108 protein-coding genes, 3 tRNA genes and 1 riboswitch (2 of these 112 running past the window's edge) are annotated in these 111,873 nt (G+C 69.2%); of the genes, 53 read left to right on the top strand and 58 right to left on the bottom strand.

Annotation, left to right across the window (positions count from 1 at the left end; genetic code table 11):
• A protein-coding gene (locus AB0M01_RS11220; protein WP_363668013.1) for an ABC transporter ATP-binding protein crosses the window boundary here: on the bottom strand, window positions 1–592 show its 5' portion. 296 nt of this gene lie to the left of the window's left edge; only the first 592 of its 888 coding nucleotides appear in the window; it begins with the start codon at window positions 590–592; the stop codon falls past the left edge of the window.
• A gap of 143 nt (window positions 593–735) precedes the next feature.
• Here AB0M01_RS11220 and AB0M01_RS11215 point away from each other — a divergent pair, with 143 nt between their 5' ends.
• Both AB0M01_RS11215 and AB0M01_RS11210 read left to right on the top strand, forming a co-directional pair.
• A complete protein-coding gene (locus AB0M01_RS11215; protein ID WP_363668010.1) occupies window positions 736–1,938 on the top strand; it encodes a histidine kinase in 1,203 nt (400 codons plus the stop codon).
• A complete protein-coding gene (locus tag AB0M01_RS11210) occupies window positions 1,935–2,591 on the top strand; it encodes a response regulator transcription factor (protein WP_363668008.1) in 657 nt (218 codons plus the stop codon). The genes AB0M01_RS11215 and AB0M01_RS11210 overlap by 4 nt, the downstream gene beginning before the upstream one ends.
• A 125-nt stretch (window positions 2,592–2,716) precedes the next feature.
• Here AB0M01_RS11210 and AB0M01_RS11205 read toward each other — a convergent pair whose 3' ends face one another.
• The 3 genes from AB0M01_RS11205 to AB0M01_RS11195 all read right to left on the bottom strand — a co-directional run bounded on the left by AB0M01_RS11205 (window position 2,717) and on the right by AB0M01_RS11195 (window position 6,792).
• On the bottom strand, window positions 2,717–3,571 hold the full coding sequence (locus tag AB0M01_RS11205; RefSeq protein ID WP_363668006.1) for a C40 family peptidase: 855 nt from the start codon (window positions 3,569–3,571) through the stop codon (window positions 2,717–2,719).
• Window positions 3,571–3,763, bottom strand: a riboswitch (cyclic di-AMP (ydaO/yuaA leader). (Overlaps the previous gene by 1 nt.)
• 237 nt (window positions 3,764–4,000) lie before the next feature.
• Window positions 4,001–4,969, bottom strand: a complete 969-nt coding sequence (locus tag AB0M01_RS11200) for a pyridoxal-phosphate dependent enzyme (RefSeq protein ID WP_363668004.1) — start codon at window positions 4,967–4,969, stop codon at window positions 4,001–4,003.
• A gap of 8 nt (window positions 4,970–4,977) precedes the next feature.
• Window positions 4,978–6,792, bottom strand: a complete 1,815-nt coding sequence (locus AB0M01_RS11195; protein WP_363668002.1) for a right-handed parallel beta-helix repeat-containing protein — start codon at window positions 6,790–6,792, stop codon at window positions 4,978–4,980.
• A gap of 176 nt (window positions 6,793–6,968) precedes the next feature.
• Here AB0M01_RS11195 and AB0M01_RS11190 point away from each other — a divergent pair, with 176 nt between their 5' ends.
• Complete coding sequence (locus AB0M01_RS11190; protein WP_363668000.1) at window positions 6,969–7,331, top strand: YciI family protein; 363 nt, start codon at window positions 6,969–6,971, stop codon at window positions 7,329–7,331.
• 45 nt (window positions 7,332–7,376) lie between these two features.
• Here the strand turns inward: AB0M01_RS11190 and AB0M01_RS11185 are convergent, their stop codons facing one another.
• The 3 genes from AB0M01_RS11185 to AB0M01_RS11175 form a co-directional block, all read right to left on the bottom strand.
• Window positions 7,377–7,562, bottom strand: coding sequence for a YegP family protein (locus AB0M01_RS11185; RefSeq protein ID WP_363667998.1), 186 nt, complete (start codon window positions 7,560–7,562; stop codon window positions 7,377–7,379).
• A 99-nt stretch (window positions 7,563–7,661) separates the two neighbouring features.
• Window positions 7,662–8,231, bottom strand: a complete 570-nt coding sequence (locus tag AB0M01_RS11180) for a GNAT family N-acetyltransferase (protein ID WP_363667996.1) — start codon at window positions 8,229–8,231, stop codon at window positions 7,662–7,664.
• Window positions 8,228–8,887, bottom strand: a complete 660-nt coding sequence (locus AB0M01_RS11175; protein WP_363667994.1) for a TetR/AcrR family transcriptional regulator C-terminal domain-containing protein — start codon at window positions 8,885–8,887, stop codon at window positions 8,228–8,230. The genes AB0M01_RS11180 and AB0M01_RS11175 overlap by 4 nt, the downstream gene beginning before the upstream one ends.
• A gap of 83 nt (window positions 8,888–8,970) precedes the next feature.
• Here AB0M01_RS11175 and AB0M01_RS11170 point away from each other — a divergent pair, with 83 nt between their 5' ends.
• Window positions 8,971–10,401 (top strand): MFS transporter, encoded by a 1,431-nt coding sequence (locus AB0M01_RS11170; protein WP_363667993.1) that lies wholly within the window; start codon window positions 8,971–8,973, stop codon window positions 10,399–10,401.
• A gap of 93 nt (window positions 10,402–10,494) precedes the next feature.
• On the top strand, window positions 10,495–11,373 hold the full coding sequence (locus tag AB0M01_RS11165) for an aminoglycoside phosphotransferase family protein (RefSeq protein WP_363667991.1): 879 nt from the start codon (window positions 10,495–10,497) through the stop codon (window positions 11,371–11,373).
• Between the two features lie 2 nt (window positions 11,374–11,375).
• Here AB0M01_RS11165 and AB0M01_RS11160 read toward each other — a convergent pair whose 3' ends face one another.
• The 4 genes from AB0M01_RS11160 to AB0M01_RS11145 are packed head-to-tail and all read right to left on the bottom strand — an operon-like array spanning window position 11,376 to window position 13,318.
• Entirely contained in the window at window positions 11,376–11,609 is a 234-nt protein-coding gene (locus tag AB0M01_RS11160; protein ID WP_363667989.1) for a hypothetical protein, read from the bottom strand.
• An 8-nt stretch (window positions 11,610–11,617) separates the two neighbouring features.
• Complete coding sequence (locus tag AB0M01_RS11155; RefSeq protein WP_363667987.1) at window positions 11,618–11,908, bottom strand: DUF6247 family protein; 291 nt, start codon at window positions 11,906–11,908, stop codon at window positions 11,618–11,620.
• A 9-nt stretch (window positions 11,909–11,917) separates the two neighbouring features.
• Complete coding sequence (locus tag AB0M01_RS11150; protein ID WP_363667985.1) at window positions 11,918–12,418, bottom strand: GNAT family N-acetyltransferase; 501 nt, start codon at window positions 12,416–12,418, stop codon at window positions 11,918–11,920.
• A gap of 57 nt (window positions 12,419–12,475) precedes the next feature.
• Window positions 12,476–13,318, bottom strand: coding sequence for a biopolymer transporter Tol (locus AB0M01_RS11145; RefSeq protein ID WP_363667983.1), 843 nt, complete (start codon window positions 13,316–13,318; stop codon window positions 12,476–12,478).
• Window positions 13,319–13,526: 208 nt separating this feature from the next.
• Between AB0M01_RS11145 and AB0M01_RS11140 the strand changes: the two genes are divergently transcribed.
• Window positions 13,527–13,811: a hypothetical protein gene (locus tag AB0M01_RS11140; protein ID WP_363667981.1), complete on the top strand. Its 285-nt coding sequence runs from the start codon at window positions 13,527–13,529 to the stop codon at window positions 13,809–13,811.
• 1 nt (window position 13,812) lies between these two features.
• On the opposite strand, the gene AB0M01_RS11135 is transcribed toward AB0M01_RS11140, so the two are convergent.
• Both AB0M01_RS11135 and AB0M01_RS11130 read right to left on the bottom strand, forming a co-directional pair.
• Entirely contained in the window at window positions 13,813–14,637 is an 825-nt protein-coding gene (locus AB0M01_RS11135) for a nucleotide excision repair endonuclease (protein ID WP_363667979.1), read from the bottom strand.
• Window positions 14,634–15,158 (bottom strand): hypothetical protein, encoded by a 525-nt coding sequence (locus AB0M01_RS11130; protein ID WP_363667977.1) that lies wholly within the window; start codon window positions 15,156–15,158, stop codon window positions 14,634–14,636. Before AB0M01_RS11130 ends, AB0M01_RS11135 begins: the two co-directional genes overlap by 4 nt.
• A gap of 338 nt (window positions 15,159–15,496) precedes the next feature.
• On the opposite strand from AB0M01_RS11130, the gene AB0M01_RS11125 reads away from it, so the two are divergent.
• Window positions 15,497–16,381 (top strand): carbon-nitrogen hydrolase family protein, encoded by an 885-nt coding sequence (locus tag AB0M01_RS11125; RefSeq protein ID WP_363667975.1) that lies wholly within the window; start codon window positions 15,497–15,499, stop codon window positions 16,379–16,381.
• 181 nt (window positions 16,382–16,562) lie between these two features.
• Complete coding sequence (locus AB0M01_RS11120; RefSeq protein WP_363667973.1) at window positions 16,563–17,042, top strand: GNAT family N-acetyltransferase; 480 nt, start codon at window positions 16,563–16,565, stop codon at window positions 17,040–17,042.
• On the opposite strand, the gene AB0M01_RS11115 is transcribed toward AB0M01_RS11120, so the two are convergent.
• The 4 genes from AB0M01_RS11115 to AB0M01_RS11100 form a co-directional block, all read right to left on the bottom strand.
• Window positions 16,976–18,178 carry a hypothetical protein gene (locus tag AB0M01_RS11115; protein WP_363667970.1) on the bottom strand — a complete coding sequence of 401 codons (1,203 nt, stop codon included), beginning with the start codon at window positions 18,176–18,178 and terminating at the stop codon, window positions 16,976–16,978. The genes AB0M01_RS11120 and AB0M01_RS11115 overlap by 67 nt on opposite strands.
• Window positions 18,175–19,257 (bottom strand): helix-turn-helix transcriptional regulator, encoded by a 1,083-nt coding sequence (locus tag AB0M01_RS11110; protein ID WP_363667968.1) that lies wholly within the window; start codon window positions 19,255–19,257, stop codon window positions 18,175–18,177. The genes AB0M01_RS11115 and AB0M01_RS11110 overlap by 4 nt, the downstream gene beginning before the upstream one ends.
• Window positions 19,258–19,307: 50 nt before the next feature.
• Window positions 19,308–19,856 (bottom strand): GNAT family N-acetyltransferase, encoded by a 549-nt coding sequence (locus AB0M01_RS11105; RefSeq protein WP_363667966.1) that lies wholly within the window; start codon window positions 19,854–19,856, stop codon window positions 19,308–19,310.
• Between the two features lie 135 nt (window positions 19,857–19,991).
• On the bottom strand, window positions 19,992–21,026 hold the full coding sequence (locus AB0M01_RS11100; protein WP_363667964.1) for a hypothetical protein: 1,035 nt from the start codon (window positions 21,024–21,026) through the stop codon (window positions 19,992–19,994).
• Between the two features lie 673 nt (window positions 21,027–21,699).
• On the opposite strand from AB0M01_RS11100, the gene AB0M01_RS11095 reads away from it, so the two are divergent.
• Entirely contained in the window at window positions 21,700–22,008 is a 309-nt protein-coding gene (locus AB0M01_RS11095) for a hypothetical protein (protein ID WP_363667962.1), read from the top strand.
• Window positions 22,009–22,052: 44 nt separating this feature from the next.
• Here AB0M01_RS11095 and AB0M01_RS11090 read toward each other — a convergent pair whose 3' ends face one another.
• Entirely contained in the window at window positions 22,053–23,684 is a 1,632-nt protein-coding gene (locus AB0M01_RS11090) for an esterase-like activity of phytase family protein (protein WP_363667960.1), read from the bottom strand.
• 132 nt (window positions 23,685–23,816) lie between these two features.
• Here AB0M01_RS11090 and AB0M01_RS11085 point away from each other — a divergent pair, with 132 nt between their 5' ends.
• The 4 genes from AB0M01_RS11085 to AB0M01_RS11070 all read left to right on the top strand — a co-directional run bounded on the left by AB0M01_RS11085 (window position 23,817) and on the right by AB0M01_RS11070 (window position 28,712).
• Window positions 23,817–24,323 (top strand): DinB family protein, encoded by a 507-nt coding sequence (locus AB0M01_RS11085; protein WP_363667958.1) that lies wholly within the window; start codon window positions 23,817–23,819, stop codon window positions 24,321–24,323.
• 77 nt (window positions 24,324–24,400) lie between these two features.
• Window positions 24,401–25,840: a hypothetical protein gene (locus AB0M01_RS11080; protein ID WP_363667956.1), complete on the top strand. Its 1,440-nt coding sequence runs from the start codon at window positions 24,401–24,403 to the stop codon at window positions 25,838–25,840.
• Between the two features lie 962 nt (window positions 25,841–26,802).
• Window positions 26,803–27,867 (top strand): DNA adenine methylase, encoded by a 1,065-nt coding sequence (locus AB0M01_RS11075; protein WP_363667954.1) that lies wholly within the window; start codon window positions 26,803–26,805, stop codon window positions 27,865–27,867.
• Window positions 27,867–28,712 (top strand): hypothetical protein, encoded by an 846-nt coding sequence (locus tag AB0M01_RS11070; RefSeq protein ID WP_363667952.1) that lies wholly within the window; start codon window positions 27,867–27,869, stop codon window positions 28,710–28,712. The genes AB0M01_RS11075 and AB0M01_RS11070 overlap by 1 nt, the downstream gene beginning before the upstream one ends.
• 873 nt (window positions 28,713–29,585) lie before the next feature.
• Here the strand turns inward: AB0M01_RS11070 and AB0M01_RS11065 are convergent.
• From AB0M01_RS11065 to AB0M01_RS11050, 4 genes are all read right to left on the bottom strand, one after another.
• A tRNA-Phe gene (locus AB0M01_RS11065) sits at window positions 29,586–29,658 on the bottom strand.
• Window positions 29,659–29,706: 48 nt separating this feature from the next.
• Window positions 29,707–29,783, bottom strand: a tRNA-Asp gene (locus AB0M01_RS11060).
• A 59-nt stretch (window positions 29,784–29,842) separates the two neighbouring features.
• Window positions 29,843–29,915: transfer RNA gene (locus AB0M01_RS11055), tRNA-Glu, on the bottom strand.
• Window positions 29,916–30,078: 163 nt separating this feature from the next.
• Window positions 30,079–31,317 (bottom strand): hypothetical protein, encoded by a 1,239-nt coding sequence (locus tag AB0M01_RS11050; protein ID WP_363667950.1) that lies wholly within the window; start codon window positions 31,315–31,317, stop codon window positions 30,079–30,081.
• Window positions 31,318–31,486: 169 nt separating this feature from the next.
• On the opposite strand from AB0M01_RS11050, the gene AB0M01_RS11045 reads away from it, so the two are divergent.
• A complete protein-coding gene (locus tag AB0M01_RS11045; RefSeq protein ID WP_363667947.1) occupies window positions 31,487–31,837 on the top strand; it encodes a metallopeptidase family protein in 351 nt (116 codons plus the stop codon).
• Window positions 31,838–31,883: 46 nt separating this feature from the next.
• On the opposite strand, the gene AB0M01_RS11040 is transcribed toward AB0M01_RS11045, so the two are convergent.
• On the bottom strand, window positions 31,884–32,609 hold the full coding sequence (locus tag AB0M01_RS11040; protein WP_363667945.1) for a polyprenol monophosphomannose synthase: 726 nt from the start codon (window positions 32,607–32,609) through the stop codon (window positions 31,884–31,886).
• Window positions 32,610–32,673: 64 nt separating this feature from the next.
• On the opposite strand from AB0M01_RS11040, the gene AB0M01_RS11035 reads away from it, so the two are divergent.
• The 3 genes from AB0M01_RS11035 to AB0M01_RS11025 are packed head-to-tail and all read left to right on the top strand — an operon-like array spanning window position 32,674 to window position 34,864.
• Window positions 32,674–32,895 (top strand): hypothetical protein, encoded by a 222-nt coding sequence (locus AB0M01_RS11035; protein ID WP_363667943.1) that lies wholly within the window; start codon window positions 32,674–32,676, stop codon window positions 32,893–32,895.
• Window positions 32,892–34,019, top strand: coding sequence for an FGGY family carbohydrate kinase (locus AB0M01_RS11030; protein WP_363668104.1), 1,128 nt, complete (start codon window positions 32,892–32,894; stop codon window positions 34,017–34,019). The genes AB0M01_RS11035 and AB0M01_RS11030 overlap by 4 nt, the downstream gene beginning before the upstream one ends.
• Window positions 34,016–34,864 (top strand): hypothetical protein, encoded by an 849-nt coding sequence (locus AB0M01_RS11025; protein ID WP_363667941.1) that lies wholly within the window; start codon window positions 34,016–34,018, stop codon window positions 34,862–34,864. Before AB0M01_RS11030 ends, AB0M01_RS11025 begins: the two co-directional genes overlap by 4 nt.
• Before the next feature lie 10 nt (window positions 34,865–34,874).
• On the opposite strand, the gene AB0M01_RS11020 is transcribed toward AB0M01_RS11025, so the two are convergent.
• From AB0M01_RS11020 to AB0M01_RS10950, 15 genes are all read right to left on the bottom strand, one after another.
• Window positions 34,875–37,346 (bottom strand): glycoside hydrolase family 38 C-terminal domain-containing protein, encoded by a 2,472-nt coding sequence (locus AB0M01_RS11020; RefSeq protein ID WP_363667939.1) that lies wholly within the window; start codon window positions 37,344–37,346, stop codon window positions 34,875–34,877.
• Entirely contained in the window at window positions 37,343–37,951 is a 609-nt protein-coding gene (locus tag AB0M01_RS11015) for an SIS domain-containing protein (protein ID WP_363667937.1), read from the bottom strand. Before AB0M01_RS11015 ends, AB0M01_RS11020 begins: the two co-directional genes overlap by 4 nt.
• The gene (locus tag AB0M01_RS11010; RefSeq protein ID WP_363667935.1) at window positions 37,948–39,213 is read right to left on the bottom strand and encodes an ROK family protein; all 1,266 of its coding nucleotides are present in this window, start codon (window positions 39,211–39,213) and stop codon (window positions 37,948–37,950) included. The genes AB0M01_RS11015 and AB0M01_RS11010 overlap by 4 nt, the downstream gene beginning before the upstream one ends.
• A gap of 9 nt (window positions 39,214–39,222) precedes the next feature.
• The gene (locus tag AB0M01_RS11005) at window positions 39,223–40,053 is read right to left on the bottom strand and encodes a carbohydrate ABC transporter permease (protein ID WP_363667932.1); all 831 of its coding nucleotides are present in this window, start codon (window positions 40,051–40,053) and stop codon (window positions 39,223–39,225) included.
• A complete protein-coding gene (locus AB0M01_RS11000) occupies window positions 40,053–41,024 on the bottom strand; it encodes a sugar ABC transporter permease (RefSeq protein ID WP_363667930.1) in 972 nt (323 codons plus the stop codon). The genes AB0M01_RS11005 and AB0M01_RS11000 overlap by 1 nt, the downstream gene beginning before the upstream one ends.
• 4 nt (window positions 41,025–41,028) lie before the next feature.
• Window positions 41,029–42,396, bottom strand: a complete 1,368-nt coding sequence (locus AB0M01_RS10995; RefSeq protein WP_363667928.1) for a hypothetical protein — start codon at window positions 42,394–42,396, stop codon at window positions 41,029–41,031.
• Between the two features lie 135 nt (window positions 42,397–42,531).
• On the bottom strand, window positions 42,532–43,584 hold the full coding sequence (locus AB0M01_RS10990) for a LacI family DNA-binding transcriptional regulator (RefSeq protein ID WP_363667926.1): 1,053 nt from the start codon (window positions 43,582–43,584) through the stop codon (window positions 42,532–42,534).
• A gap of 10 nt (window positions 43,585–43,594) precedes the next feature.
• A complete protein-coding gene (locus AB0M01_RS10985) occupies window positions 43,595–45,319 on the bottom strand; it encodes a hypothetical protein (RefSeq protein ID WP_363667924.1) in 1,725 nt (574 codons plus the stop codon).
• An 11-nt stretch (window positions 45,320–45,330) separates the two neighbouring features.
• Complete coding sequence (locus AB0M01_RS10980) at window positions 45,331–47,082, bottom strand: MBL fold metallo-hydrolase (protein ID WP_363667922.1); 1,752 nt, start codon at window positions 47,080–47,082, stop codon at window positions 45,331–45,333.
• Between the two features lie 67 nt (window positions 47,083–47,149).
• Window positions 47,150–48,991, bottom strand: coding sequence for a CheR family methyltransferase (locus AB0M01_RS10975; RefSeq protein WP_363667920.1), 1,842 nt, complete (start codon window positions 48,989–48,991; stop codon window positions 47,150–47,152).
• A 9-nt stretch (window positions 48,992–49,000) separates the two neighbouring features.
• Window positions 49,001–49,708 carry a hypothetical protein gene (locus tag AB0M01_RS10970; protein WP_363667918.1) on the bottom strand — a complete coding sequence of 236 codons (708 nt, stop codon included), beginning with the start codon at window positions 49,706–49,708 and terminating at the stop codon, window positions 49,001–49,003.
• Window positions 49,705–50,004 (bottom strand): hypothetical protein, encoded by a 300-nt coding sequence (locus AB0M01_RS10965; RefSeq protein WP_363667916.1) that lies wholly within the window; start codon window positions 50,002–50,004, stop codon window positions 49,705–49,707. The genes AB0M01_RS10970 and AB0M01_RS10965 overlap by 4 nt, the downstream gene beginning before the upstream one ends.
• Window positions 50,001–50,729, bottom strand: coding sequence for a chemotaxis protein CheB (locus AB0M01_RS10960; protein ID WP_363667914.1), 729 nt, complete (start codon window positions 50,727–50,729; stop codon window positions 50,001–50,003). Before AB0M01_RS10960 ends, AB0M01_RS10965 begins: the two co-directional genes overlap by 4 nt.
• A gap of 96 nt (window positions 50,730–50,825) precedes the next feature.
• Window positions 50,826–51,218, bottom strand: a complete 393-nt coding sequence (locus tag AB0M01_RS10955) for an STAS domain-containing protein (protein WP_363667912.1) — start codon at window positions 51,216–51,218, stop codon at window positions 50,826–50,828.
• 142 nt (window positions 51,219–51,360) lie between these two features.
• Entirely contained in the window at window positions 51,361–52,734 is a 1,374-nt protein-coding gene (locus AB0M01_RS10950) for a hypothetical protein (protein WP_363667910.1), read from the bottom strand.
• A gap of 97 nt (window positions 52,735–52,831) precedes the next feature.
• On the opposite strand from AB0M01_RS10950, the gene AB0M01_RS10945 reads away from it, so the two are divergent.
• From AB0M01_RS10945 to AB0M01_RS10935, 3 genes are read left to right on the top strand one after another with little or no spacing between them, the layout of a single operon-like run.
• Window positions 52,832–53,470: a DUF305 domain-containing protein gene (locus AB0M01_RS10945; RefSeq protein ID WP_363667908.1), complete on the top strand. Its 639-nt coding sequence runs from the start codon at window positions 52,832–52,834 to the stop codon at window positions 53,468–53,470.
• Window positions 53,470–54,213 (top strand): SDR family oxidoreductase, encoded by a 744-nt coding sequence (locus AB0M01_RS10940; RefSeq protein WP_363667905.1) that lies wholly within the window; start codon window positions 53,470–53,472, stop codon window positions 54,211–54,213. The genes AB0M01_RS10945 and AB0M01_RS10940 overlap by 1 nt, the downstream gene beginning before the upstream one ends.
• A complete protein-coding gene (locus AB0M01_RS10935; RefSeq protein WP_363667903.1) occupies window positions 54,213–54,941 on the top strand; it encodes a DNA alkylation repair protein in 729 nt (242 codons plus the stop codon). Before AB0M01_RS10940 ends, AB0M01_RS10935 begins: the two co-directional genes overlap by 1 nt.
• Before the next feature lie 51 nt (window positions 54,942–54,992).
• Here AB0M01_RS10935 and AB0M01_RS10930 read toward each other — a convergent pair whose 3' ends face one another.
• Window positions 54,993–56,963 carry a tachylectin-related carbohydrate-binding protein gene (locus AB0M01_RS10930; RefSeq protein WP_363667901.1) on the bottom strand — a complete coding sequence of 657 codons (1,971 nt, stop codon included), beginning with the start codon at window positions 56,961–56,963 and terminating at the stop codon, window positions 54,993–54,995.
• A gap of 251 nt (window positions 56,964–57,214) precedes the next feature.
• On the opposite strand from AB0M01_RS10930, the gene AB0M01_RS10925 reads away from it, so the two are divergent.
• Both AB0M01_RS10925 and AB0M01_RS10920 read left to right on the top strand, forming a co-directional pair.
• Window positions 57,215–66,862, top strand: coding sequence for a polymorphic toxin-type HINT domain-containing protein (locus AB0M01_RS10925; RefSeq protein ID WP_363667899.1), 9,648 nt, complete (start codon window positions 57,215–57,217; stop codon window positions 66,860–66,862).
• A gap of 112 nt (window positions 66,863–66,974) precedes the next feature.
• Complete coding sequence (locus tag AB0M01_RS10920; protein ID WP_363667897.1) at window positions 66,975–67,592, top strand: hypothetical protein; 618 nt, start codon at window positions 66,975–66,977, stop codon at window positions 67,590–67,592.
• Between the two features lie 172 nt (window positions 67,593–67,764).
• Here AB0M01_RS10920 and AB0M01_RS10915 read toward each other — a convergent pair whose 3' ends face one another.
• Window positions 67,765–69,753, bottom strand: coding sequence for a tachylectin-related carbohydrate-binding protein (locus AB0M01_RS10915; RefSeq protein WP_363667895.1), 1,989 nt, complete (start codon window positions 69,751–69,753; stop codon window positions 67,765–67,767).
• Between the two features lie 89 nt (window positions 69,754–69,842).
• The gene (locus tag AB0M01_RS10910; RefSeq protein WP_363667893.1) at window positions 69,843–70,640 is read right to left on the bottom strand and encodes a CPBP family glutamic-type intramembrane protease; all 798 of its coding nucleotides are present in this window, start codon (window positions 70,638–70,640) and stop codon (window positions 69,843–69,845) included.
• A gap of 118 nt (window positions 70,641–70,758) precedes the next feature.
• Between AB0M01_RS10910 and AB0M01_RS10905 the strand changes: the two genes are divergently transcribed.
• The gene (locus tag AB0M01_RS10905; protein WP_363667891.1) at window positions 70,759–72,753 is read left to right on the top strand and encodes a neutral/alkaline ceramidase; all 1,995 of its coding nucleotides are present in this window, start codon (window positions 70,759–70,761) and stop codon (window positions 72,751–72,753) included.
• Here AB0M01_RS10905 and AB0M01_RS10900 read toward each other — a convergent pair.
• Complete coding sequence (locus AB0M01_RS10900; protein ID WP_363667889.1) at window positions 72,740–74,242, bottom strand: DHA2 family efflux MFS transporter permease subunit; 1,503 nt, start codon at window positions 74,240–74,242, stop codon at window positions 72,740–72,742. The genes AB0M01_RS10905 and AB0M01_RS10900 overlap by 14 nt on opposite strands.
• 22 nt (window positions 74,243–74,264) lie before the next feature.
• Window positions 74,265–74,975: a hypothetical protein gene (locus AB0M01_RS10895; protein WP_363667887.1), complete on the bottom strand. Its 711-nt coding sequence runs from the start codon at window positions 74,973–74,975 to the stop codon at window positions 74,265–74,267.
• A 223-nt stretch (window positions 74,976–75,198) separates the two neighbouring features.
• Here AB0M01_RS10895 and AB0M01_RS10890 point away from each other — a divergent pair, with 223 nt between their 5' ends.
• The 3 genes from AB0M01_RS10890 to AB0M01_RS10880 all read left to right on the top strand — a co-directional run bounded on the left by AB0M01_RS10890 (window position 75,199) and on the right by AB0M01_RS10880 (window position 76,833).
• Entirely contained in the window at window positions 75,199–76,005 is an 807-nt protein-coding gene (locus AB0M01_RS10890; RefSeq protein ID WP_363667885.1) for a DUF4397 domain-containing protein, read from the top strand.
• Window positions 75,963–76,634, top strand: coding sequence for a class F sortase (locus tag AB0M01_RS10885; protein WP_363667883.1), 672 nt, complete (start codon window positions 75,963–75,965; stop codon window positions 76,632–76,634). Before AB0M01_RS10890 ends, AB0M01_RS10885 begins: the two co-directional genes overlap by 43 nt.
• A 73-nt stretch (window positions 76,635–76,707) precedes the next feature.
• Window positions 76,708–76,833 (top strand): hypothetical protein, encoded by a 126-nt coding sequence (locus AB0M01_RS10880; RefSeq protein ID WP_363667881.1) that lies wholly within the window; start codon window positions 76,708–76,710, stop codon window positions 76,831–76,833.
• 4 nt (window positions 76,834–76,837) lie between these two features.
• Here the strand turns inward: AB0M01_RS10880 and AB0M01_RS10875 are convergent, their stop codons facing one another.
• Window positions 76,838–77,458 carry an L-threonylcarbamoyladenylate synthase gene (locus tag AB0M01_RS10875; protein WP_363667879.1) on the bottom strand — a complete coding sequence of 207 codons (621 nt, stop codon included), beginning with the start codon at window positions 77,456–77,458 and terminating at the stop codon, window positions 76,838–76,840.
• 86 nt (window positions 77,459–77,544) lie between these two features.
• On the opposite strand from AB0M01_RS10875, the gene AB0M01_RS10870 reads away from it, so the two are divergent.
• The 4 genes from AB0M01_RS10870 to AB0M01_RS10855 are packed head-to-tail and all read left to right on the top strand — an operon-like array spanning window position 77,545 to window position 79,952.
• Window positions 77,545–78,324 carry a penicillin-insensitive murein endopeptidase gene (locus AB0M01_RS10870; protein WP_363668102.1) on the top strand — a complete coding sequence of 260 codons (780 nt, stop codon included), beginning with the start codon at window positions 77,545–77,547 and terminating at the stop codon, window positions 78,322–78,324.
• A 10-nt stretch (window positions 78,325–78,334) separates the two neighbouring features.
• Window positions 78,335–78,979, top strand: coding sequence for a nitroreductase family protein (locus tag AB0M01_RS10865; protein WP_363667877.1), 645 nt, complete (start codon window positions 78,335–78,337; stop codon window positions 78,977–78,979).
• Window positions 78,976–79,659: an AzlC family ABC transporter permease gene (locus AB0M01_RS10860; RefSeq protein ID WP_363667875.1), complete on the top strand. Its 684-nt coding sequence runs from the start codon at window positions 78,976–78,978 to the stop codon at window positions 79,657–79,659. Before AB0M01_RS10865 ends, AB0M01_RS10860 begins: the two co-directional genes overlap by 4 nt.
• On the top strand, window positions 79,656–79,952 hold the full coding sequence (locus AB0M01_RS10855; protein WP_363667873.1) for an AzlD domain-containing protein: 297 nt from the start codon (window positions 79,656–79,658) through the stop codon (window positions 79,950–79,952). Before AB0M01_RS10860 ends, AB0M01_RS10855 begins: the two co-directional genes overlap by 4 nt.
• On the opposite strand, the gene AB0M01_RS10850 is transcribed toward AB0M01_RS10855, so the two are convergent.
• From AB0M01_RS10850 to AB0M01_RS10840, 3 genes are all read right to left on the bottom strand, one after another.
• Window positions 79,939–80,439 (bottom strand): DNA polymerase ligase N-terminal domain-containing protein, encoded by a 501-nt coding sequence (locus tag AB0M01_RS10850; protein WP_363667871.1) that lies wholly within the window; start codon window positions 80,437–80,439, stop codon window positions 79,939–79,941. The two genes, AB0M01_RS10855 and AB0M01_RS10850, sit on opposite strands and share 14 nt — an antisense overlap.
• 62 nt (window positions 80,440–80,501) lie before the next feature.
• On the bottom strand, window positions 80,502–81,326 hold the full coding sequence (locus AB0M01_RS10845) for a SigB/SigF/SigG family RNA polymerase sigma factor (protein ID WP_363667869.1): 825 nt from the start codon (window positions 81,324–81,326) through the stop codon (window positions 80,502–80,504).
• Between the two features lie 133 nt (window positions 81,327–81,459).
• Window positions 81,460–82,332 carry a LysR substrate-binding domain-containing protein gene (locus AB0M01_RS10840; protein WP_363667867.1) on the bottom strand — a complete coding sequence of 291 codons (873 nt, stop codon included), beginning with the start codon at window positions 82,330–82,332 and terminating at the stop codon, window positions 81,460–81,462.
• A gap of 169 nt (window positions 82,333–82,501) precedes the next feature.
• Between AB0M01_RS10840 and AB0M01_RS10835 the strand changes: the two genes are divergently transcribed.
• Window positions 82,502–82,636, top strand: coding sequence for a hypothetical protein (locus AB0M01_RS10835; protein ID WP_363667864.1), 135 nt, complete (start codon window positions 82,502–82,504; stop codon window positions 82,634–82,636).
• A gap of 118 nt (window positions 82,637–82,754) precedes the next feature.
• On the opposite strand, the gene AB0M01_RS10830 is transcribed toward AB0M01_RS10835, so the two are convergent.
• The 3 genes from AB0M01_RS10830 to AB0M01_RS10820 are packed head-to-tail and all read right to left on the bottom strand — an operon-like array spanning window position 82,755 to window position 83,919.
• Complete coding sequence (locus AB0M01_RS10830; protein ID WP_363667862.1) at window positions 82,755–83,030, bottom strand: DUF4235 domain-containing protein; 276 nt, start codon at window positions 83,028–83,030, stop codon at window positions 82,755–82,757.
• On the bottom strand, window positions 83,027–83,479 hold the full coding sequence (locus AB0M01_RS10825; protein WP_363667859.1) for a DUF3618 domain-containing protein: 453 nt from the start codon (window positions 83,477–83,479) through the stop codon (window positions 83,027–83,029). Before AB0M01_RS10825 ends, AB0M01_RS10830 begins: the two co-directional genes overlap by 4 nt.
• Window positions 83,479–83,919, bottom strand: coding sequence for a phage holin family protein (locus AB0M01_RS10820; RefSeq protein ID WP_363667857.1), 441 nt, complete (start codon window positions 83,917–83,919; stop codon window positions 83,479–83,481). Before AB0M01_RS10820 ends, AB0M01_RS10825 begins: the two co-directional genes overlap by 1 nt.
• A gap of 128 nt (window positions 83,920–84,047) precedes the next feature.
• Here AB0M01_RS10820 and AB0M01_RS10815 point away from each other — a divergent pair, with 128 nt between their 5' ends.
• On the top strand, window positions 84,048–84,419 hold the full coding sequence (locus AB0M01_RS10815) for a VOC family protein (RefSeq protein WP_363667855.1): 372 nt from the start codon (window positions 84,048–84,050) through the stop codon (window positions 84,417–84,419).
• A 55-nt stretch (window positions 84,420–84,474) separates the two neighbouring features.
• On the opposite strand, the gene AB0M01_RS10810 is transcribed toward AB0M01_RS10815, so the two are convergent.
• On the bottom strand, window positions 84,475–84,624 hold the full coding sequence (locus tag AB0M01_RS10810; protein ID WP_363667853.1) for a hypothetical protein: 150 nt from the start codon (window positions 84,622–84,624) through the stop codon (window positions 84,475–84,477).
• Window positions 84,625–84,889: 265 nt separating this feature from the next.
• Between AB0M01_RS10810 and AB0M01_RS10805 the strand changes: the two genes are divergently transcribed.
• Window positions 84,890–85,063, top strand: a complete 174-nt coding sequence (locus AB0M01_RS10805; protein WP_363667851.1) for a hypothetical protein — start codon at window positions 84,890–84,892, stop codon at window positions 85,061–85,063.
• A gap of 1 nt (window position 85,064) precedes the next feature.
• Here AB0M01_RS10805 and AB0M01_RS10800 read toward each other — a convergent pair whose 3' ends face one another.
• The gene (locus AB0M01_RS10800) at window positions 85,065–86,162 is read right to left on the bottom strand and encodes a serine hydrolase domain-containing protein (RefSeq protein WP_363667849.1); all 1,098 of its coding nucleotides are present in this window, start codon (window positions 86,160–86,162) and stop codon (window positions 85,065–85,067) included.
• Window positions 86,163–86,220: 58 nt separating this feature from the next.
• On the opposite strand from AB0M01_RS10800, the gene AB0M01_RS10795 reads away from it, so the two are divergent.
• The 12 genes from AB0M01_RS10795 to AB0M01_RS10740 all read left to right on the top strand — a co-directional run bounded on the left by AB0M01_RS10795 (window position 86,221) and on the right by AB0M01_RS10740 (window position 100,261).
• Window positions 86,221–87,156 carry a LysR family transcriptional regulator gene (locus tag AB0M01_RS10795; protein ID WP_363667847.1) on the top strand — a complete coding sequence of 312 codons (936 nt, stop codon included), beginning with the start codon at window positions 86,221–86,223 and terminating at the stop codon, window positions 87,154–87,156.
• A 97-nt stretch (window positions 87,157–87,253) separates the two neighbouring features.
• A complete protein-coding gene (locus AB0M01_RS10790; protein WP_363667845.1) occupies window positions 87,254–87,994 on the top strand; it encodes an SDR family oxidoreductase in 741 nt (246 codons plus the stop codon).
• Between the two features lie 110 nt (window positions 87,995–88,104).
• Complete coding sequence (locus AB0M01_RS10785) at window positions 88,105–88,998, top strand: SDR family oxidoreductase (RefSeq protein ID WP_363667843.1); 894 nt, start codon at window positions 88,105–88,107, stop codon at window positions 88,996–88,998.
• Window positions 88,999–89,074: 76 nt separating this feature from the next.
• The gene (locus AB0M01_RS10780; protein WP_363667841.1) at window positions 89,075–90,013 is read left to right on the top strand and encodes an amidohydrolase family protein; all 939 of its coding nucleotides are present in this window, start codon (window positions 89,075–89,077) and stop codon (window positions 90,011–90,013) included.
• Window positions 90,014–90,084: 71 nt separating this feature from the next.
• Window positions 90,085–90,291 (top strand): DUF3072 domain-containing protein, encoded by a 207-nt coding sequence (locus AB0M01_RS10775; RefSeq protein ID WP_363667838.1) that lies wholly within the window; start codon window positions 90,085–90,087, stop codon window positions 90,289–90,291.
• Window positions 90,292–90,569: 278 nt separating this feature from the next.
• Window positions 90,570–92,768, top strand: coding sequence for an MDR family MFS transporter (locus AB0M01_RS10770; protein WP_363667836.1), 2,199 nt, complete (start codon window positions 90,570–90,572; stop codon window positions 92,766–92,768).
• Between the two features lie 72 nt (window positions 92,769–92,840).
• On the top strand, window positions 92,841–94,133 hold the full coding sequence (locus AB0M01_RS10765) for an SWIM zinc finger family protein (RefSeq protein ID WP_363667834.1): 1,293 nt from the start codon (window positions 92,841–92,843) through the stop codon (window positions 94,131–94,133).
• Between the two features lie 25 nt (window positions 94,134–94,158).
• Window positions 94,159–95,550 (top strand): DUF5691 domain-containing protein, encoded by a 1,392-nt coding sequence (locus AB0M01_RS10760; protein ID WP_363667832.1) that lies wholly within the window; start codon window positions 94,159–94,161, stop codon window positions 95,548–95,550.
• Window positions 95,547–96,626, top strand: a complete 1,080-nt coding sequence (locus tag AB0M01_RS10755; protein ID WP_363667830.1) for an AAA family ATPase — start codon at window positions 95,547–95,549, stop codon at window positions 96,624–96,626. The genes AB0M01_RS10760 and AB0M01_RS10755 overlap by 4 nt, the downstream gene beginning before the upstream one ends.
• Window positions 96,608–98,794, top strand: a complete 2,187-nt coding sequence (locus tag AB0M01_RS10750; protein WP_363667829.1) for a DUF5682 family protein — start codon at window positions 96,608–96,610, stop codon at window positions 98,792–98,794. Before AB0M01_RS10755 ends, AB0M01_RS10750 begins: the two co-directional genes overlap by 19 nt.
• On the top strand, window positions 98,794–99,942 hold the full coding sequence (locus AB0M01_RS10745) for a VWA domain-containing protein (RefSeq protein WP_363667827.1): 1,149 nt from the start codon (window positions 98,794–98,796) through the stop codon (window positions 99,940–99,942). Before AB0M01_RS10750 ends, AB0M01_RS10745 begins: the two co-directional genes overlap by 1 nt.
• Window positions 99,943–99,973: 31 nt before the next feature.
• Window positions 99,974–100,261, top strand: coding sequence for a hypothetical protein (locus tag AB0M01_RS10740; RefSeq protein ID WP_363667825.1), 288 nt, complete (start codon window positions 99,974–99,976; stop codon window positions 100,259–100,261).
• A 4-nt stretch (window positions 100,262–100,265) separates the two neighbouring features.
• On the opposite strand, the gene AB0M01_RS10735 is transcribed toward AB0M01_RS10740, so the two are convergent.
• The 3 genes from AB0M01_RS10735 to AB0M01_RS10725 are packed head-to-tail and all read right to left on the bottom strand — an operon-like array spanning window position 100,266 to window position 102,085.
• Window positions 100,266–100,607: a YciI family protein gene (locus AB0M01_RS10735; protein WP_363667823.1), complete on the bottom strand. Its 342-nt coding sequence runs from the start codon at window positions 100,605–100,607 to the stop codon at window positions 100,266–100,268.
• 10 nt (window positions 100,608–100,617) lie between these two features.
• The gene (locus tag AB0M01_RS10730; protein ID WP_363667822.1) at window positions 100,618–101,592 is read right to left on the bottom strand and encodes an aldo/keto reductase; all 975 of its coding nucleotides are present in this window, start codon (window positions 101,590–101,592) and stop codon (window positions 100,618–100,620) included.
• Between the two features lie 40 nt (window positions 101,593–101,632).
• On the bottom strand, window positions 101,633–102,085 hold the full coding sequence (locus AB0M01_RS10725; RefSeq protein ID WP_363667820.1) for an SRPBCC family protein: 453 nt from the start codon (window positions 102,083–102,085) through the stop codon (window positions 101,633–101,635).
• A 96-nt stretch (window positions 102,086–102,181) separates the two neighbouring features.
• On the opposite strand from AB0M01_RS10725, the gene AB0M01_RS10720 reads away from it, so the two are divergent.
• Window positions 102,182–102,763: a TIGR03086 family metal-binding protein gene (locus tag AB0M01_RS10720; RefSeq protein ID WP_363667818.1), complete on the top strand. Its 582-nt coding sequence runs from the start codon at window positions 102,182–102,184 to the stop codon at window positions 102,761–102,763.
• On the opposite strand, the gene AB0M01_RS10715 is transcribed toward AB0M01_RS10720, so the two are convergent.
• Window positions 102,732–103,940, bottom strand: coding sequence for a hypothetical protein (locus AB0M01_RS10715; RefSeq protein WP_363668100.1), 1,209 nt, complete (start codon window positions 103,938–103,940; stop codon window positions 102,732–102,734). The genes AB0M01_RS10720 and AB0M01_RS10715 overlap by 32 nt on opposite strands.
• Window positions 103,924–104,967 (bottom strand): glycosyltransferase, encoded by a 1,044-nt coding sequence (locus tag AB0M01_RS10710; RefSeq protein ID WP_363667816.1) that lies wholly within the window; start codon window positions 104,965–104,967, stop codon window positions 103,924–103,926. The genes AB0M01_RS10715 and AB0M01_RS10710 overlap by 17 nt, the downstream gene beginning before the upstream one ends.
• A gap of 70 nt (window positions 104,968–105,037) precedes the next feature.
• Between AB0M01_RS10710 and AB0M01_RS10705 the strand changes: the two genes are divergently transcribed.
• From AB0M01_RS10705 to AB0M01_RS10695, 3 genes are read left to right on the top strand one after another with little or no spacing between them, the layout of a single operon-like run.
• Window positions 105,038–105,601, top strand: coding sequence for a TetR/AcrR family transcriptional regulator (locus AB0M01_RS10705; protein WP_363667814.1), 564 nt, complete (start codon window positions 105,038–105,040; stop codon window positions 105,599–105,601).
• A complete protein-coding gene (locus AB0M01_RS10700; protein WP_363667812.1) occupies window positions 105,598–106,455 on the top strand; it encodes an LLM class F420-dependent oxidoreductase in 858 nt (285 codons plus the stop codon). The genes AB0M01_RS10705 and AB0M01_RS10700 overlap by 4 nt, the downstream gene beginning before the upstream one ends.
• A gap of 55 nt (window positions 106,456–106,510) precedes the next feature.
• The gene (locus tag AB0M01_RS10695) at window positions 106,511–107,575 is read left to right on the top strand and encodes a hypothetical protein (protein ID WP_363667810.1); all 1,065 of its coding nucleotides are present in this window, start codon (window positions 106,511–106,513) and stop codon (window positions 107,573–107,575) included.
• On the opposite strand, the gene AB0M01_RS10690 is transcribed toward AB0M01_RS10695, so the two are convergent.
• On the bottom strand, window positions 107,561–108,577 hold the full coding sequence (locus tag AB0M01_RS10690) for a LacI family DNA-binding transcriptional regulator (RefSeq protein WP_363667808.1): 1,017 nt from the start codon (window positions 108,575–108,577) through the stop codon (window positions 107,561–107,563). The genes AB0M01_RS10695 and AB0M01_RS10690 overlap by 15 nt on opposite strands.
• Window positions 108,578–108,708: 131 nt before the next feature.
• On the opposite strand from AB0M01_RS10690, the gene AB0M01_RS10685 reads away from it, so the two are divergent.
• The 4 genes in view from AB0M01_RS10685 to AB0M01_RS10670 are tightly spaced (at most 6 nt apart) and all read left to right on the top strand, a layout consistent with a single transcriptional unit that may run on beyond the window.
• On the top strand, window positions 108,709–110,007 hold the full coding sequence (locus AB0M01_RS10685; protein ID WP_363667807.1) for an extracellular solute-binding protein: 1,299 nt from the start codon (window positions 108,709–108,711) through the stop codon (window positions 110,005–110,007).
• A gap of 6 nt (window positions 110,008–110,013) precedes the next feature.
• The gene (locus AB0M01_RS10680; protein WP_363667805.1) at window positions 110,014–110,943 is read left to right on the top strand and encodes a sugar ABC transporter permease; all 930 of its coding nucleotides are present in this window, start codon (window positions 110,014–110,016) and stop codon (window positions 110,941–110,943) included.
• A complete protein-coding gene (locus AB0M01_RS10675; protein WP_363667803.1) occupies window positions 110,940–111,755 on the top strand; it encodes a carbohydrate ABC transporter permease in 816 nt (271 codons plus the stop codon). Before AB0M01_RS10680 ends, AB0M01_RS10675 begins: the two co-directional genes overlap by 4 nt.
• Window positions 111,752–111,873: the start of a hypothetical protein gene (locus AB0M01_RS10670; protein WP_363667801.1), read on the top strand. 1,345 nt of this gene lie beyond the right edge of the window; 122 of the gene's 1,467 nt are visible here — the first part of the coding sequence; it begins with the start codon at window positions 111,752–111,754; the stop codon falls past the right edge of the window. The genes AB0M01_RS10675 and AB0M01_RS10670 overlap by 4 nt, the downstream gene beginning before the upstream one ends.

The raw sequence follows: 111,873 nt of genomic DNA, 5'->3' as shown, positions 1-111,873 counted from the left end.
CCAGCCGGTCGACGGTGGCCTGCACCTCGCCCAGCAGGTGGCTGGACAGGATCACGGTGCCGCCGCGGGCGGCGAAGTCCTGGAGCAGCCCACGCATCCAGCGGATGCCCTCGGGGTCCATACCGTTGGCCGGCTCGTCCAGGATCAGCGCCGCCGGGTCACCGAGCAGCGCGCTGGCGATGCCGAGCCGCTGCCGCATGCCGAGCGAGTACTGGCCGACGCGGCGCTTCGCGGCGCCGGTCAGGCCGACCGCCTCGAGCATCTCGTCGGCCCGGGACTTCGGTACGCCCAGCACGCTCGCGTTCAGCGCCAGCGTCTCGCGGCCGGTCCGGCCCGGGTGCTGGGCGGCGGCGTCGAGCATGACGCCGACGACGCGGCCGGGGTTCGGCAGGTCGGCGTACCGCTGGCCGGCGATGGTGGCGGTGCCCGCGCTCGGCGGGGTCAGGCCGGTCAGCATCCGCAGCGTGGTGGACTTGCCGGCACCGTTCGGCCCGAGGAAGCCGGTGATGCTGCCGGGCTGGACGGTGAAGGAGACATCGCTGACAGCCGTGGTGCTGCCGTACCGCTTGCTCAGGTTCTCGACGGTGATCATGGGCCCTACTCTTCCGCCGCGGACCCCCGCGCCACATCGACCGACCGTCTCGACCGGCCCCCTACGAAAGTCGCCACAACTGTGACTCCAGGACCCCCACAAGGGGGACGAAAGACATGACACAGCGCGACTAGGCTGACGGAATGCATTGGTCGTACGCCTGGCTGCGCCGGCCGTACCGCCGGGTCCGCCGGTGGTACGCCTGGTTCGTCAAGCACGCCCCGCGCTTCCGCGACCTGATGTACATCGGCTTCAGCCTGCTGACGATCCTGGCCCAGGCGACCAGCACCGGCGGCCGCGAAGGATGGGTGACCAAGAGCTGGTTCGTGCTCGGCGTCGGCATCTTCGCCTCGCTGGTGCTGTGGTGGCGCCGCCGGTACCCGATCGCCGTCACGGTGATCGGCATCCTGGCGATGGCCGTCGCGCAGATCTTCGTCCCGATGGGCCTGGCGCTGCTGACGCTGGCGATCCGCCGCCGCGACGTCTGGCTCGCGGTCCTCAGCGTGGCCGGCTACGCGGCGTACGTCGGGACCTCGTGGGGGGACAACACCGAGCCGTACGTGCTGCTCTTCACCGGGCCGTTCCTGATCGGCAGCTGGGTCGCCGTCGGTGCCTACATCGGCGCCCGGCGGGACCTGATGGTCTCGCTGCGGGACCGGGCCGAGCGGGCCGAGGCCGAACGCGAGCTGCGCGCCGAGCAGGCCAAGCTCGGCGAGCGGGCCCGGATCGCCCAGGAGATGCACGACGTCCTGGCGCACAAGGTGTCGCTGATCGCGCTGCACGCGGGCGGCCTGGAAGTGAACCCGGCGGTCGGGCCGGAGAAGGTGGAGAGCTCCGCCGGGCTGATCCGGCAGACCGCGCGGCAGGCGATGGAGGACCTGCGCGAGGTGCTCGGCGTACTCAAGGCCGACGTCAGCGAGGACGGCGCCGACCTGGCGCCGGTGCCGAAGGCGTCCGACCTGGCCAAGCTCGTCGACGACTCGCGGGCTGCGGGCGTCGACGTCCGCAGCTCGATCGATCTGCCGGACGACGTACCGCCGCTGGTCGGGCGGACGGTCTACCGGGTCGTCCAGGAGTCGCTGACCAACGTCCACAAGCACGCGCGCGGCGCGACCACCGAGGTCCTGGTCCGGGGGCAGGAAGGTGACGGGGTCACCGTGCGGGTCCGCAACGTCCGGCCGGTCGCGGCTGGTTCACTTCTCCCGGGGTCCGGTGCCGGGCTGGTCGGGCTGAGCGAGCGGGTCACCCTGTCCGGCGGCCAGTTGACCACCGGGCCCACGCAGGACGGCGGCTGGCAGGTCGAGGCCTGGCTGCCCTGGTCGGACGGGAGAGAAGGAGAGGCATGACACGGCTGCTGATCGTGGACGACGAGGCGCTGGTCCGGGCCGGGCTGAAGATGATCCTGGAGTCCGACGAGGACCTCGAGGTGGTCGCCGAGGCCGAGGACGGTGCCGACGCGGCCGCGATGGTCCGCGAGCACAAGCCGGACGTCGTCCTGATGGACATCCGGATGCCACGGCTGGACGGACTGGCCGCGACCCGCGAGATCCAGGCGCTGCCGGATCCGCCGAAGGTCGTCGTACTGACCACGTTCGACCTGGACGACTACGTGTTCCGCGCGCTGCAGGCGGGGGCGAGCGGGTTCCTGCTGAAGGACACGCCGCCGCGTGAGCTGGTCCAGGCCGTCCGGGTGGTCGCGGCCGGTGAGGCGATGCTGTCGCCGGCGGTGACCCGTCGGCTGATCGGGCACTTCGCGGCGGACCCGCGGACCGATCGCCAGCGCGAGGCGCGGGCGCGGCTCACCGCACTCACCGACCGGGAGCGCGAGGTGCTCGCCGCGGTCGCGAAGGGACTGTCGAACGCCGACATCGGCAAGACGCTGTTCATGAGCGAGGCGACCGTGAAGGCGCACGTCTCGCGGGTGCTGGTGAAGCTCGAAGCCACCAACCGGGTCCAGGTCGCGATCCTGGCCCACGACGCGGGACTCCTGGACGAGTAAAAGGAAACCGGCCGTGCGCCGCCGGAGGGGTGGGGCGGCGACGCACAGCCGGTTTCAGGTCAGCGACCGGAGGGGGGATCCGGTCTCGCTGACGGTCTGGACCGGGTCAGCCCCGGTCCGGAGCATCACTTGCGGCCGAAGGCCACGTTCGAGCTCCAGATCTTCGCCTTCGCGACCGGCTTGCCCGGCTTCGAGGCGTGCCACAGGGTGTTCGCGCCGGCGTAGATGCCGACGTGGTACACGCCGCCGCCACCGCTCTTGAAGAACACCAGGTCGCCCGGCTTGGCTGCCTTGCGGCTGATGTGCTTGGTCGCGGCGTACTGCTGACGCGAGGTGCGGGGCAGCTTCTTGCCGGCCTTCTTGTAGACGTAGCCGGTGTAGCCGGAGCAGTCGAAGCCCTTGGTCGTGGTGCCGCCGTAGCGGTACGGCGTGCCCTTGAGCTTCGCGGCCTCCTTCAGCACCTTGGCCTGGAAGGTCGTCGCCTTGCCGGAGCCGCCGTGCAGCAGACCGTGGCTGGCGGCGTAGAACAGCGAGCGCCAGGTGTTCACGGTCATGGTGCCGGTGCGGGGCAGGCCCACGCGGCGCTGGAAGTTGGCCACCGCGGTGCGGGTCGCCGAGCCGTACCAGCCGCCGGCCGGGACGTCGAGCGAGCGCTGCACGTAGCGGACGGCGGAACCGGCGTCGGCGTAGCGCAGCAGCGGCTTGGTGCTGATCGCCTTGTTGCCCCGGGCCCACGCGGCCGAGGTGGTCTTCGAGGTGCCTGCGTGAGCGGTGTCGGCCGGGGCGGCGATGGTGAGCGCCGCTCCGCCGGAGACGGCCAGGCCGACCGAGAGGACGGCGGCCGCGGCTCGCGGGGTGCGGGGAGCCGAGGACTTGCTGGTCTTGCGGTGCTTGGCCAGCGTCCGTCCGGTCGGCCGGGTACTGGACTCGCTCGTGGTGACGGCGCGCAGAAGCGCTGTCCGTCGGGCAGTGACGGGCATGGTTGTCTCCCGACGCCTGCGGAGTTAGCTGTCGGGTTCGGGCTGGAAGTCGATCGCCCGGTCCGCTCCCGCGGACTTCACCCCAGGGACCCGGCCACTCACAGCCGGACCCCAACATCCTGGGTCCCCCACTCCTGCCATGGTTGTTCGAGGGGAACATGTGTGCCTGGCAGGACTCGGCGTTGACACACATGCAGTTCGGCTAATTTGTCGAACCGCCGACGACTGTATAACAGAACGGTCACGACGCAAACCCTCCAATCCACAGAGACCCTCCCAAAAGGCCCTCAGTGGCTCTCTGACGGGTCAGCGACCGCTGCTGAACACCAGGTGTCCTGAGCGTGTCTGAGCGGCGTTCAGGCGCCCGCACAGCCGATTTCTGTGACCTGGGTCACAATCAGAGGTTGCTGTCTGTGACAACCGGCACAGTCAGTACTCAGGCTGCCCTTCGCTGAGCAGTTCCAGGAACCTCTCCAGGCCCACGTTCCCGCCTGAAAGCACCACTCCGACGCGCTCCGGCAGGTCAGCGACCCGGCCGGCCAGCAGCGCCGCCAGCGCGCTCGCCCCGCTCGGCTCGAGAACGATCTTCAGCCGCTCGAACGCGAACGCCATCGCGGCCCGGATCTCGTCGTCGGAGACCAGCGCGAACGCCTCCACCCGCCGCTGGTTGACCGCGAAGGTGAGCTCGCCAGGCGTCGAGATCGCCTGGCCGTCGGCGATCGTCCGCGGCACCTCGATCTCGACCCGCTGCCCGGCGGCCAGCGACCGGGCGTGGTCGTCGCCCGCGGCCGGCTCGACGCCGATCATCCGGATCCCGGGGGAGGCGACGGTCGCCGCGGTCGCGCAGCCGGCCATCAGCCCGCCGCCGCCGACCGGGACGAGCAGCGCACCGAGCGGCCCGACCTCCTCGATCAGCTCCAGCGCCACCGTGCCCTGCCCGGCCATCACGTCGTAGTGGTCGTACGGCGGGATCAGCGTCAGCCCGCGGTCCTCCGACAGCTTCGTGGCCAGCGCCGCTCGGTCCTCGGTGTAGCGGTCGTAGGTGACCACCTCAGCGCCATACCCGCGGGTGGCCGCGACCTTCGTCGGCGGCGCGTCGGCCGGCATCAGGATCACCGCGCGCGTCCCGGCCAGCGCCGCCGCCAGCGCGACCGCCTGGGCGTGGTTCCCCGACGAGTACGCCGCGACGCCGCGCGCCCGTTCCTCCGCGGTCAGCCGGCTGACCGCGTTGAACGCGCCCCGGAACTTGAACGCCCCGATCCGCTGGAAGTTCTCCGCCTTCAGGAACACCTCGGCGCCGACCCGCTCGTTCAGCGTCCGCGACGTCAGCACCGGCGTCCGGTGGGCCGCTCCGGCGATCCGCTCAGCGGCGGCCCGTACGTCGTCGTAGGTCAGCATGCCCTTATTCAACAGGAGATCAGGGTGTCTCCGATCCCCAGGCAGAAGTCCTTGCCCGGTCCGCCGTTCAGGACGTCCTTGCCGGGACCGCCGATCAGCACGTCCTTGCCCTTGCCGCCGTAGAGGATGTCCTTGCCGCCGCCGCCGAGCAGCAGGTCGTCGCCCTTCAGGCCGCACAGGACGTCGTTGCCGGGCGTGCCGATCAGCAGGTCGCTGCCGTTCGTGCCGGTGTGGGTGCAGCTGGGAGCTGGTGGGGCTTCGGCGACCTCAACGGCTCCGGCCTCGCAGTTGGTGCCCTGTGGCCGCGCGACTCCGCGCTGGTCCGTAGTAAGTACAGTGCACGCCGCTGCCGGGACCAGTCCGTTCGCCAGGGATGCAGCCAGCGGCAGCATGGTCTGGGTCGGGCCGCCGTTGCTGGCGAGTGCTGCCAGTTGCGGGCTGCCGGTCTGGTCCGACGGGCCGCTCAGCGAGCAGCTGCCGTCGCTGTCGAAGTTGTAGCCAGTAGAAGTAGTCGCCAGCTCGACAGCGCAGTCGCTACCGCCAGGGCCACCGGCCAGGATCGAGCCGAACGTGTGCAGCCCAGCGTTGGTCGCTACGTTGTCGCCGACTCCACCAGCGGTGTTGCCGGACACCGTCGCGTGCCGCAGGTGCACGTCGTGGTCCAGCGTGTAGATGCCACCGCCTGCTGCGTCCGCGCTGTTGCCGGTGACAGTCGAGTTGTCGACCCGCACCTCGCCGGTCAGCGCGGAGATGCCGCCGCCCTGGCTGTCCGCCACACCTGATGCGGTGTTGCCGTTGATCGTCGAGCGGATCACGTGGATCTGCGCCGGGGGAGGCCCGCCGCTGTTCTCGATGATGCCGGTACTGAGGCCACCGCCCGCGCCGCTCCGGGTGTTACCGGAGATCGTCGTCTCGGTCACCGTGACGACCGGCTGGTCAGCCGGAGCGTCCTGGTCGAACAGCACCTGTACGCCGCCGCCCTGGCTCGTCCCCGCCGGGTGGTTGCCGGTGATGGTCGAGCCGGTGACGGTCAGGTCGCCGCAGGCCGAGCAGATCACGCCGGTCCCGCCGTTGTTGTCCACAGTCGTGTCGGTCAACGTGAACAGACCGGACCCCTGCCCAGTCGTCCGTACGCCGTCGCCACCGTTGTCGCTGATCGTCGAGCCGGTCACGGTCAGCGCGCCGTCGGTCAGACCGACGCCGCGGCCGGTGTTGCCGCTGATCGTCGTACCGGTGATGTGCACTGTGCCCAGCGACAGTGCCACGCCCGTACCGGTGTTGTCGTGAACGCTCGAGTCGGTCAGGTCGAGCACTGCGCCACCGAGCGAGCTGGCGAGCACCCTGCCTGTCCCGGCGTTGTTGCCGGTCGCGGTGGAGTCCGTCAGCGAGGCGTCGCCGTTGTGCCGCAGCGCGGCGCCGTCGACGTCGTCGCCACCGGTCAAAGTGACCGCCTGCAAGGCGATCGAGCCGTCCGAGTCGATCGCGTCGAGCACGCGCTCGCCGGCGCAGTTCTGGTCGATCGTCGCGCCGTTGCCGTCGATCGTCAGCGGCTGCGCCGACGTACTGTCCAGGTCGCCGGAGGCGTTGGTGTCGTTGTCGCCGCACAGGTTCAGCCCGTACGACGCCGCAGCCGCCAGCGTGATCGTGGTCGGCGTCGCGGCCGCGTTGGCCGCGGTCACCGCCTCCCGGAGCGAGGTGAAGGCGTCGGCGCCACTGACGACGTCGGCGGTGGTGGTGACGGTGATCGTGGCCGCCTGCGCGGGGCCGGCCGGAACCAGCAGCGCAGCGACGAGGACGAGACAGGACAGGACGACGCGACGCATCAGCAGTTCCCCCAAAGCCGTTCGCGGCTCCCCCAGCAAACCGGCTTTCCGAGACTTCACCGTCCCACAGCCGCTCGATGGCCGCCAGGCTTCGTAGCATGTCAAGACGGGCGGGACGGCTCCGTACTGATGACGAGCGGCTTCCACCCCGGGAGCCGGAACCGGAGGAGAACCTCGTGAAGTACCTGGTGGTCCTGAACATCAACCCCGACGTCCTGAGCGCGCTGACCGAGGCCGAACAGCAGGCGATCTTCAGCGGGCACGAGAAGTTCCTGGCGACCGTGCAGGAGTCGGGCGAGTTCCGCAGCACGGTGGCGCTGGCCGAGCCGGCCAAGTCGTCGGTGGTGAAGGTCCGCGACGGCGTCCCGGCTGTGACCGACGGGCCGTTCGTGGAGGCGAAGGAGTTCCTGGCCGGCTACTACCTGCTGGACTGCGCGTCCCGGGAGCGGGTCGAGGAACTGGCGGCGATGATTCCCGACGCCGGCGTCGAGGGCCTCGGCGTCGAGGTGCGCGAAGTGGTCTTCGAGCAGGAGCGCTGACAGCCTGGACGGCAGGGACGCGGATGGTCCCTGCCGTCAACGGCGTCAGGAGGTCTGGTCGTCGACCTGCGCGTCGCCGGCGTTCTTCTTGATCGACTCGATCCCGTTCAGCGCCGAGGCCTTGGTCTTGTAGCTCTCGCTGCTGGTCGCGATCACCTCGCCGTTGCCGGCCTTCAGCCGGAACCGGAACTCGCCCGACTTGTCCTCGTACAGCTCGAACTTGCCCGCCATTGTCGAACCTCCCGTGGTGATGGTCTGGTTCGGAGCGTAGCGGCGGACTCACGCCGTGTCGCCCGACCGGCCGAGCGCTCGGCCGATCGGTACGGCGTACTAGGCGGTGGGCCGGTTAGCGCCGGGCCAGGGACCAGGGGTCGGGCCGTCGGCGTCCGGGCGCTCCTCTTGCTCTGTCTTGTAGGGCCGGAGGCCGCGGGCCTTGTAGTTGGCGAGTGCGTTGGGGCCGTCGAGGGTGTTGGTGTGCAGCCAGACGCGGGTGACCTCGCTGAGCTCCGGGTGTCGCTCCGGGAAGGTCCAGGCCTGCTGGAGCCCCACGGTGAGCAGGTGACCGCCGATACCGCGGCCGATGAAGCTGGGGAGCAGGCCGAAGTTCTCCACCTCCACCTCGGTGCCCTCGCCCTTCAGCGCGATGTAGCCGGCCGGTACGCCGCCGGCGTACGCGACCCAGGTCTCGAAGGCCGGCCTGGTCAGGTGCTCGACCCAGCGGGCCCAGTCCCACTTGAGCTTCTCGGTCCAGTGCCACTCGCCGCCGACGGCGCTGTAGAGGTAGCGGGCGAACTCGGGGGAGAGCTCCTCGACCCGGCGCAGCTCGGCGGAGGTGGGCTTGGCCGGGCGTACGTCGTACGGGGTGGTCTGCTCGAGGTACGTCAGGATGCTGATCGTCATGCCGGTCGGACGCCGCGAATCCCCGCGACAACGAGATCGATACCCAACGAGTAGTAATCGTCGGTGGAGGCCGGGCAGACCAGGGTGTCGGCGGTGCCGGTGATCAGCGGGTAGCGCTTGGGGTCGAGCGCGCTCAGCGTGGCGCGCTTGAGGCGCAGGGCCTGCTCGCGCGCGGACGGCTCGGGGTCCTCGCCGGCGCCGGGCTCGGTGGTGACCAGGGTGATCAGTGAGCAGATCGACTGCCGGCCCACCTCGGCGGCGTAGTCGGGGTCGAAGCCGCCGTCGACCAGGATCTCCATCGTCCGCTCGGCCATCTCCAGACCGGGCTCGGCGATCAGGATCCGGGTCAGCGTCAGCCCGGCCACACGCGGGTGCGGCCGCAGGGCCGCGACGAACGCGGTCAGCATCTGCCGCAGCCGCTCCTCCCACGGACGCTCCGACGGCTCCGGCAGCTCGATGTCGGCGAGCAGCCGGTCGCCGAGCGCGTTCAGCAGGTCGAGCTTGTCGCTGAAGTGCCGGTAGAGCGCCATCGGGGTCACCTCGTGCAGCTGCGCGAGCCGCCGCAGAGTGACCGCGTCCAGGCCCTCGGTGTCGGCCAGCTCGAGCGCGCTGTCGACGACCTGGGCGGGGTCGAGCCGCTTGGTGAGGGTGGGCATGTTGACAAGTTTACACCGTAGACCTAGCGTGTACGACGTCAGCTTACAACGTATACATACGGCGTAGACCAAGTGAGGTAGTCGTGAAGCGACGCAGTCCCTGGGCCACCCTGGCGGTGCTGGCCCTGGCGCAGTTCATCGTGGTGCTCGACGTGACGATCGTGAACGTCGCGCTGCCCGACATCCAGGCCGATCTCGGCTTCTCCGCGGAGACCCTGCAGTGGGTGATCAGCGCGTACACCCTGCTCTTCGGCGGCTTCCTGCTGCTCGGCGGCCGGATGGCCGACCTGCTCGGACCCCGCCGCGTCTTCATCGCCGGGCTGCTGCTGTTCGGCGTCACCTCGCTGGTCGGTGGGCTGGCGACCTCGCCGGAGTTCCTGATCGGCGCGCGCGCAGTCCAGGGCCTCGGCGGCGCGCTGCTCTCACCGGCCGCGCTCGCGATCCTGACCATGACGTTCGCGCACGGCCGCGAACGCAACATCGCGATGGGCGTCTGGGGCGGCCTGGCCGGGCTCGGCGGCACCCTCGGCGTCGTCGCCGGCGGCGTACTGGTCGACTCGCTCAGCTGGCAGTGGGTGTTCTTCGTCAACGTGCCGATCGTGCTCGCGCTGGTCGCGCTGATCCCGGTCTTCGTCCCCGACCTGCGCCACAACGAGGACCGGCCGCGCGGCTTCGACACCGCCGGCGCCGTACTCGGCACGGGTGGACTGCTGGCGATCGTGTACGCCGTGGTCCGCGCCGAGCCGCGCGGTTGGGGATCTTTCGAGGTCCTGGGCTTCCTGGTCGGCGGCGTCCTGCTGCTGGGCGCCTTCGTGCTGGTCGAGTCGCGCTCCAAGGCGCCGCTGGTCCCGCTGCGGCTGTTCCGTTCGCGTGCTTTGAGCGTCTCGAGCGTTTCGCTGGCGCTGAACGGCGCGGGCTTCCTGTCGATGTTCTTCCTGACCGCGATCTACCTGCAACAGGTCCGCGGCGACTCCGCTCTGCAGGCCGGCGTGCACTTCTTGCCGATGGGCTTCGCCGCCGTACTCGGCGCGGTGATCGCGTCCCAGCTCGTCCAGAAGGTCGGCACCCGCACAGTCCAGCTCGGCGGCTCGGTGCTCTCGCTGGCGGCGCTGATCCTGCTCTCCCGCGCTGACGCCACCGGCGCTTACGCGTCGCATCTGCTGCCCGGCTTCATTCTGTTCGGGCTCGGCATCATCGGCGTCGCCGTACCGGCTCAGATCGCGGCGGTCTCCGAGGTCGAGCACCACGAGGCCGGCGCCGCGTCGGGCGCTGTCACCACGATGTACCAAGTCGGCGGCGCACTCGGCCTGGCCATCGTCACGACTCTGTCCATCACGCGTACGACGGACGCCCTCGTCGCTGGTGTGGCTCAGCAGCAAGCGCTGGTCGAGGGCTTCCAGCGGGGGATGCTGGTCGCGGCGCTGTTCGCGGTCGCCAACGTGGTGGTCACGCTGGTCACTCCCCAGATCCAGCCCACCGCCGAACAGCTCACCGAGGCAGCCGCCGCTGCCTGATCGCCGGGGGCTCGGCCGCGCGCGTCGCCTGCTCGCGGCGCTCGCGCGGCCGGCCCGGCGTTCGCGGCGGCCCCAGGTGTCTACGGTGTGCGGGTGATCCCCGCCGCGTTCGCCCAGCAGACCATCGCCCGAGAGGGTGCTCCCGGCCGGACCTGGCTCGACCAGCTCCCCGCCCTCACCGAGCACCACCTCGGGCGCTGGCACTGCACCCAGACGGCACCCGCGATCCACGGCCAGGTCGCCCTGATCGTCCCCGCGACCCGCGCCGGCACCCCCGTGATCCTCAAACTCTCCTTCCCCCACCCCGGCCACCGCTTCGAGCCCACCGCCCTCGCCACCTGGTCCGGTACCGGCGCCATCCACCTCCTCGAACGCGACGACCAGGCGTTCGCGATGCTCCTCGAACGCCTCCCCGGCGAAACCTTGTCCACCGCCACCGAAGACCCCTGGCACCTGGCCGGCACCCTCGCCCGCCGCCTCGCCGTACCCGCACCCCCGGAGATCCCCCGCCTGACAGCAACCCTCCCCGGCTGGTCCCGCCAATTACTTGCCCAAAGCAAACACTTGGGCCACCCGCTCCCACGCCGCCAGATCGACGCAGCCCTGGAAACCGTCGAGGCCCTCGCCGAAGACCGAACCGACACGATGCTCCACGGCGACCTGCACTTCGCCAACATCCTCCGCGCCCACCGCGAACCCTGGCTGGTCATCGACCCCAAAGGCCTGGCCGGCACCGCCGCCTTCGACGCCGCCACCATCGTCCGCGACCGCATCGAAGAAATCACCGACAACCTCGAACCAGGCCTCCACCGCCGCCTGGCGACGTACAGCGAGGCAGCCGGCGTAGACCCCACCCTCGCCCGCCGAACCACCCAGGCCCGAGCCGTCAGCTCAGCCCTCTGGGAACGCCTCCACCACCAGCCGCGCCTGGGCATCGCCCTAGCCGACCGAATCGCGGAGCTACTCCTCTGACCTCATCCCACCCAGGTCACGTCGAATATCCGCAGTAGTTCCCGCTCGGTGTCGAGGAAGAACGACAACAAGCCGAACGAGTCAAAGGTCGTCTGCCGGAACGCCGGTTCGTCCGGACTCAGCGGCAGGCTGTCCCAGGGGTCGGAGACGAGTTCGGTGGCGCGCCGCACCAACGCGTCGAAAGCCTCCGGCGGGAGTCCGTGGAGCTGAGCAAGTGCGGTCGCGTGGAACTCCACGCGGTACTTCACGTCCGGTCAGGCCACCCTGGTAGGACCTGATCCGCTGGCACGAACTCCTCGTCCCGGCTCTCACGTGCGGCGGCTGCCGCCTCGTCGAACTCAGGGCGGGAGTAAGCCACCGCCCTGAGTTGCCACAGATGCAGTACGTCGCGCAGCTGCCGGAACCGCCAGACCTCGTGCGCCGCGTCCAGCGCCTGGTGGTACTCGTTCAGGAACTGCTCGTGCCACCGCTGCGGCAGCACGCGCAGGATCTCCGCGGGGTCGTCCCCGGGTCCCTGAACCGGCTGCGCAGTCATGTCCTCAGATTAACCGCTCGCCGATCCGGCCCGCTGCACGTTGTCCACAGCCAGCGCGAAGCTGTACGCCGGCTTGCCGTTCAGCTCGAGCTCCCCGGTGCGCACGAACCCCGTGCGCGCGAGCACCCTCTGCGACGCGAGGTTCGTGACCGTCGTCCGCGCGGTGATCACCGACAGCCCGTACGCCGTACCGACGACCTCGCGCACCCCCCACGTCGCCAGCCCGCGCCCGGCGGCCGACTCCGCGATGCGGTAGCCGAGGTCGGCCGTGCCGTTCTCGATCATCACCAGGTTGACCCGCCCGAGGATCCGCCCGTCGTCGACCAGGACATGAAACCGGTCGGTCCCTGCGTCCTGCATCGCCAGCAGCGCCGCGTGCCGCGCCGGGAACTCCGCGAAGTACGCGTCACCGCGATCGGGGATCACCCGCGCGAAGTACTCCCGGTTCTCCCGCTCGAACCGCAGCAGTTCGTCCGCGTGCTCGGCCGTGACCCGTTCCACCGTCACCATCCGGCGAACCTACCTCCGGCCGCCCGCCGGACGCGACGGACTTTCACGTGCCGCGACTCAGCCGACCGGGTACGCGACGTACGCGAAGAACCGGCTGTCCGGCGACCAGCTCGCCACGTTCATCGTCCCCTGCCCACCGAACACCGTCGCGACCTCCCGAATCTCCCCGTCGACCAGCAACCGCACCCGAACGTCCTCGACATCGGCCGGATGCCCGACCGTCCCCGGCGGGAAACTCACGTAAGCGATCGCCGACCCGTCCGGCGCCGGGTGCGGAAACCAGTTCACCCGCTCGTCGTGCGTCAACTGCTCGAGCACTTCACCGCGAATCCGGAAAAGCTGCGCATTCGCCGAAGCGCGCTCGGAGTTGAAGTAGATCCATTCCCCGTCCGGCCCGAACTCCGCCCCGTCGTCGGCAAAGGCATCGTCCGTCACTGCCACATCGTCCCCACCGCTCGACGGAATGGTCCACACATTCGTCCGCCGCTCGGCATCCATCCCGATGTAGGCCAACGTCGAACCGTCCGGCGAAACCCCGTGCAGGTAATACCGGAACCCCACACCGCGCTCATTGCTTACCCGCCGAGCAGCCCCGTCGGTCACGCCGTACAAATGCCCGTCCTCAGCCGAAACGTAAACCGTCTCCCCATCCGGCCCGATCACATGATCGTTGTTGATCTCCGGCACCCCACCGAGCGGAATCTCCTCCAGCTCCCCGCCCTCGACGGAAAGCCGGAACAACTTCCCGTCCCCGTTCACCACCAGCCATTTCCCGTCCGGCGACCAGTTCGGAGCCTCGACCAGAACGTCCCGCGACGAGAACACCAGCCGGCTCACCCCCGTCCGTACGTCGACCACGTAGACCTCAGCCGTCTGCCCATCCGCAAGAGTCCGCGCCATACCGCAGAACCTACCCGCGCCCACCGCGGCGTAGGGCGTGTCTCCTAGTTCCCGCCTACTGCGCGGCACTCGGCACGGCACCTCGGAGCACTGGAGCAAAGGCCACGATGGAAAAACATCGAGGCCTTCACTCCAGCACTCCGAGCTACCGCGCCGAGCACCTGCTCGCTACGGCGGGAACTAGGAGACACGCCCTAGGCTCGACCCCATGAAAGACCAGACCTGGCACCTGAAACGCGGCGACGAGCTGGTCGCCGCCCTGGTCGTCGTCGGCGCCGACTACCCCTGGCTCCAGGCCCATGTCGAGCCGACGCCGGCGTTCGACGACGTCAAGCACCTGTTCGAGCAACTCGAGTCCGACGAGGACGCCTGGGCCTCCGCGACCGCCGAGATCCGCTCCACCCTCACCCTCGTCGACCCGAACGGCACCCCCGTCGCCGAGTACCTCCTCCACATCGACGGCGAGTCCGCCTGGTGGCGCTGGGTCGACTGACTCAGCCCTTCAGCACCGGCGCGATCTCCTCGCACACCAACCGCCGGTACGTCGCCGCATCCAGCACCCGCCCCCGTACGCCGTGCCGCAACCTCCGCTCGCGCACGAGCCGCGGCCCACCCGCGAAGAACCGCAGCGCCAGCTCCCGATCCCGCTTCAACGCCGGCAACATGTACGCCGGCCGAGCGCCCGCCCGCTGCAGCAGCTCGTCCGCGAGCTTCGCCCGCGCCCCAGCCAGAAACCCGTGCAACTCCTCCCGCAGCTCGACCACCACCGCGAACTCCTCCGGCGCCGCCCGAGTGATTGCCGCAGGCATCCGTTCCCCGACGCCGTCGCTTGCCCACAGCAACCGAAGCAGCGCCGTGTACCCATCACTGCAAGCGATCCCGAGTGACGACGAGACGCCCTTCCCCAGATGCGGGAAGCACCCGTAGGCCCGCCCGTCAGCAGAGCTGCCGAGCCGAAGCCGCAAGACACCCGCGGCCTCGTCATGCACCACCACGTAAGGAACCCGAGCACCCTGCCCCACCGCCGCGACCCCACGCACCCCGGTGTTCGCGTTGTACGCCGGCCGCAGCGCGAAGATCAGCTCCGACTCCCGCCAGGCCGCCGCCTCCTCGGACGCCGCGACCTCCCAGACCACTCGGCGTACCAGGTCGTACCTCTCGTACAGCCCCACCCGAGGCCCCTTGGCCGCAGCATGCTGCGCGAGCCGCCGCTTGAGGTTGCCCGCCTTCCCGACGTACAGGACCTCACCGGCCCCGTCGAGAAACAAGTACACCCCCGGCGAACCAGGCGCCGCGACCTCCCGCAGCACCTCGCTCACCCCGAGATCCACCCGGCCTTGGTCAGCACCTCCAGCGCGATCTCCGCCAGCTCCCGCCCGCTCGTCTCGACCACGAAATCCGTCGGCCCCGACTGCTCCAGACTCGCGGCCAGCTCGACCGATCGCCGGACCAGCCCCTCGTACGACGACCCGGCCTCGCGCCGCCGCACCCGCTCCCGCAGGACCTCGTCCTCGGCGACCAGCCGGCACACGACGATCTCGGCGCCCGGGATCGCCTCCGCGTACGCCGCCAGGTCCGCCTCGGCCTCGACCACCCGCGCGATGATGGCCCGGTCGATGCCGGCCTCGGCGTAGTTCGCCCACACCGACGCCAGGTTCCGCAGCGCCATCCGCTCGTTGTACGGGTCGCCCTCGGCGTACGGCCAACTGATGCCGAAGGCATCGAGATCGATCACCGCGTGCGCGATGTCGCGGTCGATCAGCTGGTCGAACATCTCGTGCGCGACCGAGCTCTTCCCGACCCCGACCGGCCCACTCACGATCAGCACCGGAATCCTCATGCCGCCGACCCTACCGAGCCGCTCCGACATCCGCAGGTTGTTTGACGACCCCGCCCGGCCTCGGTCAAGATGGAGGTCCGGCGCGGCCCGCGCCTCACCTTCGTCGACCGGCCCCAGCCCGGTCCACCGCTGAAGGCAAAGGGATCTCCGATCTCGGGCCGCTCGTCCTGGTCACCCGCCTCGGACGGGGTCGCTGGGGGATCGCGGTCGAGTGCGTGGAAGGCCAGATGACAGCGCACAGGAACTTGAAGCGACGGGTCCGTGCCCGCGCCGCCAAAACCGGCGAGTCCTACACGGCTGCCCTCCGGCACTTCCGTCCGACTCCGTCAGGAGAAGACATGCCGGAAACTCCCCAGACCCAGACTCAGACCCAGACGCAGACCGAGCCCCCGTCGACCCTGCGACTGGCCGTCGTACAGTCGACGGTCCGCCAGGACCCGACCGACGAGGCCGCCCTCCGCGAGAGCGGCGCCGAGGTCCGCACCTTCATCCGCCAGGCGGCAAAGGAAGGCGCCCGCCTCGTCCAGTTCGCCGAGGGAGCCCTCTGCTTCCCCAGCAAGTACGTCATGTCCGAACTCGGCCCCGACGAACTGGGCCCGTCCGACTGGACCAAAGCCCAGTGGCACGTCCTCGACGAGGAACTGTCCTCCATCGCCGCCCTGTCGGCCGAACTAGGCATCTGGACCGCCATCCCGTCCCTCCACCGACAGCCGGACGCCCGCCCCCACAACTCCCTCTACGTCTTCAACGACCAGGGCACCCTCGTCACCCGCTACGACGAACGCACCCTGTCCACCACCAAGCTCAACTACATGTACACCCCCGGCACCGAGCCGAAGACCTTCGACCTCGACGGCTTCCGCTTCGGCCTGGCCGTCGGCATGGACGCCCACATCCCCGAGATCTTCATCGACTACGTACGCCGCGACGCCGACTGCGTCCTCCTCTCCTACGCCACCTCCGGCATCACCAAGGACAACGCCGCCGCCGCAACCCCCGCCCACGCCGTCCTCAACCTCATCTGGGTAAGCCTCGCCGTCTCCACCAACCCCGACCTCCCCAACACCACAGCCGGCATCGCCACCCCCACCGGTGAGTGGGCCACCCAATGCCCACCCACCGCCACCCCCGCCCTCACAACCCACGACCTCCACCTAGACCACAGACTCCCCGACCTCGCCCGCACCTGGCGCACGCTGGCCCGCTCCCGAGTGACTTCGTAATACCGAACGACCGGCCCGGGCTCCGAGCCCGGACCGGCCGCCCGGCCCGCTCCGTCCTCCCGCCGTCCCCTCAGAGCCCGCGTACTCCCCGACACTCGGCGCGCGTTGCCGGTCTGTTCCGCATCCCCGAGACTGAGACCGCTGAACGGCCACCGCGAGGCGCGCCGGGTGAGGGGGAGTTTTGCGCGTCGAAGTACTCACAGCCGACGACTGGAAGCTCCTTCAGGATCTCCGGCTCAGCGCCCTCGACGAATCACCGGCTGCGTTCCTGCCGAACGCCGACGCCACCAGAGCCGGTGACGAGGCCTACTGGCGCACCCGCTGTACCGAGGAGTCCTGGGTCGTCGCCTTGATCGACCAGCAGGCCGTCGGCATCGCGCGGTCAGTCCAGGACCCAGCGCAACTGCCGGACTCCAAGCACATCGAGTCAGTCTGGGTCGATCCCGCCCACCGCAGACAAGGCGTGCTCCGTACCATGCTGCACCGCATCATGGAACTAGAACCGGACGTCCAGCACTGGTACGTCTGGGTTCTCGACGGCAACGACCTGGCCCGGGAATCCTATGAAAGCCTGGGTTTCGAGACCGCCGAACGTCACGCTCTGGCGGGAACTCTGTCGAAAGTGCGCTTGAAGTTGGGCCCTTCCGAACGCTGGCCGTAGCCGCAGGAGATCCAGGTCGTCAGCTCGAGCACATCCAGCGCCTCGGGCTCACTGAGTGCGAGTCCTCTCGGCGGCATCAATCTCTGCCAGCGATCGATGTCAGAGCGCCATTGCCGGATGAACTCGACACAGACGTCGGGCGTGATCAGGTCCAGTTGTTCGCTGGCCCTGAGCAGCGATTTCTGAGCCGACGACAGGTCTGTCTCGAGTCTGCACTGCACAGCCGACAGACGATCGAACGTCTTCGAGATCATGGTGTTCCGATCGTCCATGAACTGTCGCCAGTGGTTCCGGTGCTCTGCAGCTTTCAGGTGGTCCTCAAGCTTCCACCCACACATACCGCTGAACAACGCATACAGTCCCTCAGCAAGAACGTCGCCGAACTCTTCGCGGGCGGCCCGCTCAGGATCCTTGAACGGCTCGTACTCGTCCTGTCGCGCCTCACCGATCTTCGGCAATGATCGTTCCGCCGCATGATGTGCGAAGAAGAACCAGTCTTCGTTGTACACATCCGGAAAGAACGACACCGCCGGGTGCTGGGTGTTGACACCGAGCACAGCGCCGCTCACGAACACGTCCTGAGGAAACCCCGCGAGCCGGCGTGCGTGACAGACGACCGAGTTGTCCGGGAAGTACCTGCTCGCCATCGCGGCCACCGGATGACGATCGAGTGAACCGGAGAATCGAGAGACGTCGCGGGGACTCAACGGTTGGATGTCATCGTCGATGAAGAGGATCTTGCTCCAGCCCCGTAGCCGGGCCAAGACTAGACCCAGATTGCGTTTCAGGCTCAAATCGCTGGTGCGCCCGGCGCTGGCATCCCTGAATACCTGATCCAACGTCGAGTGATCGCCCCCGAACAGATGATATGTCTGCGGTAGGTCGACGACGAGTGCCTTTGCACCGAAGGTCGCACCCACTAGGGCTGTGACCTTCTCCGCCTTCGCCTGCTGACTGCACAGCACCACCAGTGGGACCGACAGCATCGCGGAAAGATCGATCACCCGCTGCAGGTTCGGCCTGGTCGCCGGTACGACGATCGCATCGAGCCGTCCGCTTGTCCCCGAAGGAGGAGCGGACGAACCGTCCCGCAGCAGCGAGGCGTGTGACGTGACGTGGTGAGTTCTGCTGCTCATCGCGCGGTCGCCTTCTCTGTCGGAGACCACTCGAAGAGCCGGTTTCTGTCGATTTCGAGATCCGGGGACATCGCCTCACCGTTCACCACCGGTACGCGGATCAGCAGCGCGAACGATCCACCGGGGAACCTGTTGGCGAGAAATACTTCGTTACGCTCCCGGACGGCAACATCGGTGAGCGCCCGCACCGATCCGAGCACTCCGCGGCTGTGGACCCCGTTGCAAATGGTGATGGTCCGGCTGTGGTTGTACGGACTACGCACCCGGGCGAGTAGCCCGACGTCCTCAACCAGTTCACGCCCGGCGTCACCGAAGTCCTCCCACACCGGCCAGTACTCGCCCGGTTCTGCCCCGCTGGTCCTGAAGATGTCGCCTGTCTTCAGCTCGTCGACTTCGACCTGCGACACCGGCATCTCGCGCAATGCCTTCAGGAGTCGCCGCGTGAGCTGGTTCCACCCGATACCGCCCATCACGACAACGTGACCGGACAGGTCGTCGGGGCCGACCTCCGACGCCAACCGATGGCTGACCTCGAGGTTCGGGTTCGCCGCCCGAATGTGGCCCCACAGATCTACCAAGGCGTCGAGATCGGCGTACCGATACATCCGGGTGTAGTTCGGGTTCTTCTCGTTGGCCATTGGGGGCCGCTCGCTCAGCGGGGTCTCGGGGCAGATGATTGCGATGGGCCCGGCGTCGAAGGTCCACGTCGGCGAGCTGATGACCGATGAGCCGTCGGTGCGGGCATGGCCGACAGCCGCGTTGCGTAACGCAATGAGTTCCGTGTGGAGCTGCTCGAATCGCTGGAGCTCATCGGCCGTGAGTTCGTCCTTGGACAGCAGGCGCGGAGGGTCAGCGTTCGATCGATCCGAGCAGAAGACCAAGGCGTATGAGTGCAGGTGTTCAGCCGGCGGCGGGCTGAGGATGCGTTCAGACTCCCAGCCACTGATGGTCGAGGCCGCGACGGACGACCGCTTACTCAGAGCTCGCGCCAGGCTAACCTGTGTCAGTTTCGGCTGATGCGTCGTGCGGAGTTCTCGGAGCCTGCCAGCCAACCGACGAGCCTCATGCGAATCAATCACAGGTACACTCCCGGAAGAGTCATCGGACGGGGTCTCGAAGACCCCCGGAGTTATCCGTCAGTTCCCCGGAGGCCGGCAGCATCAGCCAGGGCGGGCTGCTTCGCCTCCATATCCATAGTGTGGGATCGGTTGTCCCGAAGCTCCTTTTCGTACTCCTGCTCGTGTCGCGTTTGGCCGTTGACTTCGAGAGGTTGCCGGCGGATCGGCGTGCCGTATCCCTGCCGCGCGTAGAACGCCTGAGCTTCCTCGTTCTCGACAAAGATCCAGAGCTTGAGCTCCCGAGCCCCCAGCTCTGCTGCGATGTTCTCCGCCGCCTGCACGAGCAACGCGCCGACCCTCCGGCGACGGCGCTGTGGATCGACCCACAGCGCCTCGAGGTGCATACCGTCCGCGGCAGCGGGCTCGTGGTTGAGCTTGACCAGGCCGATCTTCCGCATCCGGGACTTGGCGATGACCCAGATGTGGTCAGAAAGCTCGTCGCGCCAGGCCTGCTTGCTGTAATTACCCTCAGTCGACAGGTCACCGAAGAACGATTCAGGTGATGCGCGCAGGGCGCGGAGCCTCAATGATCGCAAGGCTCGCCAGTCACTGCCGTTCAAGCGGAAGATGGAGACCTGAGATGGGGACAACCCGCGAACTTGCTGCACCACGTGCCTTTCAATCAGCGCCCGAGCGCGGGAGGCAGTTCTGAGTCTGCGGTGTAAGGCGTCTCGGAACGACGGAAGAGGTGGACTTCAGGCGGCAGAGCCGGATCCCCTACCCTCCTTGTCGTCTGGCGACCACTCGTAAAGACGGCTCTCGGGGCTCGCCAGATTGGGTGTACCCGCTTTGCCGTTCACCACCGGGACGCGCAGGAGCATCGCGAACCGCCGACTCGGGAATCGTTCGGCGATGTAGGCCGCATTCGCCTCCGCGAGGGCCGGGTCGGTGAGAGTCATGACAGCCCCCAGAACCCCGCGGCTGTAGATCCCGCTGCAAATGGTGAGGGTCCCGTTCTCGGAGTACGGATTGCCCAGGCGGGCCAGGAACGCGACATCCTCGGACAGTTCGCGGTACTTGCCATCGATCCACGCGTCCTCGGTCTGCTCCTGAACGAGCTGTGCCGCCTCAACAGTTGGCCGGTAGCCGGCTTCGTACTCGGTCCACTGCGGCCAGAACTCCTCCTTGTCCGCTCCGCTCAACCTGAAGATCTCGCCGTTCTTCAGCTCCGGTACCTCGACCTGCTGAACCGGGAGATTCTTCAGCCGCTCCTGCACCCGGCTGGCGGTCCGGTTCCAACCGATCCCGCCAAGTACGACGAGATGCCCGGCCAACTGAGCTGGCTCGACCTCGTGCGGCAACCACCGCTCCACGCGCAGAGTCGGGTTCGAGGCACGAATCTGTCCCCACAACTCAATCAGCGCGTCGAGGTCGGCGAAGCGGTAGGTACGGGTGTAGTTCGGGTTTCCCTCCTCGGCCAGTGGAGATCGGTTGGCGGTGGGGATCTCTGGACAGATGATCGTGATGGGGCCGTTCTCGAACGTCCAGATGGATCCGCCGGCGGACGGGCCCACCCCCTTGACGGCATCGCGAAGATCGACGAGCTCCTGATACAGCGCTTCGAACGCCTTGCGCTCAGCCGCCGTCAGATCCGATTCATCCGGAAGGGACCGGGTGCTCTTGCCCGGGTTGCTCTGAGCGAAGAAGAGCGCGTACGAAGACAGCCGCTCCGGCGGGGGAAGCTTGGGGTCTTTCAGGGACTCCCAGGAGCTGATGGTCGCGACCGCCACCGAAGACTCTTCGCTAAGCGCGCGCGCCAATTCTGCCTGAGTCAGTTTCGGCTCATGCGACGCACGCAGCTCTCGGAGCCTCATTGCAAGTCGTGCGGCCTCTGGTGAAGGCAAAACCACTCCCTGGGTTGTCGTCGACCTTCCTACCAGCGCGTCCGGTAACCGTATACCTGTGTACAGCCGAAAACACCCGAAGCGCCACAGTCACGCGGTCGAACACCCAAAGTCGGCCGCTCCGCGCAGCAACATACACGCTGTGCCCCTGGCTCGGCACTCGCGGTAGCCCTTGATAACGGTTCCGCTTACCGCCGGTGGAGGTCTTGCTACCGTCTTCACTTGACTCTACTGTAAATAGGTAGAATCTACTAACTTCAGAATGAAGTAAGTGATTCATGGTAGAGGAGACGACGGAACCCACCAGCCACGCGCGCTCTGAGGATTCCGTCCAGGCAGACCACCTGCCGGCCCACCCGCAACCCCCGAGCGACGCCATTCCTGGCGCCTCCCTCCACGGCCGTCCCCAACGCCGAGCACCCGGCGTCGATGGTCCCTCGTCTGCACTGACCGGCACCGCCTAGGAGCGGTGCCTCGGGGAAGTTCGGAGGTGGCAACCATGTTGCAACGCAGGCCCCCGCGCACTGCCTCCCATTCCACCATCACTCTCTGGTGCCTGATGGCCGCCGACCTCATGGCCGTCGTCTGGATGCACACCTTCGGCCCGTGGCTCGACCAGTCCTCGCCGCTGACGGCGACAGCGACGCTCGGTGGGCATCACACCATCGTGCTCGGCTTCGCGGCCGCAGGGTTCCTGATGCTCGCCACGCTCGCGCTGCTGACCGAGGGATTCACGACGACCACTGGCAAGCTGACACTCGCGACCAACGCAGCCTGCGTGGTCTCAGTAGTCGCCGTCGCGGGCCTGATCGCGTTCGTGCTGGTCGCGCTGCTCGGTCGGCTGCTGTTCGGGAAGTTCCGGCCCTGACCTGGCGGGCCCGTCCGACAACGGGGGGCGGGCCCGCCAGCATCTCAGCGGACGCGCACGGTGACCGTCACGGTCTTCAGAACGGCCGGCAGCTTGGCGGTGTCGATCTTGAGGATCTCGCCGTTGTCCGTCCGCCCGGTCGGCGGCAGCACCTTCTGGTGCACCGTCCACTTCCCGTCGGGGTCGACGACGATCGTGTCGATCCCGAAGTCGTTGTCGTTGGAGACGTACAGCGTCCGCCCGCCGTCGGTCGTCGCAACGCCCTCGACCTTGTCGTGCCCGAAGAACTTCCCAGTCGGGTCGAACTGGCTAACCAACGCTCCGACATTCACCGCCGGCTGCTTCAGAGAAACCTGAATTCCTGCAGAGGTAAGCGAAGCCAGCGCGGCGTTGGTAGTCGAGGCGCCGACAAGAGCCTCCGGCGACTTCCCGCCGACCGTCAGCCCGCTGACATCAGTAGCACCCTCGATGTCGATCTCGTTCAGGCTCTTCTGCGCGAACGGCGCGAACGCACCATCCCGCTCATCCAGCAAGAAACGTGCGTTCGACAACGCCGTGATCTCGCTGATCGCAGCACCCGTCGTACCGGGATTGTCCAGCAGGTACAGGTACTGTTTAGAACGGTAGGTCCGCAGGTCGATCGCGACAATGCGCACCGGCGCAACCCCAGCCGCCTTCACGCTCCCCAGATCCGGCAACTGCAAAGCCGACTGCATCACGCCGACCAGCGTCGAACCGTCCGGTGTGACCGTGAGCCCTTCCATCCCCTTGTTCTTCACGCGATTCGCCAATTCGGCCGGCAAGTACCCGACGATCTTGTGCGCCGAGTTGTCCACGCTGTCCCGGTACGGCGTGAGCCGCCCGATCTCGAAACCCTCGGCGTCGAAATGCGTCACGTACGGCCCGTACTCGTCCGAAACCCAGAACGTCCCGTCCCGCAGCGCAACGAGCCCCTCCGAGTCGTAGCCGTAAGCATCACGCGCCACCGGAACCGGCGTACCGCCGTTGGCATTCGTCGCATTGACGTCGTCGATCACTTCGCTCGTGTCGTGCGGCGGCCGGCCGCTGTACTTCTTCCCACCCAGCGATTTCGGCCCCTTCAGCAACACCTTTCCGACCAGCTCGGCCCGCCCGTCGACGAGCTTGAACTTCCCGATCTGCGGCTGGAAATCGAGCAGCATCTCGGACTTGTTCCCGTCCGGCGCGTCCGCGTTCGGCCCGCGGTCGGTCAGCCCGTAGAAGTACCCGGCCTTTCCCGGTACGGCGGCCAACGCCGACCCGAATCCCTCGCCGGAAAGCTCCGTCGTACTCCCACCCGGCCCCGCGACTTTCGCCAACGGCGCCAAAGCGCCCCCGCCGGCCTTGCTGTTCCTGAACACCTGTACGGCGTCCGTCGCCGTGTACGTGAAACTGTCCGTCCCCTTGAACCCGGCCTTCGGCGTGTACACGAACGACCCGTCCGCAGCGACCGTCACGGTCCCATTCGCCGGCTGCGAATTCCGTACGACGGCAGTCGCGCCGGCGTCGTTGCGCAGTACGTCCCCGCTCACCGTGCCGTGCCCGGCGTACGAGTCCGCAGCGACGCGAAACCCGTGCGACGGCCGCGGCCAGAACACACCGGCCTGGCTCACCGCCGCGCCCGCACACACCAAGGCCACCCCCGCGCCGATCGCCACCGCGACTCGAGCGCGCCTCCGAGACAAAACTCCTGATTCCATACCGCCGAACCTGCATCGCGCCGGTGAACGCCGAACCACCGCCCGATGAACCTTGTCCGCCGTCACCCGCTGCGCCGCTACGATCGCGGAATGCCCAGCTGGATCGACGTGAACCGCCTTCCCACCGACGAACGGTCCGCCCTGGAGAACATCCTCGACGCCCAGCGCATCGGCCTGATCCGCAAGGTCGAGGACCTCTCCGACGACGCGGCCCGCAAGACCCCGTCCGCGAGCACGCTGTCGCTGCTGGCCCTGATCAAGCACGCCACGATCTGGGAGCAACGCTGGTTCGAGTACCTGGTGGCCGGCCGGAAACTCCCCGACGGATGGCCCGAGGTCGAGCCCGCCGAACCCGACGCCGACTTCGCCCTGGCCGACGCCGACACCGTCGAAAGCTGCATCGCCGACTACCGCGCCCAGATCGAGAAGTCCAAGGCGATCACCGCCACCACGCCCCTGGACGCGCGAGGCACCCGCCCCGACCTGGCCGACTGCAACCTTCGTTACGTCATGCTCCACCTGATCCAGGAAACCGCCCGCCACGCGGGCCACGCCGACATCATCCGGGAGTCCCTGGACGGCACCACCGGGATCTGAATCGCCGCACCCTCATCCGCAGTACTGCGCTGGTAATTCCCGGGCGCTGCGGTACCCCGTCAGCGAGGATGAGCGCCATGCTGACCTCGACGCAGATCCGCGAACGCCTCCGCGAAGCCGCGAGCGCCGCCCTGAGCGGCGACCGCGCCGGCTTGGACAGGAGCTGGTCCTGGTTCAGTACGGCGACCGCGCGCGAACTGCTGCGCATCTACTACTACGCCCGCGGGTTCCAGTACGGAGCCCCGACGATGGGCCCGCCGGAGCTGTGGACTCCGCAGGTCCTCGAGCAGCCGCACCCGATCGTCGCCGTCCTCGCGAGCATGCACCGCGACGGCTTCGTCCGCGAGCCCGCGGTCCGCGCGCTGATCAGCTCCAGCGGGAACGCCGCCGACCGCGCGCTGACGATGCGGATCAACGACCACGTCGCGGTGATCCGTACGACGGCGCTGGCCGAAGTACGCCGGCGAACCACCCCCGTTCAGGCCGCCCGGATCGTCCCGCTGCTCCACCGCATCGACAACCGCAGCCGCGGCACCGACGTACTGCCGCAGTACCTGCAGTCCCTGGTCACCCTCCACGGCGAGGCGAACGTCTGGGCGCTCCTCCGAGCCTCCGCCGACCACGACGTACGCCGAGCAGCCTTCCACCACAGCCACGAAACCGGCCTGCTCACCCTCGCCGACGTGACCAAGCTCCACCCCCGCGAGCCCGATCAGCTGGTCCGCCAACTCCTCAACCGCATCGTCCTCGACGAAGGCTCACCCGAGCTCATCAGCCGCCTCCTCCTCAACGGCCGCGCCGCCGACAGCCGAGTCCTCGCCCTGGTCCGCCTGACCGCATCCGACCTCAACCCGACCGACGTCGAACGCCTCCTCGTAGACCGCTCGACATTGGTCCGCCTCTGGGCCCGCCGCCGCTGGGAGGAACTGGGCCACAACCCCAGTACGACGTACGCCGAGATCGCCCACTCCGACGCCCCCGCAACCACCCGAGCCCGCGCCTACGTCGGCCTGACGGAACTCAAAGCCCCAGTCGCCCGCCCCGAGATCCTCACCCTGATCGCCAGCAACGAACCCGCCCTCCGCAAGGTCGGCCTGACCCTCCTGAAACCCCAAGCCACCCCAGAGGACGTCCCCACCCTCTTCACCCTCACCGCCGCGCCCAACACCCGAATCGCCCGCCTGGCCGGCGAGGTCCTAATCCAAAACCCGCGCCTCTGGACGATCCCCGACCGGTCACCCCTCAAGTCCTCCACCGACCCAGCCCTACGCCGGAGAGCCTGGTGGATCCACCGCAACCTTGGCGGCTGGGAAGCGGTAATCGCCGACCTGGAACTCCACCAAGACCCAGACCCCACCCTGTCGAGCCTCGGCAGCCAACCGAAGGCCCCGATGTACTTCCTCCCCACGAACACCCAACAAGAACGCCTCGCCGACCTCCTGAGAACCTCCCACCTCAAACGCCGAGAAACCCTCGCGGTCGCCCTGGCCGCAAACCTCCGCGAGTTCCTCACCTGACCAACCGCTGATCGGCTGTTGCAGTGCTGCTTGCCGATGGCCCGATCACCAACAATGTGGGGATCCGCACTTGCAGCCGACCTCAGCCACAGAGTGGTCACCGCGCGCCAAGCGCGCACCGCGGGCGCAAACCCGCCGAAGGCCGGCGCCAGCTGGCAGACGCCTGCGATAAGCAGGCAACTGAAGCTGGCGCTAAGCCGGATGGTGTGCGGGAGCGCGCGTAGCGGCCGTCCGGAGGAGCGGAGCAACGGAAGGTGGCTGCGGAGCTCGCGTGGGAAAGAAAAATCCCCCTCCGAAACCGGAGAGGGTTGATGTGTGGTCAGGGGCGGTCTCGAACCGCCGACCTTGCGCTTTTCAGTTCGACAGCGATATGCAGCCGACGAGGGCGCGTCATTCGCACATGGGCCGATCCGCTGGCGCCAACTCGTCGCCGTCGCCGGCTGTTGCGGTCCACGCTGCGGTCGTGCCGGGCCAAGAAGCTAGGTAGCAGACTTGTCTTGCACGACCGACATGCCTTTGCGCACTTGACCTGTCTCGCTGCAGGCGAGGGGGCTTAGGCGAGGAGTCCTCGCCGATGATCTCGGGTACTTCGGCGCTCGACGGTGGTCCCCGGCTCGCTGTGGCGTCGTGTTGAAGACCTGTCAGAAATCGTGAGCTGGGTATGGGCCACCCAGCTCATCGATCCACGCCCGGACCGTGGTTACATGCACCGGCATGTGGGTCGGATATGCCAACTCGAATTCTCCCGTACGGAACCCGCAGACCTTGCACGGACCGTCCTCCCAGGGTTGTAGGCCCGTCCGATCCTCGTCCGCGTCATGGTGTTCGTTGAGGAGCCTTCGCCCCTCCAATTCATAGTCGAGGTCCATGTAGCCAGGATGCCAGTCCCGAGGTGGGCTCTTCGCGCCAGACCACCGAGTGGTGCGGCTCTGGATGTCGGAGCGGTACGGCAGTATGTACCCATGGCTTCTCCTCACCTCGAATCGATGCCAGTAGCGGCTACGGCAGCGCAGCGCGCAGCAGTCTTCCCGCGCGTGCGCTGGATGGGATCGAAGTACAAGCTTCTGCCCCACCTTGCTGACGTGTTCGAGGAGATCGGCGGTAAGACCGCTCTGGATGCGTTCTCGGGCTCGGGCGTGGTCTCGTACCTGCTCAAGCAGCAGGGCTACGCAGTGCACAGCAACGACTACCTCGGTTTCCCCGCCACAGTTGCTAAAGCGGGTGTCGTCAATCACGCCACTCGACTTACCGCGGGTGACGTGGACCGGATCATCGGCCCGCGGGCGGATGACCGCGACTTCATCCAACGCACGTTTTCGGGAGTCTTCTTCACCGCCGAGGATCTGGGCTTCCTGGATTCAGCCTGGAGCCACATCGACAACCTCCGAGGTCACAAGCGCGCGATCGCCATCGCGGCGCTGTGCCTGGCGGCAGCTCGGAAGCAGCCCCGCGGCGTCTTCACTTTGACTGGCGATCTGAGCCGCTATGACGACGGAAGGCGGGACTTGCGGCTCAGTCTTCGTGATCACTTTGTAGAGCGGGTTGAGGACTACAATCGGGCGGTCTTCAACAGCGGTCAAGCTTGCGTTGCCACGGCACGCGAGATCTCCGAGCTGGAGCCTAAGAAGTACGACCTTGTGTACCTCGATCCACCCTACGCTCCGCCTGCAGACGACAACGACTACACGAAGCGATTCCACTTCCTCGAAGGACTTTCCCGCTATTGGGTGGGCGACATCATCATGCATGAAACGAAGAGCAAAAAGATTCCCAAGCGAGTCACGAATTTCTCTTCCCGCCGCACCATTGAGGTAGGGTTGCGTGATGTGTTTAAGAAATTCCATGACTCCACGATCGTTCTATCATATTCCAGCAACGCCCTCCCGGATCGTGCCACTCTTGAAGCGCTGTTGCGTGAATTCAAGGCTGATGTTGAGGTGAGGGCAATAGAGCACACATATCATTATGGAACCCACTCCGCCGCAAAGAGGCGTAGTGTAGACGAGTACATTTTCATTGCACGCTGATGGCTGACGACTCTCCAGAGCTCCTCGGTTATCTGACGCGTCTGCAGCGCCTAACCGCCCACATCGATCCAACCGCCGACAGCCCTCAAGCGACGGCAATCCGGCAGGCCGGCGCCAGCCTAGACGCACTCCCAACCATTGACGCGGTTGTCATGACCGACTGGGTAAAAGATCAGCCTCGCGATGTTTACACTCTTGGACTCGCCGTCGGTCTCTCTCAGGAGAAGCTTAAAAACCTCCTTAAAGCGGAGTTCGGGACAGCGAGCTGGGCAAAGGCCGCGACGGACGATGCCGAGGCGCTCGTCGCGTGGCTCGACAGCGAGTTCGGTCTGCTGGACGCCCTGGCGGCTCAGCGAAACCGCACTTACGCGTTCGGAGACATCCTCGCTGCGCGGGGCACATCGAGACAGACCGCCAGTAGCGCGGGGGTGGCCGGGCGGTTAATTGAGGATGCCATCGAGGCCATCGTGAAGGACTTGGGGCTGCCGTACGAGATGCGAGGGCGGTTCGTCGGCCGCAATGGCGATACCGGCCCGGCCGACCTAGCGATTCCGAGTATGGCAAGCGCCCTGATTGCTGTTGCATGCAAGGGTTTTGACTCGACTGGGTCCAAATTGACCGCAGCCGTAAGCGAGGTGACAGAGATGGCGAACGTTCGGTTCGCCCACCAGTACATCCTGGCGGTCGTGGACGGCATCGGCTGGCTGAGCCGCATGGGAGACTTCCGGCGGATGTACGCCCTCGCCGAAACGCGGCGTATCGACGGCTTGTATGCGCTGGCGGACCTCGACAGGTTCCGAGTCGATCTGGAGACTGCAGCTCGGAGACATGGTCTACTGTCCTAGAGCAGACGTGCATCGCCGGCCTCGGGGGGCGGCGGCGTGCATGAGTTCATGGTCGGTCGTGCTCACGACGCCTGAGCGTGGGGATGCCCGGTCGGAAGAGTGTCCGGCTAGGCTGCTGATTGGCTGGGCATGCAGCCCGGCTTGCTGCGCGGTGCTTTATGTGTATGACGTGGCAAAAGCTGGTCCAGGTCGAGGGCGCGCAGTACGACACCAATCGGGGCGCGACCGAGGAACAAGCTCGGCTGTTGCTGAAGGCAGCCAAGCCGACGCGGCTGTACGCGCTGTTCATGGGATTGCGGCGCGGCGAGCTGCTCGGGCTGAAGTGGGATGACATCGATTGGGTCGAAAGACCGTCGAGATCCGGTGCACGCTGCACTGGGTTGATGGTGTGCTTCAGGCCGTCACTCCGAAGACCCGGAAGTCTCGTCGCACGGTGCCGTTGATCGAGCTGTGCTTGGACGTGCTCTCGGGCCACAAGCGGCAGCAGGTCAAGGAGCGGCTATAGGCCGGCGAGAAGTGGGTTGATACCGGCTACGTGTTCACGACCGAGATCGGTACGCCGATGGAGCCAGATAACCTGCGGCGGACTTGGTGCCCGTTGCGGGCTGAGGCTGGGCTCGGAGAGATGCGCTTCCACGACCGCGGCGTAGCTGTGTGACCTTGCTCCTACGGCTCAAGGTGCCGCCCGCACATCGTGCAGGCGATCGTCGGGCACGAGGACGTACAGGTGACGATGGCGATCTACGCGCACGCGTCCTTGGAGGATCAGCGGAACGCGCTCGATCAGCTCGCGGAACACGTCGCCGGGTAGGCGTTGCGGTCTTTTGCGGGAGGTTGGCGGTTCTCCGATGGAGAAACCGCAGGTGAGATGTGTGGTCAGGGGCGGTCTCGAACCGCCGACCTTCCGCTTTTCAGGCGGACGCTCTACCAGCTGAGCTACCTGACCGGGGAGAAAAGGCGGCGGCGGATGTTCAGGACATCCGCCGCCTTCTCCTGGCGACCCAGACGGGACTCGAACCCGCGACCTCCGCCGTGACAGGGCGGCACGCTAACCAACTGCGCTACTGGGCCAGGATGCTCGACGATGGTACACCATCTTCGAACTGTTCAATTAATCGGCCTTTCGACCGTATCCCCAACGGGATTCGAACCCGCGTTACCGCCTTGAAAGGGCAGCGTCCTAGGCCACTAGACGATGGGGACTCGGACCCGCGGGAGCCGAAGCTCCAGGGACAGCCGTAAGCATAGAGGAGTCTTGGCGAAGGTCCAAAACGAGTTGTTGCCAAGGGGGATCGGGCCGCTGGAGAGGGGGCTGGCTGGACTCTGCCCCCAGAGTCCAGCCAGCCGATCGGAGAGGCAGAAACAACTAGCTGACCGACGTGGCAGCCTCGTCCGCGGCCTTCAGGACGGTGGTGTCGGTGGCGTCCGGTGCGACGAGTCGCGGCAGGTGCTTCTCGAAGAGCCAGGCGAAGACGCGGGACGGCAGGACCAGGGAGCGCGGCCAGACCGCCTGGGCGACGCCGTAGCCCCACAGGGCGGCCTTGACGCGCTGGTTGGGGGTGCCGTGGTGTCCGGCGCCGTCGAAGCCGCAGTCGCCGATCTGGGCGAACATGGCGGTGAACTGCTGGACGCGCTTCCAGTTCATCCGCTCGCCGCGGGCGTGGGTCAGGAAGTACGCGCTGAACGAGTCCGCCATCAGTTCCGTACGCCGGGTCGCCTCGGGCGCCGGCAGCGTCGAGGTGAACAGCCCGTCCTCGTACTGGATGTGGTGCCCGAACTCGTGCGCCAGGATCGCCTGGGTGGTCACGTCACCCAGCCCGACCAGGCCGAACCCGTCGAGTACGCCGTCGCCCATCACGATCTTGTCGCCGACGGTGCCGACGCCGGGCACCGGCTGGCCCTCGGCGCTGAACGCGTACGCGTTGAACGTGTACGCCGGCTGGTCGCCGTACTTCATCGCCGGGTTGTTGATCTGGTCCTTGATGAAGTTCGCCGTGTTCAGCGACAGGTCGGCCGGCTGGCCGTAGAGCGTCGTGAAGACCCGGGTCACCCGGGCGGTGTCGAGCAGCATCCGGCCGTGCGCGGGGACCAGCTGGATGTCCTTGGACTTGATGTCCCAGAACTTGCGCAGCCCGCTGAACGTGTCGGTCGCCTTCTTCGTGTACGTGCCCTTGGCGCCGTAGGTGAACTTGCCGGCCGGCTGCGGGAAGTACACCGCGTCCTTCATCACCAGGTCGAAGATCAGCACGTACGCCGACGCCAGCTTCTGGTCGGCGGTCCAGGTCGCGATCTCGGCGCTGATCGCGTCGAGCACCGGCGGGTTCGCGGTCGGGCACTCGTAGTCGGTCGGGTCGATGACGTCGAGGATGCGCTCCCGCAGCTGGCTGTCCTCGCTGCCGAGCCGGGCCTGGACGTCGGCCGCGACCTTGCGCATCTCCGGGAGCCGCTGCGCGAGCTCGACGGCGATCGGCGACGAGAGCCCGGCGAACGCCGGGGCAGGGGCCGCCGCGGCCGGGGTGGTGGGAGCGGCGAGGGCGGGAGCGGCCGTGAAGCCGCCCAGGACGGCGGCGGTGGTGACCACCGCGGTCAGGAAGCGCTTTGTCATACCGGATCTCCTGGAGCTGGGGACGGAAACGCCGGTCGCCGGGACGCGACCGATGGCCGTCAGTATCAGCAGCGGGTAACGCCGGTTACGAGGTATCGCGCTGGCGGAATCCGGCATGGCAGGAATCTGTCGCCGGACGCCGTGTGGTGCGCCTCACTACGCTGGGGCCGTGATCGAGATGAACCGGGCGGACTTCGAGGTGCTGGTCGCGGAGGCGCTGGACGAGGTGCCGCCGGAGCTGGCCGCGCTGATCGACAACGTGGCGGTGTTCGTCGAGGACGACGCGCCCGCGAGCGACCCGGACCTGCTCGGGATCTACGAGGGCATCCCGCTGACCGAGCGCGGCAACTGGTACGGCGGCGTGCTGCCGGACCGGATCACCATCTACCGCAACCCGACGCTGGCGATCTGCGACACCGTCGACGACGTCGTCGACGAGGTGAACATCACGGTCGTGCACGAGATCGCGCACCACTTCGGCATCGACGACGCCCGGCTGCACGAGCTCGGCTACGGGTGAACGACAAAGGGCCGGTACGCCGTACCGGCCCTTCGGAAAAAACAGCTCAGGAGCGCTTGAACAGCAGCTTCCACGGCATCAGCGCCGACTCGAGCTGGACCTTCAGGCTCATCTTCGACGCGCCGTGGGTGCGCTCCTCGAACCGGATCGGCACCTCGGCGATCCGGAAGCCGCGGCGGACCGCGCGGGTGTTCATCTCGACCTGGAACGAGTACCCGTTGCTCTGGATGGTGCCGACGTCGATCGCGCGCAGGGTGTCGGCCTTCCAGGCCTTGAAGCCGGCGGTGGCGTCCTTGACGTGCAGCCGCAGGATCGTGTTCACGTAGAAGTTCGCCCAGGCCGACAGCAGCCGGCGGTGCCAGGCCCACTCGGCCGCGGCCGAGCCGCCGGGCACGTAGCGCGACCCGATCACCAGGCCGGCGTCGCTGGTCCGCAGCGTCTCCACCATCGTCGGCAGCACCGACGCCGGGTGCGACAGGTCGGCGTCCATCTGGATCACGATGTCGGCGTTCTCGTCGAGCGCGCGGGTGATCCCGGCGATGTAGGCGCGGCCGAGGCCGTCCTTCGCGGTCCGGTGCAGCACGCCGACCTGCTCCGGCGCGGCCTTGGCCAGCTCGTCGGCGACGTCACCGGTGCCGTCGGGGGAGTTGTCGTCGACGACCAGCATCTGCAGCCCGGGCAGGTCCAGCCCGGCGAGCAGCTTGGCCAGCTCCGGCAGGTTCTCCCGCTCGTTGTAGGTCGGCACCACGACGACGATCTTGGACTCACCCATGAAAACTTTTCCTTGCTTCGGGGACTCAGGACGCTATCGCATCAACCGGTCTAGCCTGCTGAAGGTGACGTTCCTGGGGATAGATGTCGGAACCACCAACACCAAAGTCTGCCTGATCCCGCAACGCCGGACGCTCGGGGTCCCGACTCCGGGGGATCCGGAGCAGCTCCAGCACGTCGTCACGAAGCTGATCGAGGACGTTGCCGAGGGCCAGCGGATCGACGGGATCGGGATCGCGGGCATGGCCGAGACCGGGTTCCACTCGGAGCCGATCTCAAGCCGCTGACACAGCTCATCAGCTGGCGCGACCAGCCCGGTACGGCGCAGGCGCAGCGCCTCCGCGAGGAGCTCGGCCCGCAGAGCCTGTACGCGCGCACCGGCCTCCGGCTCAGCGCCAAGCTCCCGCTGACCACCTGGCGCTGGCTCGCGGAGACCTCCGACGTCATCAGGAAGACGCGGATCTGGGCCGGCGCTCCCGACCTCGTGCTCGCCGCGCTGACCGGGCGGTACGCGACACATCTCACCCACGCGCAGCGGTACGGCGTACTGGATCTGCGCCGGCGCCGCTGGGACGACGAGCTGCTCGGCTGGGGCGGGTTCGACCGGCTCCCCGAGATCGCCGAGCCGATGAGCGTCACGGCGTACACGCCGGACGGCGTCCCGGTGGTCCTGTGTGGTCATGACCACCTCGTCGGCGCGTGGGCGGCCGGGGTGCGCGAGCCCGGGCAGGTCGCGGACTCGCTCGGCACCTCCGAGGCGATCATCACGCCGAGCCGCGCGCTGGTGCTCGACGACGAGCTCCGCCGCGAGGGCATCAGCGTCGGCTGGTACGCCGACGGCCGGCTCGCCACCGCCGTCTCCGGCCACGGCGCCGCCGGCGGGCTGATCGACGAGCGGCTCACGTACTTCGGCCGCGACCACGAGTGGCTGGCGAGCGTCCTCGACCCGGACTGCCCGCCCAGCGAGCACCCCGCCGCGCCGTACCCGCAAGGACGGCAGGCGCCCGCACCCGATCCGGCCATCACGTACGACGCCCGCTCGGACGTCCCCGACCAGGCCGCCGAGATGCGCGCTCTCGTCGACGGCCTCAGCCTGCACGCCCGCTGGATGGCCGAGGAGCAGACCCGAAGGCTCGGCATCGACTGGCGTACGACGATCGCCTTCGGCGGCCCGACTCAGCTGAACGGCTGGATGCGCCGCAAGGCGCTGGCGAGCGGTGGCCGCGACTTCGCCGTCGTCGACGGGCAGGCGACAGCCGCCGAAGGCGCGGCGCTGATGGCAGCGGAAGTGGTGACCGGCCAACGAAGCGCACCGCTGGAAAAGGTCGCCGTGCCGGTCGGGCCCGTGGCGGACCGCAGATGGGAGACACTGTTCTGGGATCGATTCCACATCCGAGGAGCAGACCGATGACGCTGGACGCCCTGGCCTACGACGACGGAACGTTCGCGATGGTGGCGATGGATCAGCGTGAGAGCCTGCGCACGATGCTCGCCGAGCACGGCCGGCCGGACGACGTCGCGGCGATCGCGGCGTTCAAGGCGGCCGTCGCAAAACACCTTGCGCCGTTGGCGTCCGGCTTCCTGATCGATGCCGGGTACGACGCGCCGCGGACGCCGGGACTGATTCTGGCGGTCGACGAGCTGGTCCAGGAGCGTGGTGGACCGGTGACCGACACCGGCCTCGACCGGAGCCAGGATCTCGAGCAGGCGAAAGCGCGCGGGGTGGTCGCGTTGAAGCTGCTGGTGATCTGGAAGCGCGACGGGCAGCAGCGGCGTCGCGTCGAGATGGCGCGGGAGTTCGTCGAGCTGAGCCGTACGGCGGGGATGCTGTCGGTGCTCGAACCCGTCGTCCAGCCGGCGGCGGGGGAGGAGGGGTTCGACCTGGACGAGGCGATCGTCGCGGCGGCGGAGGCGCTGGGACCGGTACGTCCCGATCTGTACAAGGCGCAGGTGCCGAGCCGCGGCCTCGGCGACGCCGACGCGATCGTAGGGACCTGTGAGCAGCTGACCGAGGTGCTGCCGGTGCCGTGGGTCGTGCTGTCGAACGGCGTGGCCCGGGACGACTTCCCGCGCGCGGTCGAGCTGGCGTGCACCGGCGGAGCCTCCGGCACGCTCGCCGGGCGGGCGTTGTGGACGCCCGCGCTGGAGGTCGAGGACTATCAGCCGGTGCTCGCCGGCAAATGCCGCGAGCGCCTGGCCGAGATCGCCGACATCGTCCACCGCACCGCCCGCCCGTGGACCGAGGCCGCTCACTGACTCAGCGGCGTCAGACAGTGCCTTGTGCAGTAAGCGGTGGAGGCTGAGCCGGATCCCACTCCAGCAGGTCGACCTCCTCCACCGCGCCGTCGGCGGAGACCAGGAACGTCTTGATCTCCCCAGGCCGGAACACCGCAGCGAACTGAACGCCTAGGTAGCTCAGGTCCACGGCGACCTCAGCAGCCCGCCCGGCGGTCTCGTACCCGCGCAGAACCACCGCACCGGACCCGTCCTCGTGATGCTTGAGCACCGAGAAGATCACCTGGTCGCTCGAGGTCGACAGGAACGACTGCTGCTCAGGCAGCGGACCGTCGTGGAAGCACTCGATCAACGGCGTCACCGGCTGGTTCAGCAGCGCGGCAGCCCGCACGACCTCAGCTTCTCGCCAGTCCCCGGCATGCGGCTGCAGCCGGTACCGGAATCTCTGCACGCCTTGATCCAGATACTCGTAGTCCTCCGCGTCCGACAGCACCCGCGGGTCGTGCCAGGCGTAGACCGGCGACCGCACGCACGTCATCGCGAGAACCGGCCGCCCAGGCACCGACCCGTCGACGGCGAACGAGTACTTCCCGTCGTTCAGCAACGCCACCCCACCGCCGGCACCCGACACATCGACCCACGCGTGCGACGGCACCTCCTCACGGTTCTGCTCGCGCACCAGGTGCCCGTACGGAATCTCGTGCGTCGCGACCGAGTCCTCGACCGCGAACGGGAAACACAGTTTCAGCGTCTTCAGCTGCTCCCGCCAGTCCACCGTCACCCGCACCTCGACCGCGTCCGCCCCCGCGTCCAGCACGTACTCCTCGACCAGCGTCGACCGCCCGTACGCCGACTCGACGCGCACGACCTGCCGCACCGGCCCGTCCGCGACTCGCCGTACCGACGTCACCTCGAAGGCGTCGATCGTGTTCCACAGCGACCGTACGCCGTGGCTCCAGGTGTCGGTGTCGTCGTCGATCACCTGCGCGTGCGGCACCTGCTGCTTGCGCTTCGGCAGCAGCTCCGGCCCGTCGCCGGCCCGCAGCGACTTCAGCCAGCCGGTCCGCCGGCTCACCGCCGCCCGGACGACGCCGTTGTCCAGCACGAGGTCGTCGCGCCGAACCGCACCGAGGTCGTACGCCGAACCGCCCGGCCGCAGCGTGTACAGCTGGTACCCCAGCGCCGGCAGCGCCGCCACGAAAGCGACCCGCCGCCGCCCGTGCGCCGTCGCGGCCGAGCGAATCTCCTGCATCGCCAGCAGCGCACCGGACAGCCCCTCGCGGACGTCGATCGCGCCGCGCAGGACCGACGGGTACCCGAGCTCGAGCTCGACCGTCGCGGTGACCGGCCACGGGTGCGGGTTGAACACCGCGACCGGGACCATCTGCTCCTCGGCCGGGACGTCGATCTGCCGCGCGATCGACTGGATCGACCGGTTCGCCAGCCGGGCGGCGATCGCCTTCGCCTCGCCGAGCTGGTCGCGCGCGTCGTCGTACGCCGGTTCGATGGCCGTCCCGGCGGCGATGTCATGGAACTGGTTGAACAGCACCTGTTTCCAGGCGTGCCCGAGCTCCGCGGTCGCGTCCGGCATCCCGCTCAGCGTGCCGGCGATCGTGGACCACTTCTCCGCGGCCATCAGCTGCTGCTCCGTGAGCCGGTTCTGGCGTTTGATCCCCGAGTGTGCCGCGTAGCAGCCGATCGCGTGCGGCTGCAGCTCGGTCGTGTGCACGGCGATGTCGTCGAAGGCCCGCGCCTCGTCGAAGAAGCGGCGCATCGTCGACGGGAACATCGCGGGGAACAGGTCGCGCTGCGCGAGCCGCTCGATCGATTCGATGTTCTCGATCGTCGGACCGCCGCCGTGGTTGCCGACGCCGTAGAAGACCATCAGCGGTTCAGTTGTCATCGGCAACTGTTGCAGTGCCTTCGTGACGTGCCCGGAGACCTCGCCGGGTGGTGAGCAGTACTCGTGCGGGATCCGGTACGCGAGCACCCGCGAGCCGTCGGCGGACTCCCACCAGAACTTCTGCGCCGGCAGCTCGCGCTCGTGCGCCTGTGGCCGGAGGAACGCGTACGAGTCGAGCCGCGACTTGCTGAGCAGCTGCGGGAGGGTCGCGTTGTGGCCGAACGGGTCGACGTTGCAGCCGACCGTCGCGATCACACCGAGGTGTTCGGCGAGCCAGCGCTGCGAGTAGAGCGCGTGCCGGACGAAGGCCTCGCCGCCGGGCAGGTTGCAGTCCGGTTCGACCCACCAGCCGCCGACGATCTCGAACCGGCCCTCCGCGACCCGCTTGCGGACTCGCTCGAACAGGTCCGGGTCGTGCTCGGCGATCCAGCTGAAGTACGCGACCGAGTCGGCGGTGAAGACGTAGTCCGGGTACTCCTGCATCCGGTCCAGGGCGGAGCGGAAGGTCGCGCGGACCTCCTGGTAGCCCTCCTGCCACTGCCAGAGCCACACCGCGTCGATGTGGGCGTTGCCGATCATGTGCAGTGGGCCGCGGGTCACGCGAGCTCCTCGTGGTCGGGGTCGGACTCGTAGGCCCAGCGGTCCACGAGCTCACTGATCAGGTGCAGTGCGAGCAGATGCATCTCCTGGATTCGGGCGGTCTCCTCAGCCGGTACGACGACCGCCAGGTCGGCCGTCGCGGCCAGGTCGGCGCCGCGGGTCGAGGTGAACGCGACCGAGCAGGCGCCGTTGGCGCGGGCCGCGGCCAGTCCCTTCACCACCGTAGGCGAGGTGCCGGAGGTGCTGAACCCGACGACGATGTCCTGCGGGCGCGCGAGGGCCGCGATCTGGCGGGCGAACACGTCGTCGTAGGAGTAGTCGTTGGCGATACAGCTGACCACCGCGGCGTCGCCGATCAGTGCCACCGCGGGCAGCGGGCGGCGTTCGCGCAGGTAGCGCCCGATCAGCTCACCGACCAGATGCTGCGCGTCAGCCGCCGAGCCGCCGTTGCCGCAGGTGTAGAGCACTCCGCCGCCGGCCAGCCGCCGAATCAGCTCGTCGGCGACAGCCTGCACCCGCGGCAGCTGCTCCCGCATCGCCCGCGTCACCTCGGCATGCCGGTCGAGCTGGGTGTCCAGCAATCGATCCACACTCAGCTCGGTCATCCCGCACCACCGCGGTGCAGCGCGATCGCCGCCGCGCCCAGCACACCCGAGCGATCCCCGTGCCGACTCAGCACCACCTCACAAACTCGCGCCGCCGGCCCCATCGCCTGCCCCAGCGCAGCCTCCCGCACGGGCGTCAGCAGAAACTCCCCAGCCCGCGTCACACCCCCGCCGAGCACCACCAGCTCCGGCTCACACACGTTGATGATCACCGCCACCATCCGCCCCAGCATCGCCGTCGTCTCGTCCCACACCGCGCGAGCCAGCTCGTCACCGGCCCGAGCATGCTCGACAACATCCCGTGCCGTGATCTCCCCGACCGAGGCCAGCGCAGACACCCCCTCCAGGTTCTCCCCGAGAGGCGACGAAAGGGAGGCGCCCCACCCCCCGAGCCCACCAGCCCCGCCGGGAGCGGCCCCGAGCCCACCGGCTCCGCCGGGAGCGGCCCCGAGCCCACCGGCTCCGCCGGGAGCGGCCCCGGGGCCGCCGGGGGCGGGCGTGCCCCGCCCGTCGAGTCCATCGACTGTGCCGGAGGCGGTGGTGCCGTGTGCTCGGGGTTCCTCGGCTCCGCTGGGGGCGGAGGAGCTCTGCGCCCCGGGTCCCTCGGGGGCGGGCGTAACCCACTCGCCGAGTCCGCCGCGGGCGGAGGCGCGCGCTTGCGCCTCCAGCGCCTCCGCCGCACGCCGGGCGATGGACGTGCCGGAGACGTACGCCTCCGCGCACCCCCGGGCGCCACATCCGCACAAGCGCCCCTGCCAGTCGACGACGACGTGCCCCAGCTCGCCGCCCTGGCCGGCGGCGCCCTGGAAGAGCGTGCCGTTGGTGACCACCCCGCCGCCGAAGCCGGTGGAGACGGTCAGGTAGACGAGGCTGCTGACGTCCCAGCCGCCCCAGCGGTACTCCGCGAGGGCAGCCGCGGTCGCGTCGTTCTCGACGTACGCCGGTACGCCGAGGCGGTCGGTCACCCACTGGGCCAGCGGCACCTCGTCCCAGCCGGGGAGTCCCGGTGGGCCGAGGATCACGCCGGACACCGGGTCGAGCGGGCCGCCGCAGCCGATACCGGCGGCGGCGATCTCCGGGTGGCCGGCGTCGGCGAGGACCTTCTCGGCGAGGTCGAGCAGGCGGCCGACCACCAGGTCGGGGCCGTCGCCGACGCCGGTCCCGACGCTGCGGAACGAGTGCACGGTCCCGTCGGCCGCGACGACGCCGGCGGCGAGCTTGGTGCCGCCGACGTCGAGGGCGAGCACGGATGGCTGCGGCATGGGGTGCGGTCAGCCCTTCTGCGCGGTGGTCGCCACGCCGTCGAGGATGTAACGCTGGCCGAAGGCGAACAGGACGATCATCGGGACCACCGCGATCACGCTGGCCGCCATCGCCAGCTCCCACTCGTAGTGGCCGGACAGCGCGAACGCGTCGATGATCGACTTCAGCCCGCGCGGGATGGTGAAGTAGTCGGGGGTCTGCAGGTAGATCAGCGGCTTCATCAGGTCCGACCAGCTCGCTTTGAACTCGAAGACGAACACGATCACCAGCGCCGGTTTGCAGAGCGGGAACGCGATCCGGCGGAACATCGCGAAGTACCCGCAGCCGTCCACCCGGGCCGCCTCGAACAGCTCGCGCGGGATGCCGAGGAAGAACTGCCGCAGCAGGAACACGTAGAACGCCGAGCCGAACAGGTTCTGCGCCCACAGCGGGACCTGGGTGTCGACGAAGCCGAGCCGGTTCCAGATCAGGTAGACCGGGATCATCGTCACCGCGCCGGGCAGCATCATCGTCGACAGCAGCACACCGAACAGCAGGTTGCGGCCGCGGAAACGGAAGTACGCGAAGCCGAAGGCCACCACCGCGCTGGACAGCGTGACGGCCGCGGCCGCCATGAACCCGACGGTCAGCGAGTTCACCAGCCAGCGCATCACCGGCGCCGTGTCGAAGACCCGGGCGTAGTTGTCCGGCTGGAACAGCGCCGGGATCAGCCGGTTGTCGAAGACCTGCGCGCGCGGTTTCAGCGACGCGCTGACCAGCCAGACCAGCGGGTACACGAAGGCGAAGGTCGCCAGCACCAGGAAGGCCAGGAACGGCAGCCGTTTCCACGGGATCGTCATCAGCGCTCCCCGTGGTAGTAGACGTAGCGGTTGCCGATCCGGAACTGCAGGAACGTGATCAGCAGGATGATCACGAACAGCAGCCAGGCCATCGCCGACGCGAAGCCCATCTTGAAGAACTGGAAGGCGTTCTGGAACAGGTAGACCATGTAGACCAGCGACTCCTCCGAGGCCGACGCCTTCTGCTGGGGTCCGTAGAACATCGTGTACGCCTGGTCGAACATCTGCATCGCCGCGATCGTGTTCGTGATCACGGTGAAGAACAGCGCGCCGGAGATCATCGGCACGGTGATCCGGAAGAACTTCGTCGGCCCACCGGCCCCGTCCAGGTCGGCCGCTTCGTACAGCTGCTTCGGTACGCCGTTGAGCGCGGCGAGGTAGATCACCACGGTGCCGCCGAGCGTCCACAGGCTGACGATCGCCAGCGACGGCTTCAGCCAGCTGGGGTCGGTCGTCCAGTTCGGCCCGTCGACGCCGATCCAGCCGAGCACCTTGTTCACCAGGCCCTGCTGGCCGTTGAGCAGCAGCAGGAACATCGCGCCGGCCGCGACGGCGGGTGTCATCTCGGGCAGGTAGAACGCGGTGCGGAAGAACCCGGCGGCCCGGCCGACCCGGTGCAGCATCATCGCCAGCACCAGCGCGAACACCGTCCCCAAGGGGACGAACAGGGCGGCGTACACGAACGTGTTGCTCAGCGACTTCAGCACCCGCGGGTCGTCGACCAGGGCGCGGTAGTTGTCCAGGCCGACGCCGTGCGGGCTCTGGATCATCTGGTAGTCGGTGAACGACAGCACCAGGCTCGCGATCATCGGGCCCGCGGTGAAGATCAGGAAGCCGAGCACCCACGGCGCCACGAACGCCCAGCCGGCCCGGTCCTCCTGCCGGGCCAGCGGACTGCGTCGCGGACGGCGGCCGCGACGGACGGACTCGGCCTGCCCGTCCGTCGCGACCTGCTCGATCGTCGCCGTCACCGGATCAGCCCTGGCTCGCCTTGTCGAAGGCGGCCTTCGCCTCGGTCTGCGCCTGGTCCAGCGCTGCCTGCGGTGCCACCGTCCCGCCGAGGGCCTTGCCGACCGCGTTCTTCCAGGCTGCGTCGATCTCGGCGGCGGCCGCCGACGGGTTCGTCGAGCGGGCCGTGTCGAGCACGCCGTAGTAGTTCTCGATCGCCTGGTCGAACCCGGCGTCACCGGTGGGCTTCAGGTACTTCGCCTTGATCTGCTCGTCGGCGGTCTTGTTGCCGGTGAACAGGCCGGTGAAGAAGCTCTTGTCCTTGGCCACGGTCTGCATCCGCGCGTCGGCGGCTTTGTTCCAGGTGTCGACCGAGGTCATCGTCTTGGCCCACTTGCAGGCCGCGTCGGCGTTCTTCGCGCCCTTGGGGATTACCCAGGCCGAGCCGCCGATGGTGCTGATCGGCTGCCCCTGCCGGTCGGTGAACGGGGTCGAGGCCAGCTCCAGCCCGTTCTTCCGCGCGTCCAGCAGGACGTTGACGTACCAGTTCTCGATCGGGAACGCCGCCAGCTGGTCGGAGGTGAACTGGTTCTTCTCGCCGAACAGGTCGAAGGTGTCCCGGAAGGTCTTGAAGTTCGACCAGCCGCCCTGGTCCTGGACCAGCTTCAGCGCGTACGTGAGCGCCTCGACCGCCTTCGGGTCGTTCAGGTTCGGCTCGCCGCCGGGCTTGACCAGCTCGGCGCCGTTGGCCATCGCCCAGAGCGGGAAGAAGTCCGGCAGCTTCGGGTCGAAACCGATCCGGGCCGGACGGCCCGCCTTGGCCTTGTAGAGCTTCTTCGTGGTCGCCTCGAGCTTGTCCCAGTCGGTGGTCTGGATGTCGGCCACCGCGACCCCCGCCGCCTTCAGCGACTTGCCGCTGATCAGGTTCGCCGAGACGGTGTAGAACTCCGGGATCCCGTACGTCTTGTCCTTCAGCCGCACCTCGTTCATCGCGGCTTGCCGGTACTGTGTGGTATCGATTCCATTGTCCGCGACGCAGTCGTCCATCGGCACGATGGCGCCCTTGGCCGCGTAGGTGCCGATCAGGTTCCGGGCCATGTAGACGACGTCCGGCGCGTTCCCGCTGGAGACCGCGGTGAGGAACTGCTGGGCGTCGAAGTCGCCTTTGTTGTTCTTCACCGTGACGCCCGGGTACGCCGTCTTGAACGCGGCGATCCGGGACTGTGCGACCTCGTCCTCACCGCTGAACCCCATCACGTTCAGCGTCCCGGACGGTGTGCTGTCGCTGGAGCCGGTGTCGCTGCCGCCGGAGTCGTCCTTGCCGCCGACTCCCGCGCAGGAAGTCAGGGCCAGCGTGGTCGCGGCCAGCACGACGGGCAGGCGGAGTTGCTTCATTGCGTGCTCCTCACCCCACAGGGACAACGGCTCCGTGGATCGAATGTGGCATCGATGCCACATTTTCCAGGAACCGTACGGGCCGGGCGGAGCGGACGTCAAGGCGTCGGCGACAACCCTGTGGACGAAGGAAGGTCAGCGCGGCGCCGGGCCGGTGGAACCGCGGACCACCAGTTGAGGCGCGACCCGGAGGATCCGGCGCCGGGCCGGCAGCTCGTCGTGGATCCGCGCCAGCAGCAACCGTGCGCAGTTGCGGCCGAGCTCGACGGTGTGCTGGTCGACGGTGGTCAGCGCCGGCTGCACCAGCGACATCCACGGCACGTCGTCGTAGGCCGCCAGGCTCAGCTGGCGGGGGACCTTGAGCTTGCGTTCCTTGACCTCGGCGAGCGCGCCCTGCGCGAGCACGTTGTTGGCCGAGATGATCGCCGTGACGTCCTGCTCGTCGAGCAGCCGGCGCGTGGTGCGCTGGGCGGCGTCGGCGTCGAAACTCGTGTAGGCGATCAGGTTCTCGTCGACCTCGAGGTCGTGGTCGGTGTGCGCGGCCCGGAACCCGGCCAGCCGGCCCGCACCGGTCGACCACTTGGTCTCGTCGATCAGCAGGCCGATCCGGGTGTGGCCGAGCTCGATCAGGTGCTCGGTCAGCGCGCGGGCACCGGCCTTGTTGTCGCTCAGCACGACGTCGCTGCCGGAGCGGCCGAGCTCACGGTCCGCGCAGACGACGTGAACGCCGTTGTCCTGCAGCACCCGCGGGCACGCCGCGGTCACCGGCGTCACGATCACACCGGGGACCCGCATCGCCAGCAGGGTTTCCGCGGCCCGCATCTCCTCGGCCGGCTCACCGTTGTCGTTGACCAGGACCATCTGGTACTCCGCCGCCCGCAGCTCCTCCTCGATCCCGGCCGCGAGGTCGGCGTAGAAGGGGTTGCGCAGGTCGGAGATCAGGACCCCGATCGACGTCGACGACCGGCTGCGCAGGTTGCGCGCGTTGTGGTCGAGCACGTAACCGATCCTGGCCGCCGCGGCCCGGACCCGCTCGCGCACGTCCGGAGATGCGTAACCACGGGTGTGCAGTGCGCGGGAAACCGTTGACGGCGACACCCCGGCCTCGCGGGCGACGTCCTGGACGGTCGGTCGTCTGATCGCCGCCGCCGGACGCGGACTGCGCGCCTGCTGCCCCCGCGGATTCATGGGCGGCAGTCTAAGCCGAACTCCGCGGGCGCGGCGTCGTACCGGGCGTTTCAGCGTGCCAGCGCTCCCGGGATCGTTGCCAACTCTCCCGAATCGCGGCGAAGTCCTCGGGCCCGAAGTCGAAGCGGTCCGTGTCGGTCCCGTCGGCGTAGTACAGCGCCGGAACGCCCAGCTCAGGCTGGATCTCCAGGTACGCGCGCCACTCGGCGTGGCTCGGCATTATCCAGCCGTCGGTGTCGATCCCCAGCTCCGGAACGGCCGCGCGCACCACCGCGGCCCGGTACTCCATGTGGCGAGCGACATACCCCGGCGCGGCCTCGTCGTCACGCAGTACGTCGTTCAGCCGGATCAGGTCGGTGACGTCCAGGAACGCCGGGTTCGGCGTGTGGGTGACGATCAGGGCGTCCGGCTTGACCCGCTTGGCGGTGTCGTGGACCAGCGCGAGCTGGGCGTGCAGGAGGGCCGTGCCCCACAGATGCCCGCTGTGCCGCAGCGATGCGCCGGACGGCGTACGGGCGGTGAAGTCGATCTTGAAGCCGTCCGCGTCCAGCCCGTCGGAGGACAGCATGTACTCGACGGCGTCGGTGATCAGCGCACGGCAGGCAGGCGCCTCGGGATCCAGACTGACCGGTACGCCGGCCGCGTCGGTGATGCAGGCCTCGGCCGGCGCGCCCTCCTCGTCCCAGGCCTTCCACCACAGCAGCACTCGTTGTCCCTGCGCGTGCCGCCGGGCAATCCAGCCGCGCAGGTCGGTCCACTTGCGGGGATCCGGCCTGCAGGTCGCGTACCGCTCCTGCCACTTGTCGTCGATCACCACTGTCGACGGCACGATCCCCCGGCCGGACAGCGTCTCCAGGAACCGGTCGTAGTTGGCCTCGGTCGCCAGCGGTTGCGGCGACTGGCCAGTACGAGCGCCGATAGCGCACTGCGCGCCCCAGCCGCAGAAGATCGGGCCCTGCCACCAGTCCGGCTGCTCAGCTGTCCGCTGCGGCACGACGCCGTACTCGTCGAGCAAGGCGCGGTGCCTGGCCAGCACGTGCACCGGGTCGCTGCCGCCGAGATGTACCACCAGCAACGGCGTACGGAATGTGCCGTCGACACTGGTCTGGCCCTCGTAGTCCAGACGCAGGGAGAAGCCTCCGGTGACCGGCGCGTAGTGGTAGTTCGTGAAAGTCTGCTCGGCGATCGGCGCGACCAGGCTGAGCCCGATCCAGTACGCCGAACCAGGTGTGACCGCGAAGCACCACGGCGCGGGGGAGAACAGCCAGCGCTCGATCCCCGGCTCGCTGCCCTCGCCGCACGGGCCGATCGTCGCCGGCTCCAGCGCGTCGCGGAGCTCCCGGGACGGGTGGTCCGGGTTCGGCGACCAGGCCTGCTCGAGCCGGGAGCCGCTGGGCAGGAAGCCCCTGGGCGTACGGCGTCCGCCCAGCAGGTGGCAGTCGGTGATCCGGCCGCGGCCGCTGACGGTGGTGGACGACTCGATCCGGTCCGGCAGGAAGCGGGTGACCGTGGTCCGGGTGTCCCACACCGTGCTGCGGCAGGTCGTGGTCAGCACCAGCTCGTCCGGGAGCTCCTTCTGCTCGACCACCACGTCGCCGTACGTCTCGTCGACGCCTCCGGCCGTGTCGAGCGCGGTGAACAGCCGGAGCTTGAACCAGGGCCGGCCGTCGGCGCCCTCCACCGCCGCGTACGCCTTGGCGGTGTTGACCTCGATCAGGTAGTCGCCGATCCTCACGCAGTCGCTCCTCAGGGCCGGTGGACGTCGATCAGTGCTTCGGCCAGCTGGCCCAGGTAGCGGCCGTCGCGGGTGACCGCCGCGGCGACCCGCGCCCGGCGTACTCGCTGCTGGACGTGCGGTACGACGCGGAAGCGCGCGGCGTCGACCTGCTCGCACTCCCAGCCGCGAGGAACCACCAGCTCGCACACCCCGTCAGCCACGACGGCCAGCTCGAACGGCTGCCCGTCCACCGCCTCCACCCGGTACGGCGTGATGCTGGTCGGCGGTTGCGCAGGCGGCAGCAGGGCCTGGTGCACGCGCGACACCTCGGCCCCGACACGGACCAGCTCGTCCAGGTACGCCTGGTCGACCAGACGCGGGTCCCAGTGGCCGGAGATCATCAGCTCCGGTTGCAGCCGCTGGTAGAGCGCGGCGGACAGCGCGTAGTCGTCCGGCCGGAACAGGTTGGCGTACTGGAAGTTGGGGATCTCCGGCTGCTCTCCAGGCACCCACGTCCCGGTCTGCTGGTCGCCGGTGGCCAGCACGTCGCGGCCGTCGACGGTGAAGCCGATAGCCGAGGCGTAGAGCGTGTGGCCGGGCAGCGAGTGCAGCTGCAGCTCGTACTCGCGCCAGCGGACAGCTGATCCGTTCGGCACGTGCCGGGCACAGGGGATCGGCTCGTACCAGAGGCAGGGCAGGTCGTACGCCGACGGGTTCTCCAGCACGGCAGCGACCGGGCTGGACGCCCAGACCTCGGTGCCCTCGACCTCACGCAGCAGGTTGAACCCGGCAACGTGGTCGTCGTGGTAGTGCGTCGGTACCGCCACCTCCACCTTGTCGATGCCGTAGTCACGACGCAGTGCGCGGAGCGAAGGCAGCCACGGCCGCACAGTGAACCGTTCGCCGCCGACAGGTATGCCCGTGGTCAGGTCGTAGCCGTAGTCGATGACCAGTGCCGTCCCGGCGTCGCTGAGCAGCACGTAGCTCCGGGACTCGCTGGTGCGGTTCATCAGCAGATGAGGACTCAGCTCGACGAAGGGCTGGTCCAGCTTGTCCAGCAGTCCGGTGCTGAAGCCCATCCGGACGTTGTGCAGGTCGGCCAGTGCCGCACAGGTCCGCGCGACGGCGTCCGCTGGGTCGCTGATCGGCTCACCGTGGCTGGGCAGCAGAGCGGTCGGCTGGTGATCGAGCAGTTGCACCAGCGACGCCATGGTGAGCCCAGCGCCCTCCAGCCCGACGTACGACCACTGCAGTGCGGCGGCGGACCAGACCTTGCCGGGGCTGTACAGGAGGTCGCCGACGAAGGCCTGACCGTTGATCAGGTAACTGACGCTGCCGGGAGTGTGCCCAGGCGTCGGGACGGTGGTCACGTCCAGGTGTCCGATCCGGGTGGTGCTGTAGTCCTTCATGACGCCGGTGGCGGGTACCGGCTCCAGCAGCGAGAAGCGGTCGGAGTGGACGTCGTAGTTGTTGACGACCTGGCGGCGGGCCCAGTTGTGGTCCACGTCGGCGATCAGACCGGCCTCGTTCTCCGGCACCCAGATCCGGGCGCCGGTCGCGGCCAGGGCGGGCAGGCCCTCGACCTGGTCGCGATGGTGGTGGGTGACGATCACGTCGGTGACCGCGTCCACGCCGTACGCCGCCAGGTCGCCCAGCCAGCGGCCGGAGCCCGCGTCGACGGCCACCGCTGTCCGGTGCTCGCGGTCGACGAGCAGGTAGACCACGCAGATGTCGTCGAGCGCGAGGACGTCCGGTCCGGCCGGTCGGTGGGGGATCGTCATCCCGAGAGCCTAGGCAGCACCAGGCGGGCCTTGGCAAGAGGATGTGCAAACGATTCCACATCGTGAGTCAGCCGCTGCGCGGGACCTCCTCCATCGCCAGCAGCACCCCGCGGGGCAGGCCGTCCGGTGTCCGCAGCGAGCTGCAGACCAGGCGGACCGTGATCGTCCGGCCCCGCCGGTTGACCGCCTCGACCAGCGCGGTCCGGGACTCGTCCGGCTCGTCCAGGACCTCGCGGACCAGCGGCCGGAGCACCTCGGCGGTCAGGCCGACGTCGAGGTTGAACAGGTGCCGGCCCTCGGCCTCGTCCTGGCGGACTCCCCACAGGTCGTGCGCGGCCGCGTTCCAGGCCAGGACCAGCAGGTCGAGGTCGACCACGATCACACCGGCCGTGAACGCGGTCAGCACCGACTCGAGGAAGTCGTTGGCCTCGTTCAGCTCGGCGCTGCGCTCCCGGACCGCTTCGTTGATGATCTGGAGCTCGTCGTTGGTCGACTGCAGCTCCTCGTTCATCGTCTCGAGCTCCTCGTTGGTGGACTGGAGCTCCTCGTTGGTCGTCTCCAGCTCCTCCACCGTCGACTGCAGCTCCTCGTTCGTGGTCTCCAGCTCCTCGTTGGTCGACTGCAGCTCGGAGTTGGCGCTCTCCAGGTGCTGGTTGACCCGGTCGATCTCGAGCCGCAGGGCTCGCGCGACGCTGACGTCGTGGTAGACCACCGAGACGCCGAGCAGCTCGGGGCCGTCGATCACCGGCGTCAGGTGCACCTCGAACCACTGCACCACCCCGCCCGGGCGGTTGAACTCGACCTCGGAGACGCGGATCGGCTTGCGTTCGGCGAGCACCCGGTCGATGTGGCCGCGCAGCGCCAGCGGCTGGTACGAGACCTCGAGCTCCCGGACCGGCCGGCCCAGGTCCCGCCGGGTCAGGCCGAACAGGCTCGCGGCCTGGTCGCTCTGCATCACCAGCGTGTCGTCGGGGCTCACCACGAGCTGAGCGATCGGACCGGCTGCGAAGGCGTACTCGTGCAGCCGGGCGTCGGCCGGCTCGTCCTCACTCACCGGTACGGCCTCGGTCCGGCCCGGTGGGGCGATCCGCTGCGAGACGCGGCGAAAGATCCGCTGCTTGAGGTCGATCGGTTCGAACAGCTGGCTGCGGCCGAGCAGCATCTCGGCCCGGCCGAGGAACAGCACACCGCGCGGGACCAGGGCGAAGTGGAACCGGTTCAGGGCCCGCTGCTGGGTCTCGGAGTTGAAGTACATCAGCGTGTTGCGGCACAGCAGCAGGTCGACCCGCGAGATCGGCGCGTCCTGGACCAGGTCGTTGCGCCCGAAGATCACCGTTCGGCGCAGGTCGGCGTTGAAGACGAACCGGTCCCCACGGGCCTCGAAGTACGCCGCCCGCTGGGCCGCCGAGACCCCGGCCAGCGCGGCTTCGCTGTACGACGCCTGGCGGGCCTGGGTGAGCGCCTCGTCGTCGATGTCGGTGGCGTAGATCTTCACCTGCTTGAGGTAGCGGTCCAGGCCGAGCTCGTCGGCGAGCAGCATCGCCAGCGAGTAGGCCTCCTGGCCCGACGAGCACCCGGTGCTCCAGATCCGCAGCGGGTCACCCGGGCTGCGTTCGGCGAGCAGCGCCGGGACCACCCGGGTCCGGAGCACCGCCCAGGCCTCGGGGTCGCGGAAGAAGCTGGTCACGTTGATCAGGATCGTGTTGAACAGCGCGGTGAACTCGCTGGGATCGACCTGCAGCAGGTCCAGGTACTCCTGGTAGCCCGAGACCTCGACCTGAGCCATCCGGTGCTGGATCCGGCGGAGCAGGCTGGACTTCTTGTAGCCGCTGAAGTCGAAGCCGCGGGACTCGCGCAGGTACGCGAGCAGGTCGTCGACGTCGTCGGCCGCGGCGGGCTGGTTGGTCACCGGGTCACGCTACTGCCCGTCACGCCAGCGGTTGTTGATCGCCGCTCGGGCGTCGGGCCGGCGCAGCCGCAACGTCGCCCAGACGACCTTGCCGCCGGTGGTGGTGGGATTGGTGCCCCAGGCGGTCGCCAGCGCGGCGACGGTCAGCAGCTCGCGCCGCAGCTCCAGCCGCAGGTCGCCGTCGCTGTGCGCGTGCCGGACCATGTTGCCGACCAGCTCGGACACGATCGCGACCGCGTCCTCGGCGACCTCCTCGCAGTGCCACAGCTCGCAGGTCGACGCGACGAACCGGCGCGCGACGCCGCCGCTGTGCGGGTCGTTGGCCAGCCGGAGCCGGCTCAGCTGCCGGGCCGGAGGGTTGCCGACCGAGGCCAGTGCGGCGTTCAGGTCGGGGAAGACCGGGACGAACCGGGCGACCGCGCGAGCCTGCATCCGGACCTCGCTGCTGCGCTGCTCTCCGATCACCAGCACCAGCGGGACACCCGACCACCCGGCCGTGTGCCGCGCCACCGACGCGAAGACGCTGAGCGTGTACGTGTGCGCCAGCACCAGGTCCTGCAGCAGCACGATCACCCCGTCGGGCTGGTCGGCCACCGTCTTGAGCAGGTACGTCCGCAGCTGCGGCGCGGTCGCCACTTCCAGCACCCCGGCCGGGCGGACCACCACCGTGTCTCCGACGGATCGCGACCCGATCAACAACGCACTGCCGCGGCTCATGAGCTGTCACCGTCTCTCCCGGTTCCGGACCGTCTCGAGGTCAGACGGGCGCGGATCAACCGTGCCGCTTCCTGGGTCTCCTGCGCCGAGGCGGCGTACCGGCGGGCGACGTCGTGACTGCCACGGCGCCGGGCAGTGGTCTCCATCTGCAGGGCCAGAGCCGCCTTCTCCTCGAGAGTCCGTAACGCCGTCCACAACGCGGCCTGCATCCGCTGGTCCGCGGTCGCCAGCAGCGCCTCCGCGGACCAGGCGTGCCCGGCCTTGCAGCGGAACTGCTGCTGATCCTCCTGGATCATCGCGAGTTCGGCGTCGCAGTCCGGGCAGAGCAGTCCTGCGGAGCCGAGGCCGGCGACGGGGTCAGCGCAGCCGCGACACCGCTGAGCGCCAGCGCGTGCTCGTAGCGCAGCAGCGGGTCGGGCTCGGCCGGTGGCACCGGATCGACCGGTACGCCGAGAAGCCCCGCGAGCTGCTCGCCGATCGCCGCCGCCGGCAGCACGTGATCGACGGCGACCGCGGCCAGCGCGTTGTCCGGCATGCCGCGGTACGCCGCGTCGTCGGGGTCCTGCACGATCGCCAGGCCGCCGCGGGCCTTGATCGCGGCCAGCCCCGCCGTACCGTCGTCGAGCACGCCGGACAGGACGATCCCGGCCACCAGCGGGCCGCGAGCCAGCGCGGCCGAGCGGAACAGCGCGTTCACCGCGGGGCGGTGGCCGTTCTCGGTCGGGCCGCTGGACATGACCTGGCGGTCGCCGTCGAGCAGCAGGTGGTGGTCCGGCTGTGCGACGTACAAGCGGCCGCGGTGGATCGGTGCACCGTGCTCCGCGGGTTCGGCGGGCAACCGGCCGGCGTCGTCCAGGATGGTCGCCAGCACGCTCGTGCTCCCGGCCGGAAGATGGAGTACGACGAGGACCGCGGCGGGCAGGTCGGCGGGCAGCTGGGAGACCAGGCTGCGCAGGGCTTCGACGCCGCCGGCCGAAGCGCCGATGACCACCAGGTCGCGCGAGGTCGCCGCCGACATCATTCCGGGTCTCCGGCCTCCCCGTTCGGCCCCGTGGCCCGGATCCAGGACGTGCCGTACCGGAGCGGTGAGCTCACCGGAGGTCGCCGCCCTGGAGCATCACGGCTGACGCCCGCCCTGGGCTCGGGCATCCTCGACCGACGCGAAGATGGTGAACTCCCGGCCGAGACCGGTGATGGTCAGCGGCCGGTCCACCGGACGGCCGACGCCCACCAGGGCCAGCGTGATCCCGTGCTGGACCGCGAGCCGCCGGGCCTCCACCAGGTTGCCGAGGCCGGCCGAGCTGCAGAACGTGACCGCCGACAGGTCGATCAGCACCGTCCGGGCGGGTGGCGCGATCGCGGCCCGGATCGACTCCGAGGCGAAGTCGGTGGTGGCGATGTCGATCTCCCCGGACAGCCGGACCAGCACGATCCCGTCACCCAGATCCTCGGTGACGGCGTCGAACGTCGTCCTGATCATCTCGCCGTCCTCGGAGTCAGGCTGGCTCACTGCGGTCTCTCCCCCGGGCAGCCCCGCGAAACGCCGGTCGGTCCTGGCGTGGTGGGTGACAGCCCTGGTGTAACCGTATGCCGGAATGCTCTGGGGTCACAATGGTTGTACGGCCAGTGACCCCGGAGCGTGATGTAAGCGCTTAGCCCCAGAACGCCGGCTGCGTCTGGACGTTGAGCTCCTTCAGCTTCACCCGGTTGGCCGGATCAGTCCGCCGGTCCTTGATTTTGAACACGTCGAACGCCGTCACCGACTCGGTGCCGTAGATCGCGCCGTTGTAGTAGTAGACCGACCAGTAGCCGCCGAACGACGCCGGGTCGCGCGGCGGGCGGTCGAAGTAGCCGATCTCCTTCGGGTGTGCGGAGTCGGTGAAGTCCCAGACCGAGAAGCCGCCCTGGTACCAGGCCTGGACCATGATGTCGCGGCCCTTGACCGGGATCAGCGAGCCGTTGTGCGAGACGCAGTTCTCGTCGGTGGCCTGGTGCCGGTCGATCTTGTAGTAGCTGCGGAACTGCAGCTTGCGGTGCTTGATGTCGAAGACCGCGGTGGCGCCCTTGTTCGGGCCGACCTCGGGGTTGCACTCCGCGCCGCCACCGCCGCCGAGCTCGTCCATGAAGACGACCTTGCTGCCGTCGCCGTTGAAGGTGGCGCCGTGCCAGAAGGCGAAGTTGGTCGCGTCCTGGACCCGGTCGATGACCTTCGGCCGCTCGGGCCGCGAGATGTCCAGCAGTACGCCGTCACCCATGCAGGCCGCGGCGGCGATGTTCCTGGCCGGGAACGCGGTGATGTCGTGGCAGCCGCTGGTCGCCGAGCCGGTCGGGCTGCCCGGGAACCCGCCGTCCGGGAACAGCACCGGCGAGGCCACCACGGCGGCCTGTTCGGGGTGCCGCAGCGGGACCTTGACGATGTCGACCCGGTCGTTCGGCGGCTGGCAGTCCGGGTACGTCGCGTTCGGGTTGTACGACGAGTTGTAGACGTACACCGAGCGCTTCAGCTTGTCCGGGACCAGCGTGTGCGTGTGCGAACCGCAGCGGGTCTCGACGGCGGCGACGTAGCGCGGGTTGCGCGGGTCCTTGACGTCGAAGACCTTGATCCCCTCCCACGACTCCTTGATCGTCGGCGACTGCGCGACGCTCTGGCAGGAGTTATCGCTGCGGGACGAGTCGGTGCTCAGGAACAGCAGGCCGTCGTAGACGCTGATGTCGTTCTGGCTGCCCGGGCAGGAGACCTGGCTGACCAGCTGCGGCTTGGCCGGGTTGCCGATGTCGTAGATCGCGAACCCGGAGTAGTTCCCGACGTACGCGAGCTTGCCGGCGAACGCGATGTCGGTGTTCACCCCACCCGCGAGCGGGCCGGTCATCGGCGCACTGGCCAGGTGGGTGATGTTGTCGCTCTTGGCGGCACCGGTGTCCGGCGGCGCGGGGACCTCCGCGGAGGCGGCACCGGACAGGCCGGTCAGCCCGGCGATCAGGGCTATGGAAAGGCTGAGACGGGCGAGCGTGCGTGGGCGGCGCATGCCGGGGTCCCTTCTGTGCAGTTGAATCGATCGATTGCCTCAGGGTAGGCGTGATAGACACTGTGGGGAAGCGATTTGCCACGAAGAGTGAGGTGCTGTGAGGAACTTCGCCCTGCCACTGGTCGCCGCCCTGGGGTTCGCCCTGACCGGGTGCAGCTCGAGCACACCCGCGGCCGCCCCCGCCCCGACCCCGTCGCTGCCGGTCATCGTCCCCGGTACGCCGGGCGGCCCGAACCAGACGCTCGCCACGGCGCCGACCTCGGCCGCGACGACCGACCCCGACGACCTGACGTTCCTGAGCGACATGATGATCCACCACAGCCAGGCCCTGGTGATGGCCGAGCGCGCGCGGACGGCCGCGGCGAACGCGCAGGTCAAGGCGCTGGCCGACCGGATCCGGGTCGGCCAGAAGCCCGAGATCGCGGCGATGCGCCAGCTGCTCACCGAGCGCGGCGGCACCCCGCCCGCGCTCGAGCACGTGGAGCACAGCGACCACTCCGGGATGCCTGGGATGGCGACGCCGGCCGAGCTGGCCAAGCTGCTGAACTCCACCGGAGCGGCGTTCGACGCCCTGTTCCTGACCTTGATGATCAAGCATCATGAGGGCGCGCTGGCGATGAGCGCGACGGCGATCGAGAAGGGCGCCGACCTGCGGATCGGCGAGCTGGCCCAGGACGTCACCGTCACCCAGACCAAGGAGATCAGCACCATGCGACAGCTCCAGAAGGCCCTCTGATGGGTGTCCTGGACGGCAAGGCCGCGCTGGTCACCGGAGGCTCGCGCGGGATCGGTGCCGCGATCGTCCGCCGGCTCGCGGCGGACGGCGCCGCGGTCACCTTCACGTACGCCGCCTCGAAGCAGGCCGCCGGCGAGGTGGTCGCGGAGGTCGAGGCCGCCGGCGGTCGCGCGTACGCCGTACAGGCTGATCAGGCCGATGTCGCCGCGCTCCCGGGACTGTTCGAGGCCGCGGCCGAACCGGCCGGCGGGCTGGACATCCTGGTCTGCAACGCGGCCCGCTCGATGGTCAAACCGCTCGCCGACGTCACCGAGGACGACTACGAGCAGATGCTCGGCACCAACCTCAAGGGCCCGTTCTTCGCGATCAAGCGGGCCGGCGAGGTGCTGCGCGACCACGGCCGGATCATCACGGTCTCGACGCTGAACACCAGCTTCCCGGTCCCCGGCATCTCCCTGTACGCCGGCGGCAAGGGCGCCCTCGAGCAGGTCACCAAGGTCGCCGCCCGCGAGTTCGGCCCGCGCGGCATCACCGCGAACGTGGTCTCACCGGGCGCGACCGACACCGACATGTTCCGCGACTCGAACCCGCCGGAGGCCGCCGAGCTGCTGGTCGGCCTGACCGCGCTCGGTCGCGTCGGCGAACCCGCGGACGTCGCCGACGTCGTCGCCTTCCTGGCCGGTCCGGACGCGCGCTGGCTGACCGGCCAGAACCTGCGCGCCAGCGGAGGCCTGCTGATCTGATGCCGACCGTGGACGACCTGCTCGCGGCCATTGACGCGGAAGCCGACGCCGGCACCGCGGCGATCCTGTCCGGCTACTTCCAGGTCAAGCCCGGCGGCTACGGCGAGGGTGACGTGATGATCGGCGTCAAGCTGTCGACGCTGCGCGGCATCCTCAAACCGTACCTGCGCGCCGGACTCCCGCTGCCCGACCTCGAGGAGGCGCTGCGCAGCCCGGTCCACGAGCACCGCCTCGCCGTTCTCTGCCTGCTCGCCGATCGTGCCGACCGCGCGCTGAAACCGCGGACGGCCGACCCCGACGAGGTCGCCGCGATCTTCGAGCTCTACCTGCGCAACACCGAGCACGTGAACAACTGGGACCTGGTCGACTGCAGCGCCGCCGAGATCGTCGGCGGCCACCTGCTCGGCCGGTCCGGCGACGTCCTGCACACCCTGATCCGCTCCGAGCTGATCTGGGACCGCCGGATCGCGCTGGTCGCCACCCACCGCTTCATCCGGGCCGGTGACAGCACGGACATCTACGACCTGGTTCCCGAGGTCCTCGACGACCGCGAGGACCTGATCCACAAGGCTGCCGGCTGGATGCTCCGCGAGGCCGGCAAACGCGTCTCCGCCGACGAGCTCTTGGCCTTCCTCGACCAGTACGCCGCCCGGATGCCGCGCACGATGCTCAGCTACGCCGTCGAGCACCTGACACCGGAGACCCGCAAGCACTACCGGAGCCTGTGAAACACCAAGGTGGGCCACCTGGCTGGTGACCCACCTCGGTGCCCGTCAGGTCTAGGACAGCTTGTAGGTGCCGAACATCGGGTCGGCAGCCTGCTTCGCGGCGAACCCGCCGGCCAGCTGGGTGGTCGCGACCCGCACCTGGAAGTTCTGGTTGTACGTCGCGATCGCCCACTTCTGGTCGCCGCCCGCGGTGTAGACGAACGCCGTCGGGTCGGTCGGGTACTGTTCGTCGTAGCCGGTCGGGACCGCCTTGAACTGCGGGAACTGGCCCGAGCCCTGGATCAGCTCCTGGGCGAACCAGATCTGGTTGTCGTTGCCCCGGGCCACGATCTCGATCAGCCCGGAGTCCGGCGACATCACTGCGGACGGCTGCCCGGGCCACACCTGCGCCGGGTCGCCGACGACGTCCCAGGTGCCGGGCCACGTCGTACCGGCGGCGGTCTGCTTCTGGGTCTTGATGTGTCCGTCGGTGTCCCGGGCGACGACGCGGAGCAGCTGGCCGGGGTACTGGACGACCGACACCTTGCCGGTGAAGTCGCTGCCGCCGAGGCTGCTGAACGCCGACAGACCGGTGCCGCCCCAGCTCGCCGACCAGAAGGTGCCCGCGACATCGCGGACGATCACGATCAGCGTGTTGTTCGGGCCGGGCGCGATCACCGGCGTACCGGCGGACAGCACCGGACTGGTGAACTTCGACCAGGGCAGGAACCCGTTGGCCAGCGGCGCCTGCCGCTTGCCCCACAGCACGCCGTCGACCGCGAACAGCACCAGCTTGTTCGTCGCCGGCGACTTCCCGGCCGCGGCGTCCGAGGCCATCAGCCCGGAGCGGTCCTGCAGGTCACCGACCAGCGCGGTGTCGGCGCCGGTCTGGGTCCGGGCTTGGATCCGGCTGTCGGTGCCGTGCATCGAGATGTCGAGCTTGCCGTCGGCCCCTTCGGCCAGCGCCGGCGTCCCGGTGAAGGCGTTCGGGCCGTGCAGCGGCGTCCACGCCGTACCGCCGAAGTCGACCGGGTCCGGGGTGTGCCCCCACTTGGCCTGGCCGATGTTGTCGGTGTGCGCGAACTCGACCGCGCCGTCGGCGGACTGCAGGACGTTGAGCTGCGGGTAGCTCTGCTGCGGCACCGACGGGGTCGCCGGGACGTACGACTTGGTCAGCTTGCAGGCGTTCGAGGTCGCGAACACGTTCAGGAAGTTCTGCCAGCTGGTCCCGATCTGGCGGGCGTTCACCAGGAAGGTGTTTGTCTCGCGCTTGTACCGGTACTGCAGCATCTGCCCGGCGGCGTTGATCCCGACCACGATGTCGGCGCCCGGTGACAGCATCGTCTTGTAGTTCGTCCAGCTGCTGTTCCCGGTCTGGATGTAGTCCAGGTACCGGTCGCTGGTCGGCTCGTAGTGGTACCGGTGCAGCGATCCGTCGTTCCGGACCGCCTCCAGTACGCCGTCGCCGACGGCGGTGAGCGACGTGAAGGCGCCGAACCCGGTGCCGACCGGCTGGACGCTGAACGTGTTGGTGGCGGGGTCGCGCCGGTACCGGCTGAGCTGCCCGTTGTCCTCGATCAGGTAGACGTCACCGCGGGCGTCCATGGTGATCTTGTTCTTCCGGGCCGGCTGCGACCAGCCGGCGAAGATCTTGCCCAGCGACCGGAACGACACGTCGAAGGTGCTGCCGTTCCAGTGGTACTGGTAGGTGCCGGCGGCACTGATCGCGTAGATCCAGCCGTCCGGGCCGCCGAGGATCTTGCCGAACTGGTCCCAGCCGCGACCGCCGATCTGCACCGGGTTGCGGGCCAGGATCGGCTCGGCGTTGCTGCTCAGGTCGTTGAAGTCGTAGCGCATCAGCTCGCCCGCGGCGGTCACCGCGAAGACCGGCTGCACCGCCGTACAGGTGACGTCGGCGTCGTCGGCCTGGGCCGGTGCGGCGAGCGTGGACAGGCCGCCAGCGAGCAGGCCGGCGGTCAGTACGGCGGCAGCGAGCCGCCGTCGCCGGCGGCCGGGCCGGTGGGTGGACAGGGTGCGGACCATGGGAAACCCCCAGTACTCGGACGATGCATGCGAGAGGCCCGCCCGAGCCGCATGCCAGTGGTCCCGGCGCGTCAGCGCAGACCGCCGGACGGATCGGAGACTAGCCGGAAATGCCCTGCTGGGCAGGGTTTCTGCAGCAAGCTGCAACCGCCGGTGAGATCGCTGGTCAGGTTGTCGGCGGCGGTGCTAGCTTCCTCGGGTTGTCGTCGCTCGGGGGACGAGTAGGACAACTCTCGCTAGGGGTACTCCATATGGCTGGATCGCTTTCGCGCGCCCAAAAACGGGCCGTTCGTCGTTGGTCGGCCAAGGGCCTGGCCGTACTCCTGGCCACTGCCGTGTGTGCAGGGTCCGCCAACTACGCCGGCGCGGTCCCGGAGTTGCGCGGCGCCGACGGCACGCCGTCGAACCACCGCGCCGAGCCGGCTCCCGAGCAGCGTGAGGGCTCCGCGGCCGGCCAGCCGCACGAGGTCGGCGAAAACCGCAACCACACGGTTCCGGCCAGCCTCAAGGCGCGCTACCCCGATCTCCAGGTCGGCACGAAGCCGACACCGGTCAGCGCCGTGAAGGTGCTACCACCCGTTGCCGTGACGGCTTCGCAGGGCTTCGATGCCAGGACGAGCAAGGCAATCGGGCACAGCCGGTACGAGACGACCTTCGCGAATGCCGACGGCACCCAGACCACTGCGATCTCGACCACCCCGAAGAACTTCCAGCGCCCCGACGGCTCCTGGGTACCGGCCCGTACGACGCTCAGCCGCGATCAGGCTGTGACCGGCGGTGGCTGGCGCAGCTCGGGCGACAGCGTCACGTCGAAGCTGGCCGGGAAGCTCACGGCGGGGCGGCCGGTCGCCGAGGTTCTGCTGAGCGGTGGTCAGAAGGTCGGCTGGGGCCTGAGCGGAGCTCAGCCTGTTGCCGGCACCCAAGCCGGGGTCGACACCGTCCGGTACGCCGGGGTCGCGCCCGGCGCTGACCTTGAACTCAGCACCCAGCCGGGCGGCGTCAAGGAGACCGTGATCCTGCGGTCGAAGACTGCCGCGCGGAGCTTCGTGTTTCCGCTGCACCTCGACGGCCTGACCGCGCGGCTCGACGGCCCCGACGTGGTCCTGGTCGATGCTCAAGGCAACAAGAAGGCAGTGATCCCGGCCGGGTTCATGGTGGACGCCGCGGCGGCGACCTCCAGCGAGGTCGGCTACGAGCTGGTGGAGCAGGACGGCGAGCAGGCCCTGAAAGTGACGCCGAGCAACGACTGGCTCGACGCGCCCGGCCGGGTGTACCCGGTCCGGATCGATCCGACCGTGCAGGAGCTCGAGTCCTCGGCAGCGCTGACCGTCCGAGACTCCGGAAGCTACGTCGGCACCAGTGACTTCATGGTCGGCCGCCAGAACGGCAACCGCGCGGCGGCGTACCTGAAGTTCGACGTCAGCGCGCTGGCGAACCACACCGTCTTCGGCGCGCAGCTGCAGGTGAGCAGCTTCCGCGCACCGTCCTGTACGCCGCGCCCGGTCACCGTCTACCCGGTCACCGGCACCTGGACCCCGGACCCGAGCCTGAAGTACCCGGGCCCGGCGGTCGGCGCAGCGCTGACCTCGAAGACGTTCGCGCAGGGATACATCGCGAGCGGCTCGACCACCTCGAAGTGCAAGCCCGCTCCGGTGGCCTTCAATCTCGGCGCGGCCGGCTCCGCGCTGGTCCAGCGCTGGGTGACCAATCCAGCGACCAACCAGGGTCTCTCGCTGCGTGGGCCGGTCGGTGACGACGGCTCGTGGAAGCTCTTCGCGGGCACCGGCGCCGGTATCGCCAACCCGCCGACGCTGTTCGTCACGCACTCGGAGTACAACGCGTCGTACCAGGTCCTCGGGCAGCCGAAGCCGCCGGTGCTGCAGAACCAGGACGGCAAGCTGCAGATCCGGGTGAAGAACCTGAGCGCCGACGCGTGGACGCCGTCGGCGTACTACCTGAAGACCGTCGTCACCGACATGAACGACAAGCAGCTCTACCAGTACCGCGGTGCGAGCCTGCCCGCGACGCTGGCCCGGGGCAGCAGCGTCACGCTCGACGCGACGATCAAGGCGATGAGCGCCGGCACCGGCGTCAAGCAGTACCGGGTCTACTTCACGATGGCCAAGGTCGGCGGGCCCGACTTCACCAGCGAGAAGGTCAGCCCGGCCCGGATCGCGATCGAGGTCCGCAACCTGCCGCCGGTCGTCGATCAGCTCTCACCGGACAACGGCTACCGGACCCAGACGCTGACTCCGCAGCTGTGGGCCCGTGCCTTCGACATCGACGCGCCGACCTCCGGCGTCACGTACAGCTTCGAGATCTGCGAGAAGACGAGCACCGGTGCGTTCACCGGGTGCACCAGTTCGCCGTACCAGGCCGCGGGCAACTACACGGTCCCGGCCGGGAAGCTGTCGTGGAACAAGGAGTACGCCTGGAGGGTGTCGGCCAAGGACAGCACCGGTGGCATCACCGTGTCACCGCCCGCGCCCCAGCGGGTGTCGTTGCTGACCGACGTACCGCAGCCCGAGATCACGTCCCGGCTGGCGAACGCGCCGACCGGCAGTGGCGACCAGCCGTTCGACCCGAACCTCGGGAACCAGCTGGTCTCCGCAGTCGACGCGTCGATCCCGGTCGCGGGCCCGGAGCTCGACGTCGTCCGGACCTACAACAGCCTCGACCCGCGGCGGACCGGGGTGTTCGGCGCCGGCTGGTCGAGCAAGTACGACCTGAAGCTGGTACCCGAACCCGAGGGCAGCGTGCTGATCACCTACCCCGACGGCCAGCAGGTGCGGTTCGGCAAGAACCCCGACGGTACGTACGTCGGACCCACCGCACGCCAGGCCGGTCTCACGTTCAACGCGTCGATCGGCGCCTGGACCTTCAAGGACGGCAACGCCAGCACCTACACGTTCTCGGTGTCCGGCAAGCTCACCCAGATCAAGGGCCGTTGGGGCAAGCCGATGCTGTTCGAGTACGGCGCTGACGGCAAGCTGCTCCGCGTCACCAGTCAGCAGGGTGACAACCGCTCGCTGACCTTCAGCTGGAACGGGAGCCGGATCGCGACCGTCAGCACCCAGCCGGTCGACGGCGCCCAGCTCAAGTGGACTTACAGCTACTCGGGTGATCTGCTGACCTCCGTCTGCGGGCCGGACGGCAAGTGCACGACGTACGGTTCCGCGCAGGGCTCGCACTACCGGACCTCGGTGACCGACAGCAAACCCGAGCTGTACTACCGGATGAACGACGACGGCGCAGTCGCCGCGAGCGAGGTCACTGTCGACTTCGGCAAGGACAACGCGACCTACAAGAACGCCCGGAACAACGTGGCCGGTGGCCTGGCCGGGTCCAGCGACACCGCGGCGTCGTTCAACGGCATCGATGCACCGTCGTACCTGGAGCTGCCCAAGGGCGCGATTCGCAAGAACCGCAACCAATCCGTCGAGATGTGGTTCCGGATCATCTCCAAGGGCCGCACGAACCCCCTGCTCGGCTATCAGACCGGACAGGTCGAGGGCACTTCGACAGCCGGCCTACCGGTGCTGTACGTAGGGTCGGACGGGAAGCTGCGCGGCCAGTTCTGGCACGGCGCCGCGGCACCGATCAGTACCACCACGACCGTTGACGAAGGCAACTGGCACCACGTCGCGCTGACCTCGAACGGCGCGACCCAGACCCTGTACGTCGACGGCGCCCAGATCGGGACCGCCACCGGCCGCAACGTCGACCACCTCGGCATGGTCGCCAACCAGGTCGGCGCCGCGTACGCAGCCGCCCCGGCGTCCTGGCCCGGGTGGGGAACCGCGACCCGCAACTACCTGGTCGGTGCGGTCGACGAGGTCGCTCTGTATTCACGGCCGCTCAGCGCGGACGTGGTTGCCGCGCACTACAAACTCGGCCGGAACCCCTCCGACCAGCTCACCACCGTCACCCAACCGAGCGGCAAGGTCGTATCGGCAGCGACGTACGACACCGCGACCGAGCGGATCGCCGAGTACACCGACGACGACGGCGGCCTGTGGAAGATTGGCGCTCCGGCGCTCAGCGGGAACTCGGCCGACCTGCGCCGGACCGTCGAGGTCCGCGACCCGGCCGACCGCCGGTACTTCTACGAGTACGACGGAATCGGGGGCTGGCTGCTGCGGGCCGGCGTCCCGAACGGGCTGGGGACGCGTGAGGAGGACCTGCCGCCTGCCCCGCCGCCGTCGACGCCACCGCCATCGTGCAACACACCGGACCCGAACGACCCGCAGTTCTGCGTGGTCACGCCGGGGTCCGGCTCGCAGGACCCGATCTTCGAGTGGCACGCGCTCGACGGCATCGCCGTCCGCAGCTACGAGTACGACAAGTCCGGCCAGCTGATCAAGACCACCAACGAGAACGGGGAGAACGCGACCCTCACCTACGACGCCCGCGGCAACAACACGTCGCGGACCACCTGTCGCGCCGGCTCGGCCGACTGCCACACCAGTTACACGACGTACCCGCTGAGCGGGCTGACTGATCCGCTGGACCCACGCTGGAGCCTGCCGACCGAGTCCCGGGACGGCCGCGCGACGAGCGCGACCGACCCCACCGCGAGGACGGCGTACACGTACCTCGCACAGGGCGAGCTGGTCACCCAGAACAGCACCGAGGCCGGCACGGTCCGGAACACCTACACCGACGGCACCGAGGTCGGGCCGACCGGGTGGATGCCGTCAGGTCTGATCCGGACCACGACCGACGCCCGCGGCGCGGTCACGACGTACGGTTACCACGCGACCGGACAGCTGGCGAAGGTCACGACCCCGACCGGGCTCGCGACGAGCTTCGAGTACGACGCGGTCGGGCGGAAGACCAGCCAGACCCAGACCTCGGACGCGTTCCCGAGCGGCGTCACGACGACGTTCACGTACGACGCGGCGTCCCGGCTGAAGACCACCACCGGGCCGGTCACCACTGACAAGGTCACCGGCGACCGGCACCAGCAGCGAGTCACGATCTCGTACGACGACGACGGCAACATGACCAGCCAGGAGGCCGTCGACCTGATCGGTGGCGGCGAGCCGCGGGTCACCGGCTACACCTTCGACGACCGCAACCGGCTGTCCCGGCAGACCGACGCCGGTGGCCACGAAGTTCAGTTCTCGTATGACGCCTTCGGCAACCAGACCGCCATGGTCGATGCCAATGGCAACCGGTACGAGTACGCCTACACGGCGCGCAACCAGATCGCCGAGGTCCGGCTGGTCGACGCCGACAGCACCGACGACACCGGGTACCAGGTGCTCCGGTCGGTCGGCTACGACGCAGTCGGCCGGCCGGTCCGCGAGACCGACGCGATGGGCCGGACGACGCAGACGCTGTACTACACCGACGGGCTGGTGAAGTCCCGGATCCTGAAGGACTTCCACAACCCCGACGGCAGCAAGCGCGACTTCGTGCTCGAGACCAACACTTACGACGGCGCCGGAAACCTGGTTCGCCAGGTGAGCGACAACGGCAAGACCGCGATCGCCTACACCCGCGACGCGGCTGGGCGGGTGACGACGAGCACCCTCGATCCGGGCGGGCTGGACCGCAAGACCACGCTGACGTACGACATCAGCGGCAACATCCTGACCAAGGCCGAGACCGGCGACTATTCCAACACCCACCAACAGGTGCTGGGCCTGGAGCGCCGGACGACCTACGGGTACGACGCGGCCGGGCGGCAGATCTCGCAGACCAACTGGCTGAACGCGACCAGCGGGCTCACCACCAGCTGGACCTACGACCAGCGCAGCCTGCAGACCAGCATCACGCCGCCGCGCGGCAACGAGTCCGGCGCCGTCAAGGCAGACTTCACCACGACGTACAGCTACGACGAGCTGGGGCGGCAGAACGCCGTCACGCAGCCGAAGGTCAAGGTCGAGTCGAACGGCCAGCCGGCCGTGGACGCCGCGCCGGTGACGACCGTCGGGTACGACGCGTTCGGTCAGACGGTCTCGGCGAAGGATGCCCTGGGCAACATCGGGACGACGGTGTACGACAAGGTCGGGCAGCCGGTCGAGACCAGCGGGCCGTCGTACACGCCACCGGGCGGGACGGCGATCACGCCGAAGGTTCGTTCGGAGTACGACCCGAACGGCAACGTCGTCGCGGTCACCGACGCGCGCGGGGCGACCACGCGGTACGGGTACGACCGGCAGGACCGGATGATCGTCCGTGACCAGCCGGCCGGCACCGACGCGGAGCGGGCGGTCTGGCGCTTCGAGTACACCGGCAACGGAGACGTCCGGAAGACCATCGACCCGCTGGGCGGGAGCCGCGAGGCGACGTACGACGACCTCGACCGGATGATCACCTCGACGCAGGTCGAGCGCCGCCCGGTGAACGACAACTTCGTCACCCGGTACGGCTACGACGACGGTGGGCGGGTGATCAGCACGACCTCGCCGTCGGGCGCGGTCAGCACCGCCACGTACGACACGATCGGGCAGCCGATCCGCTCGACCGACCCGTCGAACGTCACCACCAACTTCGGGTACGACTTCGTCGGGCGGCAGGTGGAGCGGGTCGACGGGCTGGGACGGACCCAGGTCACGTCGTACGACATGGCCGACCGGGCGGTCGCCTCGACCGACCTCGATGCCCTGCAGAGCCCGCTGCGCCGGACCGACTACACCTTCGATGCGGACGGCAATGTACTGACGCTCGATCCGCCGGTCGGGGCGACGGTCAGCTACAGCTACGACGCGCTCGGGCGCCAGGTCTCGCAGCGAGAGCCGGTCTCGGCGACCGAGACGCTGGCGACCAGCTTCGGGTATGACGCCGCCGGCAACCAGACGCGGTACACCGACGGACGCGGCAACTCGACGTACACGAAACTGAACAGCCTCGGCCTGCCCGAGTCGGTGGTCGAACCTTCGACCGTCGCGCACCCGGCCTTGGCCGACCGGACCTGGACGATGTCGTACGACGCGTCCGGCAACCCGGTCGGAGTGGTCGCGCCAGGCGGGGTCACCCGTCAGCGGACCTTCGACGCGGCCGGCCGGCTCACCAACGAGAGCGGCACCGGTGGAGCCGATGCACCGGCCGCGCAGCGGTCGCTCGGGTACGACGTGCTCGGCCGGGTCACCTCGGTGAACAGCGTCGGCGCCGACAACCTCTACACCTACAACGACCGCGGGCAGATGCTCAGCGCGACCGGACCGTCGGGCTCGGCCACGTTCAGCTTCGACGCCGACGGCGCGATGGTGCGCCGGACGGATGCCGCGGGCGTCGCCGACTTCAGCTACACCAAGGGCCGGCTGACCTCGATGACCGACCCGGTGAGCCGCACCCAGCAGACGCTCGGGTACGACGCCGCCGGTGCGCCGAAGACGATCGACTACGGCCTCGGCCGGGTCCGCACGTTCGAGTACGACGCGCTCGGCCGGATGACGGGCGACACGCTGAAGAACGGTGCAGGCGCAACGGTCACCTCCGTCGGGTACGGCTTCGACCTCGACGACCGGATGACCACCAAGACCACGACCGGCGTGCAGGGCGCCGGCGCGAACACCTACACCTACGACGACGCCGGCCGGCTGAAGACCTGGACGGGTGGCGGCAAGACCACGTCGTACGGGTGGGACGCGGCCGGCAACCGGACCTCGGTCGACGGCAAGGCCGCCCGGTACGACGAACGCAACCGGCTGATCACCGACGGGACCTCCGACTACAGCTACTCCGCCCGCGGCACGCTGCTGTCGAAGACCGATGGGTCGACCACCGACGCGATGACCTTCGACGCGTTCGACCGGATGGTCTCGCAAGAGGGCCGCGGATACAGCTACGACGGCGCGGACCGCCCGGTGGTCGGCAACGGCACCACGATGCAGTACAGCGGTTTCTCCGACGAAGTGGTTGCTGACGGCACCCAGATCTACGGTCGCGGTGCCGGTGGCGACATCATCTCGGTCGGGCAGGGCACCACCGAACGGCTGCTGCTGTCCGACGCGCACGGCGACGTGGTGGGCGGGTTCGACCCATCCGACGGGACACTGACGGCGCTGCCGGACTCGCGCAGCTTCGACCCGTTCGGCAAGCCGCTGCAGTCCGGCGGCCTGAAGTACGGCGTCGGCTACCAGGGCGACTGGAGCGACCCGGCCACCGGCCAGGTCAACATGGGCGCCCGCTGGTACGACCCGGAGACCGGCACCTTCGACTCCCGCGACATCGTCACGTACGGCGGCGGGCCGTCGGTGATCGCCAACAAGTACCTGTACGGCAACGCGAACCCGCTCACCCACGTCGACCCGACCGGTACCACTGCCTGCAAGCCGAAGCCGCCCAAGCCGCCGAAGCCGACCCCGCCGCCGCGTCAGCGGCCCGGCGGGCACGACCTGATCGACGAGCCGGACGACCCGCCGCCGGGGACTGGCGGCGGCGACTACCCGATCCTCGCTTCGCCCGCGGTCGCGCTGCCGTGCGACCCGCCGCCGACGACCTGTGAGCAGCGCGGCGACTGCAAGCCGCCCAAGCCGACTTGCCGGGACCGCGGCGACTGCGACCCGCCGAAGAAGACCTGCAAGCAGCTCGGCACCTGCCCCAAGCCGAAGCCGAAGCCGGTCGACCCGGCAATCAAGGCGCGCGTGCAGTTGGAGCAGGTCGTCAAGTACGCTCCGCAGCCCAACGCCACCGGCGTCACCAAGCCGCTCTACAGCCAGGGCAACCCCCTGAACGGTGGCGGCGGCAGCCTCAAGGACCTCATCAAGGACGTCCGCAAGTCCGTCACCGACCTCTACCAGAAGGCCGTCGACACCGTCGGCCCGATCGTCAAGGACGTCGTCAAAACCCTCTCCGACCCGGTCGCCACCGCAGAGGCTTTGGCCAAAGCCGGCGAATGGGTCAAGGAGAACAAGGGCGACCTAGGGCATGCAGCCCTGGACGTCATAGGCCTGATACCAGTGGTCGGTGAAGTAGCCGACCTGGCCAACGCAGCCTGGTACGCCGCCGAGGGCGACTACGTCAATGCCGCCTTGAGCGCTGCCTCAGCCATCCCATTGGCCGGCTACGCCGCGACCGCGGCCAAGGGCGCCAAGTACGTCAACAAGGGCGTCAAGGCGGTCAAGGAGTCCAAGACCCTCAGCAAGGTCGCGAAGGACGCGGCCACCTCGTGCAAGTGCTTCCCCGCCGGCACCAAGGTCGCCACCGCCGACGGCGAGAAACCGATCGAGGACATCAAGGTCGGCGACGAGGTCTGGGCTCGTGACCAGGTCACCGGTGAGTCGCGTCTGCAGAAGGTCACCAGCCTGTTCAGCAAGCAGGCCAGCGACCTGATGACGATCACCCTGTCCGACGGCGGCCAGGTGGCGGTCACCACCGAGCACCCGTTCTACACTCCCGACCGAGGCTGGGTGGAGTCCGGCAACCTGAAGCCCGGCGACAAACTCCTCCAACGCGACGGCAAAACCGCCGTCATCGCCTCGATCACCCGCACCACGAAGCAGACCACGGTCTACAACTTCGGGGTACAGGACGACCACAACTACTACGTAGGCGCCTCCAACCTCCTGGTCCACAACTGCGGACCATCCGATGAGCTGCTTGATCTTGCGGACAGCGAGATCGGGAAGACCAATGTTGCTGCGGAGGTGGTCGCAACGGATGGCACTCGAGGATTCGGTGTCAGCAAGCCGCGAGAACTCGATGACCTGACCCCTGCGGTACGTGAAGCGGCGGAGGCGGTCGGGCATCATAGAGGGTGTGCGGAGATCGGTGGTCTGTGTGATCTGGAGAGCCAGGGCGCGGCCATCGCAGGTGCTCGGGGGAGGGCGGTTCATGTGACGGGCGGCAGCCAGGGCCACCCACCCGAGTTGCACGGGGAAGACTTGCCGTTCTGCGGTGCGTGCCGGAAGCTGTTCAAGCACCTCGGAGGTGGCCCGCTTGGCTGACAGCGGTAGGACCAGCCTGTCGGTTCGGGCGACCGAGTTCGTGCGGACGCGAGGGACGGTCCTCAGCCTCGATCAGCGTCCTGCAGCGGCGCGGCGAACGGAGAGTGACTCCGTGGCGGTCGGAGCGGGCGAGGACCTGGTCGACAGAGCCAGGCAGTACGCGAGCGAGTACGGAGGACTCAGGTTCTCCGTGCCTGGCGGGGTGCTGGAGGGTCAGCTGTGGTTGGCCGCCAGGCGGCCCGGCGTGCTTGTTCGGGCGGTCACGGACGGTTCGTTCATGTTCTTGGCCGCGGATCACAGCGATGCCCAGTGCGCGTTCATGATCTCTGCGTCAGGTGCCTTCGGATGCTCATGGTCAGGAGAATTCGGACAGCTGTTCGACTCGGTCGAGCACATGCTGGAGTGCATCGCTTTGTGGCACGCTTTCACGGGGTGGACCTATGTCACGGTGTTCAGTGGCACGCCGGGGGCGGTCGTGGCGACGCTGGGAGCCCTGGAAGCTGACGAGTCCGCGGCAGGTTCGACGACAGGCTGGTGGCTGGGAACCGATGTCGTCGTCGTCGCCGAGCCGTACCTGACGCCGACTGCCAGCAAGACCCCTCAGGTCACCGTTCTCGCTCGGGACGCACAGGTCGCGGCGCTCATCCGACAGCGACTCAGAGGTGTTCCGGGCGTGCAGAACGGATTCACCGCTGCATCGCTCAGGTCGACGGTCGGCTCGCCGGCGTAGCGGCCGGAGGCGACATGGTCGAACTGCCCCACGGAGTATTCGCTGACGGGGAGACGATTGGGGACGGATAGGTATTTCTTGTACGTCCAAGGCGCTCGGCGCGAGGGGACGAACTGACCTTCTGTCGGCACGAAGGGGGCTCCGGGTACCGGAGCCCCCTTCGTGCTGTAGGTCAGGGGGTGGGGAGTTTGTGGAGGGTGAAGGTGGGGTCGCCGGCGGCGGTTGTCTTCGCGATCTTGGCGGAGGTGGGGGCGGCGCTGGCGGTGATGACTCGGGGGGCGAAGTTCTGGTTGTAGGTGGCGAAGGCCCACTTCTGTTCGCCTTGAGCTGTGTAGACGAACGGCGTGGCGTCCACGGAGTACTGTTCGCTCTCCGGGAGATTGATCGGCTTGAAGGTGGGCCAGGTGCCGGAGCCCTGGGTCAGTTCCTGGGCGAAGTAGTACTTGCCGTCGGTGCCACGAACCAGGACCTCGAGCAGGCCGCTGTCAGGTGCCATGACGGCGGCCGGTGAGCCGGGCCAGGTCATGTCCTCCGGGCCGACCGTGGTCCAGGTGCCGGGGAACGCGGTGCCGGCGGCGGTCTGCTTCTGGGTCTTGATGCGTCCGTCGGCGTCGCGGGCGAAGACCCTGATCAGGTCACCGGGGTAGCGGACGGCAGAGACCTTGCCGGTGAAACCTGTGCCGCCGAGGCTGCTGAACGCCGAGAGCCCGCCGCCGTTCCAGCTTGCGGCCCAGAACGTGCCGGCGGTGTCACGCGCGATCACCGTGAGTGTGTTGTTCGGGCCGGGCGCGATCACCGGAACCCCGGACAGGGGCGGGCTGGCGTACGGCTGCCAGGGGAAGAAGCCCTGGGTCTGCTCAGGCTTGCCCCACAGTTTCCCGTCGCCGTCGACGGCGAAGCTGACCATCTTGTTGTTCGCAGGGCTCTTCGCCGACACCGCGCTGGAAGCCATCACGCCGCCCCGGTCGACCAGCGGGCCGAGCTCGGTGGATCCGGCCGCGGTCTGGGTCCGGGCGGCGAACCGGCTGTTCACGTTGTGCAGCATGAACTCGATCCTGCCGTCGGCGCCCTGGACGAGCCCGGGGGTTCCGGTGAACGCCTGGCCGTCGTTCATCGCGTTCCAGGCAGTGCCGCCGAAGTCGATCGGATCGCTCTGGTGCCCCCATTTCACCTCGCCGATGTTGTTGGCGAGGCCGTACTCGATGGCTCCGGCCGGGGTTTGCAGGACCGCCATCGGCGGGTTCAGCTCGGTCGGGACCGCCGGGGGCTGCGGGACGTACGAGGCGGTCAGCGTGCACGCGTTGGTGGTGGCGACAACCTGCGAGTACACCTGCCAGCCGGTGCCGACCGTCCGGTTGCTGACCACCCAGCTGCCGGGGTCACGCTTGTACCGGTGCTGGGACAGCCGCCCGGCCGCGTCGAGCCCGAGCAGTACGTCGCCGCCGGGTGAGGTGACGATCGGGAACGCCCAGTTCGAGTTGGAGAGCGAGATGGCGTGCACGAACCGGTCGCTGGTCGGCTCGAACTGGTACCGGTTCAGGCCGCCGGCCGGGGTCCGCGCGTAGATTACACCGTCGCCGGCGCCGGTGATGGAGCTGAAGATGTTCCAGCCGCCGCCGACGGGCTGGCTGCTGAAGGTGCTGGTCGCGGCGTCGAGGACGTAGCGGCGCAGGTCGCCGTTGGACTGGATCAGGTAGAAGTGGCCGCGGGCGTCGATGGTGATCTTGTCTCGCAACCCGGCGGCCGCCCAGCCGCTGAAGATCTTGCCGAACGGTTTCGCGACGACGTCGAACGCCGTTCCGTTCCAGTGGTAGCCGAACATGCCGGTGGCGTTGATCCCGTACAGCCAGCCGTTCGGGCCGGCCAGCAGCTTGCCGAACTGCTGCCAACCGCCGCCGATCACCTTCGCGGGGGCCGCGAGGATCGGGCTCGCGGCGCTGCTCAGGTCGTTGAAGGAGTTGAGCACCAGCTCGCCGTCGGGGTTGACGCTGAAGACGTTCTGCGTAGGAGTGCAGGAGATGTCGGCGTCGGTCGTGGCAGCGTTCGCGGGCGCGCCGGGCACGGACAGGCTGCCGAGGGTTAGGCCTGCGGTCAGCAGGGCGGCGCCGAGCGTGCGGCGTACCGATGACCGGGGCAGGCGGGTAGGGACAGAGGTGTGCATGGAACCCCCAGGACGTGGGATGACGCATGCGAGAGACCCGCCCCGAGTCGCATGCTCCGACCGTCGCCACAGGCGCGGTCGTCTGCAGATTACCTGGTTTTCGCCTGTAGTACGGGGCGATTGCAGGAAGTTGCAATTCGGCGGTGGCGGGTGAGATGAAAGATCATTGCTGTAAGCAACAAGTAGGCGGGGATCAGCAGGATCGCGTCCGGGGTATCCAGTCGCATCGACCAGCCGGCGTTGCGGTCTTCGCCGTACAGGGTGATGCGGTTGATGGTCAGGAACATCAGATGGGTGCCGATGGACGTCCACAGGGAGCCGGTGGCGTTGCGGGCGGTGATGAGGGTCAGGCCGAAGATCGTGAGCAGGATCAAGTAGGAGACGGGGTCCTCGCCGGGTGGGACGAGGGTGGGGTTGTGGGTGCCCAGGGTCAAGGCCCATTGGATGACTGAGGACAGGGCGGGGACGGTCAGGAAGAGAGCCGTGGTGACTGCCGCCGCGATCCAGGGGCGGGTGTGGCGCAGGGTGGTGTAGGTGTGGCCTCGGAGGGTTAGTTCTTCGGGGAAGGCTTCCAGGAGTACGGCGATGGCCGTGTTGGTGATGAGGAAGCGGAGTAGTTGAGGGGTGTCGATCGGGCCCCAGGTGAGCCAGCCGGTGAGGGTGCCGAGGGTGAAGAGCAGGGTGGCGCCGGCCAGGGGGACTGCTAGGCCGATCAGGAATGGGCGGATGCCGCCGGTCAGGCCGAGGTTGTGGCGCCAGGGGCGGATCAGCGCGACGGCGACCGCGGTGCACGCGGCTGCCGCGAGCCACGGGTTGGGGATCAGGGCGGCTACGGCTAGGGCGGTGGCCATTGCGAGAGGGCCGTAGGTGGCTCGGATCCAGGTCATGTGTACGAACGTACAGTACGAGTGTGTCAAAACGCCACGGCCTTCACAAAGAGGAGCGGGGTGGTTACTCTCCGGGGCAAAGGTGAGAGGTGCTCAGTTTTTCGAGAGGGGAGTTGCCGTGGCGCGGTGGTGGATGTTGGGGGTCGTGGGGGCGCTGGTGGCCGCGGGAGTGGGGGTGCAGCCGGCGCAGGCTGCGGAGCCTTATCTGGTGGGGAGTGGGATCTCCGACGTCACTGGGCCGGCGGCGGAGAACGGGATGATGGGGTACTCGAAGTTCGGGCAGAACACGACGGGAATCCACCAGCGGTTGCGGGCCCGGGCCTTCGTGGTGGTGGATCAGGGGACGCAGGAGCGGGTGGCCTACGTGAACGCTGATCTGGGGATGATCTTCCAGGCGCAGCGTGATGCCGTGCTCGCGAAGCTGCAGACGAAGTACGGCGGTCTGTACGGCGAGCGGAACGTGCTGCTGTCGGCCACCCACACGCACTCCGGCCCGGGTGGGCAGTCGCACAACCTGGCCTACAACCTGTCGATCCTCGGGTTTCAGAAGCAGGCGTTCGACGCGACCGTGGACGGGATTGTCGAGGCGGTGGTCGAGGCGCACGAGAATCTGCGGCCGGGGGACATCAGTCTTGGGCGCAGCGAGCTGACGAATGCCAGTGTGAATCGGTCCCGCACGGCGTTCGACGAGAATCCCGCGGCCGACAAGGCCGCGTTCCCGCAGGGGATCGATCCGGCGGTGACCGTACTGCGGTTCCAGCAGGGCAGCAAGGAGATCGGGGCGATCAACTGGTTCGCGACGCACCCGACCTCGATCACCAACGAGAACACGCTGATCTCACCGGACAACAAGGGGTACGCCGCCTACCGCTGGGAGCACGATCTCAAGGGCGTGCGCTACCTCGACGACGACAGCAACGGATTCGTTGCCGCGTTCCCGAACACCAACGCCGGGGACATGTCGCCGAACCTCAACCTGCGGCCGGGCTCGGGGCCGACCGAGGATCCGCTGACCAACGAGCAGATCATCGGGCAGCGCCAGCAGCAGGCCGCGCAGCAGGCGTACAACGGGCCGCGGGCAACCATTGCCGGGAGCGTCGACGCCCGGATGCGATTTGTCGACATGTCGGCAGTCCAGGTCGACCCGCGCTACACCCCGGACGGGCAGCCGCACCGGACCTGCCCGGGCGTGGTCGGCGTCTCCACGCTGGCCGGCAGCGTCGAGGACGGGCCCGGCATCCCGATCATTCCCGAGGGTGTCACGAACCCGTTCTTCGAGCTGCTCAAGCCGTTCAACGTGGACGTGCCGCCGTGGCTGATCAGCTGCCAGTCGCCGAAGGCCCCCGCGGTTCCGACGGGCCAGCTGCAGGCGACGCCGGACGTCGTACCGATCCAGCTCGTCAAGCTCGGGCAGCTGCACCTGATCGCGGTGCCGGGTGAGGTGACGATCGTGTCCGGCCTGCGGCTGCGCAGGACGGTCGCGCAGGAGCTCGGCGTACCGCTGGAGAACGTGCTGGTGCAGGGGTACGCCAACGCGTACAGCCAGTACGTGACGACGCCCGAGGAGTACCAGCTGCAGCAGTACGAGGGTGGGTCGACGCTGTTCGGCAAGTACACGTTGCCTGCGTACCAGCAGGAGTTCGCCGAGCTGGCGAAGGCGCTCAAAACCAACCAGCCGGTTCAACTAGGCACCCGCCCGCCCAGGCCGATCACCGCTGAGCTCAACCTGCAGACCGGCGTCGTCCTCGACGCCCCGCCGCCGTTCAAGTCGTTCGGCCAGGTGCTCACCGACGCGGCCTCGGCGTACCAGGTGAACCAGACCGTCACCGTCGCCTTCGTCACCGGGCACCCGAAGAACAACCTGCACCGCAACGGCACGTTCCTCGAGGTGCAGAAGTCAGTTGGTGGCCAATGGCAACGAGTTGCCGACGACGGCGACTGGGGTACGACGTACCGCTGGGCCCGTGGCGGTATCGCCGACTCGAAGGCGACCATCACCTGGAAGGCCGATGCCCCCGGCACCTACCGGATCGTGCACCACGGCGACGCGAAGGCGCTGAACGGCACCATCACGCCGTTCACCGGGACGTCGCGGACCTTCACGGTGTCTTAGTCGGGCTGTTCGACAGCGGTGGCGACTCCAGCGCGCAGTGCCGGTGGGTCGTCACCGCTTCCGGCGTCGTACGCCGGGAGGTGCGGTCGCCGAGCGTCACCCAGGCCAGCACCGCGCCGCCGGCGGCGAGCACGGCCGAGATCACCATCGCCATCATGAAGCTTTCCTTGAACGACATCGGGTCGCGGTAGGAGTCGCCGGTGATCCCGGCCGCGAGCGGGATCGCGGCGACCGCCATCAGCTGCGCCGACCGGGCGACCGCGTTGTTGACGCCGGACGCGATCCCGGCGTGGTGGTCCTCGACCGAGTTGAGCACGGTCGCGGTCAGCGGCGCGACCGTCGAGACCAGGCCGATCCCCAGGACGACGACGCCCGGCAGTACGGCGGTCCAGTACCCGACGCCCGGCTCGATGCGCCGCATCAGCAGGAAGCCGACGGCCATGAACAGCGGCCCGACGGTCATCGGGATCCGCGCGCCGATCCGCTCGGACAGACTGCCGGCGTACCCGGAGAGCGTCAGCATCAACAGCGTCATCGGCAGCAGTGCGGCGCCGGCCGTCAGCGCGTCGTACCCGAGGACGGTCTGCAGGTAGACGACGAGCAGGAACGTGGCGGTGCCGAGCGCGCCGTACACGACGACGGTGACCAGGTTGGCGCCGGTGAAGCGCAGGTTGGCGAAGATGCCCGGCGGGAGCATCGGGTGCGAGCTGCGCCGCTCGACCTCGACGAACGCGACGAGCCCGACCACGCCGATGGCCAGCGCGGTCAGCACCATCGGGTCGCCCCAGCCGTGATCACCCGCGCTGATCAGCCCGTACGTGAGACCGGCCAGGCCGACCGTGGCCAGCAGCCCGCCGGTGCCGTCGAGCTTGCCGGCCATCGTCTCGTCGCGGGACTCCGGGATGTGCCGCAGCGTGACCAGCACGGTCACGGCGGCCAGCGGCAGGTTGAGCAGGAAGATCAGCCGCCACGATCCGCTGTCGACCAGCCCGCCACCGATGAACGGGCCGACCGCCGCGGCGACCGAGGTGAGCCCGGACCAGGCGCCGACCGCCTTGCCGCGGTCCGACGGCTGGAAGCTGGTCTGCAGGATCGCCAGGCTGCCCGGCGTCAGCAGCGCGCCGCCGATGCCCTGCAGGACGCGGCCCGCGATCATCACCTCGAGGTTCGGTGCGGCCGCGCAGATCGCCGAGGCGAGCGCGAACCAGATCACCCCGGTGACGAACAGCCGCCGCCGGCCGAGCCGGTCGCCGAGCGAACCGCTGAGCAGGATCAGCGAGGCCAGCATCAGCATGTAGCCGTTGACGATCCACTGCAGGCCGGAGATGCCGGCGTCCAGGTCCTCGCCCATCGCCGGCAGCGCGACGTTGACGACCGTGCCGTCCAGGAAGGCCATACCGGACCCGAGGGCCGTGGCGGCGAGCACCCAGCGGGCGCGCGCCGTACCGAAAACGATTCGATCGGGTGAACCCGCCTGAGCGTCCGCCATAAGGACAGAGTAGGGCCGATCCTCAGGGCTGCATCGGAAGGTCCAGCTGCAGTACGGCGAGCGCCCGGTCGGCCGGCAGTCCCTGCTGGATCCCCAGCCCCGGCGGCTCACCGACCGCGCACCGCGTCTCGGTCATCAGCGGGCAGACCGCGTTCAGCAGACCGCCACCCGACACGGCCAGGTTGGTCGGCAGCGTCCCGTCGGTGGCGGCGGTCAGCGGGCTGATCGCGGCCAGCGCTCGCCCGACCCGTGACGGCAGACTCCGCGCCGACGAGCCGCTCAGCCGGTAGGTCAGCTTCAGCTCGGTGGCCGCCGCGTTCAGCGGCAGCTCCCGGGTGGCCTTCACGTCGGTCTCCGGCAGCAGCACCGGATCGCCGTCGGCGACGATCCGCAGACTGGTTGCCTCCGGCGTGGTTCGCGCCATCATCCCCTGCAGCCGCTCACCCGACTGCGGCAGCCGCAGCTGCAACCGGTCGGTCGGGTCGCGCAGCATCACCTCTTCGGTGACGTCGAAACTCCCGTCACCGCGCGGTACGGCGGTGAGCCGGATCCCCGGCGCGGTCAGGCCGGGCCCCTCGGCGGTCGGCGGTGGTTGCACCGGCGCCGCGCCGCTGCCCGCAGGTAACGGTCCTGGGCTGGGCGGGGTCGGTCCCGCCAGCTCGGACGAGCAGGCGGTCGTTGCCAGCAGCCCCACGATCAGTACGGCGCCGGCCAGACAGGTACGAACGGACATGCTGAATCGCCCCCAACGACCCGGCCACTTCCTCTGGTGGCCGAGTGCGACTTCTGCGTACGATACGCCGGAATTAGACCGTCAGGCATTTTCGGGAGTGGCATTTCTGAGGGGGCAGTGAATGCGGGAACGGAAAGTGTTCGGGCCATTCCGGGCAGTCGCCGGAAGCCCAGGGAAATCCACTGGGGAATTTTCGAGAATTCCCGGTCCGCATTTCCGCAGAGTGATTTCGCTGGTGCTCGGGGTGATCGTCGCCGCGGTGCCGGCGGTGCTCGCGAGCCCGGCCGGGGCGGCCACCAACGGCACGGTGTACGTCGTCCAGGGGCTGCCCGGGCAGACTGTGGACGTCCAGGTCGACGGCAAGGTCGTGGCGCGTGGGGTCGCCGCGACCAAGGTCGTCGGGCCGTTCGAGGTGGCGTCCGGGCAGCGCCGGATCACTGCTGTGGCGGGCGGGAAGACGCTGGTCGACCGCCAGGTCGCGGTCGGGGCCGGGAGCAACCAGGACGTGGTGATCCACCGGCCGGCCGCGCCGACCGCGGCGCCGGTGATCACGACGTACGCGAACAAGCTGACCGCGGTCCCGAAGGACAAGGCCGCGGTCCGGGTCGCGCACACGGCCGCGGTCGGGCCGGCCGACATTCGGGTGAACGGCAAGGTGCTGTTCGCCAACGTGGCCAACGGTGAATCACTCGACGTAGTCGTTCCGGCTGGAACGTATACCGTCGAGATCGTCCCCGCCGGGGCCACCGGGCCGGTCATTCTGGGGCCTGCATCATTACCCGTCAAGGCCGGTTATCTGACCCGGGTGTTCGCGGTCGGTGAACCGAACTCCAAGACGATGAATGTCGCCGTCGGGACCATTCGGCTGCCCGGGACCGGGTCCGACCGGCCGGGCACGGTCGACACCGGGACGGGCGGTCAGGCGGTCGCGCTGATGCAGGACCAGCCGTCGAGTGCGCCGCTGATCGGCCTGGCGCTGCTCGCCGCGTGCGCGGTCCTGGTGACGGTCCGGAAGGTGGTCCGTCGCTGAAGAAGGTGTTGCTCGGCCTGCTTCTCGTCCTCGGTGTGGCCCTGGAGGGGTGTGCCGCTCCGGCGGACGGAGCAGGCCGGAGCGGGCAGGCGGGCGGCGGCTCGGGGCCGCCGCCCGCGGCCACCGGATCGGTGCCTCCGGCAAGAGTCGGTACGCCGGCCGCCAGCCAGCGGATCCGGTTCGTCCCCGCCGAGGTGGTGCTCCCGGGTGGCGCCAAGGCCGCGGTCGACCCGGCCGGCACGGTCGACGGGCGGCTCGCCGTACCGGACGCGGTTCGCCGGGTCGGGTGGTGGGACGGTGGCGCCGAGGCCGGCGATCCGTTCGGGGCTGTCGTCCTGGCCGGGCACGTCGACTCGGCGACCGAGGGGATCGGTTACTTCGCGCGGCTGCTGCGGATCAAGGTCGGCGAAACCGTTGTGGTGCACGGAAACGGGCACAGCGCGGCGTACCGGGTGAGCTCGGTGGTGTCGGTGCCGAAGGACGCGCTCGCGACCCGCAGTGGAGCCTTCGACCAGGTCGGCGAGCACAAGCTGTCGCTGATCACCTGCACCGGCGCGTACGACGCGGCCCGCGGCGGCTACGCGTCGAACCTGCTGGTGACGGCCGTCCCCGTAGGGGTGGTCAGGTAGTCCATCCCGGAGCCGTCCCTGAAGTCGGGGTACCGGTGTTCAATCAGGTCGCGGCCCGGTGGATGATGTTGACATGACAAGTCCGACCGCACCCCCGGCCCCCGGAGACGAGCGCGCCGCTCGCCGGGCCCGCTGGCTGCTGGTCTTCGTGCTCGGCTGCCTGGCGCTGTCGATCTCGGTGATCACCTCTCACCTCTGAGCTGTTACTCGAACGGCGTCGGGTCTCCCGCGCCGACCCGGACGATCTCCGGGAAGTCCTCGGAGAAGTCGATCACCGTGGTCGGCTCGGTGCCGGCCTCGCCGGAGTCGATGACGGCGTCGACCTGGTTGTCGAGCTCCTCCTTGATCTCCCAGCCCTGCGTCATCGGCTCCTCGTGGTCGGGCAGCAGCAGCGTGCTGGACAGCAGCGGCTCGCCGAGCTCGGCGACCAGCGCCTGCGCGACGACGTGGTCGGGGATCCGGACGCCGACGGTCTTCTTCTTCGGGTGCAGCAGCCGGCGCGGGACCTCCTTGGTGGCCGGCAGGATGAACGTGTAGCTGCCCGGCGTGGCCGCCTTGATCGAGCGGAACACCGCGTTGCTGATGTGCACGAACTGCCCGAGCTGCGCGAAGTCCTGGCAGACCAGCGTGAAGTGGTGCCGGTCGTCCAGGTGCCGGATCGTCTTGATCCGGTCGATGCCGTCCTTGTTGCCCAGCTGGCAGCCGAGCGCGAAGCACGAGTCGGTCGGGTACGCGATCAGGCCGCCGCCGCGGACCAGGTCGACCACCTGCCCGATCGCGCGTTTCTGCGGATTCTCCGGATGCACGTCGAAATACCTCGCCATGGTCCCGACCCTAGCGCTCCGGGGCCGAGACCTTGCGGCCTGCAAGATTCTGCCCGATGGTGAGTCCGTAGAAGTTACTCGTTGACCTGCCGTTCCCCGCCCCGGATGGAGTCCAGGCGTTCCAGACCGCGAAGGGCCTCGGGTCCGACGGGATCGTCGGTCCGCAGACCTGGGGTGCGCTGGTTCCGACCATCCGGCAGGGCGACAGCGGCAATGCGGTCCGCGCGCTGCAGGTCGAGCTGAACGCCAAGCGGCGCTTGGCGCTCCCGGTCGACGGTGTCTTCAGCGCCGCGGTCAAGGACGCGGTGACGGCGTTCCAGTCGCACGCCGGGATCGGCGCCGACGGCATCGCCGGACCGATCACCTGGCGCAACCTGACCTGGCACTACGACTACCCCGACTTCACCGCGAACCTGTGCGACCAGGACCCCGACGGCAACGGTACGGCGGCCAACTGGGCCGCGGCCGCCGCCGTCGCCCAGCTCGAGCAGGCGACCCGGAACTTCGCCGGCACCGGCCAGGGCAAGGTCCCGTACGGCGACGCCGGCTTCGAGCACGGCGGCGACATCCCCGGCCACGGCAGCCACGAGAACGGGCTGGACATCGACATCTGGCCGATCCGCACCGACAACGGCCAGTGCACCGCGGGCCGGATCACCTGGCAGTCGGCGACGTACGACCGCGCCGCGACGCGGCAGCTGGTGCAGGCGATCCGGGCGGCGGCGCCCGGGCACGTGCGCTACATCTGGTTCAACGACCCGACGCTGATTAGCGAGGGCCTGACCAGCAACTGGCCGGCGCACGACAACCACCTGCACGTCCGGTACTGCGAGACGGTGCACCCGAACAGCATGTACACCTGCTAAGACTGGCTGGGTGACCACACTCGACCTGACGCCCGACGAACTGCTCACCACCACCAGGACCGTCCGCAAGCGGCTCGACCTGGAACGCCCGGTGCCGCCGGAGCTGATCCGCGAGTGCATCGAGATCGCGCTCCAGGCGCCGTCCGGCAGCAACCGGCAGGCGTGGCACTGGCTGGTCGTCACCGACCCGGACAAGCGCACGCAGATCGGCGAGTACTACCGCCAGGCGGTCGCGGCGTACCTGGAGTCCTCGGGCGCCGCCGGACGCCTGTACGCCGACGACCCGGACCGCGCGCCGGTCCAGCAGCGGGTCGGGTCGAGCGTGGCCTACCTCGGCGAACGGATGGGCCAGGTGCCGGTGCTGGCGATCCCGTGCTTGACCGCGAAGAACCTCCCGGCCGGCAACCAGGCCGGGCTCTGGGGCTCGATCCTCCCGTCGGCCTGGAGCTACATGCTCGCCGCTCGTGCCCGCGGACTCGGTACGGCGTGGACGACGCTGCACCTGAAGTACGAGACCGAGATCTCCACGCTCCTCGGAATCCCCGAGGAGGTCCGCCAGACGGTGCTGATCCCCACGGCGTACACGATCGGCACGGACTTCAAACCCGCCAAGCGGCAGCCACTCGACGAGGTGCTGCACGTCGACAGCTGGTGACGAGAGGTGCCGCGAGACACGCGGCGTTCATCGACGGCATGCGCCTCGGGGTCGGCCCCGGGGCGGCGGCTTTCGTGCTGGCGTTGAGTTTTGGGGCCGAGGCGGAGGCACGGGGATGGGGGTTCGGGCTTCCGGTCGTGTTCTCGGCGCTGGCGTTCTCCGGGTCGGCGCAGTTCACGCTGCTGACCGCGCTGGCCGGCGGGTCCGCGCTCGCGGCGATCACCTCGGCGGTGCTGATCAACGCCCGCTACCTGGTGATGAGCGTCGCGCTCAACGAGAACCTCGAAGGCGGTCGCGTCCGGCGATCGATTCAGGCGCTGGCGCTGGCGGACGCGTCGTTCGTCGCCGCACACACCGACGACGGGCGGTACGACGCCGCCCGGCTGATCGGGGCCAGCGTCCCGCAGTGGATCTTCTGGGTCAGCGGTACGGCGATCGGCGCGCTCACGGCGCCCTCGCCCGAACTCATGCACACGCTCGGCCTCGATGTCGCGTTTCCCGCGTTCTTCCTGATCCTCGCGATCGACGAGCTGCGCCGGTCGCGACGGGCGTTCGTGGCGGCGCTGCTCGGGGCGGGGATCGCAGCCGCGCTGCTGTTCGTGACCAGCCCGGGCTACGCGCTGCTCGGCGCGACCGCGGCCGCGCTGATCGGCGTACTGCCGGAGAAGGAGACCGCATGATCAGGGTCTGGCTGTCCGTGGCGGCCGTCACCGTGCTGAGCTGGCTGATGAAGGCGAGCGCGCCGCTGGTCATCGCCCGGCGCAAGCTGCCGCCGTCGGTGATCAGGATGACCGCGCTCACCGCGCCGGTGCTGCTGGCCGGGCTGATCGTGACCGAGCTCGGCGGCAAGCAGGTCGACTGGACGCAGCTCGCGGGGGTCGGGGTGTCCGGCGTACTGGCGCTGGCGAAGGTGCCGATGCTGGTCGCGGTCGCGGGCGGGATCGTCGCGACCGCGGTGATCAGGTTGCTGTAGCGGCCATCTCGTCGATGGTGAGGCCGCTGAGGATCGAGCGGGGCTCGGTGGTGGTCAGGTCGAGCAGGGGGTCGGCGGAGTCGTCGCGGACCTTGACCAGGAGCCAGTCGCGGTCGGTGCGGGTGAACGCCCAGGTGCCCTGCAGTTTGACGCCGTTGAGGCGGAACTTGAGATGGCCGTGGTCGATGGCATCAGCCAGATCGACCAGCCGGCGTTGCTTGTCGCGGGTGAGATTGGTGTAGACGCCCGCGTCCCACACGATCACCGCACCGCTGCCGTACTTGGCGTCGGCGTGCACGCCCTCGTACGTCGCGTACTCGAGCTCGTGGTCGGTGGTGAACACGGCCAGCCGCTTGACCACCGGGTCCAGCGACGGGCCGAGCGGGACGGCCCAGGACTTCAGCACACCGTCGACCTCGAGGCGGACGTCGTAGTGCCGGCGGCGGGCGTCGTGCAACTGCACCACGAAAATGGGTGCCGATGGCATCTAAATCCTCCGCGTGCGGTTCGCCGTACGGCAAAGTGTACGGCGAACCGCAGGCGGGGCGATCAGGCCGCGGAGACGGCCGGGGGCTCGATCTGGTCGCGCAGCTTGTCCAGGATCCCGCGCAGCAGCCGGGAGACCTGCATCTGGCTGACGCCGATCTCGGCGCCGATGTCGGCCTGGGTGTGACCCTCGATGAAACGCAGCTCGAGGATCTTGCGTTCGCGCGGGGCGAGCTCGTTCAGCACCGGTTCGAGCACGGCGACCGCTTCGGTGCGCTCGAACGAGGTGTCCTCCTCGTCGGCGATCGTGTCGGCCAGGTTCGCGGTCGACTCGCCGTCGACCGGACGGTCCAGCGACAGGACCGAGAAGCACCCGTCGGCGGCGATCGCGGCCTCGATCTCGGCCACGTCGGTGCCGACGGCTTCGGCCAGCTCCTCCAGCGTGGGATCACGCTGCAGGTCCTGGACCAGTTGCGGGCGGACGCTCGCGATCGACCCCTGCAGCTCCTGCAGGCGACGGGGGATCCGCACGGTCCACGAGCAGTCGCGGAAGTAGCGCTTCACCTCACCACGGATGGTCGGTACGGCGTACGCCAGGAACGGTGTCCCGGTGTCGGGACGGTAGCTGCGAGCCGCTTTCAGCAGACCCAGGTAGGCGACCTGGTCCAGGTCGTCCGCCTCGACACCACGACCGCGGAAACGGCTCGCGATGCTGTGGGCGATGCCCAGGTTCAGCTCGATGGCTTCCTCCAGCAACGACTGCTGGAGCCTTTCGTCGGTGGTGGCCGCTCGGCGGGAGAGAAGCTCCCGGGTGGCCAGGTCTCGGCGCTGCTTCGGATCGGAAGGGTGCAGCTCTTCGACGGTGGAACTGGTGAGTACGGTGCCCATGATTCTTGACCTCGCGACGTTGAGTCACGGCGCGGCACATGTCTGGACCGCGGTCAATATCTGTGTGAGTCATTCCTACCCCATGGATGCCGAAGTTATGCATCCGACCCCGAACTCACACGAACCTGTTGCATCAGTCCAGGGATCGCAACACCCCGAGCGCGGCCGTCGGCGGGTGCGCGGAATCGCGCCAGCGCAGCGTCCACGTGTACGGCGGTACGCCGGCCGCGAGCGGCTTCACCACGACCCCGTCCGGCGCCGGCGTCGAGAGCAGTCCGAGCGCGACGCACTCGCCGGCCTTGACCAGCTCGAGCGCCGAGCTGGTCCCGTCGGTGCTCGCCGGGTGCCGGCGCGGCTGGAAGCCCGCCGTACGGAAGCAGCCGAGCACGAAGTCGTTCCACTCGGGGGCGAAGTCGTCGCGCGGCAGATAGTGCACCTCGTCGGCGAGCTCGCGGACGGCGACCGCGTCGGCGTCGCTCAGCGGGTGGTCCGTCGGCAGCGCGATGCCGAGCGCCTCGCGGCGCATCACCCGCTGGACAAGGCCGTCGGCCAGGTGCGCCGTCGAGCCGCAGAGCGCCAGGTCGAGCTCGCCGCTGAGCAGCCGCTGCTCCTGCTCGCGGCTACCGCGGCTGCTGACTTCGAGCCGCAGCGAGGGGAGGCGCTCGCGGAGGCGGGCCAGTACGGCGCGCGGCGTGACCAGGTCGGTCTGGAGCACGTCGATGCGCAGTACCTGGTCGCGCCCTGCGGCGGCGGTCGCCTCGGCGACACCGGAGCGGATCGCGGCGAGCGCGCTCTGCGCGTGCGGGAGGAACGCGTCCCCGGCGGCGGTCAGCGTCACGCCCCGCGGGGACCGCTCGAACAGCTGGGCCCCCAGCTGGTTCTCCAAGCGGCGAATCTGATTGCTGAGTGCCGGCTGGGACACGTACAACCGGCGGGCCGCGGCGGTGAAGTGCAACTCCTCCGCCATCACCAGGAAGTAGCGCACCAACCGTAGATCGACGTCCATGAACTTCCTCACCTGCAGTCATCACCAGAAGCTGTGACGTTAGTGCTCTTGCGCCACGGCCGTCGAGGGCCTATCGCGCAGAACGTCGACAACATGACGACAGAGCGTGAGATGTGTCCGTCGGCCGACACTGGGTACCGGGAGCTGTTTCCGCGACGGAAGGGGAGCCATGACCGAGAGGCCGGAAGAGCTGATCGACGACCTGGTCGACGAGACCCGGGGGCCGGAGGAGGATCCGCCGGCGGAGTCCACGACGGATGATGCGGCACTCGACGTACCGGTCACTCCCGAGCCGCCGGACTGACTGCCGGCTGGTGGCGGCCCCGGCGCTGTCTGCTCAACGCCGGGGCCTTGGGCAACCAGTACTTACATCTATCTGGTGCCCAGAACGCCTTGTTCTATTCGTGTTCCGGGAGTAGCGATCAGTCGCCGGGCCACTCGCCGGTCCAGCGTTCGAAGGCCTTGGCGCCGCCGCGGTCGACGGCGGCCTTGACCACGGCGTACACCGCGCCCTGGAGGGCGGCGGCGAGCAGCAGCTGACGCCAGGGGTACTCCGACTGCAGGGCGTCGGGGGCGTCGTCCTCGTCGGCGACCCGGCGCCAGACCTGCTTGAAGATCGCACCGGCGACCAGGCCTCCGGCGATCCCGGAGACCAGGCCGAACGGGCGGTAGGCGAGCTTGACGGCTTTGGTGCTCACCGGTTCCGTCCCACGATCCAGGCCGCCGCGCCCACGCCGAGCGCGACCGCGCCACCGACGGCGGCGGTCGCCTTGGGGTGCTTGCGGCCGAGTTCAGGAGCTTGATTGGCCTTGGCCGGAAGATTCTTCGCGTGCTCCGGTAGGTGCTTGGCGCGTTCGCCCATTCCGCCCGCGGTGGTCTTCGCGCGTACGCCCACGTCGCCCGCGGTCGCCTTCGCGCGCTGGCCGAAGGTTCCCGCCGCTTGCGCGGCGCGGTGCCCGGCGCTCGCGGCCGAGTCCTTGATCCGGCGCGGGACGTTCAGCTGACGGCTCAGCTCCTGGACCGTGTCGGCCAGGTGCTGACGGGTCATCTCGAGGTCGGCGCGCAGCGCCTCGACCTCGGTCATCCCGTCGGTGGCCGCGGGCCGGGGCGTCTTGCGCGAGGTGTTCTGGCGCGTGGTGGTGCTCATCAGATCTTCCCTTCCGGCTGGTGGCCCTTCAGTGCTTCGAGGTCCTCGTGCACGCCCTCGACGGCGCGCTGCGGGACCGGCGGTGTCGCCTGGCTGACGTGCTTCTTGCCCAGCAGCGCCGCCACGCCCGCGATCGCGAACAGCAGCAGCGTCACGATCAGCGCCGCGAGCCAGGCCGGTACGGCGTACGAGAGCCCGATGATCGCGGTCGCGATCAGCGCACCCAGCCCGTAGAACGCGAACGCTCCGGCGCCGCCGAACAGGCCGGCGCCGAGGCCGGCCTCCTTGCCCTTGGTCTTCAGCTCGGCCTTGGCCAGCTGCAGCTCGTCGCGGACCAGGTGGCTCACGTCGGCGGTCAACTGGGCGACCAGCGCGCCCACGTGCTCGTCCGGTGCGGCCCGTTGACCGTCCTGGTGGACGGCCGGGGTCTGCGTCGTCATGGTTGCCCTCCGTGGTGTCGGGATGACGACCCGGTACCCAGGGGCCTGGTCGGCAACCGGGTGGCCGGAATCTGACCGCTTCCCCCGGTAAGTTGCCGAATCAGGGACCTAGGCAGGAGGGGACGGGAATGGATTGGAAACTGGAGTTGGTGTCGGTACCGGTCAGTGACGTGGACCGGTCCAAGGCCTTCTACACCGAGCAGGTCGGCTTCGTCGCCGACCACGACCACCAGGTCAGCGACGAGGTCCGGTTCGTCCAGCTGACACCGCCGGGGTCGGCCTGTTCGATTGCCCTCGGCACCGGAATGCCGCAGGGCGAGCCGGGCTCGGTGCGCGGTCTGCAGATCGTCGTCGCCGACGTGGCGGCGGCCCGCGACGAGCTGGCCGGGCGCGGGGTCGGGGTCAGCGAGGTGCAGGACTTCCCGTGGGGGAAGTTCGTCTTCTTCGACGACCCGGACGGCAACACCTGGGCTTTGCAGCAGCTGCCCGAGTGGAAATAGTTTCCGGAACAAACAATCGGCAGCCGGTGACCGGCTGCCGATTGTTTGCGAAGACTTATTCCCGGGGCAGTTGCTCGTTCGGGTCCTCCTGCTCGGGAGCGTCGTCCGGGTTCGGTTCCAGCGCCGGGTCGACCAGGTCGGGGTTCTCGTCCGGGTCGCTGCCCGGGCCGGTCGGGACGATCGGGGGAATCGGGTTGGTCGTCATCGTGGACCTCCTTGGTCGCACACCCCCGGTGCCCGCTTTCGGCCGGTGAATTCCTGAAGGTCTTTGTTTTACCGGCGGTTTCGAGATACGGCTAGGGATCATTCCGGTCCGGTTGTAGGGTGGCCTTTGGTTGAGCAGCCAGCCGGCGTGACAGCGCCGACGACTGCGGTCCCTCCCGAGGACGAAGATGCCCGACCTGCAGCGCCACTCCCGTTCCACCAGACGTCGCCTACCCGTCGCCGCCCCTGTTCAGAAGTCAGGTCCCATGCCTGTTGCCACTCCCACCCGGCCCGAGTCGGTGCACGTCCGGATCGGCGGCCGCTGGATCGCCGGCGAGGCGTTGTCCCGCCGTACGGCGAGCTCCGGTTCGCCCGAGATCCTGATCAGCCACCACGGTCACCTGGTCTGGGTCGACCAGGACCAGGTCCGTACGCCGTAGCTCAGCCCGCCACCAGTTCACCGAGCCGCGTCGCGGCGTCGGCTCGGAGCAGGTCGAAGCGGTTCTTGGTGAGCGCGAAGGTGACTCCTGTGCGGTGGTTGGCCCAGGCCGCGCTGCCGCCCGTCCCTGGCATCCCGAAGGTGGTCGGCACCTGCTCGGCTGACGCGCCGAGCCTTCCGTACGCGTAGCCGAGCGCCCACACCGCCGGGTTTCCGAACACCTCGTCGACTCCGGAGAACGCCGGCCGGACGATCTCGGCCCGCAACTCGTCGGGGATCAGCTGAACCCGCTCGGCAGCGCTCGAGCCCTCGACCGGTCCCAGCACAGCGGCGTACACCTTCGCGATCCCACGCGCCGACGCCGTCGCGGCCGACGGGATGTCGGCGCTCAGCACGTCGTACCGGTTCATGCTCGCGGCCCGCGGCTGCACCGCGACCGGCGCCAACCGCTTGTCCGGTGCCGGCACTTCGCCCGCCGGTTCGTCCAGCCGCGCCACTCGCCCGAGCGCCTCCGCCGGCACCCCGAAGTACACCTCGTCCTCGACCCCGAGCGGACCGGTCAGCTCCTCCCGCAGCACCTCCGCCAACGGCCGCCCGGTCGCCCGGCGGACGAGCTCGCCGACCAGAAACCCGAACGTCTGCGCGTGATACGCCGTCTTCGCCCCCGGCTCCCACCACGGCACACTCGCCGCGATCGCTGCCGTCATCGCGTCCCAGTCGGTCAGCTCCGCCAGCGTCGTCGACGCCGGAACAGCCGGTACGCCGACCGAATGCGTCAGCACGTGCCGCAGCGTCGCCCGCTCCTTCCCGTGCGCCGCGAACTCCGGCCACAGCGCCGCGATCGGTTCGTCGTACGCCAGCACACCGCGCGCAACCAGCACGTTCGCCAGCGTCGCGGTCACGCCCTTGCCCGTGGATCCGCTGTAGATCGGCGTGTCCGGCCGCATCGGCCGCCCGGTCGCCAGGTCGGCGACCCCGGCGACCGCGTCGACCACCAACTCGCCGTACCGGTAGACCGCGACCTGTACGCCGGTCTCCGCGCCGGAGCCGACGAGGTCGTCGATCGCCTGCTGGACGGTCTGCTGCAGTGAGCTGCTCATACCGGTCCCGTCGGAGTCGTCGCGGCGTTCTCGACAGGGATGCTGCCAGACTCGTGCCGTGGAGCTTCGGCAGCTGGAGTACTTCGTCGCGGTGGCGCACGAGCGGAGTTTCACGCTCGCGGCCCGGCGGTTGCATGTCGTGCAGAGCGCGGTCAGTGCGGCGATCGCGTCGCTGGAGCGCGACCTGAAGGTGACGCTGTTCGAGCGGTCCGCACAGCGCGTCGTCCTGACCGAGGCCGGTACGGCGTTGCTGCCGGAGGCGCTGGCGGTGATGGACGCGGTGCAGGGCGCCCGCGACGTCGTCGACGAGCTGGGCGCGGGGATGCGCGGGACGGTGCGCGTCGGGCTGCTGCCGGGGCTCGGGCTGATCGATCTCCCCGCCGCGGCGGGTGAGTTTCGGCGCCGGCACCAGAATGTCGAGCTGCAGCTGCGGGTCGAGCCCGAGGGGTCGGCCGGGGTGATCGCCGGGCTGCGCAACGGCGACATCGAGGTCGGCTTCCTCGGCGTCGGCGCGGGCAGCGTGCCGCGCGAGTTGACGGCCTGGGAGCTGCTGCAGGTGCCGCAGGTGCTCGCCGTACCGACCGGGCACCGGCTGGCCCGGCGGCGTTCGGTCGAGCTGGCGGACCTGGCCGACGAAGCGTTCGTGGACTTCCCGCCGGGCTTCGGCACCCGGTCGCTGATCGACCAGACCTTCGACGCGGCCGGGATCGGCCGGCACGTGGTGGTCGAGGCGCTCGGGATCGACAACGGCGTGCAGTTCGTCCGGCACGGCGTCGGGCTGGGCATCCTGCCCGGGTACGCCGTGGCCGACGAGCCGGCGATCCGGGCGGTGCCGATCACCGACAACACCTTCCAGTGGTCGCTGTACATGGCGACGCTGCGGAAGCGGAAACCGTCGGTCGCGCTCCGGGCGCTGCTCGGGCTGGTCGTCACGCACCTGAACCACCCGCCGGGGACGCTGCCCGGTCAGGATCTGGTGCATCAACAGAATTGATCCACCCATCGAGTTGAGTCGTTGGACTTGATCCATCCGGCGCGGGAAGCTTCTGGTGTCAGCAAGAACGCACCGAGCAGCACGAAGGAGATCGACGATGACGGAGAACACCAACCGGGTGGCGATCGTGACCGGTGGGTCGCGGGGGATCGGCCGCGAGACCGCGGTCCGCCTGGGCAAGGACCACTTCGACGTGGTGGTCGTCTACAGCGGCGGCAAGGCCGAGGCCGAGGAAGCGGTCAAGGACGTCGAGCAGGCCGGTGGCCGCGCGATCGCCGTCCAGGCCGACGTCGCCGACGAGCACTCGGTGAACGCGCTGTTCGACACCGCGGAGCGGGAGTTCGGCGGGATCGACGTCCTGGTGCACGCGGCCGGGATCATGAAGCTCAGCCCGCTCGCCGACCTGGACCTGAGCGTCCTCGACGAGCACCTGCGGGTGAACGTCCGCGGCACCTTCGTGGTCGACCAGCAGGCCGCCCGCCGGCTGCGCAACGGCGGCGCGATCGTCAACATCTCCAGCTCGCTCACCACGCTGGCCCGCCCGAACTACTCCGCGTACGCCGCCAGCAAGGCCGCGGTGAACTCGATCAGCCTGATCCTGGCCCGCGAGCTGCGCGGCCGCGACATCACCGTCAACGCGGTCGGCCCCGGCCCGACCGAGACAGCCCTGTTCATGGCCGGCAAGCCGCAGGAGCTCATCGACCGGATGATCGCCGAGCCGCCGCTGGAGCGCCTCGGCCAGCCCGAGGACATCGCCGAGATCGTCGCCTTCCTGGCCGGACCCGGCCGCTGGATCAACGGCCAGACCATCTACGCCAACGGCGGTTCCGCGGCCTGATCCGCCGCGGGCGCCCGCCCCTGCGGCGCCCGCGCCCCTCGCTCCACCCCTCACCCTCACTTGGCTTCTGCCTGCCCGAAAGACTGCGTGCCTGAAAGGAAGACCTCGCCATGCCCAAAACCATCCTGATCAGTGGCGCCTCCAGCGGCTTCGGCGCCCTCACCGCCCGCGCGCTGGCCGACGCCGGCCACATCGTGTACGCCGGGATGCGGGACGTCGCCGGCCGCAACACCGCCGCCGCGGCCGAGGCCGCCGACTACGCCAAGGACAACTCGGTCGACCTGCGCACGGTCGAGCTGGACATCAGCTCCGACGAGTCCGCGCGGCAGGCGGTCCAAACCGTCCTGGCCGAGCAGGGCAAGCTGGACGTCCTGATCCACAACGCCGGGCACATGGTCACCGGGCCGGCCGAAGCCTTCACCCCCGAGCAGCTCGCCGGCCTGTACGACACCAACGTGATCGGCACCCAGCGGCTCAACCGCGCGGCCCTGCCGCACCTGCGCGAGCAGCAGGACGGCCTGCTGCTCTGGGTCGGCAGCTCGAGCACCCGCGGCGGCACCCCGCCGTACCTGGCTCCGTACTTCGCCGCCAAGGCCGCGATGGACGCGCTCGCGGTGAGCTACGCCCTCGAGGTGGCCCGGTTCGGGATCGAGTCGACCATCGTCGTCCCGGGCTCGTTCACCCACGGCACCAACCACTTCGCGCACAGCGGCTCGCCCGCCGACACCGACATCGTCGCGGCGTACGAGACCAGGTACGCCGGGATGATGGACCAGGTCAGCCAGAAGCTGCGCGAGCTCGAGCCCGCGTGGGCCGACGTCGCCGAGGTGGCCAAGGAGATCGTCCGGGTCGTCGACACCGAGAAGGGCCGCCGCCCGTTCCGGGTCCACGTCGACCCCTCCGACGACGGCGCCGCCGTGGTGAACGCGGTCGCCGACCGGATCCGCTCGGAGTTCCTGCGCCGGGTCGAGCTCGACGACCTGCTGCACCCGACCAGCGCGTGACCACGACCCCGGCGAGGGCGGCCTGAACCGGTCGCCCTCGCTCCCGCCCGCCCGGACCCCGACGGAGGTGAGACCGATGAGTGAACTGATCGACGTGCACGCGCACTTCCTGCTCAAGGAGTACGTCGACGCGGCCGAACGGGCCGGTCACCTGCGGCCGGACGGGATGCCGGGCTGGCCGGTGTGGAGCGCGGCCAGGCACCTGGAGCTGATGGACCGCAACGGGATCGCCCGGTCGATCCTGTCGCTGTCCTCGCCCGGCGTGCACTTCGGCGACGACTTCCGCGCCCAGGTGCTGGCCCGGCGGATGAACGAGGCCGCGGCCGAGCTGTCCAAGGACCACCCGGGCCGGTTCGGGTTCTTCGCCAGCCTGCCGTTGCCCGACGTCGCCGGCGCGCTGGTCGAGCTGGAGCACGCGTACGACGTACTGGGGGCCGACGGCGTCATCCTGAACAGCAACGCCGGCGGGCAGTACCCCGGCGACCCGTCCTGGGAGCAGCTGTGGCGCGCACTGGACGAGCGGGAGGCAGTGGTGTTCCTGCACCCGACCTCGCCGCCGCAGTGGCGACAGGTCTCGCTGGACCGGCCCCGGTCGATGATCGAGTTCCTGTTCGACAGCGCCCGTGCGGTGACCGACCTGGTGCTCAGCGGGATCTTCACCCGCTACCCGCGGATCCGTTTCGTTGTCACGCACGCCGGCGGGGTCATCCCGCTGCTGGGCGACCGGCTCGACCTGTTCCGCGACACGTTCGCTCCGACCAGCGACCTGCCCAGCGTGACCGACCAGCTCAAGCACCTCTGGTACGACGTCGCCGGTACGCCGGTGCCGAACCAGCTGCCCGCGCTGCAGGCAGTGGCGGGTGCTGACCACCTGCTGTACGGCAGCGACCACTGCTTCACGCCGGTGGAGGCGGTGGCCGACCAGATCGCGGCGCTGGACGAGGCGGCGGTTGCTGAGGGCTGGCGACCCAGGACCACCGCCAACGCCGTACGGCTTCTCAACCGCGCGTCCTGACACATGCATGCGAGGTACCGGCGCGGGTACTGGGGCCGGTAATCGAGCTGGTGTTCGAACGAGGAGGACCGATGAGTCAGGACGTGCATCCAGTGCCGGACAAGGAACCGGAGGACTGGACGACGGGGGACGAGCCGATGACCGGGCCGCAGGAGTCCTACCTGCACACCCTCGCGCAGGAGGCCGGCGAAGAGGTGCCGGCCGGGCTGACCAAAGCGGCGGCCTCGCAGCTGATCGACGAGTTGCAGACCCGGACCGGGCGCGGCGCCGGCAGTTGACGAATCCGGTGGAAGCCTCGGCGGGCCCTGACAGCTCCGCCGAGGCTTCCCGCTGTTGATCGCTCAACAGCCAACGGATGTTACGCGCGTACCGCGGCTTGGAACAGGTCGAACAACCCGATGGCTGACCCGGCATCGAGGGTGACGCTGAGCTGCCTTACAGTTTCCTACTGCAACCAAATAAGGCCTGGGTGAGGACCTGGAGGCCGTACTCCGCCCCGGAGCAGCCCGACCGGCTGCTCCGGCCGAACGACTGCGTGAGGACGGATCCACCCCCGATGGCTGTCACCGAGACCCCGGTCGCCGCGCCTGCTCCGGCACCCGCTCCCGCCCCTGCCCGCGCCGCCGATCCCGAGCTCACGCACCGGGAGATCCTCGAGATCCTGGTCGGTCTGCTGGCCGCGCTGTTCACCGCGATGCTCAGCTCGACGATCGTCAGCAACGCGCTGCCGACGATCATCGCCGACCTCGAAGGCACCCAGACGCAGTACACCTGGGTGATCACCGCGAGCCTGCTGGCGACCACGGTCTCGACGCCGGTCTGGGGCAAGCTGTCCGACCTGATGAGCAAGAAGCTGCTCGTCCAGCTGGCGATCGTGCTGTTCGTGATCGGGTCGGCGCTGGCCGGGATGGCGCACAACGTGCCGTTCCTGATCGGGGCGCGGGTCCTGCAGGGGCTGGCGATGGGCGGTCTGATGGCGCTCGCGCAGGCGATCATCGGCGCCGCGATCCCGCCGCGGGACCGCGGCCGGTACTCGGGGTACATGGGCGCTGTCGTCGCGGTCGCCACGGTCAGCGGGCCGCTGCTCGGCGGCGTCATCGTCGACACCGACTGGCTCGGCTGGCGCTGGTGCTTCTACGTGTGCGTGCCGCTGGCGATCATCAGCCTCGTCGTCCTGCAGCGCTACCTGCACCTGCCGCTGCTGAAGCGCAAGGTGCGGATGGACTACCTCGGCGCGATCCTGATCAGCGGTGCCGCGAGTCTGCCGCTGGTCTGGGTGTCGTTCGCCGGCACGCACTTCCCGTGGTGGTCGCGCGAGACGGCGTACTACCTCGGCGGTACGGCGGTGCTCGCGATCCTCGCGGTGATCGTCGAGACCCGCGCGAAGGAGCCGCTGGTCCCGCTGTCCGTGGTCCGGGAGCGGACGACGGCGCTGGCGATCGTGGCCAGCCTGGCGGTCGGGCTGGCGATGTTCGGGTCGGCGGTGTTCCTCGGGCAGTACTTCCAGATCGCGCGCGGCTACAGCGCGACCGAGTCGGGGCTGCTGACGATCCCGATGATGCTCGGCTCGTTCTTCGGGTCGGTGGGCGCCGGGCAGATGATCACGCGGTACGGGAAGTGGAAGCGGTACCTCGTGCTCGGCGGGTTGTTGCTGATCGGCGGGCTCGGGGTGCTCGGGACGATCGATCACACCAGCCCGTACTGGTACCTCGCGATCGGCATGGGCGCGATGGGTATCGGCATGGGGATGCTGATGCAGAACCTGGTGCTGGCGGTGCAGAACACGGTGGATGTCAGCCAGGTCGGGGCTGCCAGTGCTTCGGTGACGTTCTTCCGGAGTCTCGGTGGTGCGGTCGGGGTTTCGGTGTTGGGTGCGGTGCTCGCCAGCCGGGTGACGGAGCTGATCACGCGCAACCTGCGGGAGCTGGATCCGGGGGCCGGGCTACAGGAGCCGGGGACGAGTGTGCTGGATGTGGGTGCGTTGCCGCCGCAGGTGGCGGACGTCGTACGGCATGCGTACGGCGATGCGACCGGGCGGATCTTCCTGATCGCCGCGGCCGCCGGTGTGGTGAGTTTGCTGGCGGTGCTGTTCATCCGGGAGGTGCCGCTGCGGAGGACTGTGGCGATGGGCGAGGCCCCAGCGGATCTGGCTGCAGCCGCGGCGCCCGGTGCGGCGTCGGCCGGCGTGCTGCCCGAGCCGACCGACGACGCCGAGCGGGACGCGTTGATCGCGCTCGGTGTGATCACCTCGGCCGAACGGACGGCGCTCGAACGCGAGCGAGAGGCGAGTGAGCGAGTCGCCGCCGCGGCGACGGTCATCCGGCAGATGCGCACGGACGTCGCCGACCTGTTCACCCGGGTCGACCAGCAGATCGCCGACCTGGAGCGGACGCTTCCTCCGGTCGACAGCGAGCACCCGATGGCACCTGTGCTCGCCGCCCAGCCGCAGGACGGCGCCTGGGTGGACGAGCTGCGCCGGTACGAGCTGAGCGTGCTGAGCGCCAGCCAGCGGACTGCTGACCACCTGCGGGTTGCGGCCAAGGCAGAAGCCGACGAGATCGTGTCGGCGGCGCGGACGGAGGAGGAGGCGATCCGTCAGAGGATCGCTGGGTTGCAAGCAGTAGAGCAACAGCTACTGAGCGCCGTACGGGACGGACTGTCGGATACGCCAGCGCCTCCGCCTACCCCACCTGCCACGCCTACTGGCAACGGTTACCCGAACAGGTACGAGTCCGAGCAGCAGGCCTTTGGGTGAGGTGTCTGTAGCTGATGGCATGCTCTCGTCTAGACGGAGGCGAGAGCGGGGAGCGTAGTGGGGCCTTGGGATGTGGAGCAGGTGCTGGCGCTTGCGCCGGATCCGGCCTCTGCGAAAGCCGGGCAGGCGCAGGCGCGGGTCACCAAGTGGTCCGAGGCCGGTAGCTCCGATGCCGCGCTCTGGGGGTACTGCCAGGGCAGCGGGAAGTCGCCGTACCAGACGTCGGTGGATCTGAGCGGGCCTGCGTTCAAGTGCAGCTGTCCGAGCCGGAAGTTTCCGTGCAAGCACTCGCTGGGGCTGATGTTGCTGTGGGCTGCTGGAGGGTTGCCGACGGCGGAGGAGCCGGAGTGGGTCGACAAGTGGCTGGCCGATCGCAGCAGTCGCGCGGAGAAGGCTGCTGAGCGGGCTGAGAAGAAGCCTGGTGAGGTTGCCGACCCGTTGGCCGCGCAGGCGCGGGCTACGCGGCGGGCTGATCGGGTGTCTGCGGGGATGGCTGAGCTGGAGAGCTGGCTGGACGACCAGGTACGGAAGGGGCTCAGCGGCTTCGAGCAGCGTGGGTACGAGGAGCTGAGCCGGCTGGCGGCGCGCATGGTCGACGCGCAGGCGCCTGGTGTTGCCGGCGCTGTACGACGAGCAGCCGGGGTTGTCGGGCGCGGGCACGGCTGGCCGGGGGAGCTGCTGGAGGAGCTGGCGCTCATCCACCTGACCGTGTCAGCGCACAGCCGTCTGGGTGATCTCCCGCCGGCGATGGCCGACACCGTGCAGACGCGCATCGGGTGGACTGTGGAGACCGCCCGCGTCCAGGCCGAGGGGGAGAAGGTCGAGGACGACTGGCTGGTGCTGGGCCGCGTCGTCGAGCCTGACGACCGGCTGACCGTACGCCGCCTTTGGTTGCGCGGGGCAACGACTGGCCGGCTGGCGCTGATCCTCGCGTTCGCGCCCGCCGGCCGCCGGCTCGATCCGCTGCCTGCGCGCCCGGGCGAGCTGCTTCCCGCGGTGCTCTCGTTCTACCCCGGCGCCCTGCCGCTCCGCGCTCTCCTCAACCAGACCGCCCCTCGCCTTCCTGGTCCCAGGCCGTCCGGTCTCACCACCCACCAAGCGCTCGCCGCGTACGTCGAGTCGCTCACCGCCGACCCGTGGAACGAGCGCTGGCCGCTGGTGCTGCAGGACGTGCGCCCAGCCCGCAACGGCTCAACCTGGGCGTTGGTCGACGGAGACGGAGCGCTGGAGGTCCTGCCGACGTTCGACCCGTGGAGGCTGCTGGCTGTCTCGGCAGGCGCACCGATCACCGTCGCAGGTGAGTGGAACCGAGCAGGCTTCCGCCCGATGACGGTGTGGGACGGCGACCGAGCGGTGATCGTGTGAGCGGACGTGTCGCGGGAGGGTGCGGATGAGGGGTTGGGACGGGCTGGTTTCCTCCGCGCTGCTGGGGACCGAGCGGCGGCCTCCGGCGTTCGACGAGCTTCCTCCTGCTGTGCAGGAGCAGCTGAAGGACGACGCCGGGCTGCTGGACGCCGCGGCGCTGGCGACGCTCTACAAGCGAGCAGGACGCCTTCCCCTGCAGGGGATTGAGGCGTTGCCGGAAGCTCAAGGCGACGATCGGCCGCTCCCGCGGAGCAACGCGATCCGACGCCTGGCGGCGATGCTCACAGGCTTCCAGTCAGCAGCGCTCGGCGAGTGGCTGCGGGTTGCGGACGCGAAGGGCTGGGGGATCCCACCGGAGCACCTGCCGGCGCTCGCCGACTACGCGCGCGGCAGAGCGGAGTACCGGCCGTTGGTAGTCGCCGCAGCGGGGCGGCGCGCTGCCTGGTTGGCGGAGCTGAATCCGGAGTGGCGCTTCCTGCACGAGGCAGTCAGCGACGACCCGCAGGTGTGGACACACGGCAACGCGCTGCAGCGGCGGGCCTGGTTCAAGCGGTTGCGCAGCAGCGATCCACTGGCGGCGCTGGAGGCGTTGCGGGAGGTGTGGCCGAGCGAGACGGCCGCTACCCGAGTGGAGTTCCTGGGTGCGCTGCGCACGGGGTTGAGCGCACAGGACGAGGAGTTCCTCGAGCAGGCGCTCGACGACCGGGCCAAGGACGTACGGCGACTCGCGGCTGACCTGCTGGCGAGCATCGGCGGTTCGCAGTACAGCCAGCGGATGGCTGAGCGGGTGGCGGCATACCTGACCGAGACGCAGGGCGTCCTGGCGATCCAGCTGCCCGAGCGCGTCACCAAGGCGATGGAGCGCGACGGCATCGACCCGCAGGCACACCCAGGGCTCGGCCGCCGCGCCGGGTGGTTGAAGCAGCTCGTCGCAGCAGCCCCGCTGCCGTCGCCGGACATCCTGCAGCTACCGGTTGAAGGCGTAGCAGCAGAAGTGCTCCAAGCAGCTTGGGCCGAGGCAGCTGTACGCGAGCAGCGCGTCGACTGGGCCACCGCGCTGCTCCTGAGCGACGCCGCGACCGACGGTCGCACGGGCGAGCTGCTCCGGGTGCTGCCGGCCGAGCAGTGGCCGCAAGCGATCGAGCACCTGCGGAAGACCACTGACCTCACCGAGCTCGTCGGCGGCCTCCCCGTCCCCTGGCCGGCGTCACTGGCTCAGCTGGTGCTCGACCTGCTGGCCAAGGCCGGCACCCATCGCAGCTGGGCCCGGCTGGCGAGCACCGCCGCTCGCGCCGTACCGCCTGAGATCCTGAACCACCCGATCACCCGTGAGTCGACCGGTGAGGAAGACACCTGGCGCCTGCGCCTGGTGGAGACCCTGAATTTCCGTCGTGAGATGTATGAGGAGCTGTCATGAGCACTGCCGTCATGCGCCCGCATGCCGAAGCCGAGTACGCCGACGAGCTGGCGGCGCTGGCGGCCACGGACGACAGGGCGCGCCCGCCGGCCTGGCAGCTGTCGCCCGCGGCCGTCGTCACCTACCTGCTCGGCGGCCAGGCCGGTGACACCGAGATCACCCCCAAGTACGTCGGCCCGCGCCGCCTGATCGAGGTCGCCGTCGCCACGCTGGCGACCGACCGGGCGTTGCTCCTGCTCGGCGTACCCGGTACGGCGAAGACCTGGGTCAGCGAGCACCTCGCGGCAGCGATCTGCGGCGACTCGACGCTGCTCGTCCAGGGCACAGCCGGTACGGCGGAGGAGGCGATCCGCTACGGCTGGAACTACGCGCAGCTGATCGCGCAGGGCCCGAGCGAGGCGGCGCTGGTGCCGAGCCCGGTGCAGCGCGCGATGGCCGAGGCGAAGATCGCCCGGATCGAGGAGCTGACCCGGATGCCGTCCGACGTGCAGGACGCGCTGATCACGATCCTGTCCGAGAAGGCGCTGCCGATCCCGGAGCTGGCCGGTGAGGTCCAGGCCCGCAAGGGCTTCAATGTGATCGCCACCGCGAACGACCGCGACAAGGGCGTCAACGAGCTGTCGAGCGCGCTCCGGCGCCGTTTCAACACCGTCGTCCTGCCGCTGCCGGACTCCGCCGACGACGAGGTCGAGATCGTCTCCCGCCGGGTCGCGCAGCTCGGCGCGTCGCTCGAGCTGCCGCCGCAGGACAGCGCGCTCGACGAGATCCGCCGCGTCGTCACCGTCTTCCGCGAGCTGCGTTCCGGCCGGACCGAGGACGGCCGGACCGCGGTCAAGTCGCCGTCCGGGACGCTGTCGACCGCCGAGGCGATCAGCGTCGTCACCGGCGGGCTCGCCCTCGCGGCGCACTTCGGCGACGGCGTCCTGCGCTCGTACGACGTGGCCGGCGGCATCCTCGGCGCGGTCGTCAAGGACCCGTCGGCCGACCGGGTGGTCTGGTCGGAGTACCTGGAGACCGTGGTCCGCGAGCGCGACGGCTGGTCGGACTTCTACCGGGCGTGCCGGGACCTGAGCTGATGTCGGTCCACCTGTTCGGGATCAGGCACCACGGCCCGGGGTCCGCCCGGGCGCTGGTTGCTGCCCTGGCGGACCTGCAGCCGGACATCGTGCTGATCGAGGGTCCGCCCGAGGCCGACAAGGTGGTCGAGCTGGCCGCGGACCCCGAGATGGTGCCGCCGGTCGCACTGCTGGCGTATGCCGTCGACGACTCGACGCGGGCTGCGTTCTGGCCGTTCGCGGTGTTCAGCCCGGAGTGGCAAGCGATCCGGTTCGCGCTCGCGAGCGACGTACCGGTCAGGTTCTGCGACCTGCCGGCGGCGTTGATGTTCGGGTCGTCGGAGCGTGAGCGCGGTGCGTCGATCGATCCGCTCGCGACGCTGGCGGCGGCCGGTGGGTACGACGACCCGGAGCGCTGGTGGGACGACGTGATCGAGCACCGGCGCGACGGCGCCGAGCCGTTCACGGTGATCGCCGAGGCGATGGGCGAGCTGCGGCACGGCGAGGAGGCGACCGGCCGCGAGGCCCAGCGCGAGGCGTACATGCGGCAGACGCTGCGCAAGGCGATCAAGGAGGGCTTCGAGCGGATCGCCGTGGTCTGCGGCGCCTGGCACGTCCCGGCGCTGACCGCACCGTTGCCTCCGGCAACTCACGACGCGCGGATCCTGAAGGGCCTGGCCAAGCGCAAGGTCGCCTGTACCTGGGTGCCGTGGACGCACAGCCGGCTGGCCAACGCGAGCGGGTACGGCGCGGGCGTGACCTCGCCGGGCTGGTACCACCACCTGTTCACCGCGCCCGACCAGATCACCACGCGCTGGCTGACCAAGGTCGCGCGGGTGCTGCGCGCCGAGGACCTGCCGGTGTCGAGCGCACACGTGATCGAGGCCGTGCGGCTCGCGGAAACCCTTGCTGCGTTGCGGGAACGGCCGCTCGCCGGGCTGAGCGAGATGACCGAGGCGACGCGCGCCGTACTGTGCGGCGGGAACGACGTACTGCTCGATCTGGTGACCCGGGAAGCGGTCGTCGGTGAGCTGCTCGGGACCGTGCCCGGTGACACGCCGCAGGCGCCGGTCGCGGCGGATCTGGCCGCGCAGGCGCGGCGGCTGCGGTTGAAGCGCGACCCGGCCGAGCGGGTGATCGATCTCGATCTGCGCAAGGAGAACGACCGGGACAAGTCGCATCTGCTGCACCGGTTGCGGATCCTCGGCATCGACTGGGGCCGGCCGACCTCGGACGACCGGCGGGCGCAGGGCACGTTCCGCGAGATGTGGAAGCTGGCTTGGGATCCCGGGCTCGAGGTCGATCTCGTTGCTGCGGGTGCGCACGGTACGACGGTCGCGGGGGCGGCGACGACGAAGATGCTCGCGGCCGCTGCTGACTCGTCGACGCTCGCCGAGGTGACCGCGGCGCTGGAGCGGTCGTTGCTCGCGGATCTCGCCGAGGCGTTGCCGGCCTTGCTTGCGGGCGTTGACACGCGCGCGGCCAAGGATGCGGATGTCGGGCATCTGATGGCCGCACTGCCCGCGTTGGCCAGGTCCGCGCGGTACGGCGACGTACGGGGAAGTGACACGGCCGGGCTCGGAGCGGTTGCCGAGCGGATGGTGGCCCGGGTGTGCGCCGGGCTCGGTCGGACTGTGCACGGGCTCGATCCGGAGGCGGCCGCGGCCGTGCTGGAGCGGATCGACGGGGTGCAGGACGCGACGGCATTGCTCTCCGCGGAGTCGCGCGAGCTCTGGCTGGCGACGCTGGAAGGACTGAGCGACCGTACGTCGGTGCCGCCGCTGATCGGTGGGCGGTTGACGCGGCTGATGCTCGACACGTCGCGCGTTTCGGCTGCGGAAGTCGCGCTCAGGCTGGGACGCGCGTTGTCGCCGGGGACGCCGACCGGCGAGGCCGCTGGGTACGTGGAAGGGTTCCTGGCCGGTGGCGGCCTGCTGCTCGTGCACGACGAGCGGCTGCTCGGGCTGGTCGACGGGTGGCTGGCCGCGATCCCGGACGAGGCGTTCCTGGAGGTTCTGCCCTTGCTGCGCAGGACTTTCGGGACCTTCGCCAAGCCGGAACGACGGTCGATCGGTGAGCGCGCGCAGGCGCTGGGCGGGCCGGTGCGGATTGTTGCTGAGGACAATGACCTGGACGCCGAGCTGGCGGCGTCGGTGCTGCCGACCGTCGCCCGATTGCTGGGGGTGTGATGGACGACGAACGCCTGCGCCGCTGGCGGATGGTGCTCGGCAGCGAGGCCGACCCGGAGACCGGTACGACGCTGTCGAAGCAGGACCAGTCGGTCGACGCGGCGCTGGCCGCCCTGTACGACGCCGAGCGCGGTGAGCCCGGCACGAAGCGGTCGGCCGGGCTCGGCTCGTCGGCGCCGCGGGTGGCGCGCTGGCTCGGCGACATCCGCGGGTACTTCCCGAGCTCCGTCGTACAGGTCATGCAGCGCGATGCCGTCGAACGGCTCGGGATCACCCGGATGCTGATGGAGCCCGAGCTGCTGAACGCCGTCGAACCCGACGTGCACCTGGTCAGCACGCTGCTCGCGCTGAACGAGGTGATGCCCGAGGAGACCAAGCAGACCGCGCGCGAGGTCGTCGGCCGGGTCGTCGCCGACCTGGAGAAACGCCTCGCCGAGCGGACCCGGGCCGCCGTCACCGGCGCCCTCGACCGGGCCGGTCGGACCGCCCGGCCGCGGCACGCGGACATCGACTGGGACCGCACGGTCCGGCTCAACCTGAAGCACTTCTCGCCGGCGCTCGGCACGATCGTCCCCGACCGGCTGGTCGGGTACGCGCGGCGCAACCACAGCGTCCAGCGCGACATCGTGCTGGCGATCGACCAGTCCGGGTCGATGGCCGAGTCGGTGGTCTACGCGAGCGTGTTCGGCGCCGTACTGGGGTCGCTGCGGTCGTTGCGGACGAGCCTGGTCGTCTTCGACACGGCGGTCGTCGACCTGACCGACCAGCTGGAGGACCCGGTCGACGTGCTGTTCGGGACGCAGCTCGGTGGCGGGACGGACATCAACCGGGCGCTGGCGTACTGCGAGACGCTGATCGCCCGGCCGGCCGAGACCGTGGTGGTGCTGATCAGCGACCTGTACGAGGGCGGGAACCGCGAGGAACTGCTGCGGCGGGCCCGCTCGCTGGTCGACTCCGGCGTCCAGGTCGTCGCGCTGCTCGCGCTGGCCGACTCGGGCGCGCCGTCGTACGACGCGGACAACGCGGCGGCTTTCGCCGATCTGGGTATCCCGGCGTTCGCCTGTACGCCGGATCTCTTCCCGGACCTGATGGCGACGGCGATCCGCCGGGAGGACATCGGGCAGTGGGCCGCGGTGAACCTGATATAGTCATCATTACTGACTATCAAGGATGGTTACCATGACTGCTGTGGAACTGACCCGCTTCAAGGCCGCCCGGCGCGACGAGCTGCTGGCCGCCCGCCCGGGGATGCTCGCCGACTTCGCGGCGGACCGGAAGGGCTTCGTCTCCGCGCGCCTCGTCGAGCTGGCCGACGACGAGTGGCTCGACATCGTCGAGTGGGAGACCAGCGAGGACTACAAGGAGAGCAGCGCGAAGGGTCCGAACCTGCCGGGGATCGCCGCCTTCTTCGCGGCGATCGACGCGCTGGTGAGCGCGGAGGAAGGTGTGCTCAGCTCGTTCGACTGAGTGGTCAGTCGGCGAGCTGGAGGATGTCGATCTCGGTGCCGGGGTCGACCTCGGCGAAGCGCAGGGCCCAGCGGACGGCCTCCTCCTTCGAGGCGACGCGGATGATCGACAGGCCCGCGACCAGCTCTTTCGTCTCGGTGAACGGCCCGTCCAGCACCCGCGGTGGGCCGTCGGGAAAGCTGACCCGCGCGCCGTAGCTGCTCGGGAGCAGGCCCTCGGCGACGAGCAGCACGCCGGCCTGGCGCATCTCCTCCAGCACCGCGTCGGCCCGGGCCAGGATCTCCGGATCCGGCGCCTCGCCGGCCTCGAGTGCCGGGTTCGTCTTGTGCATCATCGCGAATCGCATCCGCACCTCCTCAGGCCGACCGTAGCGGGATCAGGCCCGCCTGTTCCAGGGCGCGCCAGTACGCCGGGGAGATGCGGTGGTCGAGGTACCCCGCGACCTCGGTGATCTCGGCCGGGGTGCGGGCGCCGACGACCACGGCCGGGATCGCGGGGTGCGCGAGCGGGAACTGCAGCGCGGCGGCCGGCAGGTGTACGCCGTACCGGTCGCTGATCCTGCGGAGCTGGTCGAGGCGACCGGCGACCTCAGGCGGGAGCGGTGGATACCGCACAGAGATTGAACTCTTGCTCGGCACCGCGAGCGGCCCGCCCTGGAAGACCCCCGCGCCGATGATCGCGACCCCCAGCTGCTGCGCGAGCGGAAGCAACTCGGCGGCGGCGGTCTGGTCGAGCAAGCTGTACCGCCCGGCGATCAGCACGCAGTCCGGCGTGGCGTTCGCCTCGCGGAGGAACCTCGCGGCGACATCCGCATGGTTGATCCCGAGCGACAATGCCCGGATCGTCCCCCGGTCGCGCAGCTCCACCAGCGCCCGCAGCGCCTCGGTCGAAGCCGTCGGGTAGTCGAGCTCGGGATCGTGAATGTGCAGGATGTCGATCCGATCGATCCCCATCCGCTGCAGGCTCTCCTCGAACGAGCGCATCACCGCGCCGTACGAGTAGTCCAGCCGCGGCCCGATCCCCGCGGGCGGCTCGGCCCAGATCGGCTGCAAGTCCGTGCCCCCGGGCTCGATCAACCGCCCGACCTTCGTGCACAGCACGTACGCGTCCCGCGGCCGCCCTCGCAACGCCGTCCCCGCCCGCTGCTCGGACACCCCGTACCCGTACACCGGCGCCGTGTCGAAGAACCGCACCCCGAGCTCCCAGGCCCGGTCGATCGTCGCCACCGCCTGCCGCTCCGGCACCGCGGCGAACATCCCCGCCAACGAAGCGAGCCCCAGCCCGAGCTCACTCACCGCCAAACCGGTCCGCCCGAGCTCCACCCAACGCATGCCGGTGACAGTACGAACTGCCACCGACAGAATCGTTCGGCTACCGCGGGACGTCGCCTCGCCACGCTCCGGTTTCCGTGCCCTGCGCCTCGATGAACGTCTTGAAGCGCTGCAGATCGCCCTTCACGCGACCCTCGACCACGCCCAGCTTGTCGCCGACCTTCTCCAGGAAACCCTCCGGGTCGATCTCCATCTGAGCCGTCACCCGGGTGGTGGTCGGGTCGAGCTGGTGGAAGGTGATCACGCCGGCATGGTGCGGCCCCGAGTCCGACTTCCACGCGACGCGCTCGTCCGGGTGCTGCTCGGTGATCGTGGCGTCGAACTCCCGGGTCGCGCCGCCCACCCGCGTCACCCAGTGCGTGTGCGTGGCGTCCAGCTGGCGGACCTCCTCGACCCCGTCCATGAACTGCGGGAAGGACTCGAACTGGGTCCACTGGTTGTACGCCGTCGTGACCGGTACGGCGACGTCCACGGACTGCGTGATGCCACTCATCACGAAACCTCCTCATCGTCAGCGAGCCGCCCCGGTACCCGGCGACGGGCGGCTCAGACGGTTCTGTTTCGGCCGATCGGGTGGCAGGGTGGCCCGATGGCACACATCGGGGACCGGTACAGGCGGCGGGCGCAGGCCTTCGAGGAGAAGGTCGCGAGGGTCGGAGCAGGGGACTGGGGCAACCAGTCGCCCTGTGTGAAGTGGACGGCGCGGGACGTGGTCGACCACGTGATCGCGATGCACGGCTACATGCTCGGGCCGGTGGGCCGTTCGTTCGGCAACGACGACGACCCGCTCACCACGTTCCGTGCGGCCCGCAAGGCGGTCGAGGAGGTGCTCGACAACCCCGAGCTCGCCGCGCAGGAGGTCGACACCCCGGCGGGGAGGATGACCGCCGAGGCGCAGATCGACCAGGTGGTCAGCGACGACCTGGTGCTGCACGGCTGGGACCTGGCCCGCGCCACCGGCCAGGACGAGACCATCGACCCGGCCGACGTCGAGCGGCTCTGGCGCAGTACGACCGCGATCCCGGCCGAGATGATGACGCTCTACCGCACGCCGGGCGCCTTCGGTCCCGACGTCGAGGTCTTCGGCCCCGAGATCCCTGTTCCGGCAGACGCCCCGCTCCAGGACCGCCTGCTCGGGTTCATCGGGAGGGATCCTTCAGTACGGCGCTGAGCTGGTCGGCCGCGTAGTACACCGAGCTGTCCGCGCACAGCGGCGCCGAGTCGATCCGAGCCGCCAGCGTTGCTGCGTCCGGCACCAGCAGCGCGTCGCCGCGGTCGACCACCGGCTGCAGGTACTCGTGCCCGGGCAGCTCGGCGACCGCCGTACGGCAGCCCAGCGCCATCCCCTCGAACAGCGCCGTCGTCGACACACCCACCTGGTACGCCGCCGCCCGCTGCAGCTCCACCGTGGACTCAGCCGACCCGGCAGAGACGCGCAGCCGGCTGTCGACAGGCAGCAGGTAGTCCGACAGGTGCTCGCTCGGGTGCAGCCGGTAGACCACGTCCAGCTCCGGCCGCGACCCCGCGAACGCGACCGCGAAGTCGAACAGCTCCCGCCCGATCGTGCCCTGCGACAGGAACAGCACCTGGTCGCCGACCTTCAGCGACTCGTCGGCAGCCGGCAGGAACGGCGCCCCGATCACCGCGGTCGTCATCCCGGCCGGCAGCTCGGCGACGGTCTCCCAGTACGAGCCGAAGCACCACAGCTCGTCCGGCTGGTCGGCGACGACCGGGCTGCCGGGGTAGCTGTAGCCGAGGTGGTACGGGCTGATCGCGCCGTGCTGCAGTTCGACCACCGGTACGCCGAGGTCGCGGGCCGCGCCGGTGATGTGCTGGTGGAAGTACGACACCACGGAGTACACGGTCTTGATCCGGTGCCGCCGCAGCAGCGCCCGGTAGAGCGTGCGCAGCCGCAGGTGCTTCGGGATCTCCCGGGCGACCAGCGCGCCGATCGGGACCTTGACGCCGGTCAGCGCCTCGAGCGCGTTCGCGATCGTCGTGGTCCGGGCGTCGATCGAGCGGCTGCGGACCGCGCCCGCGGCCGAGGTGAAGAAGTCGAGGTTCCGGCTGCCCGCGAGCGGCGTCCCGTTGATCCCGGAGTCGAGGACCAGCGCCGACGAGCCGAGCTCGGTGCGCAGCTTGTCGGTGTAGATCTCGATCCCGGCTGGCTTGCGCGGGTGCGGCACCACCAGGGCGTCGTACGTGCCGCCGGCCAGGAACGGGTTCTTCCCGACGACGCCGGCTACGTGCTTGCCGACGAGTCGCGCCTTGTCCGACCGCGTACGGCGTACCGGGTGCGGTTCGCCGTGGATGCCGCCGCGTTTGGTCAGCTCATGGAAGACGCGCATCCGGATGATCGGCCACGGGTGGGCGCCCTGGATCCGCCAGCTCAGCAGATCCAGCTCCCGTTCCAGCTGCCAGATCGCGTGGCACAGCGTCGCCACCGTCGGTGTGGTGCCGTTCCCGGTACTCGTCATGGTTGATCCCTACTATGCCCGCGAGGCTGCCGATGCCCGAGAAGAACCGGCGAACGGCCTTCAGTAGATAGGTCTTGCGTACCAGCACCAGACCGGCCAGGCCGTAGACGAAGGCCGATCCGATCCGCGCCAGAGCATAGGCCAGCGCCTTCGCGATGCTGGCCAGGCCCGGCCGGATCAGCACCCGGGAGATGCTGTCGCCGCTGCCGGACCGGAACGCGCGCCGGACCAGCCAGCGCAGCGTCGTCCGCGACGCCGGCACGTCCTCGGTGATCCGGGCTTCCTCGCACCAGACGATCCGGAACCCGGCCTGGTGCACGCGCAGGAAGAAGTGCAGGTCGCTGGAGCCGGTGAACCGGAACGCGGGGTGGAAGGCCGGCGTGACCTGGTGGTACACCTTCTGCGCGACCAGCGTGTTGTTCGTGTACGCCTTGTTCAGCACGTCACCGGTCTTGTGCTTGCCGGTGGAGTCGTGCACGTCGCTGTACCGGTTCCAGGCCGGCGCGTCCGGCGGCAGGATGCCCTGGATCGGGCCGGTCACCACGTCCGCGCCGGTGGTTTCCCAGGCGCCGAGCAGCGTCGCCAGCCAGCCCGCGGGCGCGACCTCGTCGTCGTCGACGAAGATCAGCGCGTCGTCGTCCCAGCAGAGCTGGACCGACTTCTCGCGGGCGAACGGGATGCCGGGCTCGGGCTCGATCTCCGAGATGACCTCGTACGGGCCGGTTGACGCGGCAACCACTTCGGCGGCCGAGCCGGCCGCGTCGTTGTCGACGACCACGATGCGTACGGCGTAGTCGCTGTCCGCGGGCAGCTCCTGGGCCTGCAGACTGTCCAGCAGGTCCTTCAGCAGCTCGGGTCGCCGAAAGGTGATGACGGCGATGGCGACGGAGGTGCTCATGGCGTCCGAGACTATCGGTCGCCGTACGGGGAGGCCATTCGGTGCTGTACCTCTGAGTACAGTGGTGGACGTGGAGACAGTCGAGCGGTTGATCCGGAGCACGCAGCAGCTGCTCTGGGAGCGGGGTTACGTCGGGACCAGCCCGAAGGCGATCCAGGCCGCGGCCGACGCCGGGCAGGGCAGCATGTACCACCACTTCACCGGCAAGGCCGAGCTGGCCAAGGTGGCGATCGAGCGGTCCGCGACCGAGCTGACCGCGGCGGCCGAGGAGCAGCTGTCCGGCCCCGGTACGGCGATCGAGCGCATCACCCGGTACCTGGAGCGCGACCGCGAGGTGCAGAAGGGCTGCCGGATCGGCCGGCTCACCGCCGACCCGGACGTGATGGCCGACCCTGCGCTGCGCGCGCCGGTCGACGCGACCTTCCGGCGGATCCGCGAACGGCTCGCCGAGATCCTTGCCGAGGGCAAGGAGGCGGGTGAGTTCCCGGCCACGCTCGACCCGGTCGCGACCGCGGCGACCGTCGCCGCCGTACTGCAGGGTGGGTACGTGCTGGCCCGCGCGGCCGGTGACGACGCGCCGTTCGACCAGGCTGTGCAAGGGATCATCCACCTCCTGAGAGGAGCCGCCCGATGAGGATCGGTGCCGTCTTTCCGCAGCTCGAGATCGGCAGCGACCCGGCCGTGGTCCGCTCCTGGGCCGAGACCGTTGAGCAGTCCGGCTACACCCATGTCGTTGCCTACGACCACGTTCTCGGCGCCGACCCGGCGAACCGCCCGGGCTGGACCGGCTACACCGACAAGTCCTTGTTCCACGAGGTTTTCGTGCTTTTCGGCTACCTCGCGGCGATCACCACGCAGGTCGAGCTGGTGACCGGCGTGGTGATCCTCCCGCAGCGCCAGACCGCGCTGGTCGCTAAGCAGGCCGCCGAGGTCGACGTGCTCAGCGGCGGCCGGCTCCGGCTCGGGGTCGGGATCGGCTGGAACCCGGTCGAGTACGACGCGCTCGGCGTCCCCTTCAAGCAGCGCGGCGCCAAGCTGGAGGAGCAGGTCGACCTGCTGCGCAAACTCTGGGCCGACCCGGTCATCTCGTACGACGGCAAGTACCACCGCTTCGAGGAGGCCGGCCTGAACCCGTTGCCCGGTCGCCGCATCCCGATCTGGTTCGGCGGCGGCGCTGAGGCGGTACTGCGCCGTACGGGTGAGATCGGGGACGGCTGGATGCCGCAGAGCGGGCCGACCGACGAGGCCCGCGCCGCGGTCGAGCGGATTCGCGAGTACGCCGTACAGGCCGGGCGCGATCCCGCGGAGATCGGCATCGAGGCGCGCCTCACCCTCGGCCGCGTCCCCGAGTCGGAGTGGCCCGCGTTCGCCGCGGGCTGGCGCGAGCTGGGCGCGACGCACCTCGACGTCAACACGATGGGGATGGGCCTGACCTCGCCCGGCGACCACGCCGCGGTCCTGCGCGACGTGCTGCCGACGCTGACCTGATCGAACAAATTCCCGCCCGGTGGCGTCGAACCCCGACATGGAGGAGGCACGCGGCGTGACCAGGTACCGGCTGCTCGTCGTCCTGGTCGCGTCGGTCGCGGTCGCCGCCGTGATTGCCGGCGGCCTGCTGGCGACCCGAGTCTCCCCGAGCTCGCAGGGGACCGCCGCGGTCCCGCTCGCCGCCAAGCCCCTCGTCGACATCGACGCGACCCTGCTGGCGACCGGCCCGCAACCCCAGGTCACCTTCCTGCGCGCCCGCACGGTCCACGCTCCGACCGGCGACCCGATCACGGTCCCGGGCACGGCGGAGATCGTCGGGGTCGCCCGCCTCTGGGACACCACCTTCACCATCCAGCGCCAGGGCACCGGATCGGCGCTGGTCGTCCTCGACACCGAGGCCCGTCCGGTCAACCGGATCCCCGGAGTCGACTCCCTGGTCAGCAGTCTCGACGGCCAGGCCGCCGCGTACGCCGCCGGCCACCTCGACGCCTGGACTCCGGGTGGCACCCTCTACTTCCAGGGACCGGGCGACAAACCGAGCGCCACGCTCGCCCGCAAGAACGGTTACGGACTGCAGGTGCTGCGGGTCGCCGGCCGGACCGTCTACTTCAAGTCGGCGCAGACCGCTGAGGTGCCGCCGACGCTGTTCCGCTGGGACGTCGACAGTCAGCAGGTCAGCCCGGCGGGGAAGGCCGTCGAGCCGACCGCCGTCTCCGCCGACGGTGCCCGCTCGGCCAACATGATCGTCCACACCGACAGCGGAAGCTGTTCGGCGCTGACCGAGACCGCCACCGGTCGTCAGCCCTGGCAGACCTGCCAGCGGCAGATCACCGGCTTCAGCCCGACCGGCACGTACGCCGTCGGCATGCCCGTCGGCGACTGGCCCTTCGGCCCGGACCAGATCTGGCCGCTGGAGACGACCACGGGCAAGCCGCTGCGCGAGTGGAAAGCACCGGCGATCCAGGACACCCGCGCCGAGGACGACGACCACCTGCTGCTCGCCTGGCATGACCGCGCCGCACCGGGCAGCCGCTCGGCGCTGGTCCGCTGCACGATCAGCACCGGCCAGTGCGAGCTGGCGAGTCCCCTGTCCGGAGAGTTGTTGCTACTTGGTTCTTGACGGTGTGTTCGCCGTCGAACCCCTCACCACCAGCGGGCACGGCAGCGTGATGATCTCCGTCGGCCGGTCCGGCTCCGCGATCCGCAGCCGGAGCAGGTCGATGCCCTTCTCCACGATCGCGTGGATCGGCTGCGCGACCGACGTCAGGTCGAACGACTCCCACGCCGCCAGGTCGGTGTTGTCGTAGCCGATCACCCACACGTCGTCGGGGACTCGGACGCCCAGCGCCCGCGCGCCGTCCAGGATGCCGAAGGCGAGCAGGTCGGTCATCGTGTAGATCGCGGTCGGCGGCTTCTTCTGCGAGAGCAGCTTCTGTGCCGCCGCGTGACCGTCCGCGTGCGGTACGCCGACCGTCACCGTGTTGCGCGCCTTGATCTTCACGCCTGCGTCGGCGAGCCCGGCGCGGAAGCCGAGCTCACGGTCCCGGGACGTGTTCCCGGTGTGCTCCAGCCGGGCCAGCCCGATCTCGGTGTGGCCGGCCTCGGCGAGGTAGCGGCCGGCGTCGTACGCGCCCTGCCAGTTGTCGCCGACCACCTGGTCACAGTCGAGCCCGTCGATGCCGCGGTGCAGCAGGACGGTCGGCGTACCGGACTCGACGGCCATCGTGTGCAACGAGGAGTCGTACGTCGCGGAGGTGAGCAGGAAGCCGTCGACGAGCCGCTGCTGCAGGACGCGGCTGACCGACTCCTCCGGGTCGTGCTCGATGTTCCACAGGATCATGTGCAGCCCGAGCGAGCTCAGCACGCGGCCGATCTCGTCGAGCAATTCGGCGTGGAACGGGCTGGTCACGCGGGTCATGAACACCCCGATGGTGTCGGTGCGCCCGGTCTTCATCGCGCGGGCCAGCGCGTTCGGCGTGTAGTTGGCCTCCTTGAGCACCTGCAGCACCCGGGCCCGGGTCTCCGGGTTCACCCGCGGGTTGTTGGTCAGCACCCGGGACACCGTCGCCTGGGAAACCCCCGCCAGGCGCGCCAGGTCCCTGCTCGTCGGTGGACGTCCCATCGCCGCCTCCCCTCGTGGTCGGAGCCGAAACCCTACTGAAGAGTGTGGCCACTCGCCGTTGACCACTGCAGAATAGCTGTGTATACGTATTCATTGTATACGTATTCATCCTTCGTGGATGGGAGATTCCGGTGCAGACAATCCCCTCCAACCTCAGCCGCCGCCGGTTCCTGGCAGGGCTGGGCGGCATCGCGGCCGGCACCATGCTGGCCGGCTGCGGTGGCAGCGGCAACGACGCGGGCGGTGGCGGCAAGGGCCTCACCTTCCTCAACTGGCAGCAGGTCAAGGGAACGCCGCTGGAGCAGGCGATCCAGGCCCACGAGAAGGCCTCGGGCGCGAGTGTCACGATCCAGCCCGCGGTCACCCAGGAGTACGACACCAAGATGCGCACGCTGCTGGCCGGTGGGGCACCGCCGGACGTGATGCGGATCAACGACGACTTCGTCCGCGGTTTCTCCGAGCAGGGCGCGCTGCTCGACCTGCGCCCGTACATCGAGAAGGACGGGCTGGACACCACGCAGTTCGCCAAGGAGGTGTACGAGTTCCCGAAGCAGCCCGACGGGTCGCACACCGCCTGGGTGGTCGGGTACGAGCCGCGGCTGGTCTTCTACAACGTCGACATGTTCAAGGAGGCCGGCGTTCCGCTGCCGCCGACGACGTGGAGCGCGGAGGGCTGGCACTGGGACGACTTCACCGACCGGGCCAAGAAGCTCACCATCCCCGGCAAGCGGTACGGCGGGCTGATCTACCTGGACACCGGGTACGAGCAGACGTTCACCGTGAACCACGGCAGCGAGACCGGGATCTTCTCCACCGACGGCACGAAGTTCACGCTGTCCGGGGACAAGGAGATCGAGGCGCTGCAGTGGGCCACCGACCTGACCTGCAAGGACAAGGTGCAGCCACCCTGGTCGTCGCTGCAGCAGGACAACGCCGAGACGCAGATGTTCGCGCAGGGCAAACTGGCGATGCTCTACGCGACCTTCGGCACGGTCCCGTACCTGCGCACGACGATCAAGGACTTCACCTGGGACGTCGCGCCGCCGCCGGCCGACCTGGAGCAGAAGACCGAGTCCAGCGTGATCGTCTTCTGCATCCCCAAGTCGGCCAAGAACCCCGACCAGGCCTGGGAACTGCTGAAGTACCTGGCCAGCGAGGACGGCGGCCGGATCCTGCTCGAGGGCGGCTCGTTCACGCCGATCAACAACAAGGCGGCGGCCGAGCTCGCGCCGAAGGGCAAGATGCCCGAGCACATCGGCCTGTTCGGTGAGGCCTCCAAGCACCTCACCGCGACCAACCAGACCAAGAACACGCTCGGCGCCCGGGAGCTGTACCGGCCCGCGCTCGACCAGGCCTACAACTGCGAGAAGCCGGTCGCCGAGGTGCTGAAACAGATCACGCCGCAGGTGGAGACCGCACTGAAGGGCTGATTGCCAATGGCAACGTTATCCCTGGCCCGCGGCCGCCCGGTGGCGGTCGCCGCCGCCCGCCGGGAACGCCGCCGGCAGAACCTGGTCGGCTGGTTGTTCATCAGCCCGATCGTGGTCGGCGTGGTGGTGTTCCAGTTCTTCCCGATCGTGGTCTCGATGGCCGCGTCGCTGACCAGCTGGAACGGCATCTCGGCGCCGAAGTTCGTCGGGCTGCAGAACTTCCGCGACCTGTTCGGCAACGACCCGCTGTTCGTCCAGACGTTCAAGAACACGATCTACTTCACGCTGGCCAGCATCCCGCTGACGATCGGCCTCGGGCTGGTGCTCGCGCTGCTGTGCGCGCGGCCGATCAAGGGCGTGGCGTTCTTCCGGACGGCGTACTTCGCGCCGTACGTGACGAACGTGGTCGCGATCGGGTTCGTCTGGTTCTGGTTCTTCCAGCCGGACAACGGCGTCATCAACGGGATCCTCGGCCAGCTCGGGATCACCGGGCCGCAGTGGCTGTCGAGCTCGAGCTGGGCGATGCCGGCGGTGATCCTGGTCAGCGTCTGGCAGGGCATCGGCTACCCGATGATCATCCTGCTGGCCGGGCTGCAGGGCCTGCCCGAGGAGTACTTCGAGTCGGCCCGGATCGACGGCGCGGGGGCCTGGGCGCGGCTGCGGTTCATCACGCTGCCGCTGCTCACGCCGCACTTCCTGTTCCTGCTGATCACCCAGTTCATCACGTCGTTCCAGGTCTTCGGGCTGATCTACGTGATGACCAAGGGCGGGCCGGGGCACTCCACCAGCGTCTACATCTTCAACATCTACCAGAACGCGTTCGGCTTCGGGAAGGTCGGCTACGCCTCGGCGATGGCCTGGATCCTGTTCGCGGTGATCGCCGCCGTCACGTTCCTGCAGTGGCGGCTGCAGAAGAGGTGGGTGTTCTACACATGAGAATCGCCACCAAGACGTCGCAGTACGTCGTGATGACGCTGTTCGCGGTCGCGTTCCTGGCGCCGCTGGTCTGGATGATCAGCGCGTCGCTGCGGCCCGAGGCGCAGGTGCTGTCGGTACCGCCGCAGTTCCTGCCCAAGGACGCCCAGTGGGACAACTACCGGCAGATCTTCGAGCTGATCCCGGTGTTCCTGTGGAACAGCGTCAAGCTGGCCGGGCTGAACGTGATCGGGATCCTGATCGTCGCCTCGATGGCGGGCTACGCCTTTGCCCGCTTGAAGTTCGCGGGCCGGGACATCGCGTTCATGGTGCTGCTGGCCACGTCCATCATCCCCGGGATCGCGTACCTGATCCCGCAGTACATCGTGTTCCGGCACATCGGGTGGGTGGACACCCAGTACCCGCTGTGGGTGCCGAAGGTGCTCACACCGGTCTTCGCGACCTTCCTGATGCGGCAGTCCTTCCTGACCGTGCCGAAGGAACTGGAGGACGCCGGCAAGATCGACGGTGCCTCCACCTTCGGCATCTACTGGCGGATCATGCTGCCGCAGACCAAACCGGCCCTGGCCGCGATCGGGGTGTTCACCTTCCTCGAGTCGTGGAACGACCTGTTCGGGCCACTGATCTACATCAACTCCGAGAACCTGCAGACGCTCCCGGTGGCGCTGGCCCAGTTCCAGGGCGAGTACTTCACCCAGATCAGTCTGCTGATGTGCGGTGCGACGGTCTCCGTCGTACCGGTGATCGCCGTCTTCCTTTTCGCGCAGCGCTATTTCATCCAAGGCATCACGATGACAGGAATGAAGGGGTGAGCGACGTGCCGGACCGGCTCGTAGCCATGCAGATCGGAGCGGTTTCGTTCGTCGACGAAGGCGTCGACCAGACACTGGACATCCTGGCCGACCGGGGCGCGGTGAACGCGCTCTTCCT

This window comes from Kribbella sp. NPDC051770, from assembly GCF_040681455.1.
Classification (GTDB): domain Bacteria; phylum Actinomycetota; class Actinomycetes; order Propionibacteriales; family Kribbellaceae; genus Kribbella.
Note: the sequence above shows the minus strand (reverse complement) of the source record. Positions and strands in the feature narration are given on the sequence as shown.

What these genes read in the sequence shown, in the direction of transcription:
- AB0M01_RS10755 (WP_363667830.1), top strand. Translation starts at nt 95,547, where the DNA reads ATGAGCACTGCCGTCATGCGCCCGCATGCCGAAGCCGAGTACGCCGAC.
- AB0M01_RS10675 (WP_363667803.1), top strand. Translation starts at nt 110,940, where the DNA reads ATGAGAATCGCCACCAAGACGTCGCAGTACGTCGTGATGACGCTGTTC.
- AB0M01_RS10840 (WP_363667867.1), bottom strand. Translation starts at nt 82,332, where the DNA reads ATGGACGTCGATCTACGGTTGGTGCGCTACTTCCTGGTGATGGCGGAG.
- AB0M01_RS10950 (WP_363667910.1), bottom strand. Translation starts at nt 52,734, where the DNA reads ATGCGCCGCCCACGCACGCTCGCCCGTCTCAGCCTTTCCATAGCCCTG.
- AB0M01_RS10735 (WP_363667823.1), bottom strand. Translation starts at nt 100,607, where the DNA reads ATGCGATTCGCGATGATGCACAAGACGAACCCGGCACTCGAGGCCGGC.
- AB0M01_RS11040 (WP_363667945.1), bottom strand. Translation starts at nt 32,609, where the DNA reads ATGGGTGAGTCCAAGATCGTCGTCGTGGTGCCGACCTACAACGAGCGG.
- AB0M01_RS11185 (WP_363667998.1), bottom strand. Translation starts at nt 7,562, where the DNA reads ATGGCGGGCAAGTTCGAGCTGTACGAGGACAAGTCGGGCGAGTTCCGG.
- AB0M01_RS10960 (WP_363667914.1), bottom strand. Translation starts at nt 50,729, where the DNA reads ATGATGTCGGCGGCGACCTCGCGCGACCTGGTGGTCATCGGCGCTTCG.
- AB0M01_RS10815 (WP_363667855.1), top strand. Translation starts at nt 84,048, where the DNA reads ATGGATTGGAAACTGGAGTTGGTGTCGGTACCGGTCAGTGACGTGGAC.
- AB0M01_RS11200 (WP_363668004.1), bottom strand. Translation starts at nt 4,969, where the DNA reads ATGCTGACCTACGACGACGTACGGGCCGCCGCTGAGCGGATCGCCGGA.
- AB0M01_RS10940 (WP_363667905.1), top strand. Translation starts at nt 53,470, where the DNA reads ATGGGTGTCCTGGACGGCAAGGCCGCGCTGGTCACCGGAGGCTCGCGC.
- AB0M01_RS10730 (WP_363667822.1), bottom strand. Translation starts at nt 101,592, where the DNA reads ATGCGTTGGGTGGAGCTCGGGCGGACCGGTTTGGCGGTGAGTGAGCTC.
- AB0M01_RS11145 (WP_363667983.1), bottom strand. Translation starts at nt 13,318, where the DNA reads ATGGCGCGGACTCTTGCGGATGGGCAGACGGCTGAGGTCTACGTGGTC.
- AB0M01_RS11215 (WP_363668010.1), top strand. Translation starts at nt 736, where the DNA reads ATGCATTGGTCGTACGCCTGGCTGCGCCGGCCGTACCGCCGGGTCCGC.
- AB0M01_RS10790 (WP_363667845.1), top strand. Translation starts at nt 87,254, where the DNA reads ATGACGGAGAACACCAACCGGGTGGCGATCGTGACCGGTGGGTCGCGG.
- AB0M01_RS10690 (WP_363667808.1), bottom strand. Translation starts at nt 108,577, where the DNA reads ATGGGACGTCCACCGACGAGCAGGGACCTGGCGCGCCTGGCGGGGGTT.
- AB0M01_RS11070 (WP_363667952.1), top strand. Translation starts at nt 27,867, where the DNA reads ATGGCTGACGACTCTCCAGAGCTCCTCGGTTATCTGACGCGTCTGCAG.
- AB0M01_RS10725 (WP_363667820.1), bottom strand. Translation starts at nt 102,085, where the DNA reads ATGAGTGGCATCACGCAGTCCGTGGACGTCGCCGTACCGGTCACGACG.
- AB0M01_RS10930 (WP_363667901.1), bottom strand. Translation starts at nt 56,963, where the DNA reads ATGGTCCGCACCCTGTCCACCCACCGGCCCGGCCGCCGGCGACGGCGG.
- AB0M01_RS10980 (WP_363667922.1), bottom strand. Translation starts at nt 47,082, where the DNA reads ATGACGATCCCCCACCGACCGGCCGGACCGGACGTCCTCGCGCTCGAC.
- AB0M01_RS10990 (WP_363667926.1), bottom strand. Translation starts at nt 43,584, where the DNA reads ATGAATCCGCGGGGGCAGCAGGCGCGCAGTCCGCGTCCGGCGGCGGCG.
- AB0M01_RS10850 (WP_363667871.1), bottom strand. Translation starts at nt 80,439, where the DNA reads ATGCCATCGGCACCCATTTTCGTGGTGCAGTTGCACGACGCCCGCCGC.
- AB0M01_RS11175 (WP_363667994.1), bottom strand. Translation starts at nt 8,887, where the DNA reads ATGCCCACCCTCACCAAGCGGCTCGACCCCGCCCAGGTCGTCGACAGC.
- AB0M01_RS10800 (WP_363667849.1), bottom strand. Translation starts at nt 86,162, where the DNA reads ATGAGCAGCTCACTGCAGCAGACCGTCCAGCAGGCGATCGACGACCTC.
- AB0M01_RS11150 (WP_363667985.1), bottom strand. Translation starts at nt 12,418, where the DNA reads ATGGTGACGGTGGAACGGGTCACGGCCGAGCACGCGGACGAACTGCTG.
- AB0M01_RS11205 (WP_363668006.1), bottom strand. Translation starts at nt 3,571, where the DNA reads ATGCCCGTCACTGCCCGACGGACAGCGCTTCTGCGCGCCGTCACCACG.
- AB0M01_RS10710 (WP_363667816.1), bottom strand. Translation starts at nt 104,967, where the DNA reads ATGAGCACCTCCGTCGCCATCGCCGTCATCACCTTTCGGCGACCCGAG.
- AB0M01_RS10965 (WP_363667916.1), bottom strand. Translation starts at nt 50,004, where the DNA reads ATGATCCAGGAGGATCAGCAGCAGTTCCGCTGCAAGGCCGGGCACGCC.
- AB0M01_RS11085 (WP_363667958.1), top strand. Translation starts at nt 23,817, where the DNA reads ATGCCCAGCTGGATCGACGTGAACCGCCTTCCCACCGACGAACGGTCC.
- AB0M01_RS10970 (WP_363667918.1), bottom strand. Translation starts at nt 49,708, where the DNA reads ATGAGCCGCGGCAGTGCGTTGTTGATCGGGTCGCGATCCGTCGGAGAC.
- AB0M01_RS11155 (WP_363667987.1), bottom strand. Translation starts at nt 11,908, where the DNA reads ATGACTGCGCAGCCGGTTCAGGGACCCGGGGACGACCCCGCGGAGATC.
- AB0M01_RS11010 (WP_363667935.1), bottom strand. Translation starts at nt 39,213, where the DNA reads ATGCCGCAGCCATCCGTGCTCGCCCTCGACGTCGGCGGCACCAAGCTC.
- AB0M01_RS10785 (WP_363667843.1), top strand. Translation starts at nt 88,105, where the DNA reads ATGCCCAAAACCATCCTGATCAGTGGCGCCTCCAGCGGCTTCGGCGCC.
- AB0M01_RS11125 (WP_363667975.1), top strand. Translation starts at nt 15,497, where the DNA reads ATGCCGGAAACTCCCCAGACCCAGACTCAGACCCAGACGCAGACCGAG.
- AB0M01_RS10845 (WP_363667869.1), bottom strand. Translation starts at nt 81,326, where the DNA reads ATGGGCACCGTACTCACCAGTTCCACCGTCGAAGAGCTGCACCCTTCC.
- AB0M01_RS11210 (WP_363668008.1), top strand. Translation starts at nt 1,935, where the DNA reads ATGACACGGCTGCTGATCGTGGACGACGAGGCGCTGGTCCGGGCCGGG.
- AB0M01_RS11015 (WP_363667937.1), bottom strand. Translation starts at nt 37,951, where the DNA reads ATGACCGAGCTGAGTGTGGATCGATTGCTGGACACCCAGCTCGACCGG.
- AB0M01_RS10820 (WP_363667857.1), bottom strand. Translation starts at nt 83,919, where the DNA reads ATGACGACGCAGACCCCGGCCGTCCACCAGGACGGTCAACGGGCCGCA.
- AB0M01_RS10825 (WP_363667859.1), bottom strand. Translation starts at nt 83,479, where the DNA reads ATGAGCACCACCACGCGCCAGAACACCTCGCGCAAGACGCCCCGGCCC.
- AB0M01_RS10835 (WP_363667864.1), top strand. Translation starts at nt 82,502, where the DNA reads ATGACCGAGAGGCCGGAAGAGCTGATCGACGACCTGGTCGACGAGACC.
- AB0M01_RS11115 (WP_363667970.1), bottom strand. Translation starts at nt 18,178, where the DNA reads ATGAGCAGCAGAACTCACCACGTCACGTCACACGCCTCGCTGCTGCGG.
- AB0M01_RS11140 (WP_363667981.1), top strand. Translation starts at nt 13,527, where the DNA reads ATGAAAGACCAGACCTGGCACCTGAAACGCGGCGACGAGCTGGTCGCC.
- AB0M01_RS11130 (WP_363667977.1), bottom strand. Translation starts at nt 15,158, where the DNA reads ATGAGGATTCCGGTGCTGATCGTGAGTGGGCCGGTCGGGGTCGGGAAG.
- AB0M01_RS10760 (WP_363667832.1), top strand. Translation starts at nt 94,159, where the DNA reads ATGAGGGGTTGGGACGGGCTGGTTTCCTCCGCGCTGCTGGGGACCGAG.
- AB0M01_RS10770 (WP_363667836.1), top strand. Translation starts at nt 90,570, where the DNA reads ATGGCTGTCACCGAGACCCCGGTCGCCGCGCCTGCTCCGGCACCCGCT.
- AB0M01_RS10680 (WP_363667805.1), top strand. Translation starts at nt 110,014, where the DNA reads ATGGCAACGTTATCCCTGGCCCGCGGCCGCCCGGTGGCGGTCGCCGCC.
- AB0M01_RS10880 (WP_363667881.1), top strand. Translation starts at nt 76,708, where the DNA reads ATGACAAGTCCGACCGCACCCCCGGCCCCCGGAGACGAGCGCGCCGCT.
- AB0M01_RS11195 (WP_363668002.1), bottom strand. Translation starts at nt 6,792, where the DNA reads ATGCGTCGCGTCGTCCTGTCCTGTCTCGTCCTCGTCGCTGCGCTGCTG.
- AB0M01_RS11005 (WP_363667932.1), bottom strand. Translation starts at nt 40,053, where the DNA reads ATGACGATCCCGTGGAAACGGCTGCCGTTCCTGGCCTTCCTGGTGCTG.
- AB0M01_RS11180 (WP_363667996.1), bottom strand. Translation starts at nt 8,231, where the DNA reads ATGACGATCAGCATCCTGACGTACCTCGAGCAGACCACCCCGTACGAC.
- AB0M01_RS10895 (WP_363667887.1), bottom strand. Translation starts at nt 74,975, where the DNA reads ATGTCCGTTCGTACCTGTCTGGCCGGCGCCGTACTGATCGTGGGGCTG.
- AB0M01_RS11050 (WP_363667950.1), bottom strand. Translation starts at nt 31,317, where the DNA reads ATGACAAAGCGCTTCCTGACCGCGGTGGTCACCACCGCCGCCGTCCTG.
- AB0M01_RS10995 (WP_363667928.1), bottom strand. Translation starts at nt 42,396, where the DNA reads ATGAAGCAACTCCGCCTGCCCGTCGTGCTGGCCGCGACCACGCTGGCC.
- AB0M01_RS10775 (WP_363667838.1), top strand. Translation starts at nt 90,085, where the DNA reads ATGAGTCAGGACGTGCATCCAGTGCCGGACAAGGAACCGGAGGACTGG.
- AB0M01_RS10875 (WP_363667879.1), bottom strand. Translation starts at nt 77,458, where the DNA reads ATGGCGAGGTATTTCGACGTGCATCCGGAGAATCCGCAGAAACGCGCG.
- AB0M01_RS11075 (WP_363667954.1), top strand. Translation starts at nt 26,803, where the DNA reads ATGGCTTCTCCTCACCTCGAATCGATGCCAGTAGCGGCTACGGCAGCG.
- AB0M01_RS10925 (WP_363667899.1), top strand. Translation starts at nt 57,215, where the DNA reads ATGGCTGGATCGCTTTCGCGCGCCCAAAAACGGGCCGTTCGTCGTTGG.
- AB0M01_RS10810 (WP_363667853.1), bottom strand. Translation starts at nt 84,624, where the DNA reads ATGACGACCAACCCGATTCCCCCGATCGTCCCGACCGGCCCGGGCAGC.
- AB0M01_RS10780 (WP_363667841.1), top strand. Translation starts at nt 89,075, where the DNA reads ATGAGTGAACTGATCGACGTGCACGCGCACTTCCTGCTCAAGGAGTAC.
- AB0M01_RS10720 (WP_363667818.1), top strand. Translation starts at nt 102,182, where the DNA reads ATGGCACACATCGGGGACCGGTACAGGCGGCGGGCGCAGGCCTTCGAG.
- AB0M01_RS10900 (WP_363667889.1), bottom strand. Translation starts at nt 74,242, where the DNA reads ATGGCGGACGCTCAGGCGGGTTCACCCGATCGAATCGTTTTCGGTACG.
- AB0M01_RS10935 (WP_363667903.1), top strand. Translation starts at nt 54,213, where the DNA reads ATGCCGACCGTGGACGACCTGCTCGCGGCCATTGACGCGGAAGCCGAC.
- AB0M01_RS11080 (WP_363667956.1), top strand. Translation starts at nt 24,401, where the DNA reads ATGCTGACCTCGACGCAGATCCGCGAACGCCTCCGCGAAGCCGCGAGC.
- AB0M01_RS10855 (WP_363667873.1), top strand. Translation starts at nt 79,656, where the DNA reads ATGATCAGGGTCTGGCTGTCCGTGGCGGCCGTCACCGTGCTGAGCTGG.
- AB0M01_RS10740 (WP_363667825.1), top strand. Translation starts at nt 99,974, where the DNA reads ATGACTGCTGTGGAACTGACCCGCTTCAAGGCCGCCCGGCGCGACGAG.
- AB0M01_RS10700 (WP_363667812.1), top strand. Translation starts at nt 105,598, where the DNA reads ATGAGGATCGGTGCCGTCTTTCCGCAGCTCGAGATCGGCAGCGACCCG.
- AB0M01_RS10910 (WP_363667893.1), bottom strand. Translation starts at nt 70,640, where the DNA reads ATGACCTGGATCCGAGCCACCTACGGCCCTCTCGCAATGGCCACCGCC.
- AB0M01_RS11025 (WP_363667941.1), top strand. Translation starts at nt 34,016, where the DNA reads ATGACGCTGGACGCCCTGGCCTACGACGACGGAACGTTCGCGATGGTG.
- AB0M01_RS10805 (WP_363667851.1), top strand. Translation starts at nt 84,890, where the DNA reads ATGCCTGTTGCCACTCCCACCCGGCCCGAGTCGGTGCACGTCCGGATC.
- AB0M01_RS11095 (WP_363667962.1), top strand. Translation starts at nt 21,700, where the DNA reads ATGGCCGCCGACCTCATGGCCGTCGTCTGGATGCACACCTTCGGCCCG.
- AB0M01_RS10915 (WP_363667895.1), bottom strand. Translation starts at nt 69,753, where the DNA reads ATGCACACCTCTGTCCCTACCCGCCTGCCCCGGTCATCGGTACGCCGC.
- AB0M01_RS10745 (WP_363667827.1), top strand. Translation starts at nt 98,794, where the DNA reads ATGGACGACGAACGCCTGCGCCGCTGGCGGATGGTGCTCGGCAGCGAG.
- AB0M01_RS10715 (WP_363668100.1), bottom strand. Translation starts at nt 103,940, where the DNA reads ATGCGCGTCTTCCATGAGCTGACCAAACGCGGCGGCATCCACGGCGAA.